The organism is Streptomyces umbrinus, from assembly GCF_030817415.1.
Taxonomy (GTDB): domain Bacteria; phylum Actinomycetota; class Actinomycetes; order Streptomycetales; family Streptomycetaceae; genus Streptomyces; species Streptomyces umbrinus_A.
This window is the reverse complement of record NZ_JAUSZI010000002.1, coordinates 1,250,860-1,364,479: the sequence shown is the minus strand read 5'-3', so window position 1 is coordinate 1,364,479 and position 113,620 is coordinate 1,250,860. Positions and strand designations below refer to the sequence as shown.

General features: G+C 70.7%; 108 protein-coding genes and 1 pseudogene (2 of these 109 running past the window's edge). 36 read left to right on the top strand and 73 right to left on the bottom strand.

All coding sequences use genetic code 11. The features are described 5' to 3' along the window. Window positions 1-1,006, bottom strand: the 5' portion of a protein-coding gene (locus tag QF035_RS06870) for a S1 family peptidase (protein ID WP_307518974.1). The gene continues 416 nt to the left of window position 1, outside the view; 1,006 of the gene's 1,422 nt are visible here — the first part of the coding sequence; its start codon is at window positions 1,004-1,006; the stop codon falls past the left edge of the window. Between the two features lie 288 nt (window positions 1,007-1,294). Between QF035_RS06870 and QF035_RS06865 the strand changes: the two genes are divergently transcribed. Then, window positions 1,295-2,287, top strand: coding sequence for an alpha/beta fold hydrolase (locus tag QF035_RS06865; protein ID WP_307518971.1), 993 nt, complete (start codon window positions 1,295-1,297; stop codon window positions 2,285-2,287). Here the strand turns inward: QF035_RS06865 and QF035_RS06860 are convergent. Together QF035_RS06860 and QF035_RS06855 are read right to left on the bottom strand one after the other, a co-directional pair. Then, entirely contained in the window at window positions 2,277-2,936 is a 660-nt protein-coding gene (locus QF035_RS06860) for a response regulator (RefSeq protein WP_307518970.1), read from the bottom strand. The two genes, QF035_RS06865 and QF035_RS06860, sit on opposite strands and share 11 nt — an antisense overlap. Beyond that, window positions 2,933-4,150, bottom strand: a complete 1,218-nt coding sequence (locus QF035_RS06855) for a sensor histidine kinase (RefSeq protein WP_307518969.1) — start codon at window positions 4,148-4,150, stop codon at window positions 2,933-2,935. Before QF035_RS06855 ends, QF035_RS06860 begins: the two co-directional genes overlap by 4 nt. Window positions 4,151-4,283: 133 nt before the next feature. Between QF035_RS06855 and QF035_RS06850 the strand changes: the two genes are divergently transcribed. Both QF035_RS06850 and QF035_RS06845 read left to right on the top strand, forming a co-directional pair. After that, window positions 4,284-5,192 carry an ABC transporter ATP-binding protein gene (locus QF035_RS06850; RefSeq protein ID WP_307518968.1) on the top strand — a complete coding sequence of 303 codons (909 nt, stop codon included), beginning with the start codon at window positions 4,284-4,286 and terminating at the stop codon, window positions 5,190-5,192. After that, entirely contained in the window at window positions 5,189-6,055 is an 867-nt protein-coding gene (locus QF035_RS06845) for an ABC transporter permease (protein WP_373466610.1), read from the top strand. Before QF035_RS06850 ends, QF035_RS06845 begins: the two co-directional genes overlap by 4 nt. A gap of 8 nt (window positions 6,056-6,063) precedes the next feature. Here the strand turns inward: QF035_RS06845 and QF035_RS06840 are convergent, their stop codons facing one another. From QF035_RS06840 to QF035_RS06825, 4 genes are all read right to left on the bottom strand, one after another. Further along, on the bottom strand, window positions 6,064-6,594 hold the full coding sequence (locus QF035_RS06840; protein ID WP_307518967.1) for a hypothetical protein: 531 nt from the start codon (window positions 6,592-6,594) through the stop codon (window positions 6,064-6,066). Between the two features lie 20 nt (window positions 6,595-6,614). Continuing rightward, complete coding sequence (locus tag QF035_RS06835) at window positions 6,615-7,499, bottom strand: oxidoreductase (RefSeq protein WP_307518965.1); 885 nt, start codon at window positions 7,497-7,499, stop codon at window positions 6,615-6,617. Between the two features lie 112 nt (window positions 7,500-7,611). Then, window positions 7,612-8,382, bottom strand: coding sequence for a class F sortase (locus QF035_RS06830; RefSeq protein ID WP_307518963.1), 771 nt, complete (start codon window positions 8,380-8,382; stop codon window positions 7,612-7,614). Further along, window positions 8,369-9,007, bottom strand: a complete 639-nt coding sequence (locus QF035_RS06825) for a hypothetical protein (RefSeq protein ID WP_307518961.1) — start codon at window positions 9,005-9,007, stop codon at window positions 8,369-8,371. The genes QF035_RS06830 and QF035_RS06825 overlap by 14 nt, the downstream gene beginning before the upstream one ends. A gap of 194 nt (window positions 9,008-9,201) precedes the next feature. On the opposite strand from QF035_RS06825, the gene QF035_RS06820 reads away from it, so the two are divergent. Next, window positions 9,202-9,588: a PPOX class F420-dependent oxidoreductase gene (locus QF035_RS06820; RefSeq protein ID WP_307518960.1), complete on the top strand. Its 387-nt coding sequence runs from the start codon at window positions 9,202-9,204 to the stop codon at window positions 9,586-9,588. Here QF035_RS06820 and QF035_RS06815 read toward each other — a convergent pair. Beyond that, window positions 9,574-10,044, bottom strand: a complete 471-nt coding sequence (locus QF035_RS06815; RefSeq protein ID WP_307518958.1) for a GNAT family N-acetyltransferase — start codon at window positions 10,042-10,044, stop codon at window positions 9,574-9,576. The two genes, QF035_RS06820 and QF035_RS06815, sit on opposite strands and share 15 nt — an antisense overlap. Before the next feature lie 164 nt (window positions 10,045-10,208). Here QF035_RS06815 and QF035_RS06810 point away from each other — a divergent pair, with 164 nt between their 5' ends. Continuing rightward, on the top strand, window positions 10,209-10,712 hold the full coding sequence (locus tag QF035_RS06810; RefSeq protein ID WP_307518957.1) for a VOC family protein: 504 nt from the start codon (window positions 10,209-10,211) through the stop codon (window positions 10,710-10,712). Window positions 10,713-10,839: 127 nt separating this feature from the next. Here QF035_RS06810 and QF035_RS06805 read toward each other — a convergent pair whose 3' ends face one another. The 5 genes from QF035_RS06805 to QF035_RS06785 form a co-directional block, all read right to left on the bottom strand. Then, entirely contained in the window at window positions 10,840-11,571 is a 732-nt protein-coding gene (locus QF035_RS06805; protein ID WP_307518956.1) for a DUF4142 domain-containing protein, read from the bottom strand. A 168-nt stretch (window positions 11,572-11,739) separates the two neighbouring features. Continuing rightward, window positions 11,740-12,552, bottom strand: a complete 813-nt coding sequence (locus QF035_RS06800) for an SAM-dependent methyltransferase (RefSeq protein WP_307518954.1) — start codon at window positions 12,550-12,552, stop codon at window positions 11,740-11,742. 188 nt (window positions 12,553-12,740) lie between these two features. Next, entirely contained in the window at window positions 12,741-13,094 is a 354-nt protein-coding gene (locus QF035_RS06795; protein ID WP_307518953.1) for a hypothetical protein, read from the bottom strand. Window positions 13,095-13,283: 189 nt separating this feature from the next. Next, a complete protein-coding gene (locus QF035_RS06790; RefSeq protein WP_307518952.1) occupies window positions 13,284-13,946 on the bottom strand; it encodes a hypothetical protein in 663 nt (220 codons plus the stop codon). 46 nt (window positions 13,947-13,992) lie between these two features. Continuing rightward, window positions 13,993-14,463, bottom strand: coding sequence for a hypothetical protein (locus tag QF035_RS06785; RefSeq protein ID WP_307518950.1), 471 nt, complete (start codon window positions 14,461-14,463; stop codon window positions 13,993-13,995). Window positions 14,464-14,653: 190 nt separating this feature from the next. On the opposite strand from QF035_RS06785, the gene QF035_RS06780 reads away from it, so the two are divergent. Continuing rightward, window positions 14,654-15,871 (top strand): sensor histidine kinase, encoded by a 1,218-nt coding sequence (locus QF035_RS06780; RefSeq protein ID WP_307518947.1) that lies wholly within the window; start codon window positions 14,654-14,656, stop codon window positions 15,869-15,871. Then, window positions 15,868-16,470, top strand: coding sequence for a response regulator transcription factor (locus tag QF035_RS06775; protein WP_307518945.1), 603 nt, complete (start codon window positions 15,868-15,870; stop codon window positions 16,468-16,470). Before QF035_RS06780 ends, QF035_RS06775 begins: the two co-directional genes overlap by 4 nt. A gap of 35 nt (window positions 16,471-16,505) precedes the next feature. Here the strand turns inward: QF035_RS06775 and QF035_RS06770 are convergent, their stop codons facing one another. From QF035_RS06770 to QF035_RS06725, 10 genes are all read right to left on the bottom strand, one after another. Continuing rightward, window positions 16,506-18,047 carry an ABC transporter ATP-binding protein gene (locus QF035_RS06770; protein ID WP_307518943.1) on the bottom strand — a complete coding sequence of 514 codons (1,542 nt, stop codon included), beginning with the start codon at window positions 18,045-18,047 and terminating at the stop codon, window positions 16,506-16,508. Then, window positions 18,044-18,919, bottom strand: a complete 876-nt coding sequence (locus QF035_RS06765; protein ID WP_307518941.1) for an ABC transporter permease — start codon at window positions 18,917-18,919, stop codon at window positions 18,044-18,046. Before QF035_RS06765 ends, QF035_RS06770 begins: the two co-directional genes overlap by 4 nt. Continuing rightward, window positions 18,916-19,869 carry an ABC transporter permease gene (locus tag QF035_RS06760; protein ID WP_307518939.1) on the bottom strand — a complete coding sequence of 318 codons (954 nt, stop codon included), beginning with the start codon at window positions 19,867-19,869 and terminating at the stop codon, window positions 18,916-18,918. The genes QF035_RS06765 and QF035_RS06760 overlap by 4 nt, the downstream gene beginning before the upstream one ends. Then, a complete protein-coding gene (locus QF035_RS06755; protein ID WP_307518938.1) occupies window positions 19,866-21,443 on the bottom strand; it encodes an ABC transporter substrate-binding protein in 1,578 nt (525 codons plus the stop codon). Before QF035_RS06755 ends, QF035_RS06760 begins: the two co-directional genes overlap by 4 nt. A 76-nt stretch (window positions 21,444-21,519) precedes the next feature. Continuing rightward, entirely contained in the window at window positions 21,520-22,299 is a 780-nt protein-coding gene (locus QF035_RS06750) for a class I SAM-dependent DNA methyltransferase (RefSeq protein WP_307518937.1), read from the bottom strand. Further along, window positions 22,296-23,528 carry an MFS transporter gene (locus QF035_RS06745; RefSeq protein ID WP_307518936.1) on the bottom strand — a complete coding sequence of 411 codons (1,233 nt, stop codon included), beginning with the start codon at window positions 23,526-23,528 and terminating at the stop codon, window positions 22,296-22,298. Before QF035_RS06745 ends, QF035_RS06750 begins: the two co-directional genes overlap by 4 nt. Next, complete coding sequence (locus QF035_RS06740) at window positions 23,512-24,558, bottom strand: mandelate racemase/muconate lactonizing enzyme family protein (protein ID WP_307518935.1); 1,047 nt, start codon at window positions 24,556-24,558, stop codon at window positions 23,512-23,514. Before QF035_RS06740 ends, QF035_RS06745 begins: the two co-directional genes overlap by 17 nt. Beyond that, the gene (locus QF035_RS06735; RefSeq protein WP_307518934.1) at window positions 24,555-25,640 is read right to left on the bottom strand and encodes a PLP-dependent cysteine synthase family protein; all 1,086 of its coding nucleotides are present in this window, start codon (window positions 25,638-25,640) and stop codon (window positions 24,555-24,557) included. Before QF035_RS06735 ends, QF035_RS06740 begins: the two co-directional genes overlap by 4 nt. Then, a complete protein-coding gene (locus QF035_RS06730; protein WP_307518932.1) occupies window positions 25,637-26,566 on the bottom strand; it encodes a Rossmann-like domain-containing protein in 930 nt (309 codons plus the stop codon). Before QF035_RS06730 ends, QF035_RS06735 begins: the two co-directional genes overlap by 4 nt. Beyond that, on the bottom strand, window positions 26,563-27,819 hold the full coding sequence (locus QF035_RS06725) for an ATP-grasp domain-containing protein (protein WP_307518931.1): 1,257 nt from the start codon (window positions 27,817-27,819) through the stop codon (window positions 26,563-26,565). The genes QF035_RS06730 and QF035_RS06725 overlap by 4 nt, the downstream gene beginning before the upstream one ends. Window positions 27,820-28,134: 315 nt before the next feature. Between QF035_RS06725 and QF035_RS06720 the strand changes: the two genes are divergently transcribed. Continuing rightward, window positions 28,135-28,881 carry an SAM-dependent methyltransferase gene (locus QF035_RS06720; protein WP_307518929.1) on the top strand — a complete coding sequence of 249 codons (747 nt, stop codon included), beginning with the start codon at window positions 28,135-28,137 and terminating at the stop codon, window positions 28,879-28,881. A 238-nt stretch (window positions 28,882-29,119) separates the two neighbouring features. Beyond that, window positions 29,120-29,842, top strand: a complete 723-nt coding sequence (locus QF035_RS06715) for a peptidoglycan-binding domain-containing protein (RefSeq protein ID WP_307518928.1) — start codon at window positions 29,120-29,122, stop codon at window positions 29,840-29,842. Between the two features lie 70 nt (window positions 29,843-29,912). Here QF035_RS06715 and QF035_RS06710 read toward each other — a convergent pair whose 3' ends face one another. The 11 genes from QF035_RS06710 to QF035_RS06660 all read right to left on the bottom strand — a co-directional run bounded on the left by QF035_RS06710 (window position 29,913) and on the right by QF035_RS06660 (window position 46,157). Beyond that, window positions 29,913-30,608: an alpha/beta fold hydrolase gene (locus QF035_RS06710; protein ID WP_307530925.1), complete on the bottom strand. Its 696-nt coding sequence runs from the start codon at window positions 30,606-30,608 to the stop codon at window positions 29,913-29,915. A gap of 65 nt (window positions 30,609-30,673) precedes the next feature. Continuing rightward, a complete protein-coding gene (locus QF035_RS06705) occupies window positions 30,674-33,961 on the bottom strand; it encodes a family 78 glycoside hydrolase catalytic domain (RefSeq protein ID WP_307518927.1) in 3,288 nt (1,095 codons plus the stop codon). 216 nt (window positions 33,962-34,177) lie between these two features. Then, window positions 34,178-37,165 (bottom strand): esterase-like activity of phytase family protein, encoded by a 2,988-nt coding sequence (locus QF035_RS06700; protein WP_307518926.1) that lies wholly within the window; start codon window positions 37,163-37,165, stop codon window positions 34,178-34,180. A 123-nt stretch (window positions 37,166-37,288) separates the two neighbouring features. Then, window positions 37,289-38,224 (bottom strand): ABC transporter permease, encoded by a 936-nt coding sequence (locus QF035_RS06695; protein WP_307518925.1) that lies wholly within the window; start codon window positions 38,222-38,224, stop codon window positions 37,289-37,291. Next, window positions 38,221-39,342, bottom strand: a complete 1,122-nt coding sequence (locus QF035_RS06690) for an ABC transporter permease (protein WP_307518923.1) — start codon at window positions 39,340-39,342, stop codon at window positions 38,221-38,223. Before QF035_RS06690 ends, QF035_RS06695 begins: the two co-directional genes overlap by 4 nt. Further along, window positions 39,339-40,946 carry an ABC transporter ATP-binding protein gene (locus QF035_RS06685; RefSeq protein WP_307518922.1) on the bottom strand — a complete coding sequence of 536 codons (1,608 nt, stop codon included), beginning with the start codon at window positions 40,944-40,946 and terminating at the stop codon, window positions 39,339-39,341. Before QF035_RS06685 ends, QF035_RS06690 begins: the two co-directional genes overlap by 4 nt. Window positions 40,947-40,959: 13 nt before the next feature. Then, on the bottom strand, window positions 40,960-42,051 hold the full coding sequence (locus QF035_RS06680) for a BMP family lipoprotein (RefSeq protein ID WP_307518920.1): 1,092 nt from the start codon (window positions 42,049-42,051) through the stop codon (window positions 40,960-40,962). A 112-nt stretch (window positions 42,052-42,163) separates the two neighbouring features. Next, entirely contained in the window at window positions 42,164-42,904 is a 741-nt protein-coding gene (deoD, locus tag QF035_RS06675; protein ID WP_307518919.1) for a purine-nucleoside phosphorylase, read from the bottom strand. Next, window positions 42,904-43,653, bottom strand: a complete 750-nt coding sequence (locus tag QF035_RS06670; RefSeq protein WP_307518917.1) for a glutamine amidotransferase — start codon at window positions 43,651-43,653, stop codon at window positions 42,904-42,906. The genes deoD and QF035_RS06670 overlap by 1 nt, the downstream gene beginning before the upstream one ends. A 97-nt stretch (window positions 43,654-43,750) precedes the next feature. Then, window positions 43,751-44,803, bottom strand: a complete 1,053-nt coding sequence (locus QF035_RS06665) for a LacI family DNA-binding transcriptional regulator (protein WP_307518914.1) — start codon at window positions 44,801-44,803, stop codon at window positions 43,751-43,753. Next, on the bottom strand, window positions 44,793-46,157 hold the full coding sequence (locus QF035_RS06660) for an amidohydrolase (RefSeq protein ID WP_307518913.1): 1,365 nt from the start codon (window positions 46,155-46,157) through the stop codon (window positions 44,793-44,795). Before QF035_RS06660 ends, QF035_RS06665 begins: the two co-directional genes overlap by 11 nt. 88 nt (window positions 46,158-46,245) lie before the next feature. Here QF035_RS06660 and QF035_RS06655 point away from each other — a divergent pair, with 88 nt between their 5' ends. Together QF035_RS06655 and QF035_RS06650 are read left to right on the top strand one after the other, a co-directional pair. Next, window positions 46,246-48,846, top strand: a complete 2,601-nt coding sequence (locus QF035_RS06655; protein ID WP_307518912.1) for an ATP-binding protein — start codon at window positions 46,246-46,248, stop codon at window positions 48,844-48,846. Between the two features lie 115 nt (window positions 48,847-48,961). Beyond that, window positions 48,962-50,359, top strand: coding sequence for an FAD-binding oxidoreductase (locus QF035_RS06650; protein WP_307518911.1), 1,398 nt, complete (start codon window positions 48,962-48,964; stop codon window positions 50,357-50,359). Between the two features lie 73 nt (window positions 50,360-50,432). Here the strand turns inward: QF035_RS06650 and QF035_RS06645 are convergent, their stop codons facing one another. The 4 genes from QF035_RS06645 to QF035_RS06630 all read right to left on the bottom strand — a co-directional run bounded on the left by QF035_RS06645 (window position 50,433) and on the right by QF035_RS06630 (window position 53,052). Next, window positions 50,433-51,242, bottom strand: a complete 810-nt coding sequence (locus QF035_RS06645; protein WP_055617135.1) for an SAM-dependent methyltransferase — start codon at window positions 51,240-51,242, stop codon at window positions 50,433-50,435. 35 nt (window positions 51,243-51,277) lie between these two features. Beyond that, a complete protein-coding gene (locus tag QF035_RS06640) occupies window positions 51,278-51,793 on the bottom strand; it encodes a hypothetical protein (protein WP_307518909.1) in 516 nt (171 codons plus the stop codon). A 188-nt stretch (window positions 51,794-51,981) separates the two neighbouring features. Beyond that, the gene (locus QF035_RS06635; protein WP_269651822.1) at window positions 51,982-52,227 is read right to left on the bottom strand and encodes a DUF397 domain-containing protein; all 246 of its coding nucleotides are present in this window, start codon (window positions 52,225-52,227) and stop codon (window positions 51,982-51,984) included. Window positions 52,228-52,230: 3 nt separating this feature from the next. After that, window positions 52,231-53,052 (bottom strand): helix-turn-helix domain-containing protein, encoded by an 822-nt coding sequence (locus QF035_RS06630; RefSeq protein ID WP_373466929.1) that lies wholly within the window; start codon window positions 53,050-53,052, stop codon window positions 52,231-52,233. A 290-nt stretch (window positions 53,053-53,342) separates the two neighbouring features. On the opposite strand from QF035_RS06630, the gene QF035_RS06625 reads away from it, so the two are divergent. After that, complete coding sequence (locus QF035_RS06625; protein WP_307518907.1) at window positions 53,343-54,764, top strand: hypothetical protein; 1,422 nt, start codon at window positions 53,343-53,345, stop codon at window positions 54,762-54,764. Between the two features lie 35 nt (window positions 54,765-54,799). On the opposite strand, the gene QF035_RS06620 is transcribed toward QF035_RS06625, so the two are convergent. Next, complete coding sequence (locus QF035_RS06620; protein ID WP_307530923.1) at window positions 54,800-55,624, bottom strand: SDR family NAD(P)-dependent oxidoreductase; 825 nt, start codon at window positions 55,622-55,624, stop codon at window positions 54,800-54,802. A gap of 153 nt (window positions 55,625-55,777) precedes the next feature. Between QF035_RS06620 and QF035_RS06615 the strand changes: the two genes are divergently transcribed. After that, window positions 55,778-56,338: an ATP-binding protein gene (locus QF035_RS06615; protein ID WP_307518905.1), complete on the top strand. Its 561-nt coding sequence runs from the start codon at window positions 55,778-55,780 to the stop codon at window positions 56,336-56,338. Beyond that, complete coding sequence (locus QF035_RS06610; RefSeq protein ID WP_307518903.1) at window positions 56,335-57,078, top strand: DUF6624 domain-containing protein; 744 nt, start codon at window positions 56,335-56,337, stop codon at window positions 57,076-57,078. Before QF035_RS06615 ends, QF035_RS06610 begins: the two co-directional genes overlap by 4 nt. A 32-nt stretch (window positions 57,079-57,110) precedes the next feature. Here QF035_RS06610 and QF035_RS06605 read toward each other — a convergent pair whose 3' ends face one another. Together QF035_RS06605 and QF035_RS06600 are read right to left on the bottom strand one after the other, a co-directional pair. Continuing rightward, window positions 57,111-57,464 (bottom strand): hypothetical protein, encoded by a 354-nt coding sequence (locus QF035_RS06605; protein ID WP_307518902.1) that lies wholly within the window; start codon window positions 57,462-57,464, stop codon window positions 57,111-57,113. A gap of 197 nt (window positions 57,465-57,661) precedes the next feature. Next, window positions 57,662-58,489, bottom strand: a complete 828-nt coding sequence (locus QF035_RS06600; RefSeq protein WP_373466928.1) for a PaaX family transcriptional regulator — start codon at window positions 58,487-58,489, stop codon at window positions 57,662-57,664. 348 nt (window positions 58,490-58,837) lie between these two features. On the opposite strand from QF035_RS06600, the gene QF035_RS06595 reads away from it, so the two are divergent. Genes QF035_RS06595 through QF035_RS06580 form a run of 4 tightly spaced genes read left to right on the top strand, consistent with a single transcriptional unit; the run spans window position 58,838 to window position 62,335 of the window. Beyond that, window positions 58,838-59,815 carry an ABC transporter substrate-binding protein gene (locus QF035_RS06595; RefSeq protein WP_307518899.1) on the top strand — a complete coding sequence of 326 codons (978 nt, stop codon included), beginning with the start codon at window positions 58,838-58,840 and terminating at the stop codon, window positions 59,813-59,815. Continuing rightward, the gene (locus QF035_RS06590) at window positions 59,812-60,669 is read left to right on the top strand and encodes an ABC transporter permease (RefSeq protein ID WP_307518898.1); all 858 of its coding nucleotides are present in this window, start codon (window positions 59,812-59,814) and stop codon (window positions 60,667-60,669) included. Before QF035_RS06595 ends, QF035_RS06590 begins: the two co-directional genes overlap by 4 nt. Further along, on the top strand, window positions 60,666-61,448 hold the full coding sequence (locus QF035_RS06585) for an ABC transporter permease (protein ID WP_307518897.1): 783 nt from the start codon (window positions 60,666-60,668) through the stop codon (window positions 61,446-61,448). Before QF035_RS06590 ends, QF035_RS06585 begins: the two co-directional genes overlap by 4 nt. A gap of 47 nt (window positions 61,449-61,495) precedes the next feature. Beyond that, window positions 61,496-62,335, top strand: a complete 840-nt coding sequence (locus QF035_RS06580; protein ID WP_307518896.1) for an ABC transporter ATP-binding protein — start codon at window positions 61,496-61,498, stop codon at window positions 62,333-62,335. Window positions 62,336-62,353: 18 nt separating this feature from the next. Here the strand turns inward: QF035_RS06580 and QF035_RS06575 are convergent, their stop codons facing one another. From QF035_RS06575 to QF035_RS06550, 6 genes are read right to left on the bottom strand one after another with little or no spacing between them, the layout of a single operon-like run. Next, a complete protein-coding gene (locus tag QF035_RS06575; protein WP_307518894.1) occupies window positions 62,354-65,371 on the bottom strand; it encodes a helix-turn-helix transcriptional regulator in 3,018 nt (1,005 codons plus the stop codon). A gap of 57 nt (window positions 65,372-65,428) precedes the next feature. Further along, window positions 65,429-65,656, bottom strand: coding sequence for a hypothetical protein (locus QF035_RS06570; protein ID WP_307518893.1), 228 nt, complete (start codon window positions 65,654-65,656; stop codon window positions 65,429-65,431). Further along, on the bottom strand, window positions 65,640-66,074 hold the full coding sequence (locus QF035_RS06565) for a hypothetical protein (RefSeq protein WP_307518892.1): 435 nt from the start codon (window positions 66,072-66,074) through the stop codon (window positions 65,640-65,642). The genes QF035_RS06570 and QF035_RS06565 overlap by 17 nt, the downstream gene beginning before the upstream one ends. A gap of 2 nt (window positions 66,075-66,076) precedes the next feature. Further along, window positions 66,077-66,424 carry a UBP-type zinc finger domain-containing protein gene (locus QF035_RS06560; RefSeq protein ID WP_307518891.1) on the bottom strand — a complete coding sequence of 116 codons (348 nt, stop codon included), beginning with the start codon at window positions 66,422-66,424 and terminating at the stop codon, window positions 66,077-66,079. Next, the gene (locus QF035_RS06555; RefSeq protein WP_307518890.1) at window positions 66,421-67,869 is read right to left on the bottom strand and encodes an ATP-binding protein; all 1,449 of its coding nucleotides are present in this window, start codon (window positions 67,867-67,869) and stop codon (window positions 66,421-66,423) included. The genes QF035_RS06560 and QF035_RS06555 overlap by 4 nt, the downstream gene beginning before the upstream one ends. Beyond that, a complete protein-coding gene (locus tag QF035_RS06550) occupies window positions 67,866-69,542 on the bottom strand; it encodes an FAD-dependent oxidoreductase (RefSeq protein ID WP_307518887.1) in 1,677 nt (558 codons plus the stop codon). The genes QF035_RS06555 and QF035_RS06550 overlap by 4 nt, the downstream gene beginning before the upstream one ends. A gap of 180 nt (window positions 69,543-69,722) precedes the next feature. Between QF035_RS06550 and QF035_RS06545 the strand changes: the two genes are divergently transcribed. After that, window positions 69,723-70,550 (top strand): DUF1206 domain-containing protein, encoded by an 828-nt coding sequence (locus QF035_RS06545; RefSeq protein ID WP_307518885.1) that lies wholly within the window; start codon window positions 69,723-69,725, stop codon window positions 70,548-70,550. A gap of 53 nt (window positions 70,551-70,603) precedes the next feature. Here QF035_RS06545 and QF035_RS06540 read toward each other — a convergent pair whose 3' ends face one another. The 3 genes from QF035_RS06540 to QF035_RS06530 form a co-directional block, all read right to left on the bottom strand. Next, complete coding sequence (locus QF035_RS06540) at window positions 70,604-73,051, bottom strand: GH92 family glycosyl hydrolase (protein ID WP_307518884.1); 2,448 nt, start codon at window positions 73,049-73,051, stop codon at window positions 70,604-70,606. Between the two features lie 256 nt (window positions 73,052-73,307). Continuing rightward, complete coding sequence (locus QF035_RS06535; RefSeq protein WP_307530922.1) at window positions 73,308-74,456, bottom strand: S1 family peptidase; 1,149 nt, start codon at window positions 74,454-74,456, stop codon at window positions 73,308-73,310. 259 nt (window positions 74,457-74,715) lie between these two features. Further along, window positions 74,716-76,098 (bottom strand): endo-1,4-beta-xylanase, encoded by a 1,383-nt coding sequence (locus tag QF035_RS06530; protein WP_373466609.1) that lies wholly within the window; start codon window positions 76,096-76,098, stop codon window positions 74,716-74,718. Between the two features lie 312 nt (window positions 76,099-76,410). Between QF035_RS06530 and QF035_RS06525 the strand changes: the two genes are divergently transcribed. The 3 genes from QF035_RS06525 (at window position 76,411) to QF035_RS06515 (ending at window position 79,832) form a co-directional block, all read left to right on the top strand. Next, window positions 76,411-77,181, top strand: coding sequence for a L,D-transpeptidase family protein (locus tag QF035_RS06525; protein ID WP_307518883.1), 771 nt, complete (start codon window positions 76,411-76,413; stop codon window positions 77,179-77,181). A gap of 108 nt (window positions 77,182-77,289) precedes the next feature. Continuing rightward, window positions 77,290-77,985, top strand: a complete 696-nt coding sequence (locus QF035_RS06520; protein ID WP_307518882.1) for a response regulator transcription factor — start codon at window positions 77,290-77,292, stop codon at window positions 77,983-77,985. Continuing rightward, entirely contained in the window at window positions 77,985-79,832 is a 1,848-nt protein-coding gene (locus QF035_RS06515) for a sensor histidine kinase (RefSeq protein ID WP_307518881.1), read from the top strand. The genes QF035_RS06520 and QF035_RS06515 overlap by 1 nt, the downstream gene beginning before the upstream one ends. Window positions 79,833-80,155: 323 nt before the next feature. On the opposite strand, the gene QF035_RS06510 is transcribed toward QF035_RS06515, so the two are convergent. The 7 genes from QF035_RS06510 to QF035_RS06480 form a co-directional block, all read right to left on the bottom strand. Then, window positions 80,156-80,377 carry a hypothetical protein gene (locus QF035_RS06510; RefSeq protein WP_269651902.1) on the bottom strand — a complete coding sequence of 74 codons (222 nt, stop codon included), beginning with the start codon at window positions 80,375-80,377 and terminating at the stop codon, window positions 80,156-80,158. Window positions 80,378-80,522: 145 nt separating this feature from the next. After that, the gene (locus tag QF035_RS06505) at window positions 80,523-81,086 is read right to left on the bottom strand and encodes a hypothetical protein (protein WP_307518880.1); all 564 of its coding nucleotides are present in this window, start codon (window positions 81,084-81,086) and stop codon (window positions 80,523-80,525) included. 212 nt (window positions 81,087-81,298) lie between these two features. Further along, entirely contained in the window at window positions 81,299-81,577 is a 279-nt protein-coding gene (locus QF035_RS06500) for an Atu4866 domain-containing protein (protein WP_373466608.1), read from the bottom strand. Between the two features lie 84 nt (window positions 81,578-81,661). Further along, window positions 81,662-83,851 (bottom strand): response regulator, encoded by a 2,190-nt coding sequence (locus tag QF035_RS06495; RefSeq protein ID WP_307530918.1) that lies wholly within the window; start codon window positions 83,849-83,851, stop codon window positions 81,662-81,664. Between the two features lie 13 nt (window positions 83,852-83,864). Then, window positions 83,865-84,053: a response regulator gene (locus QF035_RS06490; RefSeq protein WP_307518879.1), complete on the bottom strand. Its 189-nt coding sequence runs from the start codon at window positions 84,051-84,053 to the stop codon at window positions 83,865-83,867. Window positions 84,054-84,334: 281 nt separating this feature from the next. Continuing rightward, complete coding sequence (locus QF035_RS06485; protein WP_307518877.1) at window positions 84,335-84,883, bottom strand: HEAT repeat domain-containing protein; 549 nt, start codon at window positions 84,881-84,883, stop codon at window positions 84,335-84,337. 83 nt (window positions 84,884-84,966) lie between these two features. Next, window positions 84,967-85,179 (bottom strand): DUF4287 domain-containing protein, encoded by a 213-nt coding sequence (locus QF035_RS06480; RefSeq protein WP_307518875.1) that lies wholly within the window; start codon window positions 85,177-85,179, stop codon window positions 84,967-84,969. Between the two features lie 187 nt (window positions 85,180-85,366). On the opposite strand from QF035_RS06480, the gene QF035_RS06475 reads away from it, so the two are divergent. Then, the gene (locus QF035_RS06475) at window positions 85,367-86,164 is read left to right on the top strand and encodes a VOC family protein (protein ID WP_307518874.1); all 798 of its coding nucleotides are present in this window, start codon (window positions 85,367-85,369) and stop codon (window positions 86,162-86,164) included. Between the two features lie 65 nt (window positions 86,165-86,229). Here QF035_RS06475 and QF035_RS06470 read toward each other — a convergent pair whose 3' ends face one another. Further along, complete coding sequence (locus tag QF035_RS06470; protein WP_189842727.1) at window positions 86,230-87,039, bottom strand: SAM-dependent methyltransferase; 810 nt, start codon at window positions 87,037-87,039, stop codon at window positions 86,230-86,232. A gap of 163 nt (window positions 87,040-87,202) precedes the next feature. Here QF035_RS06470 and QF035_RS06465 point away from each other — a divergent pair, with 163 nt between their 5' ends. Beyond that, window positions 87,203-87,511 carry a GNAT family N-acetyltransferase gene (locus QF035_RS06465; RefSeq protein WP_307518872.1) on the top strand — a complete coding sequence of 103 codons (309 nt, stop codon included), beginning with the start codon at window positions 87,203-87,205 and terminating at the stop codon, window positions 87,509-87,511. Between the two features lie 37 nt (window positions 87,512-87,548). Here the strand turns inward: QF035_RS06465 and QF035_RS06460 are convergent, their stop codons facing one another. The 3 genes from QF035_RS06460 to QF035_RS06450 all read right to left on the bottom strand — a co-directional run bounded on the left by QF035_RS06460 (window position 87,549) and on the right by QF035_RS06450 (window position 89,883). Then, complete coding sequence (locus tag QF035_RS06460) at window positions 87,549-88,586, bottom strand: LLM class flavin-dependent oxidoreductase (protein WP_307518871.1); 1,038 nt, start codon at window positions 88,584-88,586, stop codon at window positions 87,549-87,551. Between the two features lie 97 nt (window positions 88,587-88,683). Continuing rightward, entirely contained in the window at window positions 88,684-89,394 is a 711-nt protein-coding gene (locus QF035_RS06455) for an AAA family ATPase (protein ID WP_307518870.1), read from the bottom strand. A 63-nt stretch (window positions 89,395-89,457) separates the two neighbouring features. Continuing rightward, a complete protein-coding gene (locus tag QF035_RS06450) occupies window positions 89,458-89,883 on the bottom strand; it encodes a DUF5997 family protein (protein ID WP_307518868.1) in 426 nt (141 codons plus the stop codon). Between the two features lie 37 nt (window positions 89,884-89,920). Here QF035_RS06450 and QF035_RS06445 point away from each other — a divergent pair, with 37 nt between their 5' ends. The 7 genes and pseudogenes from QF035_RS06445 to QF035_RS55670 form a co-directional block, all read left to right on the top strand. Further along, window positions 89,921-90,712 carry a LysR substrate-binding domain-containing protein gene (locus QF035_RS06445; protein WP_307518867.1) on the top strand — a complete coding sequence of 264 codons (792 nt, stop codon included), beginning with the start codon at window positions 89,921-89,923 and terminating at the stop codon, window positions 90,710-90,712. Between the two features lie 80 nt (window positions 90,713-90,792). Then, window positions 90,793-92,055, top strand: a complete 1,263-nt coding sequence (locus QF035_RS06440; RefSeq protein ID WP_307518865.1) for a sensor histidine kinase — start codon at window positions 90,793-90,795, stop codon at window positions 92,053-92,055. Then, entirely contained in the window at window positions 92,052-92,720 is a 669-nt protein-coding gene (locus QF035_RS06435; RefSeq protein ID WP_307518864.1) for a response regulator, read from the top strand. The genes QF035_RS06440 and QF035_RS06435 overlap by 4 nt, the downstream gene beginning before the upstream one ends. Before the next feature lie 76 nt (window positions 92,721-92,796). Further along, window positions 92,797-93,726 carry an ABC transporter ATP-binding protein gene (locus QF035_RS06430; protein ID WP_307518862.1) on the top strand — a complete coding sequence of 310 codons (930 nt, stop codon included), beginning with the start codon at window positions 92,797-92,799 and terminating at the stop codon, window positions 93,724-93,726. Then, window positions 93,726-94,499 carry an ABC transporter permease subunit gene (locus QF035_RS06425; protein WP_307518861.1) on the top strand — a complete coding sequence of 258 codons (774 nt, stop codon included), beginning with the start codon at window positions 93,726-93,728 and terminating at the stop codon, window positions 94,497-94,499. Before QF035_RS06430 ends, QF035_RS06425 begins: the two co-directional genes overlap by 1 nt. Before the next feature lie 19 nt (window positions 94,500-94,518). Beyond that, window positions 94,519-95,040, top strand: a complete 522-nt coding sequence (locus QF035_RS55675) for a hypothetical protein (protein ID WP_373466607.1) — start codon at window positions 94,519-94,521, stop codon at window positions 95,038-95,040. 12 nt (window positions 95,041-95,052) lie between these two features. Next, a pseudogene (locus QF035_RS55670) lies at window positions 95,053-95,565 on the top strand (alpha/beta hydrolase-fold protein); the annotation flags it as partial. A 15-nt stretch (window positions 95,566-95,580) separates the two neighbouring features. Here QF035_RS55670 and QF035_RS06415 read toward each other — a convergent pair. The 3 genes from QF035_RS06415 to QF035_RS06405 form a co-directional block, all read right to left on the bottom strand. Next, window positions 95,581-95,874, bottom strand: a complete 294-nt coding sequence (locus QF035_RS06415; RefSeq protein ID WP_307518860.1) for a twin-arginine translocase TatA/TatE family subunit — start codon at window positions 95,872-95,874, stop codon at window positions 95,581-95,583. A gap of 99 nt (window positions 95,875-95,973) precedes the next feature. Beyond that, window positions 95,974-96,606, bottom strand: a complete 633-nt coding sequence (locus QF035_RS06410; RefSeq protein WP_307518859.1) for a hypothetical protein — start codon at window positions 96,604-96,606, stop codon at window positions 95,974-95,976. A gap of 114 nt (window positions 96,607-96,720) precedes the next feature. Further along, a complete protein-coding gene (locus QF035_RS06405) occupies window positions 96,721-97,296 on the bottom strand; it encodes a TerD family protein (RefSeq protein ID WP_307518857.1) in 576 nt (191 codons plus the stop codon). 222 nt (window positions 97,297-97,518) lie between these two features. On the opposite strand from QF035_RS06405, the gene QF035_RS06400 reads away from it, so the two are divergent. Next, window positions 97,519-97,908, top strand: coding sequence for a BlaI/MecI/CopY family transcriptional regulator (locus tag QF035_RS06400; protein WP_055617888.1), 390 nt, complete (start codon window positions 97,519-97,521; stop codon window positions 97,906-97,908). A 6-nt stretch (window positions 97,909-97,914) separates the two neighbouring features. Continuing rightward, window positions 97,915-98,847 (top strand): M56 family metallopeptidase, encoded by a 933-nt coding sequence (locus QF035_RS06395; protein WP_307518855.1) that lies wholly within the window; start codon window positions 97,915-97,917, stop codon window positions 98,845-98,847. Window positions 98,848-98,934: 87 nt separating this feature from the next. Here the strand turns inward: QF035_RS06395 and QF035_RS06390 are convergent, their stop codons facing one another. The 6 genes from QF035_RS06390 to QF035_RS06365 form a co-directional block, all read right to left on the bottom strand. Further along, window positions 98,935-99,390, bottom strand: coding sequence for a tellurite resistance TerB family protein (locus QF035_RS06390; protein ID WP_307518853.1), 456 nt, complete (start codon window positions 99,388-99,390; stop codon window positions 98,935-98,937). Window positions 99,391-99,627: 237 nt separating this feature from the next. Further along, window positions 99,628-102,537, bottom strand: coding sequence for an ATP-binding protein (locus tag QF035_RS06385; RefSeq protein ID WP_307518852.1), 2,910 nt, complete (start codon window positions 102,535-102,537; stop codon window positions 99,628-99,630). A gap of 171 nt (window positions 102,538-102,708) precedes the next feature. Then, window positions 102,709-103,716, bottom strand: a complete 1,008-nt coding sequence (locus QF035_RS06380) for a (-)-alpha-amorphene synthase (RefSeq protein ID WP_307518851.1) — start codon at window positions 103,714-103,716, stop codon at window positions 102,709-102,711. Beyond that, the gene (locus tag QF035_RS06375) at window positions 103,700-105,079 is read right to left on the bottom strand and encodes a cytochrome P450 (protein WP_307518850.1); all 1,380 of its coding nucleotides are present in this window, start codon (window positions 105,077-105,079) and stop codon (window positions 103,700-103,702) included. The genes QF035_RS06380 and QF035_RS06375 overlap by 17 nt, the downstream gene beginning before the upstream one ends. A 326-nt stretch (window positions 105,080-105,405) precedes the next feature. Next, window positions 105,406-106,059, bottom strand: coding sequence for a TetR/AcrR family transcriptional regulator (locus QF035_RS06370; protein WP_307518849.1), 654 nt, complete (start codon window positions 106,057-106,059; stop codon window positions 105,406-105,408). A gap of 27 nt (window positions 106,060-106,086) precedes the next feature. Further along, window positions 106,087-108,150, bottom strand: a complete 2,064-nt coding sequence (locus QF035_RS06365) for a galactose-binding domain-containing protein (protein WP_307530917.1) — start codon at window positions 108,148-108,150, stop codon at window positions 106,087-106,089. Between the two features lie 313 nt (window positions 108,151-108,463). Between QF035_RS06365 and QF035_RS06360 the strand changes: the two genes are divergently transcribed. From QF035_RS06360 to QF035_RS06350, 3 genes are all read left to right on the top strand, one after another. Then, complete coding sequence (locus tag QF035_RS06360) at window positions 108,464-109,066, top strand: hypothetical protein (RefSeq protein ID WP_307518848.1); 603 nt, start codon at window positions 108,464-108,466, stop codon at window positions 109,064-109,066. A gap of 10 nt (window positions 109,067-109,076) precedes the next feature. Further along, on the top strand, window positions 109,077-109,877 hold the full coding sequence (locus QF035_RS06355) for a fibronectin type III domain-containing protein (RefSeq protein WP_307518847.1): 801 nt from the start codon (window positions 109,077-109,079) through the stop codon (window positions 109,875-109,877). A 109-nt stretch (window positions 109,878-109,986) separates the two neighbouring features. Next, window positions 109,987-110,670: an NUDIX domain-containing protein gene (locus tag QF035_RS06350; RefSeq protein WP_307530915.1), complete on the top strand. Its 684-nt coding sequence runs from the start codon at window positions 109,987-109,989 to the stop codon at window positions 110,668-110,670. Window positions 110,671-110,721: 51 nt separating this feature from the next. Here the strand turns inward: QF035_RS06350 and QF035_RS06345 are convergent, their stop codons facing one another. From QF035_RS06345 to sthA, 3 genes are all read right to left on the bottom strand, one after another. Beyond that, window positions 110,722-111,489 (bottom strand): sulfite exporter TauE/SafE family protein, encoded by a 768-nt coding sequence (locus tag QF035_RS06345; RefSeq protein WP_307518845.1) that lies wholly within the window; start codon window positions 111,487-111,489, stop codon window positions 110,722-110,724. 238 nt (window positions 111,490-111,727) lie between these two features. After that, complete coding sequence (locus QF035_RS06340) at window positions 111,728-112,348, bottom strand: L-threonylcarbamoyladenylate synthase (RefSeq protein WP_307518844.1); 621 nt, start codon at window positions 112,346-112,348, stop codon at window positions 111,728-111,730. Between the two features lie 153 nt (window positions 112,349-112,501). Beyond that, window positions 112,502-113,620, bottom strand: the 3' portion of a protein-coding gene (gene sthA / locus QF035_RS06335; RefSeq protein WP_306936034.1) for a Si-specific NAD(P)(+) transhydrogenase. Its footprint extends 285 nt past the window's final position; only the last 1,119 of its 1,404 coding nucleotides appear in the window; its start codon lies beyond the right edge, outside the window — the gene reads right to left on this strand; the stop codon is at window positions 112,502-112,504.

Below are 113,620 nucleotides of genomic sequence, written 5' to 3'. Positions count from 1 at the left end.
CGTTGCCGCCCGAGGTGATGCCCATGGCCAGCCCGTTGGCGAACATCGGGCCGCCGCTGTCGCCCGGTTCGGCGCACACCGTGGTCTCGATGAGCCCGCTGACCGTGCCCTGCGGGTAGTTCACGGTGGCGTTCAGTCCGGTCACCTCGCCGGACTGGAGACCGGTCGTGCTGCCGCTGCGGAACACCTTCTGTCCGACGGCGGCGTCGGCCGATCCGATGATCCGTATGCCCTGGCCGTCGCCGACGGCCACGAGGTCGGCGCCGCTGAGATCCACGCCGGGGCTGTACTGCACGAGCGAGAAGTCACCGCCGGGGAACGAGCCGGACACGGTCGCGCCGACCTGCTGACTGCCCTGCTGGTCCGAGAACCACGTCGTGCCCACCGGGCCGCAGTGCCCGGCCGTGAGAATGAAGTTGGCCTGTCCGTTGGTCACGTTGAAGCCCGCCGAACAGCGTCCGGCGCTGGCGAAGAGCGGCGAGGCGCCGTTCACCCGCGGGGTGAACGTGCCCTCGATACGCTCCATCCGCACGGACTTGCCGAGGCTCTCGGCGACCTTGGCCAGCCGGTCCCACTCGTCGGCCGAGACGGTGGTGTCGGCGCGGACCACCACCTGGTTGGAGGCGTAGTCCATCGCCCACGAGGTGCCGGCCACCTTGGGCGCGTCCTTGAGGGTGTCGGTGGCGGAGCGCAGATCCTTCATGGCGTAGCGGACCACCTTGGGGACGGCACCCGCGCCACGGACGTCGGCCGCCGCCTCCTCGTCGGTCACCGCGACGACCGGGCGTCCCTTCGCGTCGATCCAACTGCCCGCCGTACGCGACGTGCCCAGATCGGCGACCAGTTCCTGGCCGGTCCGGGCGGCCAGCATCTCGGCGTTCGGAGCCTTCGGATCGTCCGACGTCTCGCTCGCCACGGCATGCGAGACCATCAGCCCCCCACACACCAATCCGCCGATTGCGGCGAACCGTGCGATCCGCTGAACGTTCCGTCGTGCATGCCTCATCCACGGCTCCCGTGCGACTGTCCTGACCCAGCGTCACTTCTGTGGGTGCTCCCGTGAGGTGAACGCCCTCCTTCAGTACGTGCCGCCCTTCGGTCTGGTTCAGCGGCCCGGCCGAGTGTTCGGAGTCGGCCAGAACTCGCCTGTAGCTCCGGCCGCTCCGCCGGAGGGGCCCATCCACTGGGGTGGTGTACCCCTCGGTGCGTTGTTGCCGAAACAGCAACGTCTCTCGCACCGGCTCGGGACCGGCGCGATGATCGGCAGCAGTACATCCCAGTTCGAGGAGGACCCATGTCGCAGGCCGCAGACCCGTTCACCCCGGCGGGCGCCCAGCATCGACTGGTGGACGTCCCCGGTGGCCGTATCCATCTCGTGGAACAGGGCACCGGCCCCCTTGTCCTGCTGGTCCACGGCTTTCCCGAGCTCTGGTACTCGTGGCGCCACCAGCTCCCCGCACTCGCCGAGGCGGGCTACCGTGCCGTCGCCATCGACGTACGCGGCTACGGGCGCTCGTCGGTGCCGGGCGCCGCGGAGGCGTACCGCATCGGGGCGTACGTCGAGGACAACGTCGCCGTCGTCCGCGCCCTCGGCGAGGAGACCGCCGTGATCGTCGGCCACGACTGGGGCTCGACCATCGCCGCCGACTCCGCGCTGCTCAGGCCCGATGTCTTCACCGCGGTGGGACTGCTCGGCGTGCCGTACGCGCCACGGGGCGGGATCCGCCCGACCGACGCCTTCGCCATGATCGGCGGGGACGAGGAGTTCTACGTCCGCTACTTCCAGGAGCCCGGCAGGGCGGAGTCGGAGATCGAGCCGGACGTACGGGCGTGGCTGACGGGCTTCTACGCCTCGCTGTCGGCCGACACCATGCCGGAGCAGGGAGAAGGCGCGGTCTTCTTCGTCCCGGCGGGCGGCAAGCTCTCCGACCGGTTCGTGAAGGACCGGCCGTCGTGGCTCTCGGACGAGGAACTCGACTTCTGCGTAGGCGAGTTCGAGCGCACCGGATTCAGCGGCGCGCTCAACCGCTACCGCAACATGGACCAGGACTGGGAGGACCTCGCGGAGTGGGACGGTGCCCCGATCACCCAGCCGTCGCTCTTCGTCGCGGGCCGACTCGACGCTTCCATCGCCTGGTTGGCCAGTGCAATCGAGGCGTTCCCCACCACGCTCCCCGGCCTGGTCTCCTCGCACCTCGTCGAGGGCTGCGGCCACTGGGTGCAGCAGGAACGCCCCGATGAGGTCAACCGGCTGCTGACCACTTGGCTGCGATCCCTCAACGCGTAGACGCGACCAGCCCCGCCTCGTACGCGATGATGACGAGCCGCACCCGGTCCCGGGCGTCCAGCTTGGCGAGCAGCCGGGTCACGTACGTCTTCGCGGTGGCGACACTGATGGACAGCCGCGCGGCGATCTCGGTGTTGGACAGCCCGTTTCCGATGAGGGTCAGCACCTCGCGTTCGCGGTCGGTGATGCCCAGGGCCGTGCGCGGCGCGGGCGCGGCGGACACGGGACGCTCCGCGAACTCCCTGATGAGACGGCGTGTCACACTCGGCGCGAGCAGCCCGTCCCCCGTGGCGACGACCCGGATCGAGTCGAGGATGTCGTCCAGGGCCATGTCCTTGACGAGGAACCCGGCCGCGCCCGCGCGCAGCGCCCCGTACAGATAGTCGTCATCGTCGAAGGTCGTCAGCATGATGACCTGGGCCCCGCCGGAGCCCTCTGTGATCAGCCGGGTGGCCTCGATGCCGTCCATGCCGGGCATGCGGATGTCCATCACGACGACGTCGGGGTGCTCCGTCCCGGCCAGCTCGACCGCTTCGGCTCCGGTGCCCGCCTCGCCGACGACCTCCAGGCCGGGGGCCTCGCCGATCACCATGCGAAGGGCCGCGCGGACGAGGGGCTGGTCGTCGGCCAGGACGATCCGGACCGTCATCGCACACCCGCCGGTACGGGCAGCCGCGCCGCCACCCGGAATCCGCCCTCGGGGCGCGGCGCGGCCGAGAACTCCCCGTGCAGCAGGCCGACCCGCTCGCGCATGCCGAGCAGCCCGTAGCCGGTGGCCGCGGCGCGCCCGGGGCCGTTCCCGCTGTCGACGACCTCGATGGCCAGCTCCTCGTCCCGACAGTCGACGGTCACCTGGCAGGAGCCGGTGCCGGCATGGCGTACGACATTGGTGACGGCCTCCTGCACGATCCGGTACGCGGACATGCCGATCTCCGGGGGCAGTGTGTGCCGTTCGCCCCGCCAGCGGACCTCGACCCGGACGCCCGCGGCCGTCGTCCGCTCGGCGAGACGGTCGATGTCGGCCAGACCGGGGGCGGGGGAGGAATCGAGCGGAGTCGCCTCGGGGGCCTGGCCCGGTTCGGCCCGGCGGAGTACACCGAGCATCCGGCGCAGGCCGGACAGCGTCTCGCGGCTGGCGTTCTCCACCTCGCCGAGCGCCTCCCGCGCCAGGTCGGGCTGGGTGTCGATGACCCGGCGTGCGGCACCGGCCTGGAGGGCGACGATGCCGATCGTGTGGGCCACCATGTCGTGCAACTCCCTCGCGATCCGCAGCCGTTCGGCGGTGACGGCCTGGGCGGCGGCCTGGCTGCGTACCTGCTCGGCGTGGACCCGGGACTGGTGCATCGAGTCGCCGATGAGCCAGGCGATCACGGTGGTGAGGGCCACGATCAGCTCGGTCGTGGTTCCGATGGCCCATCCGCTCAGTACCCGGACGGCCAGGTACCCGGCCAGAGTGCAGAGTGCCATGGAGATGGCCACGATCCCGGTCCTGCGTGTCCGGACCGCCGCGATGAAGTACAGCGTGAGATCGACGGCCAGGAACTGCAGCAACGGGATCGCGCCGACGCTCAGCGCACTCGTCGCGGAGATGGAACCGGCGAGCATCAGGGAGAGGGTCCACAGCGGGCGACGCTGCATCAGGACGCAGCCGCCCAGCGTCAGGGCGGTACCCAGCGCGAGAAGCGTCCAGCCCTCCCACTTGGCACTGCTGAGCAGCGCGGTGCGATAGGCGTCGGCCTCCTCCTGGCCGGGCAACCGGAAACGCATGAGCATGGTGAGCGCCAGACCCGCACACCAGATCACCGCCGTCCAGACGCCCGGCGGTATGCGTTTGAGCGGCGGAAGTCGTGGTGTGGCGGCCATACGCCGATCGTAACGAGGCGATCCGGGCAGGGCATCGGACCGTGGGTGTACACCCGTGGTCGACACCCGCCGGGCGCGATTGTCGGCGCCGGTCCGATGCCGAACCGCCGTGCTCCCGGGGACCGTTGGACCCGTGATCGAAGTCAACGAACTGACGAAGCGATACGGCGGCACCACGGCCGTCGACCACCTGAGTTTCACGGTGCGGCCCGGACACGTCACCGGGTTCCTCGGCCCGAACGGCGCCGGGAAGAGCACCACTCTGCGACTCGTACTCGGCCTGAACGACCCCACCGGCGGATCCGTCACCATTGACGGCCGCCGCTTCCGCGACCGCCCACGCGGTCTGCGCCACGTCGGCGCGCTGCTCGACGCCCACGAGGTGCACGGCGGCCGCAGTGCCCTGGCGCATCTGACCGTGCTGGCCCGCTCCAACCGCATCCCGCGCCGCCGGGTGGACGAGGTGCTGGAGGAGGTCGGTCTGGCGGGCGCGCGGCGGCGCCGGATCGGCGGGTTCTCGCTCGGGATGAAACAGCGGCTGGGCATCGCGGCCGCGCTGCTCGGCGACCCGCCCGTGCTGCTCTTCGACGAGCCCCTCAACGGGCTGGACCCGGAGGGGGTGAAGTGGCTCCGCGGCCTGTTCCACCGGCTGGCCGCCGAGGGCCGCACCGTGCTGGTCTCCAGCCATCTGATGTCCGAGATGGAGAACACCGCCGACCAGCTCGTCGTCATCGGCCGTGGCACGCTCATCGCCGCCGAGAGACTGACGGAGTTCGCGGCCCGCGGCACCCGTCCGACCGTGACCGTACGGACGCCGGACCCCGCGGTGCTGACGGCGCTGCTCACCGGGGCGGGAGCGGAGGTGAGTCGGGACGCCGACTCGCTGACGGTGACCGGCATGGACGCGGACCGGATCGGTGAACTCGCGCTCCGGAACCGGGTGTTGCTGCGCGAACTCACCACCCGGACCGCCTCCTTGGAGGAGGCCTTCATGGAACTGACCGCCGACAGCGTCGAATACCTCGCGGGAGAAGCCCGATGACCATCACCGACAAGGCCACGGTCACAGCCATGGCCACGGTCGATCCTGCTCAAGTCACCGAACCCCGCGCCCGCTTCGGCGACCTCGTCGCCGCTGAGTGGATCAAGCTGTGGTCGCTGCGCTCCAACACCTGGGCGTTCGTGATCGGGGCCCTGGCGGTCATCGGGTTCAACGTGGGAACCGCCTGGGACACGTACCGCTACTGGACGGCGCAGGACGCGCGTTCCCGGGCCGACTTCGTCCGGGACGGGATCCCGCTGTCGATCGCCTTCACCGCGAACGCCGCCATGGTCCTCATGCTCGCCCTCAGCGCCGTCGGCGCCACGGCGATCGTGGGCGAGTACAGGACCGGGATGATCCGCACGACGTTCACGGCTGTCCCGGCCCGGCGTTCGGTGATGGCGGCGAAGGTGTGTGTGGTCACCGCCGTCACGACCGTGTTCGGCGCGGTCGTCGCGGCGGCCTCGTTCGGCCTGACTCAGGCCGTCCTGTCCGGCCGGCACATCGGTGTCCCGATCGACCATCCCGGCGCGCTGCGCGTCGTCGTGGCGTCGGCGCTCCTCGCGCCGGTGTCCGCGCTCGTCGGTATGGCCCTCGGCACCCTGATCAGGCACAGCGCGGCCACCATGACCGCCAATGTGGTGATTCTTCTGCTGCTGCCCCTGGTCTTCAGCGCTGACCGCCACTGGGCGGCCCTCGTCGACCACGCCCTGCCGACCGGCGCGTGGATCCGTCTGGTCGACGTCGACCAGCAGGCGGTCGCGTACCCGTGGACGCTCACCGGCGCCTGGACCGTCTACGCGCTCTGGGCCCTGGCCACTGCCGCTGTCGCCGTGATCTCGGTGCAGCGGCGCGACCAATGACGGCCGTTCTACGTACGTGTCTCGTGCAGGGCGGTGCGGGCGAGGCCGACGAAGGTCACGACCGACTCCCAGAACGGGCGGTAGCAGTCGTCGAACCGCTGTCCTGCCCCCTCCTCGCCCTCGATCATCGCGCGGAGCGCCCGCCAGTTGTCGCCGGTCGCGAGGCGGAGCCGGTCCGCGGCCGCGGCAACCTCAGCGGGCCCTTCCAGGTCCACCACCCAGACCCGCTGACGCAGCACGGCGTACTCGCCCTGAAGCCGTATCCGCAGATCCCTGAGGGCGGCGAGCCGCTCGTCCGGGTCCTGGACCCGATCGGCGTCGGTGACCTTCCAGTAGAGGTCGCCCATGCGCTGGGCCTGCTCGATGACGTCGACGTACGCCGAGCGGCGGGTCGCCCGGAGCCGGTCCGCCTGTACGGTCGCGGCGGCGGCGTCCGCCTGGATGCGGGCGGCCCGGTAGGTGCCGCGGCTGGTCACCCAGCTCGCGAGCACGGCGGTCCCGGCCGTCAGCGCGGCCACCCAGAGTGTGCTGTCCCCCATGTCGAAGAGATCCCCAACCCTCAGGCGAGCCGGGCGAGTTCGTCGTCCGACAGGCTGATCGCGCCCGCGGCCACGTTCTCCACGAGGTGGTCAGGATCGCCGGTGCCCGGGATGGCCAGGACGTGCGGGCCGCGATGCAGTGTCCAGGCCAGCCGGATCTGCGCGGGGCTCGCGCCGTGGGCCCGGGCGATGTCGAGGACCTCGGCTTCGTGGGTACCGTCGGCGCCCTTCCTGCCGCCCTCGCCGGCTATCGCGAAGAACGGCACGAAGGCGATGCCCTGTTCACCGCAGATCCGCAGGACGTCGTCGCCGACCTCGCTACGGGTGTCGAGGGCGTACCGGTTCTGGACGCAGACCACTGGGGCAATGGCCTGTGCCTCGGCGAGCTGATCCGGGTCGACGTCCGACACACCGAGGTGGCGGACGAGCCCGGCCTCGCGCAGTGCGGCCAGTGCGCCGAAGTGCTCGGCGATCGAATGGCGCCCGTGCGTCCGGAGGTTGACCACGTCGAGGTGGTCGCGGCCGAGCTGGCGCAGGTTCTCCTCCACCTGCCCGCGCAACTGCTCGGGCCTGGCCCAGGGCAGCCACTCGCCCGACGGATCCCGCCCCGGCCCGACCTTGGTGACGATGACCAGGTCGTCCGGATACGGGGCCAGCGCCGAGTTGACCAGCTCGTTGGCCGAGCGCAGGGACGAGAAGTAGAAGGCGGCGGTGTCGATGTGGTCGACGCCCAGTTCCACCGCGCGGCGGAGCACCCCGAGCGACCGGTCGCGGTCGCTCGGCGTGCCCTGGTGGAAGGCGCCGCTCCCGGTCAGCCGCATGGTCCCGAAACCCAGCCGGTTGACGGTGAGGTCGCCGAGCCGCCACGTGCCCGCTGCCGTCGCGTTGATCGTCTCCGAGGTCATCGTCGGAGTCTTGCACGGAGGTTCGGACCATGGGGGCGGACGGCGAAAAGTGATCTTCACAGGCTCTGCGGGGGTCGACCGTCGGTGTCGAGCCGGAGACTCGGCCGGAGATTCAGGCGGGGCGATCCGGCTCGCGCGTCCCTGTCAGATGCGCGAAGACGACGACATTGCTCCGGTAGCCGGCCCTCCGGTCGTACGCCCCGCCGCAGGTGATCAGCTGCAGCTCGGGGCGCTTTCGGGTGCCGTACACCCCCTGGCTCGGGAACTGCTCCTTGTCGTACGTGCGGACGGCGTCCACCGTGTAGACAGCCGTGCGGCCGTCGGCGCGCCGGGCCTCGACGAGCCGGCCGGGTGTCAGTCCGCTCAGGCCGACGAAGACGGCGGGCCCGGTGGCGGTGTCGAGGTGGCCGACCACCACGGCGGTGCCCGTCTCTCCGGGTGAGGGTCCGCCCTCGTACCAGCCGACCAGTTCGGGGCTGTCCATCGACGGAGTGGTGAGCTGCCGCTTCCGGTCCAGGTGCAGTCCGACGACCGGTGCCTCCAGACCGAGATACGGGATCCTCAGCACCGTCGCCCTGGACCGCGGGAGCGGCCGGGGCGCCGGGCCGGCGCGGCGGACGGGAGGCGGCACACGGACGCGGCCGCGCCCGGGCTCGGGTGTCGCGGCGGCGGAGGGACCCCGGGCGGCGGAACCCGGGGACGCCTTGGCGTCCCCGGGGGCCGGGGCCGGGGCGGGTGCGGCGGCCGGATCCGGGGGCCGGCCGTCGTCCTCGGCCCACCAGAGGCCGCCCATCACCAGCGAGAACGCCAGCACGGCCGTCCTCGTCAGCCGGTAGGTGCGCGTCCGGTGCCAGGGCCTGGGCGCGCGCCTACGCGGCGCCATCGGGCCGGCGGCGCAGCATCCGGAAGTAGACGAAGCCCGACACGCCGACCAGGCCCACGGCCGCCGCGGCGCCGACCGCAGACACACTCGGTGGCTCGGCGAGACCGCCGCCGCCCGCGGGTACGCCGCCGTTGGGTCCTCCGGGTGCCAGGTCGTTGTCGTCGGAGGGCGGGGTCTTCTTGCAGTCGACCTTGAACACCTTGTGCTTGCCCGCGCCCTTGCCGTCCACGATCTGCCAGGTGAGCTTGTACTGGCCGTCAGGCAGAGCCAGCAGGCCGGTTGTCCGGCCGGTGCCGGTGGGCAGCGCGAGGGTGCCGGTGAGCGTGGCGCTTCCCCGCTTCGCCGGCTGGGGCTCGATGATCCAGGTGACGCCCTGCCCGCGGTCGAAGTTGAAGGCGGCGAGGTAGAACTGGCAGACCTTCGGGTTGTTGCGCTGGTCGGCGTCGGGTGTTGTGTCCGCGTGGATCTTGACGTCGCCGTTGTCGCCGGGTGCGGCGAAGGCGGCCGGGGCTCCGAGGAGGGCGGTTCCGGCGAGGATGAGCGCCGTGAGCGCGGCGGCTCCCGTGCGGGCGGTGCGGAAAGTGGGGTTGGTGCGGCCGGTGCGGGGGAGCGGCGAGGCGGGCATGCGAGGTCCTCCGAACGGGATGATTGTCGTACAAATCGACGCTTTGTCTGACTCTTTTTCACATCCCGCGCCCGAAAGCCCGGCGCATCACTGACGAGCCGTCAGAGATCGCGCGTCCGGCCCAGGATTCCGCCGGGCCGGACTCCCCCCGACCCGGGCTCCCGCCGGGCCCGCCCGCCGCCTACACTCACCGCGTGGACAACGCAGCGCTGGAGCGGCTCGGTGCCGGTAAGTACCTGCTGGTGACCAGCTATCGGAAGAACGGCACGCCGGTCGCGACCCCGGTGTGGGTGGTCCGTGACGGCGACACGCTCGGCGTCTGGACCGTCGCGGACTCGTGGAAGGTGAAGCGGATCCGCAACCGCGCCGACGTCCTGGTCGGCCCCTGCGACGTCCGCGGCAACCCGACCGGCGAGCAGCGCCCGGCCACCGCCGAGGTCTGCGACCAGGACGTCACCGACCACTACCGCCGTCTGATCGCCCGCAAATACGGCATCAACGGCCGCCTTGTCCTGCTCGGCAGCCGACTGCGCCGCGGGAAGAACGGGACGCTCGGCATCCGGGTCTCACTGGTTCCGTAGCCAGACGTAGTCGACGGGCTGTACGGCGTTCCAGGCCTCGGCCAGTTCCGGGCCGACGCGGACGAAGTCGGCTCCCTGGTAGCAGCGCAGGGCCCGGTCGTTATCCGGGTGCACCCGCATGAACACGTCCGAGTGCCCGGAGCCACGGGCCTCGCCGAGCAGGCCCCGGACCAGTTCGCGCCCGAGGCCACGACCGCGGGCCTCGGGTGCCACGATGATCCGGGCCAGCTCCACCTCATCCTCCTCGGCGTCGAACCACAACTCCCCGTACGCGAGGGGTTGTTCGTCCTCGACAAGCAGGTGAGCCGTCACGTCCGTGTCCTGCTGCCATGCCGCGACGGTCTCTCCGGGCATGGGGAAATCCCCCCGCCCGCACCACATCGCGACCTCTGTGGCGGAGAGCGGCCAGGTCGCCACGGTCGTCGCGTACGCGGCGCTGAAGGGAAGCAGATCCATGATGTGACTCCGTTCGTCCGGCTCCGTGGCCCTTGACCGGACCGGGGGGATGCCTAGAGTGACCGGTGGTTGAACGGCAAACCGCTTTCGCGATGCCGGTGAAGCGCCGGCCCCGGCCGTCGCGGCCGGCGTCCCATTCCATTGTGTGAGGAGCGTTCGCACACGTGTCGAGCCAGGAGAACCCCTTGGACCTGACGGCGATCGAGACCGAGAGGGCACGGATCCGGGACGCCTGTCTGGTCCCGGACAGGCGGCCCAGTTCGGCCCGTGGCGTGCACCATGTCGCGCTGCTCTCCGGCGACGTCGAGCGGACGGTGCGCTTCTACCAGGAACTTCTGGAGTTCCCGCTCACGGAGATGTTCGAGAACCGCGACTACAAGGGCTCGACCCACTTCTTCTTCGACATCGGTCACGGCAACCTGCTCGCCTTCTTCGACTTCCCGGGCCTCGACCTCGGACCGTACGCGGAAGTCCTCGGCGGTCTCCACCACCTGGCCATCTCCGTCGAACCGGCGGCCTGGACCCGTCTGCGCGACCGGCTCGACGCGGCCGGGGTGGACTACCAGGAGGAGAGCGGCACTTCGGTCTACTTCCGCGACCCCGACGGCACCCGCGTCGAGCTGATCGCGGATCCACTCGGCGAGATGTACGGCACGGTCGTGCGGTGATCGGCACGGGCGTGCGGTGAGCCGCGCGGGACGGCCTGCGGGGCCGCGGCCGCCGACGCCAGACGCGCACCCGTCCGATGGCGGGTGCGCGGGCCTGCCGGGTGGTGTCCCATGCCGCGCCGGAGGCCTACCGCACCGTCGGTGACGGCGTCGGTGTCTGGGAGGCGCCCGCCTGCGGAGTGAGAGCGACGACCGGCGCTCCTGGCTGGGGCGCGGGCGGCGTGACATCGCCGGAGGGCAGCTTCGGAGGGGTCGTCTCCTGGAAGAGGACCGAGTCGAAGTTGACCAGCCCGGTCTTCTCCAGGACGGATATGTGGTCCAGGACGGTGTCGTTGGCCTGGTCGGCCAGTTCACGGACCAGGCTGTTCTCGGTGGTGGCACGGATCTTCGCGACGGTCGGGAAGATCTGGCCGTGCGTCACCCGCAGGATGTTGGCGAGGTCCGTGTCGAACTGCTTGCCATGGTCCGCGGTGAGGGTCGCCACGAACCCCTGCTGCTGCGGGGACGCCTGGTTGGGCAGGGTGATCCCCAGCCGGGGAGCGATCAGCCGGCACTCGGCGTCGAGTGCGGCGTGGCCCGAGATCAGGTGCTCGCCCGCCGTTCTGACGGGCTGGGTCGTGCCCTTCGTCAGAGCCAGCTCGCCGGAGGGGAACTCCCACAGCCCGGCGGCACGCACCTTGACGACGAAGTCGCGGTCCGCCTCCGTGAGCGGGCCGGTCGGGGTGCGGGCGATGATGCGCGACGGGGAACTCGACGCGTTCTGCACCCCGAGCATCGCGGGATACGCGAGCGCGGCGAGGGTCAACGTCAGGCTGCCGACGACGAAGACTGTTCCCGCCACGTTCCGGGACATACGCATGGCTCCTCCTGGCCCAGGACATCCGCCCCCGGAGTGGAGTGCTCCAGGGGCGCTGCTTTCGCACCGCGGTGAGCGGTGCGGATGCCGGGGAGTACGGCTTTGCCCGGTCAGAGGATCCTCTGGTCCGGGCAAAGACTGAGCCATGGCGGGCCTGGGGCCCGGGGGACCTTACGGCTTGCGGCCGACGCCGCCGAGGGCGATCACCTCGGACGGGATCGCCGCGGCGCCGGGGTCGGGCCGCCACTCCGCGAGCGGGACCACGCCGGGCTCCAGCAGCTCCAGACCCTCGAAGAATCCGGCCAGTTGTTCCGGGCTGCGGAGGAAGTACGGGGCCGCGCCGCTCTCGTTGTAGCGCCGGGTGGCCTCGGCGTTGGCCTTGTGGGTGTCCACGCTGTCGTTGAACGCCAGGAAGCTGCCGGACGGCAGGGCCTCCATCAGCCGGGTCACGATGGACCGTGCCTCGTCGTAGTCGGCGATGTGCCCGCTGACCTGCATCAGGGTGAGTGCCACCGGCTGGGTCAGATCCAGCGTCGTGGCCGCCTGCCGCAGGATCGCCTCGGGATCGTGCAGATCCGCGTCGATGTAGTCGGTCACCCCTTGCGGGGTGCTGGTCAGCAGCGCCCGGGCGTGCGCGAGCACCAGCGGGTCGTTGTCGACGTAGACGATGCATGCCTCAGGGGCCACACGCTGGGCTATCTGATGCGTGTTGTCCACGGTGGGCAGTCCGGTACCGATGTCCAGGAACTGCCGGACACCCTCTTCGCCCGCCAGATGGCGCACGGCCCGGCCGAGGAACGCCCGGGAACCCCGGGCGAGTTCCTCGATGCCCGGGAAGAACTCACGGAACGCGTCGCCCACTTGGTGGTCGACGGGGTAGTTGTCCTTCCCGCCCAGCCAGTAGTTCCAGATCCGGGCCGAATGCGGCACCGATGTGTCGATCTTCGACCACGGGCCCGCGGGTGCGGACGAATCGTGAGTCACTGAACAGCCTCCTCAGCACACGCCATCGCAAGTCTCACCACACAACGTAGAGCCGCCGCCCCCGCTGTCGTACGGGATCCGGCCAAGTGCCAGACGTAAAGGCCGAGCGCAGCGGATCGTCCTCCGCGCGAACGGCCGGAAGGCGTACGCCGCCTCCCGTGCCGCCTCCTGTGTCTTCCCCGCGTCTCTCAGCGAAACTCGTGGACGAGGTCGATCTTTCCCACGATGTGGGCGTTGAGGTCGTCGAGCTCTTCGGCCGGAACCCAGAGTTCGAGGATCGTGCGCCCGCCGGCCTGCTGGACGGGATACCGGCGCAGGAAATCCGACTCGACCTCGAATCGCGTGACGAAACCGGCGCCGTCGTGCTTCACGTTCCAGTCCCGCGCGATCCTGATCGCGTAGTCCTCGTTGAGGACCGGGTAGAAGATCGGCTGCTCGGGGAGACGGGGCGGCCAGGCGCGCCAGTCCAGTTCCCGGACCAGATCCAGCTCCTTGGGGCCGACCGGGCGCCAGAGGGTCGTCGTCGCGTGCCGACTGGTCATGAGCGCTGCTCTCCGAACGTGGGAATCCGCCGAAACGGCTGGTCAGGAGACCGAACGATAGCGGCACGGTACGCGCGACGGCCACGTGGTTTCCAGGCCCCGGCCGGTTCGCCAATGGGCTGCCGCTCATGACGTTCGCCCATTTCGTGGGAGGGACGGCAGGAGCGGCAGGAGCGGAATGGCGAGCGATCACACCAGGAAGAGCAGGTGGACGGCGATCAGGACATCCACCACTCCGCACCACTCTGCGAACGACCGGGCGACGACCTTGTCGAGCTTGAGATGGACGAAGTCCCAGACGCCGTGGAAGAACCAGCCTGCCGCCACGAGGTAGCGGCCGAGGTCCGGATCGACCGCGAGCCCGACCAGCGCGAGCGCACCGAACACGAACGCCCCCGCCGCCTGGACCCCGAAGGCGGCCCGTCCGAGCGGTGTTCCGCGGACGGCACCCCAGACCAGGACCGCCAGCGCGATGGCGACCAGTGCGACGGGCTGCGAGACCACGTCCTGCGCCCGGAGAGCGACCATGACGGCCACACCGGCGCCGAGCACGGGCCAGGTCACCCGTGGGTTGCCGACTTGATGGATGATCACGTACAGCAGCGGGAGCAGAGGCAGGGCGTCCCCGAACGCGCCGACGGTGTCGGCGCGTTCACCCGAACCATCGGCCGTCGTCAGGATCACGAGCGCGACGGCCAGGGCTGTCGGCCAGCGTCGCCGGAGCATCTCGACGGGGCGTCGCCCGTTCGAAGCAGGGCCGGATGCCGGGTCGGATGCCGGGCCGGATACCTGGCTGGATGTCGGGGCGTCGGTGGTCGCGTGCGGAACCGTGGTGGCGTGTGTGGCAGCCATGGCAACTCCAGGGTGTGAAGCGGTAGTTGTACGGGCGGGGATTCGGTCAGCAGCCGTACTCGCCTCGGCGGCGGAGCATGACGAAGAACATCAGCGGGAGCATCACGAGGTGTTCCAGGGCGATCATCGAATCGGCGCCGACGACGTCGAGCCAGAGCAGCGGGAACAGTGCGAGCGCCGGCGCGAACATCGCACCGCACATCTCCAGCGTGCTCGCCCAGCCGTGGCCGCGCCTGCGCATCCAGAAGGCCATGCCGACGGACATGTCGAACGCCATCTCCAGCGAGGCCAGTTCGGGATGGCGACTCGCGGAGAGCTCGGTTCCGGCGAGTGCCAGGACGCCCCGGGTCACCGCGCCGAGTACCAGCATCCCGACGACCATCGCGACCACCATCTCCAGGTAGTGGCGCGCGAAGTGCCGCTTGCCGCCGTGTCGCTCGACCGGCATGCGCCCGGAACCGACCGGTACGGCGCCCTGAGTGTGCCGCGTCTGCCGCTGCTTCGGCCGGATCTGCATGACGGGCTCTCTTTCCGTACCGGGTGGGTGTTGCGGACGTCTCCAGACTGCGACCGGGCGAGAATCGCGCGTAGTGCCGAACCCGCATGCGGCCGCGTGGAGTTGTCACGTCCTCGGATGACATCTGTCATGCCGGGACCGGCCGCACGGCAACTGCTCCCGATCGGCCGGCTTCGGGGACAATGGCCGGATGGGGGACGGGGCGAACGATCGTGGCGCGGGGCTGACGAGCTTCCGCCGCTACACGTGGCTGACCGTGCCGGGCACAGCCGGGTGTGTGCAGCTCCTCTTCGTCGGGGAGTGGATCCTCGACGAGGACGTCGAGGTGTGGGCCCGGGGCCCGGCCGCCGTCGCCCTGGTGGTCGCGGTGCTGGCCAGCGTGGTGCTGCTCGGCAGGCGGCTCGCGCTGCTGCCGGTGGCCGGGACGCGCCCCGGCAGGCTGCCCATGGGGTGGCTGATCGCCGCGTGCGCGGCCGGTGCCGTGCTCGCGGTGTGTCCGCTGGCCGTGCGGAACTACGGGTTGTGGGCGGTCGCGCCGGCCATGGTGGTGGCGATCGTCGCGACCTACCTCGCACCGAGCAGCAGACGGCCGCTCATCGCCTGCGCCGTGGTCCTCGCGTCGCTGCCCGGCGCTGTCGTCAGCCTGGTCGCAGGGGACGGGAAGCTGCTGTACGCGACGCTCTTCCCGCCCGGGCTGGTCGCGTTCACCGTCTGGGTGATGCTCGGGCCCCTGTGGGCCTGGGACACCGCGCGGCGGCTGGACGACGCAAGGCGGCTGGAGGCGGAGGTGGCGGTCAAGGACGAGCGCCTGCGGTTCGCCGCCGACCTGCACGACATCCAGGGCCATCATCTCCAAGTGATCGCGCTGAAGAGCGAGTTGGCGGCACGGCTCGTCGAGGTGGACCCCGGTCGTGCCGCCGCGGAGATGAAGGAGGTGCGTCGGCTGGCCGCCGACGCCCTCGGCGACACCCGGGCCGTGGTGCAGGGCTACCGCCGCACGAGCCTGGACGACGAGATCACCAACGCGACCCGGGTGCTGGCCGCGGCCGAGATCGACGCCCGGATGACCGTAGAGCCCGCCACGGCCGTCACCGAACTCGCCGAGCCGGCCCGCCATCTCCTGGGTCTCGTGATGCGGGAGACCACCACCAACGTGCTCCGGCACAGCAGCGCACGGCACGCCGAGGTCGACTGCCGAGTCACCGGCGGCCTCGCCCGGCTGCGAGTGAGCAACGACGGCGCCGATGAGCACCCACCCGGTACCAACGGCACCGGACTGGGCACACTCAGGGAGCGATTGCAGGCGGCCGGCGGCGAGTTGACCTGGGACCGCGACGGCGAGCGCTTCGTGGTCGAGGCCGCGCTGCCGGTGAAACCGGGGAACACCGGGAACGGAGCTGCGAGTTGATCCGACTGCTGATCGCCGACGACGAGGACCTCCTCAGAGGCGCGCTGGCCGCACTGCTCGGACTGGAGCCGGACCTCGTCGTGGTCGCCGAGGCGTCCACGTCCACCGACGCGGTACGGCTGGCGCGCGAGCACCGCCCCGACATCGCGGTTCTCGATCTGGAGATGCCGCCCACCGACGGGCTGCGCGCCGCCGAGGAGATCCGCGCCGAACTCCCCACCCAGATCGTCCTGGTCACCCGGCACGCCCGCCCCGCCGTGCTGCGCCGCGCGCTCGCAGCCGGCATCCGCGGCTTCGTGCCCAAGACCACCGCCGCGGCCAGACTGGCGGAGATCATCCGTGATGTCGCCGCCGGCCGCCGGTACGTCGACCCCGACATCGCCGCCTCCGCGCTGACCGAGGACGACTGCCCCCTCACCGACCGCGAACTGGAGGTCCTGCGCGCCGCCCGCACCGGAGCGTCGGTCGTCGAGATCGCCGCGGCGGTCCATCTGGCCCCGGGCACGGTCCGCAACTACCTCTCCGCCGCCATGTCCAAACTGGGAGCGTCCACACGCCACGCCGCCGCGCATCACGCGTGGGAACAGGGCTGGATCTGACCGCCCGGTGCGAGCGAACCCCGCCGCTTCTCCACCTAATGCTTCCCCAGCGATCGCCCCTGCAGTGAGTGCTTCTCCGTCAATGACACCGTGAACGGATGCGCGGGCGCCGTCAGGATGTCCTCGGCCGACCCCTGCTCGACCACCTGCCCGGCGTCCAACACCGCGATCCTGGAAGCGAGCCGGGCCGTGTCCAGGTCGTGGGTGATCAGTACGAGAGACAGCCCGTCGCGATTCCGCAGCAGCCCGGCGAGCAGGTCGAGGATGCCCCGGCGGGTGACCGTGTCGAGCCCGGAGGTGATCTCGTCACACACCAGGACCCGCGGCCGCGCGAGCAGGGCCCGGGCCAGTGCCGCCCGTTGGAGCTCGCCACCGGAGAGCCGGGCAGCGGAGCGGGCCGCCAACTCCCCAGCCAGACCAAGATTGTTGAGCACTTCTGCTGCCTCGGCTCGCGCATCCCGAGGGGGCACCCCACGCAACCGAACCGCCGTACGGGCCACCTGGTCGAGCACCGGCCGACGCTCGTCGAAGGAGGCACGCGCGTCCTGGAACACGTACTGCACGGCGGCCAGTTGACCACGCGCACGGTCTCGCAGACTGCGCGGCAGCGCGACCCCGTCGAGCAGCACCTCTCCCACGTACGTGCGATGGAGTCCGGCCATACAACGGGCGAGCGTCGTCTTTCCGCTGCCCGAGCGGCCGAGGACGGCGAGGCATTCCCCGGAGCGCAGGGCGAGTTCCGGCGTGTGCAGCACCTCGACATCGCGGTGCCGGGCGCGGAGACCGCGGACCCGCAGCACGGTGTACGAGTCCGACGTTGCCGGTGCGTCGCCCGTCAACGTCGGCTGCTCCGCGAGGAGTTCACGCGTCCACGGATGCGAGGGCGCGAGCCACACCCGTTCCGTCGGCCCGGACTCCACGACCCGGCCGTCCCGCATGACGAGCACCTCGTCGGCCAGTGCGCGTACGGTCTCCAGGTCGTGGCTGAGCAGGACGACGCCGATGCCCCGTGCGGCGACGGCCGCCAGTTCGTCGACCACGCGTCGCTTCGTCAGCGCGTCCTGCCCGGTGGTGGGCTCGTCCGCGACGACGACCCGCGCGCCGAGGAGCAGGGCCTGCGCGAGGACGACGCGCTGCTGCTGGCCACCCGAGAGCTGATGCGGGAAGCGTCTCAACAGCCGTGAGCCATCGTGGAGTTGAGCCATTTCCAAGGCGTTCAGGACGTGTTCCCGTGCCGCGGCCCGTCGGGCACGGCGAGGCAGTTCGCGCACCTGGCCGCGCGCGATGTCGTACAGCAGCGCACCCACCCGCCGCGCGGGGTTGAGCACCGCCGCCGGATGCTGCGGGACGTAACCGACCAGGGCCTCGTCCACCCGTACGGAGCCGGTCACCCGCGCGTCCGACGGGAACTCTCCGAGCAGCGCACGCCCTGTCGTGGTCTTCCCGCTGCCGGACGCACCCACCAGCGCAGTCACCCTCCCGGGCAGAACCCGCAGGCTCACCTCGTCGACGATGCGCCGTCCGCCGACCTCCACGGTCAGCTCCTCGATCTCCGCGACCGGGGTCAACTCGCTCACGGACGTGGCTCCTTCGTCCGATCACGCACATCGACGCCACGACGAACGACAACCCGTTCCGGGGTGACATCCCGGCCGGCGCTCAGCAGCGCGTCGAAGAGCAGATTGCATCCCATCGTCAGCGTCACGATCAGCAGTGCCGGGACCACCACGGCCCACGGCTGAACGAACAGCCCCGTACGGTTGCGGTCCACCATCACCGCCCAGTCGGCCGCGTCCGGCGCCACCCCGATGCCCAGGAAAGCGGCCGTGGCCACCAGGTAGAGGACACCCGTCAGCCGCACCCCCGCGTCGGCGGCGAGCGGCCGCAGGATCGACCGGCCGACATGTCCGACGGCGATGCGCCACCACGACTCGCCCTGCATCCGCAGCGCCTCCACCGCCGGACGCGAGGCCACATCCGCCGCGGCGGCACGCACGATGCGTGCCGCGTCCGGGATGTTGACGAGCGCGACCAGCAGGGCGAGACCGGCCGCGCCGGGCGAGAACACGGACGCGACCAGCAGGATCATCAGCAGCGACGGCACGGCGAGGAGCACGTCCAGCGGCCGCATCAGAACCTCTTCCAACCAGGTCCGATGGGTGAGCGCGCTGATCAGCCCGACCGGCAGCGCCACCAGGTAGGCCAGCGTAGTCGCCGCGAGCGCCACGACCACCACGGGCCGGCCGCCGAACAGCACCTGCCACCACACGTCACGCCCCACGAAGTCCGTGCCGAGCCAGTGCCCGCCGCCGAGCGTGAACGAGGTGGCCCGCGGCCCGGGTTCACCCGCGAACAGCGGCCCGAACAGGGCGAGGACCAGCGGTACGCACACCAGGGCGGCCCCGAGCGCGAAGCGCCCCGACGGCAGCCACTTCTCCCGTCTCCTCACGCGGCCACCTCCGCCCGTGGCGCGAACCGGTGGGCGACGAGATCGGCCCCCAGGTTCAGCACGACGGTGATCACTCCGAAGACCACGGCGAGCCCCTGCACCACCGGCACATCCCGCTCGGCGACAGCGTTCATCAGTACGGTCCCAAGGCCGGGAATCACGAACAGCGCCTCCACGACGATCACCCCGCACAACAACCAGTCGACCGTGCGGGCGAGTTGCTGCGCGGCGGGCGCCATCGCGTTCGGCAACGCGTGCGCGTACCGCACGCGGGCGCCCGGAATCCCGTACCGGCGGGCGTGCGCCACGTACGGCGAGGCGAGCGCGTCGATCATCCCGGCGCGCACCAGTCGGGAGAGCGAGCAGACCGGCCGGGACAGCAGGACGAGCACCGGCAGCACGAGCGCGGCCGGATGCCCGAGGAGATCCGTGCCGTAGCCGACCGCCGTCGGCGGCAGCCAGTCGAGCCGGAGCGCGAACACCGTCACCAGCAGCACCCCGAACGCGAACTCCGGTACCGCGTACACCCCGAGCGTCACCGAACTGATCAGCCGGTCCACGAACCGCCCCTCGTACCTCGCGGCCAGCACCCCGAGCCCGACCCCGACCGGCACCAGTAACGCGACCGTGAGACCGGCGAGCAGCAGGGTGGGACCGAAGGCGTCGGAGATGTACGAGGAGACGGGCCGACCGGACGTCAACGAGTGCCCGAAGTCCGCGTGCAGCAGGCCCGTTGCCCAGTCGGCGAGCCGTTCGTACGCGGGCCGGTCCAGGTCCAGCGCTTCGCGGATGGCGGCGATCCGCGCCGGATCCGGCTGGTCCCCGGCGAGGGCCACCGCCGCGTCGCCCGGCAGCGCCTCGGTGAGCGCGAAGACCAGCACCACCACGGCCACGGTCTGCGCGCCACCGAGCAGCAGCCGCCGGGCGGCCCACGACCCCAGTCCGCTCACGCCAGCCAGACCTTGTCGAACCGCGCCCAGTCGAGCGAGTTCGCGGGCGCGGTCCGCTCAACCCCCTTGACCGTACGGGCTGTTCCGATGATCCAGTCGGCGAACCCCCACACCAGGAATCCGCCCTCGGCGTACAGCCGGCGTTGCATCCGGTCGAACACGGCGGCGCGATCCTTCTCGTCCTTCGTGGACTGCGCCTGGTGGTAGAGCGCGTCGAAGTCCTTGTGGTGCCACTTGGTGGCGTTGGTGGTGGAGTCGGTGAGCAGCCGCTGCGAGATGTGCGACTCGATGGGCATGGCCCCCGAGCGGTAGCAGCACAGGGTTCCGGAGTCGAGGATGTCCGCCCAGTAGGAGTCCTTGCTGCCCATCTTCACCTCGACGGTGACACCGGCCTTGGCGGCCTGGTCGCGGAAGATGCCGGCCGCCTCGGTGAACCCGGCCGCGACCGCCGATGTGTCCAGCGTGACCTTCAGCTTCTCCGCGCCCGCCTTCTTGAGGAGGGAACGGGCCCGGTCGAGGTCCTGCTCGCGCTGCGGCAGGCCGTCCGCGTAGTACTCGTACCCCTTGCCGAACAGGTCGTTGCCGACCACGCCCGCCCCGGACAGCGCGCCGTCGATCAGCTCCTGGCGGTCGGCGATCAGGAAGAACGCCTCCCGGACCCGCTTGTCGTCGAAGGGCGGCCGGTCCGTCTTCATGGCGAAGGCCTGCATGGCACTGTTCCGCAGCCGTACGATCTCGATCTGCCCCTTGCCCTCATGGGCGCGCGCGGTCGTCGGGTTGAGCTCGTGGGCGTACTCGACCTGCCCGCCGAGCAGTGCGTTCACTCGCGCGGACTCCTCGTTGGCGACGACGAACTCCAGCTCGTCGAGGTGCGGGGCGCCGTCCCAGTAGGCCTCGTTGCGCCGGAAGACCGCCGAGCGGCCCGGCGCGAACGACACGAAACGGAACGGCCCGGAGCCGACCGGCTTCTTGTCGAAGTCGGCGTCCGACGTCGCGTCGGGCACGATGTACGCGCCGAACGCGGCCAGCACATTGGGGAATTCGGCCGTCGGCCGCTTGAGGACGAACTCCACGGTCCGCTCGTCGACGGCCCGGCTCGCCTTCAGGTCGATGGGTTCGAGGGAAGCCTTCGCGCGGAACGCCTTCTCCGGATCGGCGATACGGCGGTAGCTGAACAGGACGTCCTCGGCGGTGACGGGCTTCCCGTCGTGGAAGTCCGCCTTGCGCAGGGTGACGTTCCAGCGGTCCAGGCCCGCGTTCGGCTCCCAGCCGGAGGCCAGGCGCGGCTGGGCGGAGAGGTCGTCGCCGTAGTCGGCGAGCTTGTCGAAGAGGGCTTTGGCACGGGCCACGTCGGCGAACAGGTTGGCCAGGTGCGGATCGAGCGTCTCGCTCGCACCGCCGCCCGCGAAGGCGGCCCGGAGCCGCCCGCCGCGCCGGGGCTTCCCGTCGTTCGCGCTCCCCGCGTCCGAGCCCGAGTCGTTGTCCGAACTGCCGCAGCCGACGAGGGCGAGGGCGCCCACCCCCGAGGCGGCGGCGAGGAAGCCTCTACGACGGAGGCCGGGGTATTCCCGCATGACGATGTCCTTGCTGTGTGAGATGGATGAAGCGGCTGAAGCAGGGATGCGTGTGAGGCAGGGATGCGTGGTGCGGTCAGGCGCCGAGCCGGGCCACTACGTGCAGCCGGTCGGCCTCGGTCGACGTCCCGGGCAAGTCGCCCTCCTGCCACGGCGGTTCGGTACGCGGCCCCGGACCGTCGTGCAGCGCGAGCACGGTGAATCCGTGGGAGGTCAGGAAGTGCCGCAGTTCCTGCGGCAACAGCAGCCGCCAGGCCGACCGCTGCTCGACCGGCTCCGAGCCGTCGTCGGCCGTCCATACGCGCGTACGCCGCAGGAGTTGCGCAGTGCGGTCGACGTACAGAGTCGTCGTCGACCGGTACGAAATCCCCCGCCAGGCAAAGGCGTTGACCCTCGGTGTGTTCAACAGGTCGTCGCGGCCCAGGAAGTAGGCCCCGTTGCGCATCTCGGCGACGAGCAGCCCGCCGGGTGTCAGGCTCCTGCGACAGGAGGCGAGGAAGCCGTCGAGGTCGTCATTGGTGTGGCAGTACAGCAGCGAACTGTCCAGACACACCACGGAGTCGAAGACTCCGAGCGAGAAGTCCCGCAGATCGGCGCGCACGTACTCCGGGCCGGGGTGCCGATTGCGGGCGTGCGCCAGCATCGCCTCGGAGAGGTCGGCCCCGACGACCGTCCGCCCGGACGCGTGCAGCTGGGCCGCGTCCCGGCCCGTGCCGCAGCCCAGGTCGAGGACCCTCGGACCGGCCGCGTACCGCCGCAGGCAGTCCTCGGCCCAACGCCCGGCCAGCCGCTCGGGATCGGGGAACCGGGCCTCGTACAGCACCGGGTTGTCGGTCAGCAGATTGCCGCTCGTCATACCGTCGCCCCAACGGGCACGGGACGCTCGGGCAGCGCCTTGAGGCGACGCAGCCAGGTGACCCCGCCGGCGGACACCAGGCCGAAGACCAGGCAGCAGGCCCATGGCAGCCAGGAGGCTCCCCGCTGGTCACCGGTGTCCATGGCCCAGCCGACGACCGTGTTGCCCACGGCCGCCGCGATCCCGGACACCATGTAGAAGATCCCGAAGTACGTGCCGGTCAGCTCCGGCCGCCCGAAGCCCGGGATCAGCTCCATCACGAAGGGCTGGGCGACCATGACGCCGATGTAGAGGAACAGGACGCCGACGAGGACGGGCACGGCGTGCCACAGCTCCGGCGGTGCCCCCGACACCAGCATCGGCGGCAGGAAGGCGAGGCCCATGAGAGCGAGCCCGGCGCCGATGGCCTGGTGGCCGCGGTCCTTCAGGGCCCGGGTCAGGCGCATCTGCAGGGCGAGATTGGCGAGCGTGCCCACCAGGAAGACGAGCCCGGCCGCGCCGTCCCAGCCGGTGGCCCGGCGGGCGCCGTCCGGCAGGAGCAGATACAGCTGGTTCTCCAGGGTGAACATGCCGACCATGGCCAGCGAGAAGGCCAGGAACGCGCGGTTGCCCACCACCTCACGCCAGTCCGCGAGCACACCCCCCGTGCTCTTCGGCACCGCCCGCGCCGGCAGCACGAGCGCCTGCGCCACGGTCAGCACCGCGAAGATCCCGGCTGCCGTGAGCGCGGAGGCCCGGAAGTCGAACAGCAGCAGCACACTGCCGAGCAGCGGCCCGATCAGCGCGCCGGTGGTCGCGAAGACGTTGAACAACGCGAACGCCTCGGCCTTGCGCTCACCGGCCTCCTGCGCGAGATAGGCCCGCACGGCCGGGTTGAACAGCGCCCCCGCGAGCCCGCTCAGCACGGACGCGGCGAGCAGCACGGCGAGCCCGTCCCCCAGAGCGAACAGCGCGAAGCCGACCGTACGCACCGCGCACCCGGCGATGATCACGCCGCGCGCCCCGAGCCGGTCCGCGGCCGATCCGCCGATGAGGAACAGCCCCTGCTGACTGAGGTTGCGCACCCCGAGCACGATCCCGACGACGGCCGCCGACATGCCCAGGTCCTCGCCCAGATGCGTGGCCAGATAGGGGATGAGCAGATAGAAACCGGTGTTGACGCCGAGCTGGTTGACCAGCAGCAGCCGGATCGCGGGCGAGAAGCCACGTATCTCATGCAGCGTCTTCACGGCCCACCCGCCTCTCCCGTACGCCGAGCCCGGGCAGGTCGTTCGCCCGTACGACGCCGTCGGCGCCCCCGATCCCGGTCCACGGGTCGTCGGCGAGCAGCAGATGCCCGTCGAGGTCGGCCCAGCGGGCGCGGTCGGCGAGATGCACGGCGGGCGCCAGGCCGAGCGTGCTGGCGGTGAGACAGCCGAGCATCAGCTCGGTGCCGCTGCCCTCGATCAGCTCGGCGATCCGCAACGCCGCGTACGGACCTCCGCACTTGGCGAGCTTGACGTTCACGCCGTGCACCCGGCCCGCGAGACGGCGTACGTCCTCGTACGTGACGGTGTCCTCGTCGGCGATCAGGGGCAGCGGTGAACGCTCGGCGAGCCGCGCCAGGGCCTCCGGATCACCGGGGGCAAGGGGCTGTTCGACGGCTTCGACGCCCAACTCGGCGTAGTGGGGGAGTAGTTGCAGGGCCTGGGCGGTCGTCCAGGCACCGTTGGGGTCGAGAAGCAACCGGGCCCGGGGCGCGGCGGAGGCGATGGCTCGTATGCGGTCGAGGTCGTCCTCGGGGTCCGGGGCACCCGCCTTGACCTTGATGACGGTGAAGCCGCTGTCCGCGAGCGAGCGGGCCTGCGCGGCGGCTCGCTCGGTGGGGATGATCCCGATGGTGCGGGCGGTCCGGGCGCTCGGAGCGTGCCGCGCGCCGAGCAGCCGGTGCACCGGGACGCCGGATCGCTTGCCGCACAGGTCGAGCAGAGCTGCCTCGACGGCCGCGGTCACCGCTGGCGGCCGGTGGCCCGCGGGCCGGTCCCTCAGCGCGCTCTCGGGGTCGCCGAAGCGGCCCAGATCCAGACCGGCCTCGTACAACTGCCGTTCAATTACAGCGGTGTCGAGACCGTAGTAGACGCTGGTGACGGCCTCGCCGTGGCCGGTCAGGCCCTCGTGCTCGACCGTCAGCCAGACGGCGTCGCGGGCGGCCATCGTCGAACGGGATATGCGCAGCGGCTCGGCGAGCGCGAGTCGCACGGTGCGCAGGGTGGCCTTCACGGGCTCCCTTCCAAGGGGGTGTGCAGGGGGTCGGTGACCGTGGTGCAGCGGACCCAGCCGGTGGCCTCGACGGCATGCGGATGCGGGATCTCGACGGGCCGGGTGGCGGCGCCGGCCGGGTCGAGGCCGTGGACGGCCGTGAAGTCGTCGTCGTAGACCGTGCCGAGGTAGCGGTGCGGCCCGTCGGGGAAGACGGTCGCGACCACGGCCCCGGGATGGACGCGGGCGGCCCATGCCGAGACCAGCGCCACCGCGCCGGTGCTCCAGCCGCCACTGACGAAACTCCCGCGCGCGAGGCGTCGACAGGCGTCCGCAGACTCGGCCGGGCCGACCCAGTGCACCTCGTCGAAGGCCTCGTACGCCACATTGCGCGGATGGATGCTGCTCCCGAGGCCGCGCATCAGGCGGGGCCGCGCGGGCTGGCCGAAGATGGTGGAGCCGGTGGCGTCCACACCGATCAGACGCAGCCCCGGCCAGTGCCTGCGCAACGGCCCCACCACTCCGGCACTGTGGCCGCCGGTGCCGACACTGCACACCAGTACGTCCAAGTGGTCGAGCTGGGTGGCGAGTTCGGCGGCGAGAGACGCGTACCCGGCGATGTTGTCCGGGTTGTTGTACTGATCGGGCCAGTACGCGTCCGGCAGCACCGCCAGCAGCTCCCGCAGCCGGGCCAGCCGCGCCGCCTGCCAGCCGCCCACGGCTGCCGGACGGTCGACGAGTTCGAGGCTTACCCCGTACGTGCGCAGCAACTGCCGCATGGACGGCTCCAGTTCGCTGTCGCCGACCAGCACGATGGGATGGCCCAGTGCCTGCCCGGCGAAGGCGAGACCGATCCCGAGCGTCCCCGAGGTGGACTCCACCACCGGGGCGCCGGGGCGCAGTTCACCCCGCTCCCGGGCCCCGAGCAGCATGGACACGGCGGCCCGCGCCTTCATGCCACCGGCGCCGAGCCCTTCGAGCTTGGCCCAGAAACCGGGCTGGGGGCACGGCAGATCGGTGGTCACCCGGGCCAGCGGTGTGCGGCCGAGGAGCGCGAGGAGATCGGGGTTGGCGGTGAGGGGGCGCAGCGCGGCCGTCGTCACAGCGTGGCCTCCGTACAGCTGTCGCGATGTCCGGACGGCTGGCCGGACCGGTGTCCACGACCATTTCCGTGTCCGGGTCCGTAGCGGTGGATGACGCCGGGACCGCCGTCCAGCCAGAAGAAGGGGTACGGCTCCGCGCACACCGCGCTCACTCCGGCACCGAGGAAACGCGGCAGGACGGCACTTCCCGTCTGTGCGAACATCACCAACTGCTTGCCGACGCGCAGGGCATGCTCCCGCAAGGGTTCGAAGGACCCGTTGCCGAGCGTCATACCGGACGCCAACACGGCATCGCAGCGGTCGAGTTCGGCGAGCGCGTGCGTCACGATCGGCTCGCCCCACTCCGTGCGGCCGCCCTTGAGATCGCACGGTATGTACGGGACACCACGTGAACGGAGCTCCTCCAAAAGGGAGTTGACTACGCCGACGACGAGCACGGTCTGTCCCGCCCGGACGTCCAGCAACTCGACGACGGCCTTCGCCCGTGCACGGGATTTCTCCAGGGAGCTCCCGGCGGGCAGCGGGTGGGGGAGTGCCCCGTTCTCCGGCGTGTGGGGGGTGACGTGCATCAGATACGCGTCCAGCGCCGCCACCCTGACCGGCGTCAGCGGATGCTCCAGCAGCAGTGCCACGTCCGCGCCGGCACAGTCGTCCACCGCGCCCCCGGACAGGGCACCCGGTTCGACCGCACAAGATCCGACGGCCCGGTCGAGGCGCAGGCTGAGCACCTCGTTGCGGTATCCGCCGCGGCGCCCGTCGTGACGTACGGCCTGGCTGGTGGTGAAGGCCACGGCGATCCGCAGGGTGCGGGGGTCCGGACCGAGCCGGCCGGCCAGGACACGGCTCACCAGGCCGTCGTACGAGGTCGGGGCCGTGCTGTCCCGGACGGCCGTAACTGCCGCCCCCGCGCCGACCGCCGCGCTCATCGGGCGCTCACCCGCGGCCGCAGTCCGGACAGCAGCGACTCGACACGGGCCCGTGCGCCGAGCCCCTCCGCGTCACCCGCCATCACATGGCCGAGGTACTCGTTGTTGCTGCCCGCGGCCTTGACCGCCCGCCCCGGCTCGGCGAGTTGGACCTCCAACACATCCTGGGCGCCCCGCACTTGATCGCAGCCGTCGATCGACTCCAGCGTCCCCGCGGTGTCCGGCACCAGGAAGCCGACGGCGGCGCTGCGCAGCCCGGTGTCGCTCCGCCGCAGGTCGGGGGCGTGGCCGAGGGCCACGTCGACGCAGGCCGCGGCCAGGTCGAGTCCGGTGACGTGCCGGATCAGCTCGGTGATGCGGTTTCCGGCCGGGCGGGGGTTCACCTCGACGACACGCGGACCGGCGGCGGTCAGCTTGATCTCGGTGTGGGCGACCACGGAGTCGAGGCCGAGTGCCTTGATGGCCTGCACCGCGGTGTCCTGGGCGGCCTCCGAGTCGGCCGGGGCGAGCACGGCCGGGAACATATGGCCCGTCTCGATGAAGGCGGGCGCTCCGCCGACGCTCTTGTCGGTCACGCCCACCACATGGGTCGTACCGTCGAACGACACGGTCTCCACGCTGACCTCGGGCCCGTCGAGGAGTTCTTCGAGCAGGAGGACGGGCGCCCGGACCTGGCCGCGGGCGTTCACCGGGAAGTCCGCGATCGCCCGGCAGGCGTCCGCCAGCTCGCGCTCGTCGTCCACGCGCCGCACAAGCATGCCCGCGCACAGGTCGACCGGCTTGACCACCAGCGGGAAGCCGAGGCGGCGCGCGGCCTCCTCCGCCTCGGCCCGGTCGGCGCAGACTGCGAAGAGCGGGCCGGGAACGCCTGCCTCGCCGAGGACGCGGCGGGTCGTGTCCTTGCGGCAGGCGTTCTCCACCGATTCCGGTGTGGGGCCGGGGAGCCCCAGCCGGGCGGCGATCCGGGCCACGGTCGGCAGGTAGTAGTCGCAGGACGTGACCACTCCGTCGAAGCCGAGAGCCCCGTGCAGGCGCTCGATCTCCGGCAGGAGGGTGTCGACGTCGTTCGTGTCGGCGGTCAGTACATTTCGGGACGCGAGCAGGGGGTGGGCCGTGCCCTCCGGGGCGGAGCGCAGGTAGTGGTGCAGATCGCGGGTGAGGAACGTGAACTCGTGCCCGCCCTCCCGGATCGCCCGTGGCAGCAGTCTGCTCATCGACCCGACCCAGCTCTCGACCACCAACAGATGAGCCACAACTCCCCTTTCGTGCAAGCCGGTTGAGGTTCCGGGCACGCCGGGGGCACCCCATGGCGGGGCGCGGACGGCGTGACCGACGCACACGCTATCGACAATCATTTTCATTGTCATCTGATTGCCTGTCCTTTGTTGCCGACGCGGCAAAAAACTGTTGGACAGGGCCGGACGGGCGGATCTAGCCTCGCCCGGTCCGAGTGATGGTGTGCCTACCGAATGAGGTGCGGGAGATGACGGTCCTGGCGAGCGCGGCCGCGTACGACGGGCTGCGTACTTCAGCCACCACGACCTCCTCGGACCGAAGGAATCCCAGAAGTGGATCTTCCACGTAGCTTCACCATCCGCGAGAGCGGACACCGCATTCACAACCCGTTCACCAGCGAGAAGCTGGCCACCCTCGGCCGGGCCCTCGGCCTGGCGCCCGGGACGAGCGTGCTCGACCTCGCCTGCGGCAGCGGCGAGATGCTGTGCACCTGGGCGCGCGACCACCAGGTGACCGGCACCGGGGTGGACATCAGCACCGAGTTCCTCGCTGCGGCGCATGTCCGGGCGACGGAGCTCGGGGTCACCGACCGGGTCGCCTTCCGGCACGGGGACGCGACCGGCCATGTCGCCGACGAACCGGTCGGCGTCGCGGCATGCCTCGGCGCCACCTGGATCGGTGACGGGGCGGCCGGCACCGTCGAGCTGCTCCGGCGGAGCCTCGCGCCCGGCGGGATCATGCTGATCGGCGAGCCGTACTGGCGGCGCGAGCCCCAGGACCAGGCCACCGTCGAGGGCTGCCACGCCACCACGAAGGACGACTACCGCCCGCTCCCCGAGCTGCTCGAACTCTTCGGGCGGCTCGGCTGCGACGTGGTGGAGATGGTCCTCGCCGACCAGGACAGCTGGGACCGGTACGTGGCCGCGCAGTGGCTCAACACCCGGCGCTGGCTGGACGCCCATCCCGACGACGAGATGGCGGACGAGATGCGCGAGGACCTCGCCACCGGACCCGTACGCCACGTGCGCCACCAGCGTGAGTACCTGGGCTGGGGCGTGTTCGCGCTGATGAACCGCTGACGGGTACCGGGTGGGCCCCACCGGTACGACGCACTGACATGCGGCTCCACCGGTCCGAGACACTGATGTGCGAAGGAGCCCACCCGGCTGTCGGCTTCAACAGGCAGCGGCCCCGTCGAGAATCCGGCCTCGTCCGGGCGTCGGTCCACCCCGGGGCGATCAACTCGGCGGGCCGCTGTTGAACTTCCGGGCGGGGGTACCCGTATCACTCCTCAGTACCGCCCGGAGGGAGAGCAGGTTGTCGACACCGTCCGACCCACAACTGCCACCGAACCGGTCGGCGCTGGAACCGACCCACGTCATGCGCCGGCGCCGGTCCGGAGCCCTGTCGGAGCTGGTGCGGCAGGTCCAGGAGAGGGAACGCGACCCGGACGACGGGTACGAGGTCGTCGCGGTCCCGGGGGAGTACACCTCCGCACTGCCTCGGACGGCGGAGGACGACACCCAGGAACTGCCGCCGTACATCGTCGACTTCGGCAGCGACGAAGGCCACGATCAGGGCGGCACACGCGGACGCCAGGTCGCCCGCACGACGGCGCACGGCCGTACGTCCCTGTTCCGCCGCACGGCGATCGCCATCGCCGCGGTGGCCGCCGCCCTGGCGGGATTCAGCGCGGCCCTTCTGCTCACCTGGGACCGCGACGCCACCGACGACAAGGCACAGGCGCCGCCCCCGGCCGCGTCATCCGCTCCGGCACCGTCCCAGCCCGCCGCCGCTCCCGACCCCGACGGCGCAGGCACCCTCCGTGAGGGCGACAGCGGCCCGGAGGTGAGCGACCTCCAGGAAAGACTCCTCCGCATCCCGAACGTCTACGAGGGCGGCACGGCCACCGGCCTCTACGACGCCACACTCACCGCGGCGGTGGCCCGCTTCCAACTCTGGTACGGCATCCGGGGCGACGAATCAGGCGTCTACGGCAACGACACCCGCAGCGACCTGGAATCCCGCACGGCGTCCTAGAACGGGCGGAGCCGTGGCTCCAACTGCCGCTCCGTGTACGTCTCTTACGTGTACGTCAACTCCGCGTACGTCAGATCCAGCCCTCCAACGACTTCATGAAGTCGTCGAAGTCGTCCCGGTGGATGGTGTGGCCCGCGCCGGGGACCGTGCGGACCTCGAAGTGGCTTGTTCGCAGGTGGGCGGCGTCCTCGGGGCCGATGAGGAAGCTCGGGTCGGCGAGTTGGACCAGTGAGGGGACCACCGGCTGGGCGGGAAGGAAGCCGAGCAGGGGACGGTCGCCGAGGAAGTGGGCCGTGTCGGGGTCCCAGTCCGCGAGAGTGGCGAGTTCGACGTCGACGTCGGCCTCGTCCCAGCGGGGGTTGAGCCGGGCGATGTGCTCCCGCGTCGCGTGCTTGCCCGCTACGAACGCGGCCGCGTCCACCCGCCGGTCGGGCGCGGACGTCGCCCAGACCGGGTCGCAGTACACCGCCCGGCACGGCCGCAGCCGGTCGATGGCCAGCGAGAGCGCGAGCCCGCCCAGGGAGTGCCCGATGGCCACGTCCACGCGCCCGGTCAGCGTGTCCACGAGGTCGCGGGCGAAGAGCGCGGGGCTGTACTCGCCGCGCGGCGACGCACCGTGCCCGCGCAGATCCACCGCGACCACCCGGTACCCGCGCTCGGCGAGCGCCGGTCCGACCCGCCGCCAGGTGCGGGAGTCGGACATGATGCCGTGGACGAGCACGGCGCTCTTGTCGCCGGATCCCCACGTACGGGTGTTGAGCTGCACGTTGATGCCCTTCTCGGTCCGGGGCCGGCCGCGGTCGCCGGCCCCGTTCTCGCCGCCGTCCCACGTCACCCGGCGGCTCGGGCCCGGGCCACGAACTCCCAGCCGCCGTGCGCCACTTCATACACCACGAACCCCGGCTCCACCCGCACGAATTCCGCCCCGCCCGGCGCCTTCACGGCCGAGCGGCTCGCCGCGGGCACGTACACCTCGGCCGTCGAACCCACCGGAACCCGCACCGACAGCCGTGTCGAACCGTCCACGACCGACCATGCCGCCGAGGCCTCGCCACGCACCGTGCGGACCGAGGTGCGGGCCCAGTTCACGCCCGTACGGCCGTCGGGGCGGACCGTGAAGGTCCGGTAGCCCGCGTCTCCGGGACGCAGTCCGGCCACGTTCTCGTACAGCCACTGCACGACCGTGCCCTGGAAGTAGTGGTCGCGGGAGCGCGAGTCGAGCGGCCACATCTCCCACATGGTGTCGGCGCCGTTGTCGAACCAGTAGCCCCAACTCGGGTACGTGCGCTGGGTGGCGATCGCGTGCGCCACCTCGGGATGGCCCTGCGCCGACAACTGCCGCAACAGCACACTCGTGCCGAGCGCGCCGGTGTTGAGATGGTTGCCGCGCTGCTTGATGTCGGCGAGGAGAGAGTCGACGACCGTGGCCCGGGCGCCCGGCGGGACCAGCCCGAAGGCGAGCGGAATGCAGTTGTTGGTCTGGCGGTAGCCGGGATCCTTCGCCGTGCGGTAGTGGCCGTCCGGGCCCAGGAAGGCCGTGTTGAACGCCTCCTTGAGCCCGGCGGCGGCCCTGCGATAGCGGTCCGCGACCTCGGCGTCGCGCAGCAGATCCGCCAGTTCCGCCGTGCCCGTGAGCGCTCGGTGCAGATACGCCGTCGCGGTCAGCCGGGTGTCCTCGGGCGGGTTGCCCCCGTACCCCGGCGGCAGATAGTCGCCCAGGGCGGTCACCGCGAGCCCGTCCTTGAGCCGGGAGATCTCCCAGTCCAGGTAGCGGGTCAGCGGCGCCCAGTGGTCGCGGGCCAGCCGCTCGTCCCCGTAGACGCGGTACATCTCCCGCAGCAGGAAGGGGTACACCGTCGTCCACTCCGGCGACGGACCGAGGTCGCCGTAGCCCCAGCCGCCGCTCGGGACGATCACCGGCAGCTGCCCGTCGGTGTTCTGACTGTCCTTCAGGTCACCGAGCCACTTGGAGAGGAAGCGGTGCATGCCGAGGGCGTACGTCATCACCGGCGCGCCGAGCTGCGCGTCACCGGTCCAGCCGTTCTTCTCGTACATCGGTGTGTCCGTCGGTATGCCGTGCAGGTTGTTGAGCACCGTGCGCCGCATCGCCGCCTCCAACCGCTCGTAGAACGGCTCGGAGCACGCGAAGGTACCCGTCTCCGCCACGCGCGTATGGACGACCCGGCCCAGCACCTGAGACGGCTTCGGCTTCGCGGGCAGCCCGCTGATCTGCACGTAACGGAAGCCCTTGTACGAGAACTTGGGCTCCCACACCTCGTCGGCGCCGCCGCCCGCGCACACGTACTCGTCGGTCTGGAACCGGCCCGGCACGTGCCCGGTCTCGGCGTGGACGCTCCCGTCGGACTTCAGCTTCTCTCCGTGGATCATGCGCACGGTCGTCCCGGCGCCGGCCCGTACGGTCAACTGTGTCCAGCCGGCCATCGTGCGGCCCATGTCGACGACGTACACGCCCTCGCTCAACTCCTCGACGGCGACCGGGCGTACGGTGTCGACGACCTCGATCGGATCGTGCGGCTGTGCGTGCAGGGCGCCCTTCGGGGCCTCCTGGCGCTTGACCTTCCGCCAGCCGCCGTCGTCGAATCCGGGGCGGGACCAGGCCGGTCCGGGCGACTTACGCGCGTCGTAACTCTCGCCCGCGTACAGGGAGTTGGAGAGGGTCGGGCCCTCGGTGATCCGCCACCGGTCGTCCGTGACGATCGTGGTGCGGGAGCCGTCCGGGTGGTCGACCTCCAACTGGCCGAGGAGCCGCGGCTCGCCGTGCCACGGAGGAAGGTGCCAGTTCCACACGTTCGGTGTCGTCATGCCGAAGAAGCCGCGGCCGAGGGTCACCCCGATCGCGTTGGTGCCCCGCCGGAGGTGGTCCGTCACGTCGTGCACCGCGTACAGCACGGTCTCGTCGTAGTCGGTGAAGCCCGGGTCGAGGACCTGGCGGCCGACGCGTCTGCCGTTGATCTCGGCGTCGTAGTAGGCGAGGCCGCTGATGTAGAGCCGGGCGCGCGCCACGGGCTTCGGCACGGCGAACTCGCGTCGCAGCAGCGGAGCCGCCTGTTCGGTCGCCGCGATCGACACACCGTTGCCCCACGGTCCTTGGCCGTACGCCGCGAGCACGGCCGCCTCGGGCCACCCGCTGTCGTCGAACTCCGGCCGCTGCCAGCCTTCTTGCTCACTCTCGGCCGAGCGCCACCCCTCACCCGTGACCAGTTCGACCGTGTCCGATCCGGTCTCCACGATGAGCCGTACGAGCAGTCCTCCGGGGTTGACGGAGGCGTTGCCGCGGTTCGTCGCCAGGGCGGCGACCACGATCGGCCCGGACCCGGCGGCCCGCACCTGCTCGGTGACGTCGACGAGATGGCCCTGCCGCCAGGCGTCGGTCTGCTCGGGCTGGTGCGCCACCCGCTCGCCACCGAGATACAGGGTGAAGTCGTCGTCGGCCGTGGCGAGCAGCGTCGCCTTCCGGATCTCCGCGCCCGCGGCCGGCGTCAGCGCGCCGCGGAACCAACGGGGCCCGGCGGGCGCGCTGTTGGAGGTCGAGCCGGGAGACCAGATCCAGGACGCACCGGTGAACTTCGGCGGCTCCGGTGCCGCCTCCGCGCCGATCCAGAACCCCTCCCAGGCATCCTTGGACAACGTTGTCTCCCACCAGCGGGGCGCGCTCCACGCCGACGGCCGGCCCTCGCCGTCCCACACCCTGACGTGCCAGTGGTAGCGGGTGCGCGGATGGAGAGCCGGGCCGTCGTACACGATCCCGACCGTACGGTCCGACGTGACCCGCCCGGAGTCCCAGACCGTGCGCCGCCCCTGACGCAGGCCCTTCTCGCTCAGCGCCACTCTCACCTGGTACGCGGTCTGCCGGGCCCCGCGCCCATCGGCGGCCAACTCCCAGGTCAGTCTGGGCTTTTCGACCTCGGTGCCGAGCAGTGTCTCGGCGTACTCGACGGTCGTGCGCTCGACCCGCAGCCGGCCGGCCCCCGAGGCGTCGGAGGCCGTCCCCGCAGACGCGGTGGCGGTCTCGACGGCCCCGGAACCCAGAGCGGCTGAGGCGCCCGCTCCGGCGACGGAGGTGCGGAGGAAGGCGCGGCGGTTCCAACCCTTGGTCATCTGGGCCCCTTGGTTGCGTACAGGCGTGCACGGATGCGGGTGACGAAGTGATGAGGGAGTTTGAAACGATTCATTCGACTGTGAACGATCCTATGCAGTGCGACTGTCGGGCTTCAAGAGGCGTGCACGCGTCGGCCGACCTCGTGCGGCGGACCAGCAGGCGGCACCACCGAGGGAGCCGGTGGTGCCGCTCTATGTCTGCCCGACGCGTCGGCGTCAGGGCAGTTCGGTCACGCGGTCGGTGCCGGGAGGGGAGGCTGGACTGTTGGCGGTGAGATAGTCGGTCAGGGCCGCGATGTCGTCCCCGCCGCCGACGGTGTCGGTGCCCTCGGCGAAGGTGGTGAATCCGTCGCCGCCCGCGGCGAGGAAGGTGTTCGCGGTCACCCGGTAGGTGGCGTCCGGCTTCAGTGGTGCGCCGTTGAGCGTGATCGACGCCGGGTCGATGCGGTCGCCGACCGGGGCGCCGCGCGAGAAGGAGTACGTCAGGCCCTTGGAGACGCCGAGCATCAGGGTGGGTGCCCGAGTGCCGGAGTCGTTGAACTGCTCCTCCAGGATCCTCTCGATCTGCGCTCCCGTCAGGTTCACGGAGACCAGGGATCCGGCGAACGGCTGTACGGCGAAGGCCTCCGCGTACGTGATCTCGCCAGGCGCCTCGCCACCCGACGAGGACGCGTGCACCAGGTCCGCCCGCACACCCCCCGGGTTCATCAGGGCGATCTGGGCCCCGCCGCGCTCCGGTGCCGAGGTCGCGGCGAGTTGGGCGTCGGCGATGAGGTTCGCCAGATCGGACTCGGCGTCGCGGGTCTCGGAGCGGGTGATGTCGGCGGTGACGCTGCCGACGGGCCGGTTGGCCAGCGGCGCCGACAGGGCCTTCCACCTGTCGATGACGGCGGTCTGGTCGGCGTCCTTGGCGCCGGTGCGGGTGACGAGGTGGTTCATCGCGGCGACCTGGTCCCGTACGACATCCCCGGTACGGCGGTTCACCGGCAGCCGGGTCTCGGTGACCACCCGGCCGAACGACGACGCCGAGGTGACCAGGCGGGGGTTCCCGGCCGGATCGGGCAGGGAGCAGATGTACGGCTGGTGGGTGTGGCCGGTCACCACGGTGTCGATCGCCGGGTCGAGGTTCTTGGCGATGTCCACGATCGGGCCGGAGATGCCGTCGCACTGACCGTACGATCCGGCCTGCACCCCGCCCTCGTGGAGCAGCACGACGATCGCCTCCACACCCTGACGCCGCAGTTCGCGGGCCGAGGCGTCGGCGGTCTGCACCTCGTCGAGGAAGCGTACGGACTTGATGCCGGACTGGCCGGTGACCTCGGGGGTGCCCTCCAGCGTCATGCCGATGAAGCCGACCTTCACCCCGTCCACCTTCTTGACCCAGGTGGGTGCCAGGAGAGGTTTGCCGGAGTCGCGGTCGATGACGTTGGCGGCGAGCCAGGGGAAGTCGGCGCCGTCGTACGGTTCGTCCTTGATGTAGCAGCCGTCCTCGGGGTGGCAGCCCCCGTGTTGCATGCGCAGCAGTTCGTCGGTGCCCTCGTCGAACTCGTGGTTGCCGACGCTGGTGACGTCCAGGTGCAGCTTCTCCATGGATTCGACGGTGGGTTCGTCGTGGAAGAGGCCGGACAGGAAGGGGCTGGCGCCGATGATGTCGCCCGCGGCGACGGTCAGCGAGGTGTCGGTGCCCTGGCGGAGCTGACCCAGCCGGGTCGCGAGATATTCGGCGCCGCCGACCGGCGTGGACTTCGGGTCGAGCTTGGAGCCGAGGTTGGCGTCGCGTCCGGTGGGCGGCTCCAGGTTGCCGTGGAAGTCGTTGAAGGACAGCAGTTGGACGTCGACGGTGGACGGCGGCTTCTGGGTTGTGGGGAAGGCGCGGGTGTACGAGATCCAGAGCCGGACGTCGGCGGCGTCCGTACGGCCGTTGCCGTCCAGGTCTCCGGCCGCACCGGCGGTCGGGATGGCCGCCAGGTCCTTGGCGTTCACAGTGCCGTCGCCGTTGACGTCCGGGGTGCGGGTGGCGAGGAGATCCGGTCGGACGGACAGCAGATGGAACTTCGTGACGCTGCCGTTGAAGCCGAAGTTGTCGTCGGCGACGAGGACGAGTGAGCGGGAGCCGTCGGGCAGTTGCGGCCCCCAGGTGATGCCCTCGACGTTGTCGGCGTCGGTGCCGGAGGTGGTGAAGTCGTACAGCAGCTTCTTCGGCATCGGCTTCTCGGTGCCGGACAGGGCCTCCTTGCCGTTGACGTCCGTCGCGCCGATGGTGCTGGTCCAGTAGAGGCGGATGGAGAAACCGACGCCGGAGGCGAAGGACCGTTCGACGGTGAGGTAGTCGGTCTCGTTGATCGCGAGGATCTCGGAGACTCCGCGGTCCGCCGAGTACGTGCCGACCGGGGCAGGCAGGGGCGCGGTGGGTGCGTCGGAGATCGGGTCGACCTCGTAGACGTGCTCCGCCTTCGGCTCGCCTGTCCGACGGTCCATCAGCAGCAGCCGGGACGGGCTCTTGACCGTCAGCCCGGCCGCGGGGCCGTCCTGGACGAGGGCGTTCTCGGTGACGGTGGTCACCGTGCGCCCGTCCGGGGAGAGGGTGAGCCCTTCCAGGGCCTGGTTGTTGCGCACCCCGGCGGTGAGTGTGCCCGAGGCCGACCGGACGGGGGCGTACGCCTTGGGGAGTGGCAGTTCGCGTACGTACCCGCCGGAGGTGGCCGCCTCGCGGACGAAGGCGGGCTGCCCGATGGAAGAGGCGCCCTCGCTGGTCCACAGCAGGCTCTTGCCGCCCGGGGTCCAGCGGATCGCCTCGGGGTCGACCGCCTTGGGGGCGAAGGGTTCACCGGTGGTGTCGGCGAGCACGGTCAGGCCGTCGAGGGCGGGCTTGTCGTCGGCGAAAGCTGCCCCGTCGAGCGGCAGTCGGAGGGTGTAGAAGCGGGCCTTGCCGTTTTCCGAGCGGTCGTCACTGAGGGCGACGTACTCGCCGGACCGCGGGTCGTAGTCGATTCCGGACAACCCGCCGAACGGCCTGCCGAACTCCGTCGTTCCGGCGGGCACCGTGAGGGTGTCGAGGAGCCGTACGTCCTGCGGCTTCCGGGAGGTGTCCGCCTCGGGTTCCGCCGCGAAGCCGTTCGTGAGGGCCAGGCTGCCGAGGAGGCCGGCTGCAATGAGGGAGGCGAGGAACGCGCGTCTGCGGCGCGCTGGGGATTCGTGGCGCATGGGTGTCCTTCCGAAGGGGGAGGCGCACGGGCGTGCGGGCATGGCTCGCCGGCCGGTTCGCTCGGCGAGGCGCGGGTGGTGGGAGAGCCCTGTGGCTGAGGGAAGAGGGGTGCTACGGAGGCGTCAGAGTGAGGCAGCGGCCGGCACAGCACGGCCCCGGCGCTTGCGGCGCCACGCGTACAGCGCGAGGGCGAGCAGCGTCATCACGTACGGGATCGTCGATACCAACTGCGGTGGCACATCGAGGGTGCCGAGCTGTACGGCCAGTGCCTCCGCCGCTCCGAAGCCGAGCGCGGCGAGGAAGACACCCCACGGCCGCAGGCCGCCGAGGAACACGGCGGCGAGGGCGATGAAGCCGCGGCCGGCCGTCATGTCCCGTACGAAGAAGGAGACGTAGCCCATACTGAGGAAGACCCCGGCGAGTCCGGCGAGGGCTCCGCTGAGGGCGAGTCCGGTGTACTGGACACGCCGTACCGCGATCCCGACCGACTCGGCGGCGTCGGGCATCTCGCCGACCGCGCGCAGGTGGAAGCCGAAGCGGGTGCGGTAGAACAGCCAGGCGACGAACGGCGCGGCCAGGAAGGCCAGCCAGGTGACCATGTTCTGGCCGCTCAGCACATCGCCGAGCACCGGCACGTTCTCTACGCCCGGCAGAGTGACCGTCGGCAGGCTGCCGCTCTTCAGGCCGGAGGTGCCGCCCTTGTCGTCGAGGAGGCTGTAGACGGCGTAGGCGGTGCCACCGGAGGCGAGGAGGTTGAGGCCGATGCCCGCGATGATCGCGTCGGCGCCCAGCTCCAGGCGCAGCGCGGCGAGCAGCACGCCCAGCAGTGTCGCCATCGCGACGCCGCTGACCGCGCCCAGCGCGACGGAGCCGCTGTAGCCGGCGACCAGCGCTCCGGTGCAGGCCGCGCTCAGCATCTGGCCTTCCAGGGCGATGTTGCTGATGCCGGCGCGTTCGGCGACCAGCCCGCCGAACGCGGCGAGCAGGTAGGGCGTGGCGATCCGTAGCACGGCCGCCAGGAAGGCGCTGCTGAGGACGACGTCGAGTACGGAACTCATCGGACGCCCACCTGCCTCCGCGCGATGCGCCGCTTGAGGAGGTTCGGCAGGGCCTGGGCGGTGACCAGCAGCACGATGACCGCCTGGATGACCACCACGATCTCGGTGCCGACGTCCGTCTGCTGTTCCATGATGTCGCCCCCGGCGCGCAGGTAGGAGTAGAAGAGTCCGGCGACCACGACGACCAGCGGGTTGTTCCTGGCCAGCAGGGCGAGCACGATCCCTTCGAAGGCGAGGCTTCCGGCGAGCCCCGGTTCCAGTCGCCCGTAGACGCCCTGGACGAGATGGGCTCCGGCCAGGCCCGCGACGGCTCCTCCGATGACGAAGCTCCACTCGATGACGCGGGGCACGCGGATACCGCCGTACGCCGCGAAGTCGGGGTTGGCCCCGGTCATGCGGATGCGGTAGCCGAGCGGGGTGCGGGTGATGAGCAGCCACAGCGCGACGGCGGTCAGCAGCATCACCCCGAGGCCGATGTTGGCCCGGCCCAGCGGGACGCCGAACCAGTCGCTCAGCGGGGTGAGCGCGGAGTCCTGCTGGATGGACTTCGAGTGCACGGCGCTGCTGCCCGACTCCTTCAGCGGGCCGTTGACGAGGTAGTCGTAGACGCGGACGACGATGGCGTTGAGCATCAGCGTGGCCACGATCTCGTTGGCGCCGAGGCGTGCCTTCATCGCGCCGGGCACCAGGCCCATTCCGGCGCCCGCGGCGGCTGCTGCGGCCATGGGCACGATCACGGCGACGACGGGCGGCAGCGGCACGAAGATCGCGACGGTCGCGGCCGCCAGCGCACCGGCGTAGACCTGGCTCTCGGCGCCGAGGCTGATCTGCCGGGCGCGGAAGGGGATCGCGACCGACAGCCCGAGCAGGGTGAGCGTGGTGGCGTCCTCCAGCCAGCGGCCGACGCGGAAGGAGCGGTCCAGCGGGCCGGTGAGCATCACCTCATAGGCGCGGATCGGGTCGTTGCCGGTGGCGAGCATGACGAGGAAGCCGATGGCCAGGGCGGCCAGGATGGTGGCCAGGGCCATGCTGAGGTCTACGACGAAGTCGCGGCGCCGGGTCGCCCGGTACTGGCGGCGGTCCTCGGTCTCGATCAGGGTCATGGGAGTGGTGGTCACGGGGTCTCCCCCAGGTCTTCCGGACCGGCCGTGAGGTCATCCAGGCCGGCCGTGAGCTGGTCGCGGTCGTGCTGTTCGACGCCGAGCATGTAGAGGCCGACCCGCTTCTCGGTGAGGCCGGTCGTGTCGTCGAACCGGGCGACCAGGCGGCCGTCCTTGAGGACGAGCAACCGGTCAGAGAGGGCGAGGAGTTCGGTGAGGTCGGCGGAGATCAGCAGGACGGCGGCGCCCGTGTCGCGCGCGGCGACGAGACGCTCGTACATGAACCGCATCGCGCCGATGTCCACCCCGCGCGTGACCTGGGAGGCGATCAACAGGCGTGGTCCTGCGGAGAGTTCGCGGGCGACGATCACCTTCTGCATGTTGCCGCCGGACAGCGCCCGCACCGGAACCGACGGGTCGGGGGTGCGGATCGCGTACTGGTCGATCAGCCGCTCGGCGTGGGCGCGTACGGCACCAGGGTGCAGGACGCCACGACGGGCGAGGGGCGGTCGGTGGTGGCGGTCGACGACGAGGTTGTCGGCGATGGACGCGTCGAGGGCGGCGCCGTTGTGCAGCCGATCCTCCGGTACGTAGCCGATGCCGGCCTGACGATGGCCCGCCACGTCGAGGCCGGCCGTGTCGGTACCGCCGACGTCGACCGTGCCCGCGGTGGGTCGGCGCAACCCGGCGAGGATTTCGGCGAGTTCACTCTGGCCGTTGCCCTCGATGCCGGCCACGCCGACGATCTCCCCGGCGGCCACGTCGAAGTCGAGGTCGTGCAGGGACTGGCCGGTCGAGGCCTCGTAGCCGAGGCTCCGTACCCGCAGGGTGGTCTCCGCGGGGCGGGCGGGGGAACGGTGCACGTCCAGGGACATGTCCCGGCCGACCATCATGGAGGCGAGGGAGCGCTCGGTGGCGTCGGCGGTGGCGACCGTCCCCACCAGGGAGCCGGCGCGCATCACGCTGACCTGGTCGCTGATCTCCCGTACCTCGCGCAGCTTGTGGGAGATGAACAGCACGGTCATCCCGTTGTCGCGCAGTCGGCGTACGGCGGCGAACAGGTCCTCGGTCTCCTGCGGGGTGAGCACGGCGGTCGGCTCGTCGAGGATCAGCACGCGGGCCCGCCGGTGGAGCGCTTTGAGGATCTCGGTGCGCTGGCGCATCCCGACCGACACCTCCTCGACGCGTGCCCTGGGGTCGACGACGAGTCCGGACTCCTCCGCGAGCCGGGCGGTCGTCTCCACGGCCGCCTTCGGGTCGACCAGGCCGCGACGGCCCGGCTCGACGCCGAGGACGACGTTCTGGGCGACGGTGAAGGACGGCACCAGCATGAGGTTCTGGTGCACCATGCCCACGCCCAGCGCGATCGCCGAGGCCGGGCCCCGCAGCACACGGGGCCGTCCGCCGACCAGGATCTCGCCCACGCTGGGCTGTTCGAGGCCGTAGAACATCTTCATCAGCGTGGACTTGCCCGCGCCGTTCTCACCGACGACCGCCCGGATCTCGCCGGGCGGGACCTCCAGGTCCACGGCGCGCACCGCGCGCACCCCGTTGGCGTAGGTCTTGGTGACCTGGCGGGCGGCGACGGCCGGTCCGTCCTTGCCCCATGGCTCGTTCATCATCAAGGCCGTTCGGCTAGAGGGCGCTGGGCACCGTGACGGAGCCGGACTTGACCTTGTCGGCGGCTTCCTGGAGCTCGGTACGGATCTCCTCGGGCACCAACTCCTTGAAGTGGTCGTCGTTCACATAGCCGACGGCGTCCTCGGCGAGGCCGACGGTGGAGACGGCGCCGTACTTCAGGGAGTCCTTCTGGTCCTTCTGCGCGGCCTCGTACAGGGCGTTGCCGACGTTCTTGAGGATGGAGGTGACGACGATGTTCTTCTGCGCCTGGTCGGTGAGGGTCTGGTACTGGTCGGAGTCGACGCCGAACGCGTACCGCTTGGCGCCGACGGCCGACTCGAAGGTGCCGAGCCCGGAGAGCCCGGCGACCGGCCACACCAGCGCGGCGCCCTGGCCGTACATGGAGGTGCTGATCTCCTTGCCCTTGGCCGGGTCGCCGAACGGCTTGTCGCCGCCCACGTACTGCACGAGGACATCGGAGTTCTTTCCGCCGGCAGCCTGGAAGCCCGACTTGAAACCGACGACGAAGTCCTCGATCAACGGGATCTTCACGCCGCCCATGACGCCTGCCTTCTTCAGCGATTCGGTTCCCTTGAGCGCTTTCGCGGCCACCAGCTTCTCGGCCAGGAATCCCGCGAGATAGCCGCCCTCGTTCTGCTTGAACGTGACGGAGTAGACGTTCTCGCACTTGTTGGAACAGGCGCCGTTCTTGCCGCTGTAGTCGACCGGGGCATCAAAGACCCAGAACTTCTTGTCCGGGAATTCCGGGGCGAGTTTGCCGATGTAGTCGGTGACGTCGAAGGTGCCGGCAGCGAGGATGTCGTAGTCGTCGGCCGAGGCGGCGTCCTCGAAGCCGGGCTCCCACTTGGTGCGGTCGGAGCCGAGCTCCACCACCTTGAGCTCGTAGCCGAGGTCCTTCTCGGCCTTCTTCAGACCCGCGTAGGCGGAGTCGAAGAACGACTTGTCGCCCAGCCCGCCATTGAGCACCAATTTGATGCGCGGCTTGCCGGAGGACGAAGCTCCGGAATCGTCCCCGCCCGACCCTCCGCACGCGGTCAGCGCGAGCATCCCTGTCACCGCGACGGCGGCGCTTCTTCCGTATCGCATCATCGACCTCCTGATCATTTTGTTGCTGAGTGAGCGGCTGCGTTGACAGTAGAAAGTGCAAAACGTTTTGGCTACGTTGCCCGGTTTCGGTTTGATTTCCGGTGAGGGAATTTCAGACATCGGTCAGCAGCGCGGTCGCGGCGATACGCAGCGTCCGGTCGAATTCCGTCTCGCGTTCCTCGGCGGTGAGGGCGTCACCGGTGCGGAGGTGGTCGGACACGGTCAGCACGGCGAGGGCCTCCCCTCCCTCCGCGCAGGCCACGGCGTACAGCCCCGCCGCCTCCATCTCGACCGCGAGCGTGCCCCGGCGCTCCAGGGCGTCGAAGAGGGCGGGGCGGTCGAGGTAGAAGTGGTCGCTGCTGAACACCGGTCCGATGTGCACCGCGGAGGGCTCCTGCTCGGCGGCGTCCGCGGCGGCGCGCAGCAGCCGGTAGGAGGGAGCGAGCGAGAGGGTCACGCCGTTCACGAGGACGCGGCCGAGGCTGGAGTCGGTGTGCGCGGCGGAGGCGATCACCACATCCCGTACCCGGACCGAGGCCGGGATCGCGCCTGACGTGCCGACCCGGACGATCCTGCGCACGCCGTAGTGGCGGAACAGCTCCGTCGCGTAGATCGACACCGAGGGGATGCCCATGCCCGAGGCGAGGACCGACATCGGCACGCCCTGGTGGCTGCCGGTGTAGCCGAGGATGCCGCGTACGTCGGTGACCCGCCGTGCGTCCTCCAGGAACGTCTCGGCGATCCGCCGGGCCCGGCGCGGATCCCCCGGCATCAGCACGAGCGGCGCGAAGTCGCCCGGCGCGGCCGAGATATGGGGTGTGCCGGTGAACGGAGCACTCACGTGGTCAGGCATCACAGGTCCGATCCCGCGAGCCAGCGCACCAGCCGGTCCCACAGCTCGGCGTACCCCCGCCAAGCCAGAAACGGCGGCGGCGCCCAGTGCGGAGCCACATCGGAGGTGAACGCCGCGGACCTGCCCGCGCCGTGGCCGCCGACGACGAGCAGGGGGTGCCCGGCACACTCGACCAGCAGCGACGCCTCCGGCCGCGCGGTGACCTCGTTCAGGCCGAGCAGCGCGGGCCAGGGCCGCTCCAGTCCCCGTACGACCGGATGCTCGCCAACCACATCGGGCACGGCACCGGCCGGAAGCTCCACCCGGTCGTCGTGGTCCGCCAGAACCACCGGCAGGGCGGCGGCCAGCGGGGACCGCCCCCATCGCGCGCGGCCGTCGATGCCGCTGAAGGTCAGATAGCCGCCGATCATCAGTACCCCGCCGCCCCGTTCCACGAAGCCGCACACCAGCGCCGAGCGGTCGGGCGCCGGAACGGACCGGTTGAAGGTCTCGGGCGGGAGCTGAAAGCTGTTGGCGCCGACATCGCTGATGACCACGACGTCGTACGCGTCGAAGCCGTCCGCGGAGGCGGGCACCCGGGTGGGTATCTCGTGCGCGGGCACATATGTCACCTCATGGCCGCGCGAGCGGAGAGCGTCGAGGAAGACGCCTCCGCCCTCGGTGTACTCCGCGGTGTGGAAGGCGTCGAAGCCTTTCTGATGAACCGTGTACGTGAACCAGGACTCGCCCACAACGAGCACTCTGGGCATGGCGAACCGCCTTTCCAAGGCTGAGCAGAGCAGGGGGTGCCGCCGCGCGGGCACGTCAACTGCCTGAAGTGCGGCGGGAAGTTGGGTCAGGTGAAGGTCAGCGGCCAGCCGCGGGCGCCGTGCTGCCGCGTACCTTGAGTTCGACGGGAAGGGTGTGCCGGGAGGCGGGCGGGACCTCGCCCCGGGTGACGTACTGGAGGAGCTGGGCGGTGGCCGTGCGGCCCACGTCGTAGGCCGGCTGGTGGACGGTGGTCAGGGGCGGATGGGCCAGCGAGGCCGCCCGGATGTCGTCGAAGCCGACCACCGAGACGTCCTCCGGTACCGACAGACCCGCCTCCCTCAGTGCCAGGAGGGCGCCGAAGGCCATCAGGTCGTTGGCGGCGAACACGGCCGTGCAGTGCTCCGGGAGGCCGCCCTCCTCGAGGAGTTTGGCGACAAGGCGGTAGCCGGAGGCTTCCTTGAAGTCGCCGACACGTTCGACGACCTCGCCCCGGAAGGCCCGTACGAAGCCGTTCGCCCGGGCGATGCTGCTCTTCAGGGCACGCGGACCGGTCAGCATCAGGGCCCGGCGGTGGCCGAGCGACCGCAGGTGCTCGCCGACCAGCCGCCCGCCCGCCTCGTGGTCGGCGGTCGCGATGAGGGCACCTTCGAGGCCCTCGACCTCCTCGTCGGCGAGCGCGATGGGGAACTTGCCCATGAGGGCCTCCAGCCTCCGCCGGGACGGCGGGGATCCCGAGGCGTACACCATGCCGTCGATGAACCGGCTGCGGATCATGCCGAGGTAGCGGTCCTCGCGGTCGGGGTCGAACTCGGTGTTGCACAGGATCAGGCCGTAGCCGAGGTCGTGGGCGGCGTCCTCGGCGCCCTTGGCCAGCTCGGCGAAGAAGGTGTTGCTGATGTCGGGGATCAGCAGGCCGATCACCGAGGTGGCCCCGGCCTGCAGGCTGCGGGCCAGCGATGCCGGGACGTAACCGAGCCGGTTGACGACGCTGCGCACCCGGGCGGCCGTGTGCTCGTTGACCGGCCGGTTGCCGCTGAGGACGTGGGAGACGGTGGTGGGGCTGACCCCCGCGGCCGCGGCCACGTCCTTGATGGACGCGGGTCTGCGCACCGCCGCCTGCCCGGGCGTCCCGTAGGGCTCACGGGTCATAGTGCTGCACCGCCCTCCCGTGGGAGGTGTCGAGGATCCGCGCCACCCGGGCGTCGGCCTCGTCCAGCAGCGCGGGCACGTCCACGGTCAGCAGCCGGCCGTCGCGCATCAGGACGCGGCCGTCGACCACGACCGTCCGTACGTCACTGGCGCGGGCGCTGTAGACCAGTGCGGCGCGGGGGTCGTGCAGCGGACGGCAGTGCAGCCCCGACAGATCGGTGAGGACGATGTCGGCGCGCATGCCCGGCTCCAGCGCCCCGATGTCCTGCTGCAGGCCGAGGGCTCGGGCTCCGCCTCGCACAGCCAGCCGCAGGGTGTCGGAGACGGTCATCCAGGTGGCGTCGCACACCGCTTGCTTCTGGGTGAGGGCGACCAGCCGCAGCGCTTCCCATACGTCGAGCGTGTTGTGGCCGGCGGCGCCGTCCGTGCCGACGGCGACGGTGAGCCCGGCACCGAGCAGCTCCCGGACCGGGGTGAGCGGAGACAAGGCGTGTTTCAGATACACCTTGGGGCAGTAGGCCACGGCGGTTGTGCCGGCGTACTCGGCCAACAACGGCAGGTCCTGCTCGACGATCCCGCAGCCGTGCGCGATGAGGGCGCCCGCGTCCAGAACCCCCGTCTCGTGCAGCACGCGGATCGGTGTGATGCCGCGCCGCTCCAGACTGGATTGCGTCTGCTCCAGGTGCTCTGCGGCATGGATGTGCACACGCAGGCCGAGCCGCCGGGCATGGTCGGCCAGGATCCGCAGATCACCGTCGTCGACCGTGTACGGGGCGTGCGGCCCGAGCGAGACTGTCACCCGGCCCCCGGCTCCGCCGTGCCAGGTCTCCGCGAACCTCACCGTCTCCTCCAGAGCTTCCTGGCCCCGGCTGCTGAAGTACGTGGGCGCGATGTCGGCCCGCAGGCCGGTCTCGGCGACCGCCTCGGCGATCTGCTCGGGGAAGAAGTAGTGGTCGGCGAAGGCGGTCACACCGGAGCGGATCATCTCCGCGCAGGCCAGCCGGGCACCGAGCCGCACGTCGGCCGCGGTGAGGTTGGACTCCATCGGCCAGACGCGGTCGTTGAACCACCCCTCGACGGTCACGTCCTCGGCCGCACCACGCATCAGCACCATGGGACTGTGCGTGTGCGCGTTGACCAGGCCTGGAACGGCCAGCAGCCCCCGCCCGTGGATGACCTCCGCCGCGTGGACCGCAGCGGCCGCCCCGGTCGGCCGTATCTCCTCGATGACACCGTCCGTCACCACGATGTCCTGCGCCCGCAGCACGTCGCACTCGCCCTCCGGCGGAACCCGCAGCACGTCGCAGCCGCTCACCAGGAGGCGGCGGGTCGACGGAGGCGTTCTGTCGCTCATGCGGCACAAGCTAGGTATCCAAAACGTTTTGCACAACCACCGATCCTTTGCGGGGGCTGTCTGCCCGCACACGTGCCAGAATCACAGCGTGGATTGGGGGATCCTCGAACGAGACGACGAGCTCGATCGACTGGCCGTCGCCGCGCGGGACGCGGCCGATGGAGCCGGTTCGGTGGCGCTCGTCTTCGGCGAGGCGGGTATCGGGAAGTCGAGCCTGGTGAAGGCCATGCCGGCCGTGCTGCCGGAGAAGGCGCGCGTCCTGGTGGGGGAGTGCGACGACCTCGCCACGCGACGGCCGCTCGGCCCCTTCCGCGATCTGGTCGGCAGCGTCGGCGCCGAACTGGCCCGGGCTCTCACGGCGGGCGGCGACCGGCCCCGGGTGTACGACGCCCTGCGGGCCGAGCTGACCGCGGCCCCGCACCCGGCCGTTCTCGTCGTCGAGGACGTGCACTGGGCCGACGAGGCCTCGCTCGACGCCCTGCGGTTCCTGGTTCACCGGGTGGAACGCCTCCCGGCCCTCCTGGTCCTCACCTACCGCGACGACGAACTGGACCGCCGCCACCCCCTGCACCACCTCCTGGGCCAGGTCTCCCGGGCCGAACGCGTGCACCGGCTCCCGCTGTCCCGCCTCTCCGCGGGCGCCGTGCGGCAGCTGAGCGCGGTGAGCCGCCTGGACCCGGCAGAGGTGTACGAGGTGACCTCGGGCAACCCGTTCTTCGTGGCCGAAGTCGTAGCGGCGGGCGGCACCGGCGGAGTCCCGCCGACCGTGGTCGACGCCGTCCTCGCCCGGCTGCGCGGCCTGGACGACCGCACCCGCGACGCCCTGGAACAGCTCGCCGTGGTCCCGTCCGCCGTCGAACGGCCCCTGGTCGACGCGCTGTTCACGGACGGCGTGGCCGAGCTGGCCGCTGCCGAACAGCGCGGACTGCTCACAGTGACACCTGAACGGGCCGGATTCCGGCACGAGTTGATCCGCCGGGCCGTCGCCGACTCGCTGCCCGCCGCACGGCGCATCGAACTCAACCGTCACGTCCTCGCCGCGCTCGTCGCGAAGTCCGGCTCCGACCCGGCCCGCGTCGTCCACCACGCGGCGGAAGCGGGCGACCAGGAGGCCATCGCGCGGTACGGTCCCGACGCCGCCCGGGACGCCTCCGGCGCGGGAGCACACCGGGAGGCCGCCGCCCACCTGCGGCTCGTCCTGCGACAGCGCGACCGGTTCGAGGCCGCCGAACTGGCCGACCTGCTGGAGCGGTTCGCCGTCGAGAGTTACACCATCGCCGACTCCGCGGCAGCCGTCGACGCCGAACGGGACGCGGTCGCACTGCGACGCTTCCTCGGCGACACCCGCGCGCTCGGCGCCGACCTGCGCTGGCTGTCCCGTATCCACTGGTGGGCGGGCAACGCCGACGAGGCGCAGAGTGCCGCGCGCGAGGCCATCGCCGTACTGGAGGAAGCGGGCGACGACCGGCTGCTCGGGCTCGCCCTCAGCAACACCTCGCAGCTGCACATGCTGTCCGAACGCACCACCCTGGCCATCGACTTCGGTGAGCGGGCCATCGCCCTGGCCCGCCGCACCGGCGACGACGCGATCCTCGCGCACGCCCTCAACAACGTCGGCTCCGCCCGCTGGCGCGACGGCGACCCGCTGGGCCGCGCCCAGTTGGAGGAGAGCCTCAAGGTCGCGCTGGCCGCGGGCGAGGTCGAGCACGCCTGCCGCTCGTACGCCAACCTCATCTGGACGCTGCTCCAACGCCTCGAGTTCACCGAGGCCGACCGCTTCCTGGCGCCCGGTATGGCGCTGGCGGACCGGGCGGAACACGTCGGCTTCCTGAGCTATCTCCATGTCGCGATGGGGCTGCGCCGGTTCGCCGCAGCGGCCTGGGACGACGCCGAGCGGCACGCCGAGATCGGCGCCCACGACTTCGTGCCCGCCCGCTGCCCCGCGCTGACCGTGCTGGCCCGGGTACGCGTCCGCCGCGGCCGCGACGGCGGGGAGGAACTGCTCGACGAGGCCTGGGAGATCGCCGTACGCACCCGTGAACTGCAGCGCACCGGGCCGGTCGCGGTAGCCCGGGCGGAGGCTGCCTGGCTCCGGGGCGATCACGCGGCGGTGGTCGCCGTCGCCGGTGAGGTCTTCGAGGAGGCGCGCCGCCTGTCCGCCATGCCGCACGTGGCCGAGCTCGGCTACTGGCTCGCCAAGGCCGGGAGCCCCGTACCGGCGGACAGCTGGGACCATCCGTACGCGCTCCAGACCGCCGGACGCTGGCGCGAGGCGGCGGAGGCCTGGCGTGCGGCCGGCTGCCCGTACGAGGATGCCGCCGCCCTCGCCGAGAGCCCGGACCCGGACGACAAGCTCACGGCCCTCGCCGGTCTGGACGCGCTCGGCGCGGAGCCCCTGGCACGGTTAGTCCGCGGCGAACTGCGGCAACTGGGCGTGCGCCACATCCCGCGCGGCCCGCTCGCCGCGACCCGCGACAACCCCGCGGGCCTCACCGAACGTCAGCTCCAGGTCGTGCGATTGCTGGCCCAGGGTCTGACCAACCCCGAGATCGCCGAGCGGCTCGTGGTCTCCGTCCGTACGGTCGACAACCACGTCTCCGCCGTACTGGACAAGCTCGGGGCCCGCTCCCGGCGCCAGGCCACCGCCCGCGCCACGGAGCTGGGGCTGGTGCCCGGACGCGAGACCTAGGTAGCCGCCGACGCCGAGCTGAGTGACCGGCACGGATATCCGCGCACTGGGGACGGGACTAGAAACAGGCCCATGGAAGGGGCCCGGAAGCCGGGTCCCGGATCGGGGGATGCACATGTCCGTCACACCAGCACAGGCGGCCCGGCAGGAACTCACCCAGTTCAAGGGGCAGTTGATCGGGCCGGACGACTCCGGCTACGAGGAGGCCCGTCCCGTCTACAACGCGATGATCGAGCGTCGCCCCGCCCTGGTGGCGCGGTGTACGAGCGCCGAGGACGTCACGCACGCCGTCGGCTTCGCCCGCGCCCACGAGCTGCCGCTCGCCGTACGCGGCGGCGGGCACCACGGCGCCGGACTCGGGACCTGCGACGGCGGCGTCGTCGTCGACCTGTCCCCGCTCAAGGACATCGAGGTCGACCCGGAGGCCAGGACGGTCCGTGTCGGCGGCGGCTGCGTCTGGGGCGAAGTGGACCGGGCCACCAACGCGCACGGTCTGGCCACCCCGAGCGGCATCATCTCCACGACCGGCGTCGGGGGCCTCACGCTGGGCGGCGGCCTCGGCCATCTCACCCGCAAGTGCGGGCTGGCCATCGACAACCTCCTGGAGGCCGAGCTCGTCCTGGCCGACGGCCGGCACGTGCGCGCGAGCGCCGACGAGAACCCCGACCTGTTCTGGGCGATCCGCGGCGGAGGCGGCAACTTCGGCGTCGTCACCTCGTTCCTGTTCCGGCTGCACGAGGTGAGCACGGTCGTCGCGGGTCCCACGTTCTGGCCCGTCGAACAGTGCTCCGAAGTACTCGCCGCCTACCGGGACTTCATCCCGCACGCGCCCCGCGAACTCAACGGCTTCTTCCTGATCGGCGCCGTCCCGCCCGCCCCGCCGTTCCCCGAGGAACTCCATGGACGCAAGGCCTGCGGTGTCGTGTGGTGTTACGCCGGAGAGGACGCGGACGCGGCGGCCCGCGCGATGGCGCCCCTGCTCGACGCCCTGCCGGAGCCGATGCTGCACGGCCCCGCGCCGATGCCGCACCCCATGATCCAGGGCGCCTTCGACGGTCTCTACCCGCCCGGCGACCAGTGGTACTGGCGTGCCGACTTCGTCAACGAGATCCCCGCCGAGGCGATCGACCTGCACGCCAAGTTCGGCGCCGAACTGCCCACCATGAAGTCGACCATGCACCTGTACCCGATCGACGGCGCCGTCCACGACCACGCGCCGACGGACACCGCCTGGAGCTACCGCGACGCACGCTGGGCCTCCGTCTTCGCGGGCGTGGACCCCGACCCGGCCAACGCCGACGACATCAAGCGGTGGACCGTCGACTACTTCGAGGCCCTCCACCCGTACTCGGCGGGCGGCGCCTACGTGAACATGATGATGGACGAGGGCCAGGAGCGCGTACGGGCCAGCTACCGCGACAACTACGCCCGGCTGGCCCGGATCAAGGCCGAGTACGACCCGGGCAACCTGTTCCGGCTCAACCAGAACATCGAGCCGGCCGCGAGGCCCTGACCGGCCGGACCCGGGGATCGGCCCTGGCGCCAACGGGGGGCGTCAGGGCCGCGGGGGCTCAGGGCCGCGGGACTCAGGACTTGCGCGCGACGCCCCCGTACACATCCGTAGCCTCCGGAGTGGTGCCCGGCTCGGGGCGCCACAGCGGGCAGGAGACGATGCCGGGCTCCAGCAGTTCCAGACCGTCGTAGTAGACGGAGATCTCCCGCGGGCTGCGCAGCACGTACGGGACGGCGCCGGTGTCGTCGTAACCCTCCTGGGCCCGCTTGAGCTCGGCGTCCGTGTCGGTGCTGTCGTAGTGCACGAAGTAGCTGCCCGGCGGCAGGGCGGCCTGGAGACGGCGGACGATCGACTGGGCCTCTTCGTAGTCCTGGATGTGGCCCAGGATGCCCATCAGCATCAGCGCGACGGGCTTGTTGAAGTCCAGGATCTTGCCCGCGGCCTCGATGATCTGCTCGGGCTCGTGCAGGTCCGCGTCGATGTAGTCGGTGACGCCCTCGGGGGTGCTGGTGAGAAGCGCCTGGGCGTGCCGCAGCACCAGCGGGTCGTTGTCCACGTAGACGATCCGCGACTCGGGCGCCACGCGCTGGGCGACCTGGTGGGTGTTGTCGTACGTGGGCAGGCCCGTGCCGATGTCCAGGAACTGACGGATGCCCAGCTCACCGGCGACGAACGTCACGGTCCGGATCAGATAGCCGCGGGAGGCGCGGGCCATCGTCTCGATGTTCGGGGCGATCTCGCGGTAGGCGTCGCCCGCCTCCCGGTCGACCTCGTAGTTGTCCTTGCCGCCCATCCAGTAGTTCCAGATGCGGGCCGAATGCGGCACCGTGGTGTCGATCTTGGACAAAGCGTCCTGGTCGGGAGTGGACTGGCCGTCTGCCATGCGAGATCTCCTGCCGTGCGTCACGCGGTCTGCTTCTAACCTACCGTCAACTGCCCCTTGCATCGCCCCAGTTGAAGATCGGGACCGGATGGCGCACGGATGGGAGGGCCGGGGCCGCAGACGTCCAGAGTGACGACCGGGACGTGCTGGGCGAGGGTGCGGAACACCCGGCGGTAGGCGTCGGCCACCTCGGCGCCCTCGGTGTCCGCGCGGCGTCCGGAGTCCGTCAGATGGAGAAGGGCGCCGTCCCGCTCGGCCACGGACTCGGCGAAGTCGAGCGCCTGGATCCAGGTCACCCGGGAGTGTCCGCGGCGCAGCGGCCCGTAGACGAGCTCGTGGACGATGCCGCCGTCGACCGCCAGGCGGCCGGGGGCGGCGAGGAGTTCACGGTACGGACGGGTCGGGTCCACGTGGTGCAGCTGGTCCCGCGAGCGCCTGATCATGAATCCGTTGCGGACCAGTTCGGCGAGCAGTCCGCTTCTGGCGATGCCGTCGGGGCCCTCGACGACCAGCGTCCGGCACCGGTCGACGGCCTCATGGAGCGTGCGCATACCACTCCCTCCAGGACGACCGACTTTCCCAGTGTGGCCGGGCGACCCGCACGGCGGGAGTGCGCGTGCGGGTTGTCCGGTTGTGCGGCCGTAGTGGTGGATGGTTGTGCGGGCGTAGTGGTGCCGCCCGGACCGGGCGGGCGAGGGCGTCGGAGCGCGGGCTCGCGACGCGGGAGTTCAGCGGGGCGTCAGGCGACGAGGAAGTCGGCCTGGCCGGACTTCGCGCCCTCCAGGAACGAGATCATCTCTTCCCGGGTGTAGATCAGCGCGGGCCCGTCCGGGTCCTTGGACTGGCGGAACGCGACGCTGCCGTCGGGCAGTCGCTTGGCCTCGACACAGCTGCCGCCGTTGGTGCCGCTCCAGGGCTTGTGCCAGCCCTCGGTGCCCAGATCGATGGCGGGCATTCCGCTGTGGATGGGGTCCATGGAAGTCATGGCTCACAACTCCTTACGCAGTTCAGCCAGGATGGCCCTGGTCCGAGCGACCGGCTCCGCCTGCACGGACATCCGGTCCATTACTTCGAGGTACGTCACGACATCGGCCGGCTGGTCGACATAGACCGAGCCGACGAGGCTCTCGGTGTAGACGACATCGGGAAGTTCGGAGAAACCGAAGCGGAAGTGGTGGAAGGGGCCGAACGCGCCCGGATGGGCTCCCACGGAGTAGCGCAGTATCTGGATCCGGACCTTCGGCATGTCCAGGGCCTCGTTCAGCCGGTCGATCTGGGCCCGCATCACCTCGGCCCCGCCCACCGGGCGGCGCAGCACCGTCTCGTCCAGGACGGCCCAGACGGCCGGTGCCTCGGATTTCGTGAGCAGGTCCTGGCGCTTGAGGCGCAGGGCGACGCGGCGGTCGATGTCCTCCTTCGTCTCGTTGGGAAAGCCGATGTGCATGAGCGCGGCCGCGTAGTCGTGCGTCTGCAACAGGCCCGGGACGTAGTGGGGTTCGTAGAGACGGATGACGCTGGCTTCGCTCTCCAGGCTCACGTAGGCGCTGAACCAGTCGGGCAGCACATCGCGGTACGAGTACCACCAGCCGGGCTGGTTGGCCTCCCTGGCCATCGAGAGGAAGTCCTCGACCTCGGACTCCGGGACTCCGTAGGTGTGCAGCAACTCCCTCACGTAGGGGATACGGAGGCCGACCTCGGCCTTTTCGATCCGGCGGACCGTCAGAGGAGTGACCTCGATGGCCCGCGCGGCGTCCTCGAAGGAGACTCCGGCCTGTTCCCGCAGATGCCGGAGCCGCTTGCCGAGAACCATCCGCAGGACGGTCGGTGCACTGCCGCCCGAGCGGTTGTCGCTCACGTCCTACCTCCCGGAACGGCCGTCACAGCGTGCAGTGTGCCACGAGGTCGCTGACACAGACAGAGCGATGAGGATCGTTCTGAAATTATCAGAACGCTTGTTGCGGGTTGTGTGTGTCGGCCATCATAGTGATCGAGTGACCTGCCGCACAGTCCGGCGGCGACGGCGCACAACAGCGCATCGGCTTCCCGGACTTGACGCCCCGGCAGGGAGGGCAGACCGCAGCACCGCGATGCGACACCTGGATGGCCACCGTGACCGACGGACAATCGAGGAGCCCGGGCAAGGGTCCCGCCGGGGCCAACAAGGCGCTGGCGGCCGCCCTCAGAGACGCCGGCTGCTCGTATGCCTCGCTCGCCCTGCGGGTCAACGAACTGGGGCGCAGACAGGGCGCGGACTCGAACTACGACAAGGCGTCGGTCACCCGCTGGCTGAACGGCCAGCAACCCCGGGGCAACACCCCGGAGTTGATCGCCGCCGTCCTGTCCGAGCGACTCCGCCACGCCGTGTCGCCGACGGACCTCGGCTTTCTGCCCGACCAGCAACGCCCGGTCGTCGGCAGGGCACTCGTGTACCGCGAAGACCTGGCAGACACCTTGCACACCTTGGCCGAACTGGGTTCCACCGACATCTCCCGCCGCAGCCTCCTCGGCGCGGTCCCCTTCGTCGCGGGCGCACTGACGGACCCTCAGCGCGAGTGGCTGCTCTGGCTGGTGGAGCACGCCGGGAATCACGACGTCGCGCGGCTCGCACCGGTCACCGACGGCGGGCCCGTCGAGCAGGTCCACGCCATGATCAGCATGTTCGACCAGATGGACAACCACTTCGGCGGCGGGGGAGTGCGCACCAGCATCGTGCACTACCTGTGCACCGAGGTCGTGCCCATGCTCCAGCGCCGCGGCACACCCCCGCACCAGCAGCGCCTGCTGTACGCGGCGGCCGCCCGCCTCGCCGCGATGGCCGGCTGGAGCTCGTACGACGCGGGGGAGTACGGGCTCGCACAGCGCTATATGACGCAGGCGCTGCGGCTCTGTGCCGAGGGCCGCGACCGTGTCCTGGGCGGGCAGATCCTGGCCGGGCTCTCCCACCTCGCCACCAACCTCGGCCGCCCGGACGAGGGCGTGGCGCTGGCGAGGGCCGGCATCGCGACCGCGAAGGGCTCGGGCAGCCCGCTCGGCCTGATGCGCCTGTACGCCATGTCGGCGCGCGGACACGCGGCGCGGGGCCGCTCCGGTGAGACGTCCGAGGCGCTGAGGCTCGCGGAACAGCAACTGGACGCGAGCCGGGGAGCCGCGCAGGAGTCCGTGTGGGTGCGTTTCCTCGATCACCACTATCTGCAGGCCGAGTCAGCCCTGTGCTTCCGCGACCTCGGCCTGGCCGCGCAGGCGGAGCGCACGGCCGGTGAGTCGGTCGACGCCAACGCGGACCGGCGCAGGCGCCAGGCCATCAGCCGTTCCGTACTGGCGACGGCACACCTCCAGCAGAACCGCCTCGACGAGGCGATCGGTACGGCGACCAAGGCGCTGGACACGCTCAGTACGGTGCACAGCGAGCGGTCCATCCAGGCACTGCGCGACTTCCGCAAGAGGCTGGAGCCCCGCCGCCACGAGCCGCTGGTCCAGGAGTTCGAGCGCAGGTCCCGACCGGTGCTGGGGGCGGTGGCATGACGACCGGCCCTGGCTCGATCGGCCCACTCGACGACTTAGTAACCGTCGGGGGAGGGCGCGTTCTGGGCGCGGTCGACGGGCAGATTGGCCCCGGAGATCCCGCTCGACCAGTCCGACAGCAGGAACGCCACCACGCGGGCCACCTCCTGCGGCGCGACCGGCTCGCCGCCCGGCAGCTCGGCCGCCGCGAACGCGGCGAAGGCCTCGGGCTCGTCCCTGCGCATCCGGTCCCAGCGCCGGCCCGGAATGAGCATCGACCCCGGCGAGACGGCGTTCACCCGGATCCCGTCCGGGCCGAGTTCGCGGGCCAGCGAGGCGGCCAGATGGATCTGCGCGGACTTCGCGGTTCCGTACTGCGCGTCGGGTCCCGGCTTCCAGCCGGATATCGACGAGATGACGACGACCGAGCCACCGCCCGCCGTACGCAGATACGGGACGGCGGCCCGCACCAGTCGCGCGGTGTGTCCGACGTTCAGCTCCCAGGTCGCGGCCCAGTCCCCGGCGTCCGTCTGTTCGAGGCCGCGCCCGCGAGAACCCCCCGCACAGGCCACCACCCCGTCCAGGCCACCGAAACGACTTGCCGAGGCCGTGACGAACGCCTCCAGCCGCTCCGGCTCGGTGACATCGAGGGCTCGGGTGAACAACCCGTCGGGCGCCGCGGCGTCGACCGTGCCTCTCAGCGTCTCCAGGTCCTGTGCCGTGCGGGCACACGTAGCGACCCGGGCGCCCTCGGCGGCCAGCAGCCGCACAATCTGCTCGCCGAGCCCTCGCGTACCGCCGGTGACGAGCACACGCTTGCCGCTCACGCCGGACCAGCCGCGGGCACCCTGCCCGCTGTCGATGGCCCGGCCTTCGCTCACGTTGCTCACGCTTTCGAACATACATGCCACACCACTACGCGCCTGCAACCGGACAACCCCCGTACCCCCTGGTCCGCCGCTGCTCCGGCCGGTTGGCTGCACGAGCAGCCACCGAGACCGTCCCCCACCCGTGCTGCACATGAAGGAGGCACGATGACGGCATCCAGGGCGCACCGCCGTCGGCCGTCACCCTCGCTGACGCGCGGCGCGGACCACGACCCGCCCACCGGTCGGCCCTGGGCCGGTGAGAGCGCCCGGACCACCCCGGTCACGTCCGCGGCTCCGGCCGAGCCCGTCTCCGTGAGCGCGGCCCGGGTCCTTCGCATCGTGGTCCCCGCGCAGCCCTCGCGCGCCTCGGGCGTACGCCGCATGGTCGCCGAGCAGTTGTCGTACCTGCGGTTGCCGGCCGAGCGGCTCGACAACGCAGTCCTGGCCACCGACGAACTGTTCGCCAACGCCGTCAGGCACGGCAGCCCCGACGCCGATGACATGATCACCGTCAGCGTCGAGTGCACCGGCCACGAAGTGCGGGTGACGGTCGCCGACCACTCGCCCGACCTGCCGCGCCACCGCACGGCGGACGACGCCGACGAGTCCGGACGCGGGCTCGCCATCGTGGCCGCGCTGGTCGACGACTGGGGCATCGCACCGCCCGACCCCGGCGAGCCGGGGAAGCGGGTGTGGTTCTCATCGGAAATCCAGGGGGCGTCATGAGCGGTTCCGGCATGCCGGGCCACGTCGCGCACGACACGGCACGGGAGGGGCGTACGGGGGTCGCCCCCCTTCCGGGTCGCGACGGGCCCATGGAGCCGGCGGGTGCCCCGGGCGGTGACCCGGGGCACCCCTGCCGGGACGGGCACGCCGGGCGAGTACACGACTCGGCGGGGGAGGACGGGGTGGGGCGCAGCCACGACGAGATACACGACGGGGTTCAGGAAGTGCGTCCGCTCGTCGTGCCGGCTCTCGCGGCCGCCCTCGCCCACGAACTGGTCCGCAGGGCGGACGAGGACCAGAGCGTCACGCGGGCGGCACACCGCAGCCCCACACAGGTGGCGCGCCGCCGTATCACCGAGTGCCGCAGGGGCAACGCCGAAGCGCTGAAGACCATCGTCAAGCGTCATGCCTGGCCGACCGCCGACCTGGTCGGCGCGCCCGCCTCCACGGCGGCGCTGATGATCCTCCTGCACGCTCCCGACCTCGACTTCCAGCTCACCTGCCGCGACCTGATCGCCCAGGCCACCGCGGACGGACGCTGTCCCGCGCCGCACCACGCGTACATCGCCGACCACTGCGCCGTCGAACTCGGCCAGCCGCAGTTCTACGGCACCCGTGTGGACCCCGCGACCTTCCGTCCGTATCCGGTCCGTCAGCCCCGGACCCTAGACGAGCGCCGCGAGGACGTCGGACTGTGCCCCCTCGACGAGCAGATGCGGGCGCTGCGCCTCGGCGTCTGAGGCATCGGTTCGGCGCTGAGGCGAAGGCTGCGCTACGGCTCCAGCCGCAGCTGCCATTCCTGCTCCTGGTCGCCGGAGACCATGCCCTCCTCGCGCACGGTGAAGACGGAGGTGAGGGTCTCGTCGGCCCGCCGTACCGCCTCGGGGCTGCCCTGGAGGGTGACGGTCACGGGCGCGGAGAGCGGTGGCACAGTCGCCGGTGTCACACCGGAACCGACCGGCACGTCGTTGTCGAACGCGGCCGTGTAGACCGTTGCGCCCCCGTCCCCGGGCATGTCCTCCGCCGTTCCGAAGGCGGATTCAAGAGTGTGGACGACCGCCCGTGCGTCGGCGGCCGTGCCGCCGCTGAGGGTGAGCGTCAGAGCGAGATGCGTGCCAGGCGTCATGACCAGCCACCTTTTCTTGTGCGGATGCGCGCCGTCCCGTCCGTGTAACCGGTCCTCCGGTCCACAAACGGCGGCTCGGCCCTGCGTGGGGCATGTCTCCATCACACCGCCATCCACGGGACCTCGCAGCCGCACCGCCGGGGTGTCGCGGGCCGCCGCCGGTTTCGCGCTCGTCTCCCTGTCGGCTTCCCGCCGGGTCAGGACTGTCGCAGCGGGGTGGTCTCCATGAGGTGGGCGGCCATCCGGCGGGCGGGGGCCTCGGTCTGTTCCGCGATGCGGTGGAAGGTGTCGTGGGCCGACCGGGCAGGCCAGTCGGTGGGCAGATGCCGGGCGGGCAGCCGCGGGTCCGTGCGGATGATCCGGAGCCACTCGCTGGTCAGGCGCAGCCGGGTCCCGAGAGGGTCCCCGGAGCCGGAGCCGGAGCCGGAGCCGGAGCCGGAGCCGGAGCCGGAGCCGGGGCCGGGCCAGTCGGTCCAGCGTTTGTCGAAGTCGGCGTACCTGGCGCCGACGCCGTCCAGGTCCCAGGCGTCACGGATCATCAGACCGATGTCGGTGGCGTCGTCGGCCGTGGCATGGAAGATCTTGACGTGGGCCGCGAGCCCGAGTTCGGAGACGAGCGCGGACACGTCGAAGTCACCGGGCGCGATCCACAGCCCGCTGTAGAGGGGGCCGAAGCCCGACCAGGTCAGCCGGGAGCGCAGATCGTGCCGCTGACGCTGCCAGGACTCGGGCAGTGAGAAGCCGAGCAGCGTCCAGGTGCCGTCCCAGTCGTCGTTGACGGCGCCGGTGTCCCAGAGCCGCTTCTTGCCGTTCCAGAGGATCTCCGTGGCCTGCGGGGTCAGGCCGAAGTACATCCGGCGCCCCTCCCGCTGACGTTGCAGCAGACCGCGGTTGACCATCCGGGTGAGCGTGGACCGCACGGCCTGCTCCCCGACCCCGGCGCGCGCCAGCACCTCGATGACGCTGCCGGAGTACACGCACAGCGGCCCCTCCTCCAGAACATGGCCGCCGAAGAAGGCGAACATCAGCGACTGGGGGCGCAGCTGCGGTCCCTCGGGGAAGTCCGTGGCCGCCTGTGGAGTCTCGTCGTGCACGTCGGAAAGGGTACGGCCGTCCACTTTGCAACCTCCCTTGTCCGGGGTACTGACAGCGCGAACATAGGTGTGTAGATTGCGGCCGTCAAGAAAGTGCACAACGTCTGGGTCCACGGGTCCACGGGTCCACAGGTGGAGGGCCGACGGGTCTCGACGAGGCAGCGGTAGCTACTCCCCGCTCCGCTGCCTCGTCGTCGGAAGTCCGCGGTTCTCCGCTCGACCTCTCCGGTCACGGCGGGGTGTGCACGCCACCACAGGTGTTTCCGTCAGGAGGAGCCCATGCAAAGGCGCATTCTCGGGCTAGCCATAGCCGTGGTCACGGTCGCAGGCGCGGCCGGATGCGGGTCCTCGTCCTCCTCGAGCGGCGCTTCGGCGTCCTCCGGCGGAGGCAAGACCACGGAGGTCAAGGTCGGCATCATCCCGATCGTCGATGTGGCACCGCTCTATCTGGGCGACAAGAAGGGCTTCTTCAGCAGCCGGGGCATCAAGCTGAAGATGGAGAGCGCCCAGGGCGGCGCGGCGATCATCCCCGGTGTGGTGAGCGGCCAGTTCCAGTTCGGCTTCAGCAACACCACCTCGCTGATGCTCGCCCAGACCAAGGGCGTCCCCGTGAAGTCGGTGGTCAACGGCGCTGCCTCCAACGGCAAGATCGGCGCCGACGTCACCGGCGTCGCGGTCAAGAAGGACAGCTCGATCAAGTCGGCCAAGGACCTCGCCGGGCAGACGGTGGCGGTCAACACCCTGCAGAACATCGGGGACACGACCGTCCGCGAGTCGGTCCGCAAGGCCGGCGGCGACCCGTCCAAGGTCAAGTTCGTCGAGATCCCGTTCGACCAGATGCCCGCCGCCCTCGACGGCGGGCAGGTGGACGCGGCCTGGATGGGCGAGCCCGCGACGACGATCGCCAAGGGGCAGGGCGCCCGTGTCATCGCCTCGCCCTTCGCCGAGACCGACCCGAAGCTCACCGTGGCCACGTACTTCACCTCGGCCAAGGTGATGCAGGAGAACCCGGATCTCGTGAAGAAGTTCAGCGAGGCGATGGCCGAATCGCTGACCTACGCCTCCGAGCACCCCGACGAGGCGCGCCAGATCCTCACCTCCTACACCAAGATCAGCGGCGACGTTCTCGACAAGCTCATCCTGCCCAGCTGGCCGGCGGAGGTCGACATGGCCTCCCTGGAGAAGCTGGCCGCCCTCGGCGAGGAGGACGGCATCTTCGGCGACAAGAAGCCCGACCTGAACGCGCTGTTCTCATGACCAGCCCCGGTCTCACCCCTGTACTGGCGGAGCCCGCCGGGACCGACTCCGGTCCCGGCGGGGCATCCGCCCGGCGCGGTCCGGTCCCGGTCGCGGTACTGCGCGGCCTCGCCGGTCTCGCCGGACTGGTCGCGGTACTAGAAGTGCTGCCGCACACCAGCCTGGTGTCGGCCGACTATCTGCCGCCCGCCTCGGAAACCGTCCGCACCCTGGGAACCCTGCTTGCGGAACCGACGTTCTGGACCGCGCTCGGGGACACCCTGACCGGGTGGGGCCTGGGGCTGGCCGTCGCCGTCGTGGCGGGCGTCGCCGCCGGAGTCGTCATCGGCTCCGTGCCCGTACTGCGCGCGGTGACCGCCTCCACCATCGAGTTCCTGCGCCCCATCCCGTCCGTGGCCCTGATCCCCGTCGCGGTCCTGCTCTACGGCACCGACCTCAGGTCCAAGCTGCTGCTCGTCGTGTACGCATCCTTCTGGCAGGTGATCGTCCAGGTCCTGGCCGGTATGCAGGACGTCGACCCGGTCGCCGAGGACACCGCCCGCAGCTATCTGCTCGGCACCTGGGGCCGGGTCCGCCACGTCCTGTGGCCGACCGCGCTGCCGTACGTGATGACGGGGGTGCGGCTCGCCGCCACCGTGGCGCTCATCCTCACCATCACCGCCGAACTCGTCATCGGCGCCCCGGGACTCGGCCACGAGATCGCCGTCGCCCAGGTGTCCGGCGCGGTACCGGAGGTCTACGCCCTCGTCCTGGTCACCGGTCTGCTCGGCGTCGCCGTCAACCTGGCGGCACGGGCGGTCGAACGACGGGCACTGCACTGGCACCAGTCCGTACGCAGGGAGGTGACTGCATGACCGCCCTCTCCGTCCTGCGACGCGGGCTGCTGGTACTGGGCCTGCCCGCCGTCCTCTTCGCCGTGTGGTGGTTCGCGACCGCGGGCAGCGCCGACTTCTACTTCCCGCCCCTGTCCACCATCCTGGACAGCTTCGGGAAGGTCTGGACGGGGGAACGGCTGCTGTCGGACGTCGTCCCCAGCCTGCTGCGCCTCGCGGCCGGCTACCTCCTCGCCGTGGTCGTCGGAGTGGGGCTCGGCCTGGTCGTCGGCATGCGGCGGGCCGTACGGGACGTCCTGGAACCGGTCCTCGAACTCTTCCGGGCCATCCCGCCGCCCGTGCTCATCCCGGTGATCATGCTGTTCGCGGGCATCGGCGACACCATGAAGGTGCTCGTCATCGTCAGCGGCTGCATGTGGCCGATCCTGCTCAACACCGTCGAAGGCGTCCGCGCGGTCGACGAGGTGCTCGGCGACACCTGCCGTTCCTACGGCATCACCGGCGTCGCGCGCCTGCGGCATCTGGTGCTGCGCGCGGCGAGCCCGCAGATCGTCACGGGCATGCGCCAGGCCCTGTCGATCGGGATCATCCTCATGGTCATCAGCGAGATGTTCGCCGCCAGCAACGGACTCGGCTTCACCATCGTGCAGTTCCAGCGCTCCTTCGCCATCCCCGAGATGTGGAGCGGGGTCCTGCTCCTCGGCATCCTCGGCTTCCTCCTGTCCCTGCTCTTCCGGTTCGCCGAGAACCGCGCCCTGGCCTGGTACCACGGTCTGCGCCGCGCGCAGCGCAACCCCTGACGCACACCCGACGAACCCCAGACGCAACGCCTGACAAGGAGACGTCGATGCTCGACGTACAGGACCTGCAGAAGATCTACACCGGTCGGCACCGCAACGTCGAGGCGCTGCGCAATCTCACCTTCCACATAGCCGAGGGCGAACTGGTCTGTCTGGTCGGCCCGTCGGGCTGCGGCAAGACCACCCTGCTGAAGTGCATGGCGGGCCTGCTCGCCCCCACCCGGGGCGAGGTGCGTCTCGACGGCCGTCCGGTCGCCGGACCGCCGCCCGGCATGGCGGTCGTCTTCCAGGAGTACGGCCGCTCGCTGTTCGCCTGGATGAACGTGCGCGACAACGTCGCCCTGCCGCTGCGCCGCAAGAAGCTCGGCAAGGCGCGCGAGCGGGAGTTGGTGGACCACGCCCTGGAGGTGGTCGGCCTCTCCGACGCCCACGAGGCATACCCCTGGCAGCTCTCGGGAGGCATGCAGCAGCGCGTCGCCATCGCCCGCGCCGTCGCGTACGAGCCGAAGGTACTGCTCATGGACGAGCCCTTCGCGGCGGTCGACGCGCAGACCCGCGCCGAACTGGAGGACCTCATCCGGAAGTTGTGGCACGAACTCGGCGTCACCGTCCTGTTCGTCACCCACGACATCGACGAGGCGGTCTACCTCGGCCAGCGCACCCTGATCCTCTCCAAGTCCCCGACCGTCGTGCAGGAGGACCTCACCATCGACCTCCCCGACGAGCGCGACCAGTTGCACACCCGCTCCAGCCCCCGCTTCGCCGAACTGCGCGCCCACGTCTACGAACAGATCCAACGGGCCAAGCACCACAGCGGGGACACGGCCCCGGACCCCGTGATCGCGGACCGCACCATCGAGCCGGTCCTCCAGAAGACCGAGTCCTGAGCGAGCGTCCTTCGGTGATCACCCGGAAGCGGACGGCTCCGGCTCGACCAACCCCTCGCGGTAGGCGATCGCCACGGCCTCCGTGCGGCTGGCGGCGCCGAGCTTGGCGAGGATGTTGGAGACGTGCACGCTTGCCGTCTTCCCGCTGATGAAGAGCTCCTCGCCGATCTGGCGGTTGGTGCGGCCGCGGGAGAGGAGGAGCAGTACGTCGTTCTCGCGTGCCGTCAGGACGGGTGCCCGCTCGGCCGCGGACGGGGTCTCCGCGAGGCGGCCCCGGCGGATCAGCCGCTCGACCTCGTCGAGCAGTGGCACGGCGCCCAGCCGGACGGCCGTGTCGCGCGCGGTACGCGCGTGCGCGGCGGCCTCGTCTCGCCGCTCCGCCACCAACAGGGCCTCCGCCAGGCGCAGTTGACAGCGGGCTTGCTCATAGACGTCTCCGTAGCCGAACGCCGCGACGGCCTTCTCCCAGGCCCCGACGCTCAGTTCGACGCCCGGTCCGTCGTCCGGCCGGGCACAGGCCCGCGTCCACTCCGCCTCGGCGCGCGCCAGCCACGCCAGCCCTTCCGGGCCCTGTGGCGTATCGTCCTCGCCCTTGTTCGCCGTGATCCGGGCCAGCTCCACCAGCTCCGTCCCGGTCTCCGTCCAGCGGTCGACCCCCTCCTCGTCGCCGGTCCGCCGGGAGTCCACGACCGCGTCCCCGATGGCGGTCAGGGCGAGGGCCGCGAGCCGTACGGCCACATGGGGCGTGGTGCCGGCGTCGTCTATGAGAGCGGCAAGCGTCGTACGGAACTGTTCGAGGGCTCCTTCCGCGTCGTGTCGCAGTACCGCGGCGTCGGTCAGGAGGAGGCCCGCGACGAGCGTGGCCATCCAGTCGAACGGCCCGTCGAGCAGGGCCCGGGCCCGCTCGACGGCATGCTGGTCACCGCGCGCCAGCGCCACGGACAGGGCGGGCCCGATCGCGTACCTGCCCGCCGTCGGCAGCCCGTCGAGTTCGGTCTCCGCGGCCCGGAGGCACTCGTCCCACTGGCCGAGGGTGTAGAGCATCAGGGAGCGCAGATAGCGCATCTCCACCGGGTACGGGGACGAGAGGAGCCCGGCGCGGCCCGCGCGCTCCAGCCCCTCGGTGAGCCAGGTCAGGCATTCGTCCAGGTCACCGGACTCGTGCGCGCCGATGGAGAGGTTGAAGAGCGCGCGCATCTCGACGGAGGCGTTGCCCGCGCGGCGGGCCAGCTCTCGTGCGTCCCGCAGCCGGGCCCGCCCCTCGGGGGTGCGCCGACTGCCCCCTTCGAGGCTGACCAGGGAGATCAGCAGATCGGCCTGCGCGTCGGACACGTCGAGTTCCTCGGCGATGCGCAGTGCCTTGCGGGCCACGCGGTGGGCGGCCTCGTCCTCGCCCATGTACGTCGCCGCCATGACGTGCGTGGACGCGGCCCACACCCAGGTGCGCGACGGAGGATCGGCGGGGATCATCGCGAGCGCCTCGTTGCTGTACGTGAAAGCCGCCGCGAGGTTGTCGATGCGCATGAGGTTGCCCGCCAGCGTGTAGCGGACGCGGGCGGCCAGTTCGGAGTCCTCGTCGTTGCCGACCCTCGCGAGCGCGGACCGCGTCAGCGAGACGGCCCGGTGGGTCTCACCGGCGTGCGCGGCGGCCGCGGAGGCCCGCAGCGTCAAAGTGACCGTGTCGAAGCCGTCGGGCCGCGCGGCCGCAGGCACCGCCGACCACAGGTCGAGCGCGGCTTCCAGATGCCGCAGCTCCTCGGCGGGCGCCCGGACGCTGCCCGCGTGGTCGGCGGCCTCCAGCGACGCGGCCAGCGCGTCGGCCAGGTCGTGGCTCTCCCGGGAGTGGTGGGCGCGCTCCGCCGCGCTCTCGGCCCGGTGGCCGCGTCCGGCCAGCACTCCGGCGAACGCCCTGTGCAGCCGCACCCGTTCACCCGGCAGCAGGTCGGCGTACACGGCCTCGCGGATCAGGGCATGACGGAAGGAGTACGTGTCGTCGTCACCGGGGACGAGGAGCTGCCGTCCGACGGCCTCGCGCAGGGCCGACTCCAGCTCCTCCTCGGGCAGTTGGACGGTGTCGCGCAGCAGATCGTGCTCGACGCGGCGCCCCGCGACGGCTGCCGTGCGCAGCACCTGCTGGGCGGTCGCCGTGAGTTGCTCGAAGCGGATGAGCAGCACGTCGGCCAGCCCGCTCGGCACGGCGGACACCGCCCCGGGCATGGTCTCGGAGGTGGCGGCGAGCAACTCCTCCGCGTAGAACGCGTTGCCCTCGGCGCGCTCGACGATACGGCGGACGGTGGCATCGGGCAGCGGGGCGGCCTGCTGGGCACGGACGAGGCGCGCCACCTCGCCGTCGGGCATCGGCCGCAGTTCGAGCCGTTCGACGACGGGCAGCCGGACGAGCTCGGCGAGCAGGGGGCGCAGCGGGTGTCTGCGGTGCAGGTCGTCGGCGCGGTACGAGGCGAACACCGCGAGCCGCTGACCGGGCGCACCACCCGCGACCGCGTCCGCTCCTCTTGAGCGGACCCGGGACTGCAGGATCCCCCGGCTGAGCAGGAAGCGCAGCAGGTCGCGGGAGGACTGGTCAGCCCAGTGCAGGTCCTCCAGGACCAGCAGCAGCGGGGCGGTCCCGGCGAGATCGGTCAGCAGACTCGCCATGCCCTCGAACAACTGCAGCCGTCCGCCCGCGTCCCCCGCGCCACCGCCGCCGTCGCCGAGCAGCCGGTCCACCACGGGATGCGAGGCCAGGGCGGCGGAGAACCGCTCGTCGTCGGCGAGCACACCCACGATCTCGGTGAACGGCAGATAGGGCAGACCCACGTCACCGAGGTCCACACAGTGCCCCGTGACGACGGTCGTGCCGGCCTCGGCGGCATGCCCCGCGGCCTCGGCGAGCAGTCGGGTCTTGCCGACTCCCGCGTCCCCCGCGACGAGCACGGCACGCGCCTCACCGGCCCGGGCCCGGTCCAGGACTCGGGTCAGGCGGGCCAGTTCGTCCTCGCGGCCGATGAACGGCGTGGTGAAAGAGGTGGTCGGCACACATCCATCCTGGCACGCACCACCGACACAGCCACCGAGAGTGGGCCCGGGCCGCCCTCACGGTCGCGTCGGCAGCCTCAGCAGTTCGGTCAGGCGGCGCCGGGTGTGGTCGAAGGACTCCGCCGCGTCGAGTGTCCCCGCGTCCACGGTGAGTACCTGCCACGGGGTCAGTGCCAGCAGCCGACGGGTCAGATCCGCCTCGAAGCGGAGATGAGCGGCGGCGGACGGGAGATCGTGGACCGACCTGGTGCCGGGAGAAGAGGCGAGCTCAGTCGGCCCCCTCACGCTCGACGGCCCGTCGCAGTGCGGTCGCCGGGTCGTCGTGGACGTACACCACGGTGACGTCGGCGGGTTCCATGGCCCCGGTCAGGTCCTTCATGACCTGGACGAGGGTGCTCTCGTCGTGGCCCCATGCCACGAGCGACGGGACGAACGGCAGCAGCGCGTCCGTCACCAGGCAGTCCCTGCCCGCCGCGAGCGACTCGTCGACGTAGGCACGAGTGCACTCGACGAGCGTCTCGGGCCGGACGGCACCGGCCCCACCGGCGAACTCCTCGGCAACGGGCCGGAAGGCGGGCCGGGCGAGGATGTCAGCCTCCTCGAAGTGGTCGATCGAGGCGCCGAGCCCGGCCGGCCAGTCGGCCAGGGCCCGGCACAGCGTGGACTTGCCGACTCCGGGGCTGCTTCCGATGACGGAGATCAACTTCAGCGCAGGGTCTCCGCCCAGTTCGCCGGAACCCGTCCCGCGGGCCCGGGCGCGGGCTGGTCCGCCGGGTGGGCGAGCGGCGGAGCGAGCTCCGGACCGGACTCGTACAGCTCGGACGTCTTGAAGTTCCAGAACCAGGCCTCGCCCGGCTCGAAGCTGCGGATGATCGGATGGCCGGTGGTCTGGTGATGGGCCGTGGCGTGCTTGGCGGGGGAGTCGTCGCAGCAGCCCACATGTCCGCACTGGGCGCATCGGCGCAGATGGAACCACCAGCCACCCACCTCGTCGCATTCGACGCAGCCCGCACCGCTCGGCGGGACCCCCGGGTCGATTCCGTCCGTGGTCATGAGGCCTCCTGAGGGGCGTCGGGTTCGGCGGCGGTGAGCGGGAGGAACACCTGGAAGCGGGTGTCGCCGGGCTCGGAGTGGACCTCCAGATGCCCGTGGTGCTTGTTCACGACGATGCGCCAGGAGATGTCGAGCCCGAGTCCGGTGCCCTCACCGACCGGCTTCGTCGTGAAGAACGGGTCGAAGATCCTGCCGCGGATCTCCTCGGGCACCCCGGGCCCGGTGTCGCGGAACTCGACGAGCAACTGGTCCCGTTCGAGCGCGGTGCGGACGGTCAGCACGCCCTCGCCGCCCATCGCGGAGGCGGCGTTGTCGATGAGGTTCGTCCACACCTGGTTCAACTCGCCGGGGTAGGCGGGGATCCTGGGCAGTTCGCGGTCGTACTCCTTGACGATCCTGATGCCGGAGCCGATCTTCCCGGCGAGCATCATCAGCGTGCTGTCCAGCAGTTCGTGCACATCGGCGACCTGGTAGGGCGCCCGGTCGAGCTGGGAGTACTGCTTGGCCGCGTTCACGAGATTCGAGACCCGGGTCGTGGAGTCCTCGATCTCGTTCATCAACAACTCGGTCTCCACCGTGTAGTTGAGCCACCTGATCGCGCCTTCGAGCGTCCCCTCGTCCACGGCCGCCGCGACCTGGTCGAGCCAGTCGGTGTCGAGGCCCGCCTGGACGAACGTCGGCGCGAGCTGCCAGCCGCCCGCGATGTCGTGGTCGTCGAACCAGTCCGCCAGCGCGTCCTCCCGGTCGGAGGCTTCGAGCGGACTCAAGGGCGTGGCCTTGGCGACCTGTTCGGCGGTGCGCTCCTGGATCTCGACGAGCGTCTCCAGGGCGGCGCGCGCGTACGGGCCTGCCGCGATCATGCCGAGTTTGTGCCGCATCCCGGCCACCCGGTCCCGCAGCGCGGACGTGGCCCGTACGGCCGCCGCGGCCGGGTTGTTGAGCTCGTGGGTCAGCCCGGCGGACAGCGAGCCGAGCGCCAGGAGCCGCTCGCGCTGCCCGATGGTCCGCTGGGTGTTCTGGCTGCCGAAGAACAGCCCTTCCAGCAGATGAACGGCCATCGGGAACCACTCCCGCAGGACCGCGGCGAACGTCTCGGCGGGCAGGATGAAGAACCGCGACGGCACGGTGACCCGCAGGGAGCCCTTGTAGCGCGCGTCGTCCGGGACGGCCAGATAGGCCTGCATGGCCCCCGCGTACACCCCGCGCTGGGAGGTGCGGCTGATCTCGACGTCGTCCTCGCCGACCCGCCGCGACATCACGAGCGTGCCTTCGAGGAGGACGAAGAAGCAGGTGGCCGGCTCGCCCTCCTCGTACACATAGCCGGGCTCGAACTTCTCGACGCGGCCTTCGCTGCACAGCCGCCCGAGCTGTTCCGGGTCCAGCTTCTCGAACAGGAACAGGGTGCTGAGTTCCGCCGCGTCGCACGGCATCGGCTGCCCGCTCACGACTGCTCCAGATACCTGTGGACGAGCATCACGGCCATGGCTCCCTCTCCGACGGCGGAGGCGACACGTTTCGCGGACTCGGCCCGGGCGTCACCCGCCACGAACACCCCGGGCACATTGGTCTCCAGGTGGTACGGCGCCCGGTCCAACTCCCAGTCGGGCGGCGGCTGTCCGCCGACGGCCAGGTCGGGTCCGGCGACAATGAACCCGCGTTCGTCCCTGAGCACGGTGCCGTCCAGCCAGTCGGTGAGCGGGGCCGCGCCGATGAACACGAACATCCACTGCGCGTCGACGAGTTCGGTGTGCCCGCTCTCGATGTCGCGCAGCGTCAGCTGCTCCAGGTGGTCGGAGCCGTGCGCCGCCTCGACGACCGTCCCCGTACGCACGGAGATGTTGGGCGCGTCCGTGATCTGCCCGATCAGGTAGTGCGACATCGACGCGGACAGGGAAGAGCCGCGCACCAGCAGGGTGACCGACTTCGCGCCCCTGGCCAGGTACATCGCGGCCTGCCCGGCGGAGTTCGCGCCGCCCACGATGTACACGTCGTGGCCCTGGCACGAGGCCGCCTCGGTCAGTGCCGATCCGTAGTACACCCCGCACCCGGTCAGGCCCTCCGTGCCCGGCGCCTGCAACTGCCGGTACGACACGCCGGTCGCCAGGATCACGCAGTGCGCGGCGATCGCGGAACCGTCCGAGAACCGCACGGTCCGCGAGGAGCCGTTGACCTCCAGACCGGTCACCTCGCGCGCGGTGAGGATCTCGGCGCCGAACTTCGACGCCTGACGCCGCGCCCGGTCGGTGAGCTGCGCCCCGGACACACCGTCCGGGAAGCCCAGGTAGTTCTCGATCCGCGAGCTCTGGCCGGCCTGTCCGCCGGTCGCGGAACGCTCCACGAGCACGGTCCGCAGCCCTTCCGAGGCCCCGTACACCGCCGAGCCGAGCCCGGCGGGTCCGCCACCGATGACGATGAGGTCGTAGAAGTCCTCGGCCGGAGTCGTGGCCAGCCCCACCTGGGCGGCCAGCTCCGGGTCGTCGGGCTCGACCAGCACGGCCCCGTCCGCGGTGATCACGAGCGGCAGCCGCTCGCCGTCCTGATCCGCGCAGGCCAGCAGCCGCTTGCCCTCTGGCTCGTCCGAGGAGTACCAGCGGTACGGCACCTGGTTGCGCGCCAGGAACTCCCGTACGTCCGACGACCGCGCCGACCAGCGGTGCCCGACGACCTTCGTGATCGGAACCGCCCGGTGGTCGGAGGTCCGCCAGGCGTCCAGGAGGTCGTCCAGGACGGGATAGAGCTTCTCCTCGGGCGGGTCCCAGGGCTTGAGCAGATAGTGGTCGAGGTCGACGACGTTGATCGCGTCGATGGCCGCGTTCGTGTCCGCGTAGGCGGTCAGCAGCACCCGCCGCGCGCCCGGGTACACGTCCAGGGCCTGCTCCAGGAACTCGATGCCGTTCATCTGGGGCATCCGGTAGTCCGCCAGGATCACCGCGACGAGATCACCGCGCAGCTTCAGCTCCCGCAGGGCCTCCAGGGCGCTCTCGCCGGACTCGGCGCGCACGATCCGGTATCCCTCGCCATAGCGTCGTCGCAGGTCACGGGCCACGGCACGGGAGACTCCAGGGTCGTCGTCCACGGTCAGGATGACGGTCCGTGCTGCGTCCGTGCCCTGTGCCATTCGTCTCCCACCCCGAGCGGTCGGCGTCCCGGGGCGGCCTGTCTGCGGTACCGCCCCCGGTGCATGCCCATCGTATGTTCGATCGTCCTGCTTCGCTCCGAAACCGGGAGGTACCGCACGGTCGGCGCCCGCCCGGGTGTCGTACGGCCGGGCAGGGGCACTCGGAGACGGGAGGCATTGATGAACGCAAGCACGTTGACACGAGGCGGCCGGGCGGGGAAACGAAAGGCCGCCCCGGCGATCGAGGGCGCGGCCCGGGCAGGTTTCACCGCGCGCGGTGTCATCTACCTGCTGGTGGGCCTGCTGGCACTCCAGATCGCCTTCGGCGGAAGCGGGAAACAGGCGGATCAGGGGGGCGCACTCGAGGAGGTCGCCGGGAAGCCGTTCGGTGAGGCCGTGCTCTGGGCGCTCGGCATCGGACTGGTCGGTATGGCGCTCTGGCGGCTGTCCGAAACGGTCTTCGGCGCGGCGGGCCCCGACGGCGGTAAAGCCAAGAAGAGGCTGGCGTCGGCGGCACGAGCCGTGTTCTACGGCTTCGTCGCCTACACCGTGCTCTCCTTCGCCGCCGGTTCCGGAGGGAGCGGATCGAGCGACGGGAAGTCCAAGGACGCGACGGCCAGAGCCATGGACCTGCCCGCCGGGCAGTGGCTCGTGGCCGCGGCGGGCGTGGGCGTCCTCTGTGCGGGTGTGTGGATGGTGGTGCAGGCCGCGCGCCGGAAGTACCACAAGCACATGAGGCTCGGTGAGATGTCGCACGGCGTGCGCCGGACGGTCGACGTGACGGGCGTCGGCGGCGGTGTGGCCCGTGGTCTGGTGTTCGCCGTCGCCGGAGGCTTCGCGCTCCGGGCCGCCGTGGAGTACGAACCGGACAAGGCGAAGGGCATGGACGACACCCTGCGCTCGTTCACCGAGACCCCGGCGGGGCCGTGGCTGCTGGTGCTCATCGCCGTCGGTCTGATGCTCTTCGGGCTGTTCTCGTTCGCCATGGCCAGGTACCGCAAGGTCTGACCCGTCACACGGACGTTGCCCCGGATCCCGTCGGACCCGGGGCAACAGACGTGTCAGCGGGGCAGTCCGCCGGGCGCGGTAGCCCAGTCGGTGTCCGGCTCCCGCGAGAGCCCGAACGTGAGGGTGCCGCCGCCGCGCAGGAAGCGGGCATCCGTCCAGGAGCGGTCGTGCGTACGGCCGTTGAGCAGGACGCCGCTCACATACGGATGACCGGCGTCGGCCGAGGGCGCGTCGATGACGATGCCCCCGCCACCCGGCCGGTCGACCACGGCGTACGGGAAGAGCGGGGCGCCAAGCAGCAGGTTGCCGCTGCCCGGCGTCTGCGGATAGAGGCCGAGCGCCGAGAAGACGTACCAGGCGGACATGGTCCCGAGGTCGTCGTTGCCGGGCAGCCCGGCCGGTCCGGTCCCGTACACGGTGTCGAGGATCTGCCGGACCGTCGCCTGGGTCTTCCACGGTTGGCCGAGCGCGTTGTAGAGCCAAGGGGCGTGGATACCGGGCTCGTTGGTCGGGTCGTACCGCAGGGCGTCACCGCCCTTCACCGACCAGGAGCCGTCGGGCTTGTGGAAGAAGGCGTCCAGCCGGCGCGCGGCCGTCTCGCGTCCGCCCATTACCTCGGCGAGGCCCTGGACGTCCTGCGGCACCATCCACGTGTACGTCGCGCTGGTGCCCTGAGCGAAACCGCGGTCGCTGCCCGGGCTGAACGGCGTGACCCAGGATCCGTCGAGGTTGCGGGCCTGGATGTAGCCGGTGGTGCCCGCGCCGTCGGTGGCCCCCGGGTTGAAGACGTTGCGCCACCAGCCGCCCCGCTCGGCGAAGGCGGCGGCCCGCTCGTCGGGGCCCAGCAGCTTCGCCCAGCGGCCGAGTGCGTCGTCGGCGACCGAGTCCTCCAGGGTCTCGGCGGCGCCGCCCCAGCAGTGGCAGACGTCCTGCGCCGCGTACTGAGAGGTCAAGTACTGGGCCAGGTTGGGTCGTTGACCGGTGCACTGGCCGGGGCAGCCCGCGTCGGAGAGCCCGTCGGGGTGCGGCACGGTGGCCTGGCGGGCCAGGGAGTCGAAGGCGCCGCGGTAGTCGAAGTTGCGGACGCCCATGGCGTAGAAGGTGGCGAGTGTGGCCGCCGTCGGATCGCCGGTCATCACATGGGTCGGGCCGTTGATGTGCACCCAGCGGTCCCACACGCCGCCGTTCTGCCGCGCGAAGTTGTAGAGGGACTGGGCGAAGTCCCCGGCGATCCGCGGCTTGAGCAGGGCGAGCAGTTGTATCTGCGCCCGGTACTGGTCCCAGCCGGAGAAGTTGCTGTACTGCGCACCCTGCCCGCGCTCGACGCGCTGCGGCTTGCCGTCCATGCCCGGATAGCGGCCGTCGGTGTCGCTGACCAGGTTCGGCTGCATGAGCGAGTGGTAGAGCGCGGTGTAGAACGTGGTGCGCTGAGCCGTGCTGCCGCCGCCGACGCGCACGGAACGCAGCTCGCGGTCCCAGGCCCGTGTCCCGGCCGCCGCCACCTGGTCGACGCTCGCCCGTGGCGCGATCTCCTCGCGGAGGTTGGCCTCGGCGCCTGCCTTGCTTACGTACGAGATCCCGAGCCGCATGCGGACATCGTTGTCAGAGCTGGTGTCGAAGCCGACCCAGCCGCCGGAGCCGCGGCCCGCGCGGTCGGCGCCCGTGGCGTAGCCCTCGCCGCCTCCGCCCGAGGTGGCGCCGGGGGAGAGGGCGCCGTCCTTCCACGTACCCGTCGTCGAGAACGCGCGGTCGAACGAGGCGCTGAAGTAGAGCCGGTAGTAGCTCTTGCGGTTGTTGACGCCGCCGTTGGCGCGCCGTCCGCAGAACGCGCCGGTCAGCACCCAGCCGCTCACCTTGCGCCCCGCCCGGTCGATCTCGACATGGGCGTCCTCGCTGCCGTTGAGCGAGTTGGAGACCCGGAACAACAGGTTGGCGGGCTTGTCGGCGGGGAACGTGAAGTCGGCGACGCCCGCGCGCTTCGATACGGCGAGGTCTGCGCGGGCACCGGAGTCGAGCCCCACGGAGTAGCGGCCCGGCACGGCCCCCTCGTCGGCGTGCGAGAAGTTCGCGGCGTACACGGAGTCCGTGGTGTCGGCCGACGGCGACGACGTGACGTCCCCGACGAACGGCATGATCGGTACGTCGCCCGCGGCCCCCGGGTTGCAGCCCGCGCCGTTCACGTGGGTGAGGCTCAGCCCGCGCAGCCGGGTCGCGTTGTACTCGTAGCCGTTGGCTGCGCCCGTGCTGGTCTGGTCGCCCCGGGTGCTGGTCGGAGACCAGGCGATCATGCCGTACGGGAGGGTGGCACCCGGATAGGTGTTGCCTCCGTTCGTCGTGCCGATGAGCGGATCGACGTACGCCGTGGGGTGGGCCGGTGTGTCGGGGGCGCCGGCCGCGGAGGAGACCGGGCCGGGCAGTGCGGCGGCGAGCGCCGTGGTCAGCGCGAGAGCGGCGGCTCTTCTGCCGAACCTCCGCGCCACACCTGTGGATCCGAGGACCATGTAACGGAACCTTCCGTCAGGACGGACAGCGGGCCCGGCTGCCCGTCGGGGATCCGGGCCCGCGAAATGCCGCCGAGCGTAGGCCGCCCGGACGCGGGGTGGAACGACAGAGGTGGCAGCCCTGGTGAACGGGTGGTGAATCCGGGGCACTTGGGTCGAGGGGGTACTGGCCCGGGTAACGCGGGGCGGGCGCCGAGGGGCTCCGCCACCTGACCGGTGACGGAGCCCGTCGAGCCGTGCCCCGGAGCCTTGCGGATCAGGCCGTGTGGAGCGTGAGGCCGTACCGGCTGAGGATCTCGTTGATGGGCTGGTACCAGGTCTCACCGCCGCCGGAGCAGTTGCCCCAGCCGCCGGAGGTGACGCCCTGTGCCTGGTCGCCGCTGATGAAGGAACCGCCGGAGTCGCCCGGTTCGGCGCAGACGCTGGTCTTGGTCATCTGATGCACCGCGCCCTGGCTGTAGTTGACGGTCTCGTTCTTGGCGAGGACCGTGCCGCAGTGCCAGTGCGTGGTCGACCCCGACCGGCAGATGGAGGAACCGACGGGCGCCTCGTTGGACCCGCGGACGAGCCGGTCCGAGATGGTGCCCCAGCCGAGCACGACCGGTACGGTCCACCAGCCGCTTCCGACGTTGACCCAGGCGTAGTCGTTGCCCGGGAACGAGGAGCCCTGGATGTTGCCTATGTAGGAGCGGTCCCAGCCGCTGACGCCCTGTCCCGCCCCGCCGCAGTGGCCCGCGGTGACGAAGCCGCCGTGCACCGAGAAGCCGATGGAACAGCGGACGTTGCCGGTGTAGAAGGGGTCGCCGCCGACCGTCCCGGCGGCGAAGGTCTCAGGTGCCGAGGTGGCTTCTTCGACCTTGACGGGACCTGCCGCACGCGCCTTCGAGAGGAATGAGCGGACATCGTTGTCAGCACGCTGCGCGGCGACGACGGCCACGACGACCGAGCTCGCCTTGGCGTCGACGTACCAGTTGCTGACACCTTCGGGCGCGGCCAGCTTGTCGATGCGGGCCTTGGCCGCGTCGAGCTGCTTCGCGCTGTGCTTGACGGTGCGGACGTTCGCGCCGGTCTTCCGTACTGAGTTGACGGCGGCGTCGGAGGCGCCGGCCGTGACGGCGACGGTCAACTTCCCGCTCTTGGCGTCGAACCAGGAACCGCCGTAAGCGGCTCCCGCCGCGCGACGTGCGTCCGACTCGACGGCCGTCGCGGTCTTCTCGGCCGCGAGCCGCGCTTCGGCCTGGGTCTTCGTCAGGCCGAAGTCGCGCTGCATGGCGTCGAGGAGACCGGCGGAGGCCGGAGCGCCGGAGGTATGAGTGGGTTCGGGGGCGCCGGCGGCAGAGGCGGGTCCGGCGGCGAAGGTTGCCCAGGCGCCGACTATGAGGAGTGCGGACAGGCCTGTGCGCATGGTTGTGGTGCGTCTCAAGGCAGTAGCCCTTCGTTGTTCCAGCGTGGTGGGGGTGGAACAGCTGAACTGTGAGAGCGCTCTCAGTGCATGGCGGAGCAGAGCCTAGCGGCTGTTCATGGTCAGGTACATACCAAAATTGGTGCTCTCTTTACCGGGAACTGTTGAGGTGCCTGTCGTGTCCCGGGGCGGGGTGCGGCGGTCCGGGCCGCCGCACCCCGCCCCAGCTGCCACCGAACTCGCCGAAGGGCGCGGCCCGTTCTCAGGTCGTGGTACAGGAACCGACCGAGGGAGCCGAGGAGTTGCCGTTCTTCATGACGGTGAACCCGAAGCTCGTCGATGCCCCGGCGGCCAGACTGCCGTTGCCGTTCGGCTTCATGGTCATGACGTTGCCACTGGAGTCCCAGCTCGGTGTGCCGTTCCACGTTGTGGAGACCTTCTGCGGGGAGGTCACCGTGACGGCCACCGTCCAGGTGCTGATCGCCGAACCGCCCGCGGTCACGGTCACCCTGCCGTTGTAGCGGTCGCTCCAGTCGTCCGTCCTGCTGTACGACACCGTGCAGGAGGCGCTTCCACCGCCGCCGCCCGAGCCGGTGCCGCCGAGTGCGGTGAGCACGGCGTTGTAGGCGGCCTTCTTGCTGTAGTTGTTGTCGAACAGCAGCGGAGTGCCACTGGCCCGCCACGAGTACTTGTCGGTGACACCCCAGACGGTGATGCCCGTACAACGGGACACGCCCAGGCAGGCGTTGACCACATTGGTGTAGCTGTTGGCCTGCGCCGTACCGGAGCCCTCGATGTCCAGCTCGGTGATCTGTACGTCGACACCGAGGTCGGCGAAGCGCTGAAGGTTGGCGCGGTAGTCGCCGGGCACCGGGGACGCGCTGTTGAAGTGGGACTGGAAGCCCACGCAGTCGATGGGCACGCCGCGCGCCTTGAAGTCCCGCACCAGGTTGTAGACGGCGTTGCTCTTCGCGTTGACCCCGTCCGTGTTGTAGTCGTTGTAGCAGAGCTTGGCCGCGGGATCGGCGGCTCGGGCGGTGCGGAACGCCTCCTCGATGAAGCCGTTGCCGAGCTTGTCCTGGAAGGGCGAACTGCGCCGGGCTCCGCTACTGCCGTCCTGGAAGGCCTCGTTGACGACGTCCCAGGAGTGGATCTTGCCCTTGTAGTGCTGCATGACCTGGGTGATGTGGTTGTTCATCGCCGTTCTGAGGTCGGTGGCGCCCAGCCCGCCGACCCAGCCGGGCAGTTGGGAGTGCCATACGAGCGTGTGCCCGCGGACCTTCATGCCCCTGCTCTGGGCATGGCTGACGATCTGGTCGGCGGCGCCGTAGGTGAAGGAGTTGCGGGTCCCTTCGACCGCGTCCCACTTCATCTCGTTCTCCGGAGTCACCGAGTTGAACTCCGTGTCGAGCGTCGAGGTGTACGGGGCCTCGCCCAGGTGGTTGGCCGCGACCGCGGCGCCGAAGTAACGGCCCTTCTCCGCCGCCGCGGCGCCGAGCGTCCCGGCCGCCTCGGCCGTCCCGGCGAGAGTGGTGACGCCGGCCGCGGCGAGCAGGCCCGCCATGCCGATCACCAGGGCTCTTCGGGCGCGGGAGTGCCGGGGTGGAGGGGTGGCCGTGGGATGTGTGGACGTGCGGGTGATCATGTCGTCCCTTTCTGTCGTATCGAAAGTTTCGAGCATGTTTCCGATTGGCTGCGCAGACCTTACGGCTGGCCTGGGGAGGCGTCAACGCCCCGTGATGGCAAGGATTTCGGATGGCTCAAGATGATCGGGCCGCCTCGCGAGTCTCGTCACGCCCCTTGCCGGGCGGCTCTGTTCTGCCTACATTCCACACAACAGTCGCCATGGTCAGCGAATGTTTCGAAGAGGGAGGGTCAGGAGGACAACCGAGTGATTCTGCGGCACCGATCGAACCGACCTGACGAGTTCCTCACATGTACCGGTCAAGGTCGACGCATGATCACATCCACACACGGTGCCGTGCGCCGCCCCGTCGCCGTTCTGGCCGCCTCGCTCGTCCTCGTCGGCTGCGGAGGAGGAGCGGTGACCTCGTCGGATCAGAGGCCCGGCACGACATCGGTGAACGGCAGTGCGGGAGCGTCACCCGCCCCCGCACCCCACGTCGCCCTGAGCGTGGCACCTCAGCAACTGCCCGGCCTGGGCTCGAAGACGTGGGCCAAGGTCCCCCCGAAGGCCCGTCAGGCCCTGGTGGTGACGGGCCGGGGCAAGAACTCGTCGACCTCCACCGCGGTGCTGTACGAGCGCACGGAGTCCGGCTGGCATGCCGGGACCAGCTGGCCCGCGCACAACGCGCTCAGGGGCTGGACCGACCACCACCGGGCGGGAGACCTCCGCTCACCCATCGGCGTCTACGCGCTCACGGACGCGGGCGGCCTGCGCCCCGACCCGGGCACGAGCCTCCCGTACGACCACTCCGGCGGCTTCGGCATCGGTGGCACGGGATTCGAGGGCGAGCCCCTGGCCGGCTCGTTCGACTACGTGGTCGCCATCAACTACAACCGCCAGGCCGGCACCACACCGCTGGACTGGACCCGCCCCCTCGGAGCCGGCCGGGGCGGCGGCACCTGGGTGCACGTCGACCACGACGGCCCCACCCAGGGCTGCGTCAGCCTCCGGAAGAAACACATGAAGGAACTCCTGCGCGCCCTCGACCCCGACCGAGATCCCGTGATCGTCATGGGCGACGCCGCCGCGCTCAGACGTTGACCCGGGCCGCCGGACCAGCCCTAGCAGGCGGTTGTGAGGAAGATGTCAGGGCGTGGGAAGCCCCTCACCCACGGGCCCGTACAGCCCGGGGCGCTTAGCATCGGCCCCGTGTGCGCACATGTGATGGTTGCCGAGGACGACGAGAAGCAGGCGGAGCTGATACGCCGTTCCCTGCTGAGCGAGGGCCACACCGCCACCGTGGTCCACGACGGCGGAGCCGCCCTGGAGGCGGCCCGGCAGCGTCGGCCCGACCTTGTCGTCCTGGACCTGATGCTCCCGGTGATCGACGGCTTCGGCGTGTGCCGGGCACTGCGCCAGAACGACGACATCCCCGTCCTCATGCTCACCGCACGCTCCACGGAGGAGGACGTGCTGCTCGGCCTCGAACTCGGCGCGGACGACTACATGACCAAGCCGTACAGCCCGCGCGAACTCATGGCCCGCATCCGCACCGTCCTGCGCCGCAGCGGCCGCCAGGCCGCCGGGCACCGCGAGGACCCGGTCGTACGGGCCGCCGGGATCGCCGTGGATCGCGTACGGCACGAGGTGGTGTGCGACGGATCGCCGGTGGACTGCACCCCGGCCGAGTACGAGATCCTCCTGGCCATGACCGCCGAGCCGGAACGGGTCTTCTCCCGGCAGCAGTTGCTGCACCGCACCCGGGGCATCGACCGGGCCTCGACCGAACGGGCGGTCGACGTGCACATCATGAACCTGCGCAGGAAGATCGAGGCGGATCCGCGCAGACCGGTACGGTTGCTGACCGTCTTCGGCGTGGGCTACAAGCTCAGCGGGGACCGCTGATGACCCGCCCGATACCGCTGCGCAAGAGGCTGCTGGTCCGGCTGCTGATCACGTCGGTGCTGATCGCCATCTGCTCGGTGGCGGCGACGGCCTGGCTGGCGGTGGAGACCACGACCCGGGCGATCCAGGAGGAGCAGGGGCAGGTACTGACCGAGGACATGGACATCCTGCGGCAGTTGAGCGGCTACGCGGCCACCCATCGCGACTGGTCCGGCGTCGGGAAGACCGTCCGCGCACTGTCGGACCGGACCGGGCGGCGCATCGCCCTGACGGCCCCGGACCGTACGCCGATCGCGGACTCCGAGACACGGGACACGGCTCTGCCGCCCAGGGCCGCCGCCGCGGTCGATCCCCTGCACACCGACACCTTCACCGAGCCCGGAGCACAGCGGACCGGCATCGACCCGCGCGCGGTGGGTCCGTTCCGGCTGCCGCGCGCGGAGCGTGAGCGCGTACGGCTCCTGGCCGAGAAGCGCCGGGCCTGCTTCTCGAACAACGGTGTCGAGACCGGCATCACGCAAATGCCCAGCGGCCGCTCCGTCCTCGTCGACGAGGACGGCACCGTGGACGGAGGCCAGGTACCGACGCCGTGCGCCGACGGAGTGCTCAACACCCCGACCGCGACGGAGGAGAAGGCCCTGGCGGAACTCAACACGTACGCCGGGGACTGCCTGGAGCGTGTCGGCGGGAAATTCCCCTCGCTCTTCGCCGCCACGGTCGACTTCACGGACCGGTCCACGCTCACGCGCTACCTCGGCCGGAAAGCGGAGACGGGCATCGACACCACCCGTGACCAGGACAAGAAGGCGCAGGAGTGCGTCGACCGTGCCCGGCGCCGGCAACTGGAGCCCTACGTCGCGCCGGCCGCGGAGCTGTTCCTCGGCCGCGGCGACAGCGCCGTCCCGCACTTCGACATGTCGGCCGCCAACAAGGCCAAGGTCACGGGCGTCGCCGGCCTCGTCCTCGCCCTCACGGTGGCCGTGACGGTGCTGGTCGCCACGCGGCTCGTACGGCCGCTGCGCGCGCTGACGCACGCCGCCCAGCAGCCCCCGGAGCAGCATGTCCGCGTACCCGTGACCACCCAGGACGAGACGGGCATCCTGGCCGTCGCGTTCAACGACCTGGCCGAGCGCCGCGAACGCATGGAGGCGCAGCGCAAGGCGATGGTCGCCGACATCGCCCATGAACTGCGCACTCCGCTCACCAACATCCGCGGCTGGCTGGAGGTGACCCGCGACGGTGTCGTGGACCCCGACCCCGAACTGCTCGCCTCCCTGCACGACGAGGCGGTCGTCCTCCAGCGGGTCATCGACGACCTCCAGGATCTCGCCGCCGCCGACGCGGGCACGCTCAGGCTGCACCGCGAGCCGGTTCGCGCCGACGAACTGCTCGAACAGGTCGTCGCGGCACACCGCGTGGCGGCCGAGGCGGCGGGAGTCCGGCTGCACACGGCCGTGGACGGTTCTACGGGTCCGGACGGCCGCGACGGCACACCATGGCTCGACGCGGATCCGGTCCGGATGCGGCAGGCGCTGGGCAACCTGGTCTCCAACGCGATTCGCCACACGCAGGCCGACGGCACGATCACGCTCTCCTCCCGCCGCCACGACGACGAGGTCGTCTTCGAAGTGGCCGACACCGGCAGCGGGATCGCCCCGGAGGACCTGCCCAGCGTCTTCGAACGGTTCTGGCGCGCGGAGAAGTCCCGCAGCCGGCGCACCGGCGGCAGCGGCCTGGGTCTGTCGATCGTGCGTCAACTCGTCACGGCCCACGGCGGTACGGTGACGGTCACCAGCGAACTCGGCACCGGGTCGGTCTTCACCCTCAGGCTCCCCGGCGCCCGCTGACTGGTGGTTCCGGTACCAGGATCAGCGGTCCTGCCCACAACAGTGATCTGGTTGCTCCGGCACCGATGGCGCAGTGTTGCCCCATGAACACCACCAAGCACCCGGAGGTCAGGATCCGCGTGACGCCCCTGCGTCGCCTCAGGGGCGACACATACGTCCCGCGCACCGTTCGAGCAGTTCCCGCACAGGCCGACGACGAGCCCCTGCGCGCACGGAGCCGGGAACGGCCCACGCGATCGGACGGCCGACGCCCCGCATGTGACTGAGCGTCGGGAGCGCGAACCGGCCCGGCTCCCTCGGTCGGGCCGGTTCGCCCGGCTCCTTCAGCCGTCCACGGCATGCACGCCCGGGGTCAGGATCTCGTCCAGCACTTTGCGTACGGCCTCATAGGCCTGTCCTCGCACGTCGGCGTCGCGCGATCCACCGGGATCGCCCCGCCTGAGGTCGTCGCTCCGCGCCTTCCACGTTTCCTCCTCCCGCTCGGCCCAGGCGCGAGCACGCTGGATACGGCGCAGGAGTTCGTCGGAGTCCACGACATCGGTCATGACGTACAGGTACCCGCCGGAGCGCTTTCGACAGCCCGCGGGCCCCGCCGATCCGGGCGAGGCCCGCAAGCCTCCCGTCCACTCCGGCCGGTTGTCGTCCCGCTGGTGTGCGCGCGTCACCGCTGCGCACCCCATCGGTGTGCGACTACTCCGTCGGCGCCGGGACGCTCGGCAGAGCGGGCAGACCGCCGCCGAGCAGCCCCGTCAGCACACCGATCACGTTCGACAGCACCTTCGGCACCTCGGCGACCACTCCTCCCACGTCGAGGGAGGTCAGAGCGGAGAGCAGCCCGCCGAGTGATTCCTGAAGCCCTGCCACCGCGTCCGACACCGGGTCGGCCGCGGCCAGGTCGGCGGGACGGTCCACGGTCTCCAGCCGCTCCTCGACGGACGCGGTCGCCTCCGTGACGGCCTTGCCGTGCTCGGCCGCCTCGGCCGCGTCGAGCGGATCGTGATCCCTGTCGGCGAGGGGGGTGAGCGCGTCCAGGAGAGGCGTCAGGACGCCTCCGTGATCCGCCGCCTCCAGGGCGTGGATCCGCTCCAAGGTCATGTCGGCCGCGTCGGCGGACAGCGGGGCCACCGCGACGGGGCTGCCCACGGACCCCGTGGACACGTCGGAGGCGGCAGTGGCCGTAGCGACCGGCCCGCAGACGAGAGCGGCACAGACGAGGGGTGGGAGGAGGAGCCCGCGGGATACCAGGGCGCGCATACCGGTTCCTTTCGAGGACGGCAGTATCTGGGCCCCACCGTGTGAAACCCGTCGGCGCACCGCAACCGATCACACACCGACAGTGAGCTCCCGGCGCACGCCCACGTGGGCGCCGACCTGCGCTTTTCTTCCGTACGCGCCTGACCCCCCGGGGACCGGCCCGTACCGCCGTCGGGGTACGGCGGTGCCGGAACCGCCCGGTCCGGGACCGGTCAGGTCGCTTCGCGGTAGAGGACCAGGTGTTCGTGGTAGAGCACCCCGTCGCGGACATCGCCCGTGGCGGTGAAACCGATGTCGTCGACGTAGTCGATATGGCTGCCGGTCACGGTGTAACTGCCGGTGTACGCGCTCTGCCGCTCGCCGCGGGCCTCGTCGTACCGGCCGTCGGGCAGCAGTTCCTGGCGGATGTAGCCGTCGGCGGTCACCCACATCCCGACGTACGGGTGCGGGGCGCGGGACGTGTCGTCGTTCATGCTCGTTCCTGTGGTCATGGCTCCACGGTCTCCCCGGCGGCGCGGGCCGACCAGGCCGCCGTCCTCCCAGGTGGACGCCTCCTGGGTGCCGCACACCCAGGATCAGCGCTCCAGCAGGCCCAGCAGATCCGCGAGCGGCAGCGGCTTGGCCAGGTGGGCGTCGAATCCGGCCTCGTGGGCCAGCGTCCGGTCGGTGCCCCGGCTGAAGCCGGAGACCGCGATGAGGCGCAGCCCGGCGCCGTGCGGACGGGACCGTACGGTACGGGCGACCGTGTAGCCGTCCATGTCGGGCAGCCCGAGATCGCACAGCACGACGTCGAAGAGGCCGGCCTCGGTGGCCGTGACGGCGTCGGCGCCCGTGTGGACGACCGTGACGTGGTGCCCCTGGCGCTCCAGCAGCGCCCGGTAGGTCGCGGCGAGGTCCGTGTTGTCCTCGACGATCAGGATGACCAGCTGCCGTTGCGCACGGCCGGTGGCCGCGGGGCGGGCCGGCTGCGGGGCGTCCGGGGCGGCCGTCGGCAGCAGCACGCCGAACGAGGCGCCCTTGTCCGGCCCGTCGCTGTGCGCGGAGATCCGGCCGCCGTGGAGTTCGACGATGGTCCGGGCCACCGCGAGCCCGAGTCCGAGGCCCTCGGGAGTGTGCGGCCCGGCGGGAGCCGCCCGCATGAACACCCCGAACAGTTCCTCGGCCTGCCCGGGCTCGAAACCGATCCCGTCGTCCCTGACCGTGAGCTGCGCCTGCCCGTCCACGCACGACAGGCATACGTCCGTACGGCCGCCCGGCAGCGTGTACTTCAGCGCGTTGGACAGCAGGTTCGTCAGCACCTGGGCCAGCCGCAGCCGGTCACCGTCGACGAGCACCGGATCGTCGGGCAGCCGGAGGTCGAGAGCCCGTCCCTCGTGGCCGAACAGACCACGCATGTCGGCGCAGGCGCTCTCGACGGCCGACCTCAGATCCATCCGCTCGGGCACCAGCTCCAGACGACCGGTCAACGCGCGCGTGCCGTCCAGCAGGTCGTTGCTCATCCGGGCCAGGATGCCGAGCTGCCGCTCCAGGACGGAGAGCGCCGGATGGCCTCCGGGCAGGTCGAGCGCCAGCAGCTCGGTCGCCGCGGTGGCGGCGGCGGCCAGCGGATTGCGCAGCTCGTGCGAGAGCGTCGCGATGAACCGGTCCTTGGCCCGCTGCTCCTCCTGCAACTGCCGCCCGGCGGCGTCGAGTTCGCCGTTCACCCGGCGGAACTGCTCGTTGACCTCGCGGATCTCCCGCGCGCGGACGAACAGATCGATCTCCATGCCCTCCGCGCGCATCTGCGCCTCGGCGGACGCCCGCTCGCGTTCGTGCCCGGCCCGGCGCAGCCGTACGAACTCGGTGACGTCCTCGACCCGGTGGATGATGTGCGTCACCCGGTCGTCGGCGTCCAGGACCGGTGTGTTGACCGGGCTCCAGTAGCGCTCGGCGAAACCGCCCTCGCCGCCCGTCGGGATGTCGTATCGCTGCAGCGCCATCGTGTCCGTGCGGCCCGTGCCCACCACCGTCTCCAGCGAGCGGCGCAGGTTGGTGACGCCGTCGGCCGACGGGTCCTCGGGGTTGTCGGGGAACACCTCGAAGACGGGGCGCCCGACAATGCTCCGACGGGTGCCCGTGGCCGTCAGATAGGCGCGGTTGACCTCGACGATCGTGAAGTCAGGGGCGAGGATGAGCAGCGGGGAGATCGTGGAGTCGAAGAGGCGCCGGAAGTCCGGGACGGGCTTCGGGGTGCTGGACGGACGGCTCGTGGACATGGCGGCCCTCACGGATCGAGACGGTATCCGCAGCCGCGCACCGTGGTGATCCGCGGTGCGGGCGCCGGGAGTCGGGAGTCGGGAGTCGGGAGTCGGGAGTCGGGAGAGTTTGCCGCGCACCCGGTACACGTGCTCGATGACCGTCGCGGACTGCTGCCAGGACGCTCCCCAGATCAGCTCCAGCAGCTGCTCGGCGGAGAGGACCCGGCCGGGGGAGCGCGCGAGGGCCTCCAACAGGGCGTACTCCCTGGGGCGCAGGTTCAGCAGGACACCCGTCCCGCTCGCCTGGCGCGCGGCGGTGTCTACGCGCAGAGTCCCGACGTCGAGGACCGTCGACAGCTCGGGCGGCCGGCACCGGCGCAGCACGGCGCCGATACGGGCCACGAGTTCCCGCTGCGAGAACGGCTTGACGAGATAGTCGTCCGCGCCGATCTCCAGGGCCGCCACCCGGTCCGTCTCGTCTCCGCGACCGCTGACGACTATGACCGGAAGTCGACTGGTGGAGCGCAGCGCCCGCAGCAGTTCAAGACCGCTGCCGTCGGGAAAGTCCCAGGTCGAGGATGACGAGATCGATGCCGCCGTCGTGCATGACGGCTTTGCCGGCCCGGGCGTCCATGGCCCACGTGACGGTGAAACCCTCACGCTCCAGATAGGTACGGCACATCAGTGCGAAGTCGGGATCGTCCTCGATCAACGCGAGGTGTGGACGCACTCGTCATCACCCGGCCCAACTGCCGCCCGCACGTTGTGCCGCTGGTGAGCGGGCGTTGATGCCCCGACCATGTGGCGAAGGCAGAACAGTAGGCACCCACGGTTCAAGGGGGAGCCGCCCGGGGGAGTTCCGGCGCGGGCGCGTGCGGCGCGGGGAGCGCGTGACGCCGCACCAGCCCGTGCCGGAACAGGGGCCACAACCGGCCACGGAAACCGCTCCCGTCTGGTCTTTGACGGTCCTGTGCGGTCGAGAACGGTCCCGTCGGGTCGGGAACCCTGCTGTCAGCGGGGCCCCCGGGCCGGTCGCGGCGCGGTCCTGCGGTGGATGGGTCCGCCCGGCGCGTACCAGCCGGCCTTCTTCCGGACAGCGGGCGACGGATCGTTGTCCCGGGCCCGGACCAGGGCGGCGACCGCCTCCGTGCGGGTGTGCACCGACAGTCCGACCAGCTCCGCGGCGAAGTTGCGTACGTGGGCGTCCGGATCCCGGTTCAGCAGCCGGATCCCCAGGGGCAGTACCACGGCTCGGTCGGGGCGGCAGGCGTCGCTCTTGCACCGGTCACAGGCCAGCGCGTGCACCGCGGCGATCCGGACCTGGGGGCTGGGGTCGTCGAGCATGGCGATCAGATCGTCCAGTGCCTCGGTCACCAGCAGGTGGTCAAGCAGCCTGCAGCACTGCTCCCGTACCAGGGCCTCGGGGTGCGCCAGGCCCCGCCGGACGGCCGGCACGGCGGCGGAGCCGAGCCGCATCAGCTCACGAAAGGCGGCCGGCCTCCTCGGCTCGCTCCCCAGCGCACGCACCAGAGCGTCCTCGTGTGTCTCCGTGACCGACATGGCGCCTCCCCGTCCCGGGCTCCCCTCATCGACGAGTCTGCGGAGGCTCTCTCACGGCCCGCAACGCATTTCTTCGCGGTGGATCACCTGCCGCTGTCCTCGGCGAGCGTGTGGGCGACGAGGGCGTTGGCGTGGCCGTGGCCGATGCCGTGCTCTGTCTTGAGCCAGGCCACGAGTTCCATGTGCTTGGCGAGGGGCGAGGAGCGGATGAGGCCCTGCCACTCGGCTATGGGACGGCCGTACTTCTTCTCGATGGAGGGGAAGTAGCTCGCGGGCCCTTTCACGGTCTCACTCATGTCGGTGTCCCATCCTCTGGTCTGCTGCTTCGAGTGGTGTCGCAGTGTTGGACCGAGGCGGTCACGGAACATCATCGGCGGGCAGAAGTGACCTGCGTCACGTGTCTCGCGGTGTTCGCCGCGCGCGTCGGCCGACGGCTGGCTAGCGTGACAGGTCAGAGCCTTCAATGACGAGGGAGTCAGAGCCATGGCCGTACAACCTGAGGGAACACCGTGCTGGGCCGACGCCATGTTCAGCGATGTCGAGGGTGCCAAGAGCTTCTACGGTGACGTGCTGGGGTGGACGTTCGGCGAGGCGTCGTCGGAGTTCGGGAACTACACACAGGCCTACGCGAACGGCAAGGCGGTGGCCGCCGTCGTGCCGCCGATGCCCGGCGCGGAGGGTCAGTCGGCGTGGTGTCTGTACCTCGCGTCGCCGGATGCCGCCGCCACCGCCGAGAAGGTACGCGCCAACGGCGGCCAGGTCCTGATGGAACCGATGAAGGTCGGCGACTTCGGCACCATGCTGCTGGCCCAGGAGCCGAGCGGCGCCGTCTTCGGCGTGTGGCAGGCAGGCGTCCACGAGGGCTTCGAGGCGACGGCCGTGCCGGGCGCGTACTGCTGGGGCGAGTTCTTCACCCGGGAGCCCGAGAAGGTGGACGGCTTCCTCCCCGCCGTCTTCCCCTACCGCGCGCAGCAGATGGAGGACGACGCGATCGACTTCAGGATCTTCAACCTCGGCGAGGAGACGGTCCTGGGCCGGATGAAGATGACGGACGAGTTCCCGCCCGAGGTCCCGTCCTACGTCAACGTCTACTTCACGGTCGAGGACTGCGACGCCGCCGTGGCGAAGGCGACCGAACGTGGCGCGATCCTGCGGTTCGGCCCGATGAGCAGCCCCTTCGGGCGGTTCGCGGCCCTCAGCGACCCCCAGGGCGCGTCGTTCTCCGTGATCGACGTCACCACCACCGAGGGCGAGATGCCGAAGCTGACCGACGTGTCCTGAGCGCGCATCCGATGCGCGCGGGTGAGGCGGGCCCGTCCTCGGACGGGCCCGACCGTGACCACCCGCTACGGCTTGCGGCCGACCGCTCCGTAGGCGTCGACCACCGAACCGGCGGCCTCCGGACGCCACTGGGTGACCTGCACGACGCCGGGTTCGACCAGCTCCAGCCCGTCGAAGAACCCGGCGATCTCGTCGACGGCGCGCACGTAGTACGGGACGGCGCCACTGGCGTTGTACGCATCCGACGCGGCGATCATGCCCTCGCTGGTGGCGGTGCTGTCGCTGATCACCAGGTAACTGCCCGACGGCAGACCGGCCATGAGGCGCGAGACCAGATCCCGGGCCTGGTCGTACTCGGCGACATGGCCGAGCGTGTTGAGGATCATCAGGGCGACGGGCTTGGAGAAGTCCAGCGTGTGCGCCGCTGCCTTGAGGACGGCCTCGGGCTCGTAGAGATTGGCGTCGAGGTACGCCGTCTCGCCCTCGGGCGTGCTCGTGAGCAGTGCACGGGCGTGGGCGAGGACCAGGGGGTCGTTGTCGACGTACACGATGCGTGCGTCCGGCGCCACGCGCTGGGCGACCTCGTGCGTGTTGTCGGCGGTCGGCAGACCGGTGCCGATGTCCAGGAACTGCCGGATGCCCTGCTCGCCGGCGAGGTGAGTGACAGCACGTCCGAGGAAGTGGCGGCTCGTGCTCGCCACGTCGACGAGGCCGGGGAAGATCTCCTTGATGTGGTCCCCGATCTCACGGTCCACCTCGTAGTGGTCCTTGCCGCCCACGAAGTAGTTCCAGAAGCGCGCGGAGTGCGGCTTGTCCGTGTCGATCCGGGCCCGTATCTCGGCAGCTGCGGCGAGTTCGGGTTCGTGCTCTGTCACGAGAGGGCCTCCTGCGGATCGTTGTTCGGCAATCGAACGTCAACTTAGTCGAATGATCCACCCGCGGGTCTGCGCTCCGGAGGGCAACTCGGGTGGACCGTACGGGTTTTGGCCACTGTGGGTTAGTGTCGTGCACCGGCGCAACGGGGTTCAAGGAGGAGACATGGCGATCGAGATCAGTGACAAGCCCGAGGCGCGTCGCTACGAGGCCCGGATCGACGGGGCGTCGACGGTCGCCGGCTTCGCGGAGTACATCCGTACCGAGGAGCTGATCGCGTTCGTCCACACCGAGGTGAGCCCGGAGTGCGAGGGCAAGGGCGTCGGGTCCGCGCTGGTCCGGGCCTCCCTGGACGAGGCACGTGCCGCGGGCCTGCGGGTGCTGGCCACCTGCCCCTTCTACGCGGGCTGGATCGCCCGCCACCCCGGGTACGGAGACCTGCTGTACCAGGCACGCAGCCAGGTCAGCGACTGACACCGACGCCCACGCCGCACACGCGGCCGACGGGCCTCTATCCGTGCTGGGCCGACGCCTGCCAGCCGAGTGCCGGGCCCAGCCGGGTGGCGATGTCGGTGAGGATCTGGACGTAGTCGTCGTGCTCGAAGGTGAAGGGCAGCGCGAACGCCACCTCGTCGATCTCCCGGAACGCCGCGTGCGCGTAGAGCCGTTCGGCGATCTCCGCGGAGGTGCCGACGAGGTCCGGCGCGAACATCAGGCGGGCCGGCCCCTGAGGCGTGGCGGTCCGCGGCAGCCGCTTCTCCGCGTACGCCTCGTACTTCGCGCGCTGCTCCGGTGAGGCGCTGTCGGTCGGGATGACGACGAGCCCCTGGGAGACCCGGGCACGGTCGCCGTCGGGGTGGTGGGCGCGGAAGGCGCGTACGTGGGACAGCTGGACCTCGGCGAAGTCCTCGGGTTCCTGTGGTCCTTCCGCCTTGACGACGCTGCTGGTCAGGAAGTTCATCGCGTGCTCACCGGCCCACTGGGCCGACCGCAGGCTTCCGCCGCCGTACCAGAGGCGACGGCCAAGACCGGGCGCGTGCGGCTGGACCCGGTCCGAGAACACCTCGAAGCCCTCGACACCGCTGAAGTCGGTGGCCGGTTTGCCGCGTACGAAGTCCAGCAGCCGCGCCACCCGGTCGTACCCGAAGTCCTCGGCGTCGGCGGTGTCCGGATACAGCGCCTGCTTGACCTGGTCGTAGTGCATCGGCGGGCCGACGCTGATGCCTGGATTGAGCCGGCCGCCGGACAGGAGGTCGACCGTGGCCAGGTCCTCGGCCAGCCGCAGCGGGTTCTCCCAGCCCAGTGGGATGACCGCCGTGCCGAGCTCGATCCGGGTGGTGCGCTGAGAGGCCGCGGCAAGGACGGCCACGGGCGAGGAGATGCCGTACTGGAGATGGCGGTGGCGCAGCCACGCGCTGTCGAAGCCCAGGCGCTCACCGAGCTGGATGATCTCCAACGTCGACTCGTGGCCCTTGCGGGGGTCGGCCTCGTCGAACAACCCGATGGTCAGGAAGCCCAGCTTGCGCAACGGTTGTGAGGGCAGAGGCACGGGGCTCCTCCATCGTCCGGGGCGGGTTCTGTCGAACGCCTGCACTGATCGTCATTCTGGCAGGCGATCACCGCAGACCGCGCTCACGGGTTCGCCCTCAGCCGAGAATGTGCCGGAGATAGGCGTGCGGATCGGCGAGATAACGGCGCCAGTGGTCGACCAGGGCGAGATCCTGCCAGGCCACCTGGCGCATTCCGTGGTCGCCGACCTCGATGATGTCCGCACCCGGCAGCGCGGTCAGCAGCGGTGAGTGCGTGGCACAGATGACCTGGCCGCCCTGCTTCGCCAACTGGTCGAAATGGCCGAGCAGTTCGAGACACGAGCCGAACGACAGCGCCGCCTCCGGCTCGTCCAGCACATACAGTCCCGGCTCCAGGAACTTCCCGCGGAACGCCGCGAGGAAGCCCTCGCCGTGACTGACCGAATGCGGCGCGAGCCCTTCGCGGTCCAGCGCGTCCAGTGCCGTCTCGGCCCGCAGGAAGAACCCCTTGCGGGCCGACCAGCTGCCGAGCATGCGACGCCCGCGTGCTGCCGCCGCGTCGAAGCGGATCCGCTCGCCGAGTACCGACTTGGCCCGGTGACTCGCGTACCGCCAGTTGTGAGAGCCGCCCCAGGAGTCCAGACCGAAGCCCTCGGCCAGCGCCTCGACCAGGGTCGACTTGCCCGAGCCGTTCTCACCGACGACGAAGGTCACCGGTGCCGTGAACCGCATCCCGTCCGCCAGGAGCCCGCGCACACAGGGCACGGACCAGGGCCATGCGTTCTCGTCGTGCGAGGCCACGTGTGCGTACGCGCGTTCGATGATCACGGGTCGAGTCTTCCACAGCGCGCCACGGTGGTTCGAGGGAGTGCTGAGGCGGTCCGAAGACCGTTACTTACGCGACTGGTCGCCCTTGTCGTCGCGCTCCGCGTTCTTCTCCTTGATGCGGACCGCTTCCTTGCGGACCTCGGCCTGGGTGGCGCGCTCCTTCTGGAGCCACTCGGGGCCCTCGGCCTTCAGCGCCTCGATCTGCTCCGTGGTGAGAGCCTCCGTGACACCGCCGCGCGCGAGCCCCGCGATGGAGACGCCCAGCTTCGCCGCGACGACCGGTCGGGGGTGCGGGCCGTTGCTTCGCAGGTCCTGCAGCCACTGCGGGGGGTCGGCCTGCAGTGCGGTGAGCTCGGATCGCGAGACGACACCCTCCTGGAACTCGGTGGGGGTGGCCTCGAGGTACACACCCAGTTTCTTGGCCGCGGTCGCGGGCTTCATCGTCTGGGTGTTCTGGTGCGACGTCATGGTGTCCAGGGTATCGAGCATGTGAACCACCGCCGACCACGCCGGGTAACCTGGGCAGGTGACAGGCTCGGAAGATTCCCCTTCGTTCCGGCTCGCGTATGTCCCGGGAGTGACGCCCAGCAAGTGGGTGCGGATCTGGAACGAGCGGCTGCCCGACGTCCCCCTCACCCTCCTCGCGGTGTCCCTCGCCGAGGTCTTCGACGTGCTGCGGCGCGGCGACGCCGACGCGGGATTCGTACGGCTGCCGGTCGACCGTACGGACCTCAGCGCGATCCCCCTCTACACCGAGACGACCGTCGTCGTGGTGCCGAAGGACCACGTCGTGGCGGCCGTCGACGAGGTGACCGCCGAGGACCTGGCGGACGACATCGTGCTGCACCCCCTCGACGACACCCTCGACTGGGAGCGGCTGCCGGGCCGCCCCGCGATCGAGCGCCCCGCGACGACGGAGGACGCGGTCGAACTCGTGGCGGCCGGGGTGGGACTCCTGGTGGTCCCGCAGTCGCTCGCCCGCCTCCACCACCGGAAGGACCTCACCTACCGGCCGGTCACCGACGCCCCCGAGTCGCGCGTCGCCCTGTCCTGGCCGGAGGACCGGACCACGGAGCTGGTCGAGGACTTCATCGGCATCGTCCGCGGCCGGACGGTCAACAGCACCCGGGGCCGTTCCACGGCCCAGTCGCAGCCGAAGGGCGAGTCCCAGTCCAAGAGCAAGGGCTCCGACAAGGGCGCTGCTCGGCGGAAGCCCGCCGCGGGCAAGGCAACGGGCAAGCCGACCGGCAGGAGCCCACGGACAGGCTCCGGCGCCCCCAAGGGAGCGAAACGCGGAAAGCCCCGCCGCAAGTCCTAGCGACTGCGGGGGCCGACGAGTCTCGCGGGCTACTCCCGGCGGCGTATGCGCCGGGATGATCCGGCCCATACGGTGATGACGTGACGAGCTTCGACGGACTGGTGGAGCGTGCGCGATCACTGCCGCCGCTGACCGCGGATCTGCTGGTGGTCGCCGTGGTCGGACTGTTCACGGCGTCCGACGCCGCGTCCAACGACCCCGACTACCAGCAGGCGGACGGGCTCACCTGGCTGCTGCTCGCGGTCTCCCTGACTGCACTCCTGTGGCGCCGACGGTGGCCGGTCCCGGTCGCGATCGTCACGGGCGCCGCCTGCGCGGGCTGGGCGCTGCACGGGCACATCGGGGAGCTGCTCAACCTGCCGGTGATCGTCGCCCTGTACACCGTCGCGGTGCTGGGCGACCGGCGGCGCACCCTGTGGACCGGGCTCGTCGCCTCCCTCGTCTCGGGCGCGGTCGCGCTGCGGGTGGGGCGTGACGTGGCCAACCCACAGGGGTTGCCCCTGCTGGAGATGATCTGGCCGCTGGTGCCCCTGCTCCTCGGCGAAGTCATCCGTACGCGGCGGCAGTTGATGGACGAGTACGCGGCCCGGGCCGTCCGCGCGGAGGAGGAGCGGGAGCGGGAAGCAGCGCGACGCGTGCACGAGGAGCGCCTGCGCATCGCCCGCGAACTGCACGACATCGTCGCGCACACGGTGACCGCGATGACGGTGCAGGCCGGAGTCGCCCTCGACGCCCTCGACACCCGGCCCGAGGTCTCCCGGCGGGCGATGCGGCAGGTACGCGACTCGGGCAAGGAGGCCGTGGGAGAACTGCGGGCCACCGTCACCGTGCTGCGCGACCACGACAGCGAGTCGACGGCACCCGCTCCCGGACTTGCCCAACTGCCCGAACTGGTCGGCCGGTTCACCGACAGCGGCGTGGACGCGGCACTGCGCCACGACGGCACGGCGGACGGGCTCTCGCCGATGGTCGAGCTGGCGGCGTACCGCATCGTGCAGGAGGCGCTGACGAACGTGGTGAAGCACTCCGGCGCACGGCATGCGGCGGTCTCGGTCGCCCGGCACGGCGACGGGCTGTGCGTGGAGATCGTGGACGACGGACGCGCTTCACGGATCGAACCATCCGCGCAGCCGGGACCACCGTCGCGGACCGAACCACCGTCACAGCTCGGACCACCGCCACCGTTGGCGGCCGAAGGCTTCGGGCTCGTCGGTATGCGGGAGCGGGCCGCAGCGGTCGGTGGCAGCATCGAGTACGGTCCGGTGTCCGGCGGCGGCTTCCGGGTACGGGCCGTACTCCCGGTCGTGCTCCCGGCCGAGGCACTCCGCGGAGGGCAGCCGTGACCGTGCGCGTGGTGCTCGCCGACGACCAGACCGTCGTACGGGCAGGCTTCCGGGCCCTGTTGGACCTGACCGACGACCTGGTGGTCGTCGCGGAGGCGGCCGACGGGACACAGGCCGTCGAAGCGGTCCGGCTGACCCGGCCGGACGTGGTGCTGATGGACATCCGGATGCCCGGCGTCGACGGCATCGAGGCCACCCGCCGCATCGCCGCCGACCGCACCCTCGACGCCGTACGCGTCGTCATGCTCACCACCTACCAGGTCGACGCGTACGTCTTCGAGGCGCTGCGGCACGGCGCCGCGGGTTTTCTGCTGAAGGACATCGAGCCGGACGGGCTGCGCGCGGCCATCCGCACGGTCGCGGCCGGACAGGGCCTCCTCGCACCGGCGGTCACGCGGTCGGTCGTCGAGGAGTTCGCCCGGCTGAAGGCCCCGGAGACGGCCGGTGCCGAGCGGCTGGCCGTGCTCACCGACCGGGAGCGCGAGGTGATGGCCCTGGTCGCGGCCGGACTGAGCAACGAGGAGATCGGCCGACAGCTGATCATGAGCCCGTTGACGGCGAAGACCCACGTCAGCCGGGCGATGATCAAGCTGGGAACGCGAGACCGGGCGCAGCTCGTGGTGCTGGCGTACGAGACCGGGCTGGTCCGGGCGGGGGAGCGGTGAGGGTACTCCCGCGGGAGTAGCGGCCGACTCCCGGCGGCGGATGTCCGGGGCGTCGCCGCTCCCTACCGTCGAAGACATGATCGAGGCACGCGAACTCACCAAGCGGTACGGCGACAAGACCGCCGTCGACCACCTGTCCTTCACGGTCCGGCCCGGCCGGGTGACCGGCTTCCTCGGCCCGAACGGCGCCGGAAAATCCACCACCATGCGACTGATCCTCGGCCTGGACGCGCCCACTTCGGGCACCGTCACGGTCGGCGGCAAGCCCTACGCCGAACTGGCCGCACCCCTGCGCGCCGTCGGCTCGCTGCTGGACGCGAAGGGCGCGCACGGCGGGCGTTCGGCGTACCGGCACCTGGCCGGGCTCGCGGCGAGCAACCGCATCCCGCGCCGCCGTGTCGACGAGGTACTGGACCTGACCGGTCTGACCGAGGCCGCGGGACGCCGGTTCGGCGGCTTCTCGCTCGGCATGGGCCAACGGCTCGGTATCGCCGCCGCGTTGCTCGGCGACCCGGAGGTGCTGATCCTCGACGAGCCGGTGAACGGGCTGGACACCGAGGGCATCCGCTGGATCCGCGGTCTGATGAAGTCCCTTGCCGCGCAGGGCCGTACGGTCTTCCTCTCCAGCCATCTGATGAGCGAGATGGAACTGACCGCCGAGCATCTGATCGTCATCGGACGCGGCCGGCTCCTCGCCGACACCACGATGCGCGACTTCATCGAGACCAACTCCCGCGCCCATACGCTCGTCCGCTCCCCGGAACCCGAGAAGCTGCGGGGCCTGCTGGAGGCGAAGGGCGCCGACGTCCGTCTCGACGCGCGGGGCGGCTGGCGCGTGGACGGTCCGGACGCCGCGGCCATCGGCGACCTGGCCCGCGACCACGGTCTCGCGATCCATGAACTCACCCCAGCGCACTCCTCGTTGGAGGAGGTCTACACGGCCCTGTCCCAGGACTCGGCCGAGTACCGGACGAGCGCTGTCCGGAGCCGGAAGGAGAAAGTCTGATGGCGACCGTCACCCTCACCACCGCCCGGGCCGGCTTCCCGGGGGCCCTCGCCCATGAATGGATCAAGTTCAACAGCGTGCGCTCCATGGTCTGGACGACACTCGCGACCGCCGTCGTCCCCGTGCTGGGCGCGGTGTTCGTGGCCGCGACCGAGAGCCTGCAGCCGGACGACACGGTGCTCGGCGGCAGCCTCACCGCCTCCGTCCCCGCCCAGATGCTGGCCGCGGTGGTCGGTGCCCTGCTGATCACGGGCGAGTACGGCAGCGGCACCGTCCGCACCACCTTCGCCGCCAACCCGCGCCGCGCCACCGTGCTCGCCGCGAAGGCCACCCTGATCGCGGCGCTGATGTACGTCCTGGCCCTCATCTCCTGCACCCTCGCCTACCTGATCGGCGGCGCGATGCTCGACAACGGTCAGTACGCCCAGGGCGAGCCGCTGCCCGCCCTGTTCGGCATCGCCGCCTCCTTCGCCGTCGCCGGAATCCTCGGCCTTGCGGTCGGCACCCTCGTACGCCACTCCGCGGGAGCCGTCACCACCGTCATCGGCGTCCTGCTCCTGCCCTCCCTCCTCGGCCCGCTCTTCGGCGACGCCCAGCGCTGGATCGCGGGCGTCTCCCCGACGAGCGCCCTGGAGAAGCTGATCCAGACCTCGGACGCGACCGCGGAAACCGTCGGCAGCCTCGGCCCCTGGCCGTCCCTGCTCCTGGTGGCTGGCTGCACGGCCGCCCTGCTCCTGCTCGCGACCGGGGCGCTGCGCGGCCGCGACGTCTGACAGGAACGGAGGAACGCTCATGGCTTGGAGCGCCGCTCGCCCACGCACCCTGCTCGCCCTGGTGGTCGCCGATCTCCTGCTGCTGGCGGCGGTGTCCGCGACGTGTGCGGAGGCGACCGTTTCCGCCCCGCACGGCGCCCGGATCATCGCCGAGGAGAAGGCCGGTGAGCGTCTGGTCGATCTCACGGTGGACTCGCCCGCGCTGGGCGGTTCCGCGAAGGTCCGGCTGCTGACTCCGGACGGGTGGGACCGGCGGCGGTCCGGCGAGACCTGGCCGACTCTGTATCTTCTGGTCGGCGGCGACGGCAACTACAAGGCCTGGACCGAGGACTACGACGCCCATCTCCAGGAACTGCCCGACCTGCGGGACGTACTGGTCGTGATGCCGGAGATGCCGTTGTTCGGCTTCTACAGCGACTGGTTCAACGGTGGCGAGGGCGGCCCGCCAGCGGTCGAGACCTTCCATCTCAAGGAGGTACGCCCTCTTCTGGAGCGCCGCTATGGAGCGGGCGTCCGGCGTGTGGCCGAGGGGGAGTCGTAGGGCGGGTTCGGCGCTCTCTCCTACGCGGCACGCCACCCCGGGCTGTTCCGGGCGGTGGCGAGCTACAGCGGTTTCATACATCCACTGCGCCATCCGCATGCGGTGCGTGCCGCGATGACGTACCTGGGCCTGGACTGGACGGCGCTGTGGGGCGATCCGGTCACCCAACGGGCCAACTGGCAGGCCCACGACCCCTATTACCTGGCCGACCGGCTGCGCACCACCCCGGTCCACCTCTCCGGCGGCGACGGCACGGCAGGTGTCCTCGACCCGCCCGGCACACCACCGGACGTGGAGATCCCGGGGCTTGAGGACCCCGCCGACCCGTTCCCCGAGGACGCGATCTCCCCCACGGAGACCCTCATGCAACGCCAGTCCCGGTCCCTGGCCACTCGCCTGGCGGCCGTCGGGGCTCCGGTGACCACGCACTTCTACGCCGGGACGCACTCGCCTGCGTACTGGAAGCGTGAGCTGTACCGCTCACTCCCCATGCTGCTGCGTGCCTTGAGGATCCGGGACCGGTGACCGTGACGCCCTGCTTCAGTCCCGTGGACGGGGCTGCCCGGAGTCCGGCTGTGTGGGGTCGGGCGCTGCGGAGGGCCGGGCGGTGTCGGTGGGAGCGGTGTCGTGCCGAGGGCCGACGGTCTCGCCCGGGATGACGCGGGGAGCCGTCTGCCCGTCCGTCCCGGCCGGCTCGTCCTTCGTCGCCGCGGCCTCGGCCTTGAGGATGCGGGCCGACTTGCCCGCCGAGCGGGCCAGATCGGGGAGCTTCTTGGCGGCGAGGACGAGGATGACGACGACGAGGATGATCGCGATTTCGCTCAGTCCGAACATTCGGTTCCTGTCTTCTTCTCTGCCCGTGCCGGTCGGGGCTCGGGCACTACGGGGACGGGGTCGTGCGGTGTGCGGTGGTGGGTGGCGCGGTGCCGGGAGTCAGTCGAAGTGGGTGGTGGCGAGCTGCCGCCGGAGGTAGGGCAGCACGCCACGCTCCAGCAGCGCCCGCTGCCACCTCGCACGGGCATGGTGCAGATTACGGGCCGACGCCCCGGTCCGGTCGCCGTGGCCGGGACGTGAGCGCAACGCGGTGCACAGCAGTGCGGTCAGCCCGGCGAGCGTGCTCGCGGCCGCGATGAGCGCGAACACCCAGCCGGCGGTGACGAGCGAACCGCCCATCGGGCCCTGCGCGTCGGCGAGCCGGAGGCTGTACCCGAGCACGAGCAGGACCGCCGCCGCCGTGCCGGCGACCGGCGGAGTGAGCGCGGCGAGGGCGGGCAACAAGGCTCCGGGATCGGCCGGTTGGGGCTGCCGACCGTGCTCCCCGGTGGTACCGGACTGCCGACCGCGCTCCATGACCGTACGCGCGGCGAGGTACTCGCGGTACTCGTCACTTGCCGCGGCCGTGATCTCGTCCGCGGCCCGCAGCGCCTGGGCGCGCAGCCGCGTGGCGGCCGCGCTCGTGGGATCGGCGAGCAGCGCCGTACGAATGTCCGTCGTGCTCAGCGCCTGGCGCAGTACGTCCTCGAAGTCCGCTCGGTCCTCCGGGCGGAGGCGGGTCGGGCCGGCCAAGTGGTCTCCCTGGGTGGCTCGGACGATAGAGGTGCGACCCGCTTCACGCGGGGCGCGGGCCCGCCCCCTGCGAAGGGGGCGGGCCCGTGGATACGGAGGGCGGGAGCCGCTGGCTCAGACGCCGACGCCGAAGTCGGAGGCGATTCCGGCCAGACCGGACGCGTAACCCTGGCCCACGGCGCGGAACTTCCACTCCGTGCCGTTGCGGTACAGCTCGCCGAAGACCATCGCGGTCTCGGTGGCGGCGTCCTCGGACAGGTCGTAGCGGGCGATCTCGGCGCCGCCGGCCTGGTTGACGATCCGGATGAAGGCGCCACGGACCTGGCCGAAGCTCTGGCCGCGGTTCTCGGCGTCGTGGATGGACACCGGGAAGACGATCCGGGTGACGTCGGCGGGCACGCCGGCGAGGTTCACCTTGATGACCTCGTCGTCGCCCTCGCCCTCACCGGTGAGGTTGTCACCGGTGTGCTCGACCGACCCGTCCGGGCTGGTGAGGTTGTTGTAGAAGACGAACTGCGTGTCGGAGGCGACCTTGCCGGCCTCGTTCAGCAGCAGCGCGGACGCGTCGAGGTCGTAGTCGGTGCCCGTCGTCGTCCGGACGTCCCAGCCCAGGCCGACCAGGACCGCGGTCAGGCCCGGAGCCTCCTTGCTGAGCGAGACATTGCCGCCTTTGGCCAGGGAAACTCCCACGCTGCTCTCCTTCATCCTCGGTTGTGCGGTGCCGGGTCCGGGTGGTGGACCCTAAAATAAATCTACATCACTGTAGAAATATGGGGGGTGGGTCGGTCGTACTCGGTCGCGAGGCCGGTCCGAATGAGGCGGCGGTTCTCCGGCGAGTGGAGCGCGAGCGGATCTCTATACGATGGACCGCCCGTGAAGTGCGAGTGCGCGGCAGCGGAAGGGAGACAGGGCGTGACGGATCACCGGCGGCGTCCCCGGCGGCGGGGACAGGGTGAGCTGGAGGTGCAGGTCCTGTCGGCCTTGCGGGAGGCGGAGGGACCGGCGACGGCGGGCTGGGTGCAGGACCGCCTCGGCGGGGACCTCGCCTATACGACCGTGATCACGATCCTCACCCGGCTGCTGGCCAAGGGCGCGGTGACCCGGGAGCGCGCGGGACGGTCGTTCGCGTGGACGCCCGCGTCGGACGAGGCCGGGCTCGCGGCACGGAAGATGCGCAAGGTGCTGGACGGCGAACCGGACCGGGAGGCGGTGCTGGCCAGCTTCGTCACCGCGCTGTCGCCGGACGACGAGCGGCTGCTGCGTGAACTGCTGGGGCAGCCCGAGACGGAGAGGGAAGACTGAAGCCTCATGGGGGTGTTCGTCTTTCTGCCCTTGGTCCTGCCCCTGACGGCCTGGCCGATCGCCCGGCTGGCCGAGCAGCGCCTGCACCCGGGCACCGCGACCCGGCTGCTGACCGGCGTGGCAGGTGTCATGGCCGTCTGCAGCACGGTGTGCTTGGCGCTGCTGATGGTCGTCGGCACCGCGCAACTGCCCGGAAACCCGCTGCCCGATGGATGGTCGGACCCCGAGGTGCGCGCGGCCGTCCCCTACGACGAGGTCGCCGGGCGAGCGGCCATCCCCGCCCTCCTGGCCGTGGCCGTGGTGTGCGTGGGAACGCTGTGGCGGCACGGCAGGGTGCGCCGCCGCGCCCACCGCGCGCTGGTGGGCCTGCCCGGTACGGGGGTCGCGGTGCTCCCCGACGCGACGCCCTACGCGTACGCCCTGCCCGGCGGAGCCCGCGACCGGGTCGTGGTCACCACCGCCCTGCTGTCCTGCCTCGAACCCGCCGAACGGCGCGCCCTGTTCGCCCATGAGCGCGCCCATCTGACGGCCCGCCACCACCGCTTCCTCCTGGTCGTACAGCTCGCGGCCCGCGCCAACCCGTTCCTGCGACCCCTGCGAACGGCCGTGTCCTACACGGCGGAACGCTGGGCCGACGAAGCGGCGGCCCACGCCGTGGGCAGCCGCAGGGTCGTGGCACGCGCGATCGGCAAGGCGGCGCTGGTCTCCCGCGGCACCCCACTCCCGACACTCGCGGGCTTCGCCGCACCGGGCCCGGTACCCCGCCGAGTGGCGGCCCTCCTGGAACCCGCACCCGCGGTACGCAATTGGCCCTCCCTGTTCACCACGGTCGGCATGGCCACCTGGACGGCGGCCGTCGGCACGGCACTCTCCGCGATGTCCTCGGCCAACTCCGCCGTGACGATGTTCTTCATCCTGCACGCCGCGACACCGCTCTGAGCTCCTGGCCGGCCACGTCTTCCCGCGTGAGGTCAGGCCGGGCCGTCGCCCGAGAGGGTACGGCCCGGCCCATACAGGGTGTTCCGGTCAGAGGTCGAACTCGTGGGGCGGCAGGTCCAGGGTGAAGCACGCCTCGCGCACGACGGCCTGCTCGGTCTTGTCGAAGTCGCCGTCGGCGCCGCCGATGACGATGCCGATCTGGATCACGGCACGCGCCTCGGCGGGCTTCTTCTTCGCCTTGGCTATCTCCTGAAGGACGCTGACCTTGCCGAAGTCGAAGTCGGCGACCAGCTTGTCGAGGTTGCCGTCGAAGCGGCGCTGGAGATCGTCGGCGGGGAAGTTCCGCAGAACCTCGTTCGTGGCGATGAGCTGGGCCACGCGGCGGCGCTCGGCCGGGTCGATCGTGCCGTCGGCGGCCGCGACCAGCGCGCACATCGCCATGCTGGCGTCACGGAAGGCGCCGCCCTTGAGGTCGTTCTTCTTCGTCACCAGCTGGGTCTGCATCGTCGATGCGGACTCTTTGATGCGGTCCCACAGGGCCATGAGAACTCCGGTTTGTGTCAGAGGGTGGCCCGAGCCGGTGGAGGCTCCGACCGCCGCATATTTCTACAGCGGTGTAGAAGCTATCAGGTGCGGGTAACGGCGGTCGTAGGAGTGCGCGGCCGGCTGTCGTCGCAGAGTGAGCCGCTGGGCGAAGGGCAGCAGGAGCGAGCTACTGGGCGAAGGGCAGCAGGAAGCCCGGGTCCGGACGGTCCGGACCCGGGCTTCCTGATCGTCAGGTCACGGATGAGGGCGCGGGAAGGTCTCCAAGGCTCTGGCGAGGCCGGCGGCGTCGGTGCCGATCTTCCGGTAGACCGAGGAGAGCAGTCGTGTCACGCCCTGCTCGGTGAGGCTCAGAGCCTTCGCGACCACCCCTGCCTGGAGCCCCTGGGCCGTCATCTCGGCGGCCTTGCGTTCCGGAGCGGTGAGTGTGTCCGTCTGTCCGTAGCGAAGGGGCAGCGGCCGCAGTCCGGCCGCCGAGAGTTCTGCCCTGGCCCGGGTCGCCAGCGCCTCGGCACCGCAGTGGACGGCGCCTTCCTGGCCTTGGTAGAGCCGGTCCGCTGCCTCCTGCAGTCTGCCGTTCCGGGACAGCGCGGCACCGTGGCCGACCAGCGCACGGGCCAACTCGTATGAGGCTGGCGACCGTTCGAGGTGCTCGACCGCCTCCGTGTACAGGTCGAGCGACGCAGGTCCGCCCGTCACCTCGGCCTCGGTGTGGAGCGCCTGGCCGATCGCGGAGGCCGCACCGAAGTCACGGGCCCGCTTGACGGCGTCCTGGGCGAGACGGATCGCCCGGTCGGGAGCGGTGGGAGCGACGGCGGACGCGAGATTCAGCTGCCAGGGGCACCAGGTCGGGTTGCGCCAGGATCGTGAGTCCAGCCATTCGCCTACCGCGGACAACAGGTGCTCGGCCTCGGAGTGCCTGCCCTCGGCCAGGAGCAGTTCGGCGTAGACCGTGCGGGGATCCGGGTAGATGACGGCGTTCGGGACCACCTCGCCGTAGTGGTAGAAGTCGGCGAGCTGTCGCGCTTCGTCGGTCCGGCCACGGGCGAGGAGGATCTGAATCAGGATGCCGATGGCGAACCACTGGGCGGGCACCGCTCCTTCCACCCGGTCGGCGGTGCGCAGCCCCTCACGTACGAATTCCTCCGCCTCGATGAGGCAGCCACGACGGTAGCGGATGTAGCCGAAGAGGGTCTGGCCGACGGCCAGGTGGGAGCCGCGCCAGCCCTTGGTCTCGCACTCGGCCATTCCCTTGGTGAACAGTTCCTCGGCCCGTCGTGGCTGGTCGCAGTACATGAAGACGAGGGCGACGGAAACGGGCAGCTCGAAGCCCCGGTTCTCAGCGGTCCAGCTCAGCCCGCCCCGCAAGGACTCCTCGGCATACTCAAGAACGGTCTGCCGCGGCTCGCCTCGCATCATCGCGTCCCAGGACCGAAGGCCCAGGATGTACCGCTCCTCCAGACCACGGCCGGTCAGCCGCGCGGCCAGCCGTGTCAGCCTGCGCGAGCGGGCGGCCGAGTCGGGCTCGTCGGTGCGGAACGCGCTCCATACGAAGTGGTCGGCCTGCATGCGCAGTCGGATGCGCGGATTGGTGGCCTGCTGTGCCTCGTCGGCGGCCACGGCCGCGGCCTCGGCCACCCGGTCGAGGTGGGCCAGAGCCTGGGTCAGCCGGTAGACGATGGAGGCGCGCAGATGGGGGTCGACCCCGGGTTCCGCGAGAGCCGCCCGGAGGTGGCTGACGGTGGCCGCGGGTTCGATCAGGAAGGTCGAGCACGCGAGTTCATGGAGGAGTGCCGCCCGGTCCTCCGGAAGGGGCGGCTCCTGCAGGGCCCGGGTCAGGACGCGCCGGGCGGCCTCCGGAGCCCCGGCGCACAGGTACTCGCGGGCGGCCTCCCGAAGGCATGCGACTGCTTCGGGCCTTCCCTCGCACGGGACTTCCAGCAGATGCCGGGAAGCGGCGGTGGGCCCGAACCCCGCGGCGTGGACCGCCTCCGCGGCCGCGTTGTGCAGACCGACCCGCAGACTCGCGGAGATGTCCCGGTAGACCGCTGTCGCGATCAAGGGGTGTACGAACTCCAGGCCGCCTCCCTGACCTGGGGCGTCCTTCAGGATCCGAGCGGCGCGCAGCCTCTCGGTCGCCTCGGCGGCTTCCTCGCTGCCGACCACCGCGATGGTGGCGGCGAGTTCTGGCGAGATGGACGTACCGAGGACGGCAGCGGACCACGCGAAGCGGACGGTGGTCGTGCCGAGACGGTGCAGCCGGTCGAGGAGCCCGGGTCCCTTGACCGCCGAGGCGAGGTCCCGCATCGAGGACAATTCGTCCCGCGTGCCCTTCAGGCGCCGTTCGCCGAGTCGGATGGCGAGCTCGACGGCCTCGAACGGGCTTCCGCCGGTGGCCGTCCAGCACTCGTCGCAGAACTCGTCCTCGGCTCCCTCGCCCACCTCGTCCCTGACGATGCGCGCCACGCCCGCGGAAGTGAGCGGAGCGAGGGAGTAAGGGCGGTTCCGGTGGCGTTCGACGAGTGTGCGGAACACCGCCGCCTCGCTCGGTAGTTCGTCGGGCCGGTAGGCGGCGACGATCAGCAGCGGGAGATCCTCGGCCCGTGGGGCGAAGGAGGCGAGCCAGTTCAGGGACTCGACATCGGCCCAGTGCATGTCGTCCAGGAGCAGGATGACGGGCGCCTTCATCACCGTGAGGCGCGTCATGACCCAGTCGAGTCCGTCGCGCACCCCGGTCGGGTCCGGCACCCGGGCGGTGCCCGTTGCCTCCAGACCGAGCGCGGCGGCGACGATGTCGTACCAACTGCCCAGGAAGGCCCGGCGCTCGGGCTCGTCCATCGCCGCCAGGGCGGGTTGCACGAGCTGGCGGACCACGTGGAAGGCCAGCTCCTGTTCCTTCTCTCCGCCCTTGCCCGAGAACACAGTGAACCCGTGGGCCACGGCCCGGGCGCGTGCCTCCGTCATGAGCGCCGTCTTGCCCAGCCCGGCCGAGCCGGTGAAGGTGAGGAGCCCGGTGTGGCGCGGTCGCGGCACACCGTCCCCTGTATCGCTGAGCTCGGCCAACGCGGCGTCGATCGCCCGGAGTTCCCTATGGCGCTCCAGCAACAGATGGCTCTCGGGGTCCGGTTGCCGCAGCTCATGCGCCATATGCCCTACCGCTTCCTGTTTCGTTGATCCTTCGGAAGGCAGCGATGAGCGTACGCCCTTGCGGACATCGGGTGGTCGTATTGAGCAATGAGTACACAGGGAAGGGCGAATCATGCATCGGAACGGTTTGAGCGCCTTGCTTTCAGGTAATGTAATTTGATTGGTCTGCCGTCAGTGGACGGAGGACATCGCCGTCGCGTCCGCGTAGCGCGGCACGGTGCGGGACCAGTAGTAGCACCCGCGAATCCAGCCGGACATGCCTTCCACGTAACCGACGCCGGCCGGGCTCAGCTCCGGCTTGATCTTCTCGTAGAGCGTCTCGAACTCGTCGATGGTGCTGTTGATCCGTCGGATGGCCAGCGTGACGGCCTGCGGCAGGGAACACTCGTACGCACGCTGATAGGCGAGGGCCAGGTTGACCATTCCGCCTGTCCGTTGCTCCTTCACCGAGGAGAAGAGGTCGGCTGTCCACACGGCCGCATCGACCGAGAGACGCCGCAAGTGCTGCATTGTGGCGTGATGGAGGTCCTTGGGGGTGAGTTCGCACGGCTGCGCGGCTTCGTACAACGGATAGAAGGGCTCGATGCCCGCGGTCAGCGAACGTATCGAGTTGCACAACTCCATCCGCACCGGAGGAGAGTGCGTCTGGGCCACCGACTCGTACAGCAGGCCGTGTACGTACTCGCGGCTGTTCCAGGCCCATCGTGCGGCCTGTGCGGGCGTGCACCGTTCCTGGACCTGGCGGTGGAGATCGGCCAGGGCCGCCCCGAGGGGTGTGACGGGCGGCCGGCCGTCGCGCAGGATTCCGATGCTCTCGCTGAGCATGGGCAGGAGGCGGCCCGGCCGGTGTCGGCCGACCTCTTCCGCCAGGTCGTCGAAGATGAACTGGTAGGCGATTTGGTTGGCCACGATCTGCAGGACATCGCGGTCCACGGTCGGGCTGTTGTAGGACGCGAGTTCCGCCGGGCGAGTTTTGACGATCATGGCCGCCACTGCCGGGTCGTCGGTCAGTCCCCAGGTGCGCAGCCAGGTGTCGACGCCTGCCGCCGATTCGGATTCATGGCGGTTGCTCAGGAAAGGGAACGGCATGTAGAGATTGGCGTCGATGAGGTCTTTCAAGTTGTCCGCGGGAATTTCTTCTTGCAGGGCGACCGTGATTTCCTCATGCGTCGTCGACACCGTTGTCACCTGCCGTTCGGGGATCCTGTGTACGGGATGTCACCGTGGTTCGGGGAGCGAGAGAACGGGCGCGCGGCGGTGTGCCGACCGGTGTGGGTGAGCGTGGTTCGCAGATCATCGGCAGCGACCTCGGGCCCAACGTCGCCGCGGGGCGCGGTTGTTGGACGGGTCCGGGCGGATGGCGCAGCCGCCAGTGACCGGCGATGACCGCGACGGCCACCGTGGTCTCCGCCATCGCGAACGCGTCACCGATGCACTTGCGGCTTCCCGTGGCGAAGGGGAGCATCGCGCGGTGCTGTGCGGCACCGGTCCGCTCCGAACCCGGCAACCAGCGTTCGGGCAGGAACAGTTCGGGGTCGGGGAACGACGCGGGATCGTGGTGCAGGAGATAGGGGCTGTACAGGACCGTGGCGCCCCGGGGGAGCCGGCACCCGGCGAGCTCCGTCTCTCTGGTCGTGACGCGGGTGAAGAGCCAGCCCGGTGGTGAGTGGCGCAGCGTCTCGGTGACGGCGGACCGGGTGTAGGTGAGCCGCGACAGGTCGTCGAGGCCGGGCCGTCGCCGCCCGTCGAGCACGGTGTCGACCTCGGCGTGCAGATGGCGCTCGGTCTCCGGATGTTGTGCCAGGAGGCTGAAGACGGAGGCCAAGCACAGTGCGGTGGTTTCCACGCCGGTGAGCAGGAGGGTGATGAGCTGGTCGTGGACTTCCTGTTCGGTGACCGCCGCGTCCTCGCCCCCGTCGCGCGCGGCGGCCAGCAGCGTCCCCAGCACGTCGTCGCGGGGAGCGCCCCGCCGCCGTTCCGCTATGACGGAGTCGATGATCCCGTGCAGCCGGTCGACCGCACGCCGATAGCGACGGTTCGCCGGCGTGGGGACACGGAACGGGGCGTCGACCGGCACGACCGTGCGGACGAACAGGCCACGGACGATGGTGCCGAGGGCGCCGCGAACCTGGGCGGCCCTGGCGTCGTCGAGCGAGTCCGAGAGGAGGACGCGGCTGGTCACCCTTGTGGTCAGGGCCATCATCGCCGCGCTGACGTCGATCCGCTGTCCGGCCTGCCACGCTCGGCACACCGACTCGGCTTCCTCGCCCATCAGTTCCGTGTAGTCGGCGACGCGGGAGGCGCGGAAGTCCGGCTGGAGCAGTGTGCGCTGCCGTCGGTGTGCCTCCTGGTGGCAGGTGACCACACCGTCACCCATCAGGGCCCGGAGCCTGTCGTACTGCGAACCTCCCTTGTCGAAGGTGCGCGGGTCCATGAGCACCCGGTGGACCAGCTCGGGGTGGCACACCATCCAGGCCCGCGACGGGCCCAGGCGTAACTCGACCAGATCGCCCCGGGCGGGCAGGGAATTCAGAAAAGCCAACGGGCGACGGAACAAAGCGATACCGTGGCTGATGCTCGGGAATATGCCTGGCGCAGTGCCCAGGGTCCATAGTCGATCCGGTTCGGGCATGGCGTTGCTCATCGAATACCACCTGCCTCAGTCGACTCACGTAAATCGGCGAACGTGCCACCGGCTCGGTGCTCGAGTCATGTCCTGCCCAGTTCAACTGCTGTCGGCTCCCCAGATCCACTTTCCTTGGGGGCGCACAGGAGCACAAAGAGGCGTTGGGTGAAACATTGTTGATGCATGATGCATTTACTGGAATTACCTTTCGTCACTCAAGTGGCCTTTTGTAAAGGGTCACATCAGGGGGACGAAAAAGAGGAACCGGCGGGACCGGATCCCGTACGGGGCCGGAGTTCGTCCGCATCGCGCACGAGGCCCGCGACATGGTCGGTGATCGTGTCGAGGATGTCCGCCCAGGCCGCGTCGTCGCCCAGCACAAGGAAGTTCAGGGTCAGACCGTCGGTCATGGCGGCCAGATAGCGGGCCAGCACGGGGGCCGGGACGCGGAGTTCGAAGTCCATGCTCCGGGCGAGCTGCTCGACGAGCTCGGTGTAGGTGTCGCAGTACAGCTGGTACTGCCGCCGCGCCAGATGCTCGAACCCCGGCTGACGCAGGGCGTACTGCGTCAGCTCGTACGTGAGCATGTGCTCGCCGGGATGCGCGGACACATGGTCCCAGTAGGCCTGGAACCCGGCCCGGACTGTCTCCCGAAGAGTGGCCTTCGGCCTGATCGCCTCCCTGACCACCGTGACGGAGTGCTCGGTGATCGTCGTGATGACGGACTCGATCAGGGCCTGCTTGGAGTCGAAGCAGTAGTGGAAGACGCTCAGGGACAGACCGGCCTCCGCGGCGATGGACCGGGTCGTCGTCCTGGAGACGCCGTCCCGGGTCATCGCGCGGATGGCCGCTTCGGTGAGCTGCCGACGCCGTTCGGCCGACGGCATCCGTGCCATGGGTGTTCCCTTTCGTTCCGGTGGGCGTCAGCTGCTGTGGACGCCCACCTCGTAAAGGGAGTAGCCCCAGTCGGTGCCCCGGTCCAGCCCGTGGATCCGTACATAGCGGGCCGGCACGCCGTTGAACCGGGCCGTGTCCAGACCGCCGTCACCGGCGGTGGTGGACCAGGCGGACTGCCAGGTGGTGCCGTCGGTGGAGACCTCGACGCGGTACGACTTCGCGTAGGCGCGCTCCCATTCGAGGGTGACACGCTTGACCGTGCTCGTGGAGCCGAGGTCGATCCGGAGCCACTGGTCGTCGCTCCAGTCGCTCGCCCAGCGGGTGTCCGCGTTCCCATCCACCGCCCGGCCGGGGGCGTAGCTCGTGAACGGGTTGGACTCCGACGAACTGGCCGACGCGGAGGCGCCCTTGGCGAGATTCACGCCCGCCTTGTGCCCTTCGGACGCGCCCCAGGTGTCGAGATACGACTCGGCGCCCCGGAAGAGGTCGTCCACGACGTCCTGGCCGCCGACTTGCCGGATGTCCTCGATCCAGTCCGGGACCAGCCCGTAGTGCGAGGCGCCGTCGGTGTTCAGGTCCCAGGTGCGTGAACCGGTCGTCTGCTTGTTGATGACCGAGCCGCCGTCGGTGCTGCGGAAGGGGTACGTCACGGGGTTCGAGGCGTTCGCGCCGCGCGGGGCCGGCCAGCCGCCGACGCCGTTCATGTCGGTGCCGTAGCCGTAACCGACGTCGTACTTGTCGCGCAGTGCCTTGGTGCGGTCCGCCTCCGCGCTGAACCCCTCGGATCCGTGCATGTACTGGGCGATGAAGCCGCCGAGACCGTAGACCCGCTCGGTCCAGTTGAGGTCCATCCAGCTGTGCGAGGAGAGCACACCGGGGTAGGACTCCGACTCGAAGATGTCGAGGACCCGGCCGGTGGCCTTGACGCTCATGTGGTCGACCTCGAGCATCATCTTGCGCTGCATCATGCCGCGTACGGCGTACTCGCCCAGCTCGGTCAGCCCGCGTTTGTTGCACTGGGCGTCATCGTCGTACGACGGGACCTCGACCCCCGCAGGCAGCTCCTCCTCGGCACTCGGCGCCGCCGCACCCCCGATGGGGTTGTCGTGCTGCGGGCCCGTGCACTTCTCCGTCTGCCAGAAGGTGCCGGTCGACAGGAACTGGCCGACGTTGATCGCCGTGCCGAGGCCGCCCTCGTCGAACCGGACCCCGCAGAGCGCGTTGTCGAACTTGTGGCAGAGGAACATGCTGCGTACGCCCAGGTCGTACAGCTCGTCCAGACCGGCGTCGATGTCGTCCTTGTCGCACTGGGCGATGTCGAGGATCTGCTTGCAGCCGAACGGCTCGGACGTCTCGACGCCCAGGATGACGGCCAGCTTGCCCTGCTCGATGACGGTGCGGGCCTGCTCGCTGTCCGTGACGATCCGGAACCAGCCCTTGCCCGTGCCGCCGTACATCTTGTCGATGTAGGCCTGCATGTCGTAGGTCAGCTTCGCCTGCAGACGGATGGACGTCATCTCGTCGCAGCTGCGGTCCTTGAAGGGGTAGACCGAGCAGATCACGCCGTTGGTGACGAGGTCGTTGACGAGTACGCGCTGGCCGCCGCGCCAGGCCCGCTCCACCCAGGCGTAGTAGTTCTGCTGGTGGGTCAGCGAGTCGTAGGCCGGCCAGTCCTTGAAGGTGGGCCACCCGTCGGGGTCGTGCTTGCCGTCGCCGCCGTTGGTGATGAAGTCGAAGATCGCGAGCGAGCCGTCGGGGTAGTGCTCGGGGCAGTCCTTGAGCGCCGCGGCCACTCCCGCGTCGGAGAACGGCTTGCCGCAGATGAGTCGGCCGCCGAAGCCCTCGTTGGCCATGATGTGGTTGTGCGCGTCGACGAACCCGCGTACCTCGCCCTGGGAGTTGGTCCCCTTGAAGGGCTCACCGGTGACACCGATCTGGGAGTCCGGTGCCGGCCGCGCGACCGGGTTCCACCAGTCCGTCCCTGCCGCGGAACTCGGGGTGGGGCCGAGTGTCACGGCCATCACGAGCAGGAGCAACGACAGAACCGTGATCGGTCTGCGCCTGTGGTGCGGCTGTTGAGTCATGGTCATCACCCACGTCTTCGGTCGGCGGACGGCGCAGTCGATGAGCCGGCCGTCGGGGCTCGACACCCCACGGCTGGTTGTCATGACTCGTGCAAACGATGGGTCGAGAATCGCGACTGGGGTGTACGGAGTCAAGGGTCCGGGACGGATGACCTGATGGTTCGTCGGCCGCGGCGGGTCGCGGCGATGAACAGCTGGTGCACATGGGCCTCTTGACGGCCCGTTGGTCTAGTCCTACCTTCCAGTCAGTCGTTCAAAAAGACAGTCAACGTTCATGTCTGTGAATCTCGACTGAACCCCCCACGCCCAAGGAGCCGACATGCTCACGCGCTTTCGGGCGCTCACCGTGACCGGTGCGGTGTGCGCTTCAACGTTCATGGCCCTGCCGAACGCCGTCGCCGAGGTGGAACCCGGCGGCTGGACCTCGGTCTCTCCCACCTTCACCGTCCAGGAGCGAGGCTGCGGACAGGTCGACGGGCTGACCTTCCAGCTCACCTGCTCCACGGCCAGTGGCGACCAGCGCGCCGAGCGGCGGTACGCCACCTACACCGGCGGCACCCGCCAGTTCGAGGGCTACTTCCGGATCAGCAGCCTCAGCGGCACCCGCATCAGCCTCAAGCAGACCTTCAACGAGTCCGCGGCGGGCCCGTACTTCATGCTCGCCGTCGAACGCGGCGGGCGCCTGTACGCGGTCCACGGCGGCGACACGCTGTCGAACGCGGGCACGGTCGGCGCCACGGTACGCGTCAACACCGTTCACCAGGTGGGCAGTTCGCACCGCACGTACATCAACGGCTCGCTCCAGCACACCTACGCGAGCCCCGGCGGCAGCTTCTACGACAAGTTCGGCGCCTACCGCACCAACAGCGGCAACGGACCGGCCACCGTCGTGTGGAGCAACGTCCGCTTCTGGCGCAAGTAGCCGAGAACCCATGAGTGTTCCCGTACGTATCGCAGCGCCGACGGCGCTCGTCTTCGCTCTCGTCCTGGTGCTGTCGGCCTGCTCGGCCACGCGGACGAAGGGCGAGGGCGGGGCGGACAAGCGTCCCGCGACCGCCGGGCACCCCGTGGCCGGGAAGGCCGATGCCGCCTCGGGGGTCGTGCTTCATGCCGAGCGCACCACGCCCACCGACATCGATCTGCGCTGGCGGGGCGGCGGTTCGGGTGCCTCCGGCCACGTCCTCGAATTCGCGACGGACGAGTCGGGACCGTACACCGTTCTGCAGTATCTGCCGCCTCGAGTGACGAGCTACCGGCACCCCGACCTGATCCCGAACACCACCTTCTTCTACCGGCTGCGTGCCTTTCGGGGTCCTGTCTCGAAGGCGGTGAGCGTCACCCTCCCGAAGGGAGAACTGACGGCGGAGGCCGAGAACTCCAGCCACGACTGGCTGCCCGCCCGCAAGGATCCGAAGCGGACGGTCCCGGGCCGGCCCCTCCGTTCCACGGGTGCGGGAGCGCCCACCGGGTTCAAGGCCACGGTCAAGCACGCGAACGGCATTCTCTTCACGTGGACGGACCGTGCCTCCGACGAGGCGGGGTTCCTGCTGGAGGCCCGGACGAGGACGGGCTCGGCCTACGAACCTGTCGTGGTCCTCGATCCCGACGTCAATTCCACCGGGCTGATCACCCTGCCCGCCGAGAAGGAGGCGTCCTACCGGGTCCGGGCCTTCACCTACGGAGAGCGGTCGAACGTGGTCCGGCTGACCACCGGCGAGTCCACCGGTCCCTGACCTGCATGACACGGACCGGACCAGGATGGTAGAAGCAGGACATGACCACTTGTTCCACCTGCACATTCACCTCCGGCACCACCCGCACCTCCTCCCCGGCCGGCGCCCGATGACCGCGGGCGTCGACACCCCCGACAGCAGGGGCCGCACCGGCCTCGACCGGGTCGGCCTTGACCTGACGGGAAACCACCGGGTCAAGGTGCGGGACGTGAAACTGCTGTCCTGCCACTGGTACGTGGAGCGCACCACGACCTTCGACTTCCAGCACGCGGACGGCACCTGGTCCACCCAGGAGCGCGAAACGCACGACCGCGGCAACGGCGCCACGATCCTGCTCTACGACGAAGACCGCGAAACCGTGCTGCTCACCCGGCAGTTCCGTTATCCCGTGTACGTCAACGGCCACCCGGACGGGATGCTCGTCGAGACCCCCGGCGGACTGCTCGACGAGGACGACGAACACCCCGAGGTCGCCGTACGACGCGAGGTCATCGAGGAGACCGGCCACACCGTCGGCGACGTCCAGCGGGTCTTCGACGTCTATATGAGCCCGGGATCGGTCACCGAACGCGTGACCTTCTACGCGGCCTCGTACGGACCGGCCACCCGCACCCACGAGGGCGGCGGCCTCGACGAGGAAGGCGAGGACATCGAGATCGTCGAACTGCCCTTCCGCCAGGCCCTGTCCATGATCCGCACCGGCGAGATCGCCGACGCCAAGACCATCATGCTGTTGCAGTGGGCGGCGCTGGAAGGGCCGTTCAGCGTGAAGGACGCGTCCGCCACCGAGTAGTCCACCCGGCACGCATGGAACCCGAGCAGTCCACTCGGGTTCCATGCGTGCTCAACGGAGCAGCAGTTGGACGATCGCGACGGTGCCGACCGCCACGATGAGAGCCCGTAGGGCCGCGGGACTGAAGCGGCGGCCGATCCTGGCCCCGAACTGGCCGCCCAGCGCGGAACCGCAGGCGATCAGCGCGACGGCCGTCCAGTCGAAGTCCGCGACGAAGAGGAAGAACGTCGCGGCGGCCGTGTTGACGATGGCGACCAACACGTTCTTGACGGCGGTCAGGCGCTGCAGCGACTCGTCCAGGAGCGTTCCCATCACCGCCACATAGATGATTCCCTGCGCGGCGGCGAAGTAGCCGCCGTAGACGCTGGCGAGAGTCAGGCCGGTGAACAGCAGTGGGCCGCCGTCCCTGTGGGCCGGGACGCCGGTCCGTTCGCGCCGGCCGCGCAAGTACTTGCCGATGAGGGGCTGGAACGCGACCAGAACGAGGGCGAGCCCCACCATGACCGGCACGATCCGCTCGAACGCCGTCGCGGGGAGGGCCAGCAGGAGCGTGGCGCCCGTCAGGCCCCCCAGCAGGGCACCGACGCCCAGTTTCAGGATGCGCCGGCGCTGGCCGCGCAGTTCCTCCCGGTAGCCGAAGGCGCCGCTGATGTTGCCGGGGATCAGTCCGAGCGCGTTGGAGACCGTGGCGGTGACGGGCGGCAGGCCGGTGGCGAGCAGAACCGGAAAGGTGATGAGCGTCCCCGAGCCGACCGCGGTGTTGATGCCGCCGGCGCCCACCCCGGCGGCGAACACGGCGAGACCTTCCAGCGGTGTCACGCGGCGCCCTGCCCGGCGTGACCGCCGCCCATGGTCTGACGGGCGGCAGGGGCAGTACGGCGGAAGAGGCGCCGGGAGATGTTCATGGAGCCGACGCTAAGCGGGGAACGATTCGGCCCACGCCGAAGTGTCCCGGCCGTTCCCAACCGGCTTCCGGCCCAGCCGCGAACTGCTCTCACCCGGCCCCCGGCCCGGCCGCGTGTCGACGCGCGGCGCGGCCGCACCGCGGAGCGGCGTATCACTCGAACCGTGCCGTGTCGCCCGCTCCCTTGCGCACGATCTCGGCCTCACCACTGGAGAAGTCGATGACCGTGGTCGGCTCGGTGCCGCAGTCCCCGGAGTCGATCACCGCGTCGACGACGTGGTCGAGCTGTTCCTTGATCTCCCAGCCCTGGGTCATCGGCTCCTCCTCGTCGGGCAGGAGCAGGGTGCTGGACAGGAGGGGTTCGCCGAGCTCGGCGAGCAGCGCCTGGGCGACCACGTGGTCGGGGATACGGACACCGACCGTCTTCTTCTTCGGGTGGAGCAGCTTGCGCGGCACCTCCCTGGTCGCGGGCAGGATGAAGGTGTAGCTGCCGGGGGTCGACGCCTTGATCGCGCGGAACACGTCGTTGTCGACCTGCACGAACTGGCCGAGCTGCGCGAAGTTCTGGCATACGAGGGTGAAGTGGTGCCGGTCGTCGAGCCGGCGGATCGACCGGATCCGGTCGATGCCGTCACGGCTGCCCAGCTGACAGCCCAGCGCGAAGCAGGAGTCCGTGGGGTACACGACGAGCGCGCCCGTGCGGATGGAGTCGGCGACCTGGCTGATCGTCCGCTGCTGAGGATTTTCGGGATGAACGTCGAAGTACTTGGCCACGTGCCGAGCTTATGCTCTCGGCCCCTGCGGCCGACGCAGGCCCGGTGCGGAGGTCCGGTGAGGAGGTCCAACGCGGAGTCCGGTGCGGTTTTCCCCGGGGCGCTGGTGAGCGGGGCTCACCAGCGCCGTGAGCGGGTTCGGCGTGGAGGGTCGTCAGTCCCTGAGCCGGTCGATCTGCCGGATCTTGTTGGTCGCGTCCAGGGCGGCCACCTTGTACGACTCGGCGAGCGTCGGGTAGTTGAAGACGGCGTCGACCAGGTAGTCGACGGTTCCGCCGCAGCCCATCACGGACTGCCCGATGTGGATGAGCTCGGTGGCGCCCGTGCCGAAGCAGTGCACGCCGAGCAGCTTCCGGTCCTCGGGGGAGACCAGCAGCTTGAGCATGCCGTGCGAGTCGCCGATGATCTGGCCCCGGGCCAGTTCGCGGTAGCGGGAGATGCCCACCTCGAACGGCACGCAGTCCTCGGTGAGTTGGTCCTCGGTCTTCCCGATGAAACTGATCTCCGGAATGGTGTAGATGCCGATCGGCTGGAGGTCGTGCATCCGGTTCACCGGCTCACCGCACGCGTGGTACGCCGCCGTACGCCCCTGCTCCATCGAGGTCGCGGCCAGCGCCGGGAAGCCGATGACGTCGCCGACGGCGTAGATGTGCGGCACCTCGGTGCGGTAGTGCTCGTCGACGGTGATCCGCCCGCGCCGGTCGGCGGACAGCCCCGCCTTGTCCAGGTCGAGCTCGTCGGTGAGCCCCTGCCTGCCCGCGGAGTACATGACGGAGTCGGCGGGGATTTTCTTGCCGCTCTCCAGGATGGTGAGCGTGCCCTTGGGGTGTTTTTCGACCGCGGCAACGGTCTCGCCGAAGCGGAACGTGACCGCGAGGTCCCGCAGGTGGTACTTGAGCGACTCGATCACCTCGACGTCGCAGAAGTCGAGCATCCCGGGCCGCTGTTCGACCACGGTGATCTTGCTGCCGAGGGCGGCGAACATGGAGGCGTACTCCATGCCGATCACGCCTGCCCCGACGATGACCATGGAGCGCGGTACCTGCTCCAGGTTGAGAACGTTGTCGGAGTCCAGGATCGTCCGCTCGTCGAACTCGACGGTCGCGGGCCTGGCCGGGCGGGTGCCGGTGGCGATGACGATGTTGTCGGCGCTCAACATCCGGTCGTGGCCGGTCACTTCGCGCAGGGCGACGGTGTGGTCGTCGACGAAGCGGCCGGTACCGGCGAACAGGGAGACATGGTTGCGGGAGAGCTGGTTGCGGATGACGTCGAC

Bases quoted from the DNA above. Each gene is read 5' to 3' on its own strand.
- QF035_RS06865 (WP_307518971.1), top strand. From the start codon at position 1,295: ATGTCGCAGGCCGCAGACCCGTTCACCCCGGCGGGCGCCCAGCATCGA.
- QF035_RS06860 (WP_307518970.1), bottom strand. From the start codon at position 2,936: ATGACGGTCCGGATCGTCCTGGCCGACGACCAGCCCCTCGTCCGCGCG.
- QF035_RS06855 (WP_307518969.1), bottom strand. From the start codon at position 4,150: ATGGCCGCCACACCACGACTTCCGCCGCTCAAACGCATACCGCCGGGC.
- QF035_RS06845 (WP_373466610.1), top strand. From the start codon at position 5,189: ATGACCATCACCGACAAGGCCACGGTCACAGCCATGGCCACGGTCGAT.
- QF035_RS06840 (WP_307518967.1), bottom strand. From the start codon at position 6,594: ATGGGGGACAGCACACTCTGGGTGGCCGCGCTGACGGCCGGGACCGCC.
- QF035_RS06835 (WP_307518965.1), bottom strand. From the start codon at position 7,499: ATGACCTCGGAGACGATCAACGCGACGGCAGCGGGCACGTGGCGGCTC.
- QF035_RS06830 (WP_307518963.1), bottom strand. From the start codon at position 8,382: ATGGCGCCGCGTAGGCGCGCGCCCAGGCCCTGGCACCGGACGCGCACC.
- QF035_RS06825 (WP_307518961.1), bottom strand. From the start codon at position 9,007: ATGCCCGCCTCGCCGCTCCCCCGCACCGGCCGCACCAACCCCACTTTC.
- QF035_RS06815 (WP_307518958.1), bottom strand. From the start codon at position 10,044: ATGGATCTGCTTCCCTTCAGCGCCGCGTACGCGACGACCGTGGCGACC.
- QF035_RS06805 (WP_307518956.1), bottom strand. From the start codon at position 11,571: ATGCGTATGTCCCGGAACGTGGCGGGAACAGTCTTCGTCGTCGGCAGC.
- QF035_RS06795 (WP_307518953.1), bottom strand. From the start codon at position 13,094: ATGACCAGTCGGCACGCGACGACGACCCTCTGGCGCCCGGTCGGCCCC.
- QF035_RS06790 (WP_307518952.1), bottom strand. From the start codon at position 13,946: ATGGCTGCCACACACGCCACCACGGTTCCGCACGCGACCACCGACGCC.
- QF035_RS06785 (WP_307518950.1), bottom strand. From the start codon at position 14,463: ATGCAGATCCGGCCGAAGCAGCGGCAGACGCGGCACACTCAGGGCGCC.
- QF035_RS06780 (WP_307518947.1), top strand. From the start codon at position 14,654: ATGGGGGACGGGGCGAACGATCGTGGCGCGGGGCTGACGAGCTTCCGC.
- QF035_RS06755 (WP_307518938.1), bottom strand. From the start codon at position 21,443: ATGCGGGAATACCCCGGCCTCCGTCGTAGAGGCTTCCTCGCCGCCGCC.
- QF035_RS06750 (WP_307518937.1), bottom strand. From the start codon at position 22,299: ATGACGAGCGGCAATCTGCTGACCGACAACCCGGTGCTGTACGAGGCC.
- QF035_RS06730 (WP_307518932.1), bottom strand. From the start codon at position 26,566: ATGAGCGCGGCGGTCGGCGCGGGGGCGGCAGTTACGGCCGTCCGGGAC.
- QF035_RS06705 (WP_307518927.1), bottom strand. From the start codon at position 33,961: ATGACCAAGGGTTGGAACCGCCGCGCCTTCCTCCGCACCTCCGTCGCC.
- QF035_RS06700 (WP_307518926.1), bottom strand. From the start codon at position 37,165: ATGCGCCACGAATCCCCAGCGCGCCGCAGACGCGCGTTCCTCGCCTCC.
- QF035_RS06695 (WP_307518925.1), bottom strand. From the start codon at position 38,224: ATGAGTTCCGTACTCGACGTCGTCCTCAGCAGCGCCTTCCTGGCGGCC.
- QF035_RS06685 (WP_307518922.1), bottom strand. From the start codon at position 40,946: ATGATGAACGAGCCATGGGGCAAGGACGGACCGGCCGTCGCCGCCCGC.
- QF035_RS06680 (WP_307518920.1), bottom strand. From the start codon at position 42,051: ATGCGATACGGAAGAAGCGCCGCCGTCGCGGTGACAGGGATGCTCGCG.
- deoD (WP_307518919.1), bottom strand. From the start codon at position 42,904: ATGCCTGACCACGTGAGTGCTCCGTTCACCGGCACACCCCATATCTCG.
- QF035_RS06670 (WP_307518917.1), bottom strand. From the start codon at position 43,653: ATGCCCAGAGTGCTCGTTGTGGGCGAGTCCTGGTTCACGTACACGGTT.
- QF035_RS06665 (WP_307518914.1), bottom strand. From the start codon at position 44,803: ATGACCCGTGAGCCCTACGGGACGCCCGGGCAGGCGGCGGTGCGCAGA.
- QF035_RS06660 (WP_307518913.1), bottom strand. From the start codon at position 46,157: ATGAGCGACAGAACGCCTCCGTCGACCCGCCGCCTCCTGGTGAGCGGC.
- QF035_RS06650 (WP_307518911.1), top strand. From the start codon at position 48,962: ATGTCCGTCACACCAGCACAGGCGGCCCGGCAGGAACTCACCCAGTTC.
- QF035_RS06645 (WP_055617135.1), bottom strand. From the start codon at position 51,242: ATGGCAGACGGCCAGTCCACTCCCGACCAGGACGCTTTGTCCAAGATC.
- QF035_RS06640 (WP_307518909.1), bottom strand. From the start codon at position 51,793: ATGCGCACGCTCCATGAGGCCGTCGACCGGTGCCGGACGCTGGTCGTC.
- QF035_RS06635 (WP_269651822.1), bottom strand. From the start codon at position 52,227: ATGACTTCCATGGACCCCATCCACAGCGGAATGCCCGCCATCGATCTG.
- QF035_RS06630 (WP_373466929.1), bottom strand. From the start codon at position 53,052: ATGGTTCTCGGCAAGCGGCTCCGGCATCTGCGGGAACAGGCCGGAGTC.
- QF035_RS06625 (WP_307518907.1), top strand. From the start codon at position 53,343: ATGGCCACCGTGACCGACGGACAATCGAGGAGCCCGGGCAAGGGTCCC.
- QF035_RS06615 (WP_307518905.1), top strand. From the start codon at position 55,778: ATGACGGCATCCAGGGCGCACCGCCGTCGGCCGTCACCCTCGCTGACG.
- QF035_RS06610 (WP_307518903.1), top strand. From the start codon at position 56,335: ATGAGCGGTTCCGGCATGCCGGGCCACGTCGCGCACGACACGGCACGG.
- QF035_RS06605 (WP_307518902.1), bottom strand. From the start codon at position 57,464: ATGACGCCTGGCACGCATCTCGCTCTGACGCTCACCCTCAGCGGCGGC.
- QF035_RS06600 (WP_373466928.1), bottom strand. From the start codon at position 58,489: ATGTTCGCCTTCTTCGGCGGCCATGTTCTGGAGGAGGGGCCGCTGTGC.
- QF035_RS06595 (WP_307518899.1), top strand. From the start codon at position 58,838: ATGCAAAGGCGCATTCTCGGGCTAGCCATAGCCGTGGTCACGGTCGCA.
- QF035_RS06590 (WP_307518898.1), top strand. From the start codon at position 59,812: ATGACCAGCCCCGGTCTCACCCCTGTACTGGCGGAGCCCGCCGGGACC.
- QF035_RS06585 (WP_307518897.1), top strand. From the start codon at position 60,666: ATGACCGCCCTCTCCGTCCTGCGACGCGGGCTGCTGGTACTGGGCCTG.
- QF035_RS06580 (WP_307518896.1), top strand. From the start codon at position 61,496: ATGCTCGACGTACAGGACCTGCAGAAGATCTACACCGGTCGGCACCGC.
- QF035_RS06560 (WP_307518891.1), bottom strand. From the start codon at position 66,424: ATGACCACGGACGGAATCGACCCGGGGGTCCCGCCGAGCGGTGCGGGC.
- QF035_RS06550 (WP_307518887.1), bottom strand. From the start codon at position 69,542: ATGGCACAGGGCACGGACGCAGCACGGACCGTCATCCTGACCGTGGAC.
- QF035_RS06545 (WP_307518885.1), top strand. From the start codon at position 69,723: ATGAACGCAAGCACGTTGACACGAGGCGGCCGGGCGGGGAAACGAAAG.
- QF035_RS06540 (WP_307518884.1), bottom strand. From the start codon at position 73,051: ATGGTCCTCGGATCCACAGGTGTGGCGCGGAGGTTCGGCAGAAGAGCC.
- QF035_RS06535 (WP_307530922.1), bottom strand. From the start codon at position 74,456: ATGCGCACAGGCCTGTCCGCACTCCTCATAGTCGGCGCCTGGGCAACC.
- QF035_RS06530 (WP_373466609.1), bottom strand. From the start codon at position 76,098: ATGATCACCCGCACGTCCACACATCCCACGGCCACCCCTCCACCCCGG.
- QF035_RS06525 (WP_307518883.1), top strand. From the start codon at position 76,411: ATGATCACATCCACACACGGTGCCGTGCGCCGCCCCGTCGCCGTTCTG.
- QF035_RS06515 (WP_307518881.1), top strand. From the start codon at position 77,985: ATGACCCGCCCGATACCGCTGCGCAAGAGGCTGCTGGTCCGGCTGCTG.
- QF035_RS06510 (WP_269651902.1), bottom strand. From the start codon at position 80,377: ATGACCGATGTCGTGGACTCCGACGAACTCCTGCGCCGTATCCAGCGT.
- QF035_RS06505 (WP_307518880.1), bottom strand. From the start codon at position 81,086: ATGCGCGCCCTGGTATCCCGCGGGCTCCTCCTCCCACCCCTCGTCTGT.
- QF035_RS06500 (WP_373466608.1), bottom strand. From the start codon at position 81,577: ATGACCACAGGAACGAGCATGAACGACGACACGTCCCGCGCCCCGCAC.
- QF035_RS06485 (WP_307518877.1), bottom strand. From the start codon at position 84,883: ATGTCGGTCACGGAGACACACGAGGACGCTCTGGTGCGTGCGCTGGGG.
- QF035_RS06480 (WP_307518875.1), bottom strand. From the start codon at position 85,179: ATGAGTGAGACCGTGAAAGGGCCCGCGAGCTACTTCCCCTCCATCGAG.
- QF035_RS06475 (WP_307518874.1), top strand. From the start codon at position 85,367: ATGGCCGTACAACCTGAGGGAACACCGTGCTGGGCCGACGCCATGTTC.
- QF035_RS06465 (WP_307518872.1), top strand. From the start codon at position 87,203: ATGGCGATCGAGATCAGTGACAAGCCCGAGGCGCGTCGCTACGAGGCC.
- QF035_RS06450 (WP_307518868.1), bottom strand. From the start codon at position 89,883: ATGCTCGATACCCTGGACACCATGACGTCGCACCAGAACACCCAGACG.
- QF035_RS06430 (WP_307518862.1), top strand. From the start codon at position 92,797: ATGATCGAGGCACGCGAACTCACCAAGCGGTACGGCGACAAGACCGCC.
- QF035_RS06425 (WP_307518861.1), top strand. From the start codon at position 93,726: ATGGCGACCGTCACCCTCACCACCGCCCGGGCCGGCTTCCCGGGGGCC.
- QF035_RS55675 (WP_373466607.1), top strand. From the start codon at position 94,519: ATGGCTTGGAGCGCCGCTCGCCCACGCACCCTGCTCGCCCTGGTGGTC.
- QF035_RS06415 (WP_307518860.1), bottom strand. From the start codon at position 95,874: ATGTTCGGACTGAGCGAAATCGCGATCATCCTCGTCGTCGTCATCCTC.
- QF035_RS06395 (WP_307518855.1), top strand. From the start codon at position 97,915: ATGGGGGTGTTCGTCTTTCTGCCCTTGGTCCTGCCCCTGACGGCCTGG.
- QF035_RS06390 (WP_307518853.1), bottom strand. From the start codon at position 99,390: ATGGCCCTGTGGGACCGCATCAAAGAGTCCGCATCGACGATGCAGACC.
- QF035_RS06385 (WP_307518852.1), bottom strand. From the start codon at position 102,537: ATGGCGCATGAGCTGCGGCAACCGGACCCCGAGAGCCATCTGTTGCTG.
- QF035_RS06370 (WP_307518849.1), bottom strand. From the start codon at position 106,059: ATGGCACGGATGCCGTCGGCCGAACGGCGTCGGCAGCTCACCGAAGCG.
- QF035_RS06365 (WP_307530917.1), bottom strand. From the start codon at position 108,150: ATGACCATGACTCAACAGCCGCACCACAGGCGCAGACCGATCACGGTT.
- QF035_RS06360 (WP_307518848.1), top strand. From the start codon at position 108,464: ATGCTCACGCGCTTTCGGGCGCTCACCGTGACCGGTGCGGTGTGCGCT.
- QF035_RS06355 (WP_307518847.1), top strand. From the start codon at position 109,077: ATGAGTGTTCCCGTACGTATCGCAGCGCCGACGGCGCTCGTCTTCGCT.
- QF035_RS06350 (WP_307530915.1), top strand. From the start codon at position 109,987: ATGACCGCGGGCGTCGACACCCCCGACAGCAGGGGCCGCACCGGCCTC.